The sequence below is a fragment of the Actinomadura kijaniata genome (assembly GCF_014138665.1).
In the GTDB taxonomy this organism is placed as follows: domain Bacteria; phylum Actinomycetota; class Actinomycetes; order Streptosporangiales; family Streptosporangiaceae; genus Spirillospora; species Spirillospora kijaniata.
On record NZ_JACJIA010000001.1, the window covers coordinates 1,235,520 to 1,350,536 of the forward strand.

100 protein-coding genes (2 of these 100 running past the window's edge) are annotated in these 115,017 nt (G+C 73.3%); 55 read left to right on the forward strand and 45 right to left on the reverse strand.

Annotated features, from left to right (window positions below; all coding sequences use genetic code 11):
• The 4 genes from HNR61_RS05935 to HNR61_RS05950 form a co-directional block, all read left to right on the forward strand.
• Positions 1–753, forward strand: partial view of a bifunctional riboflavin kinase/FAD synthetase gene (locus HNR61_RS05935; RefSeq protein WP_182841996.1) — the 3' portion only. It extends 195 nt beyond the left edge of the window; the window shows 753 of its 948 coding nt (coding positions 196–948); its start codon lies beyond the left edge, outside the window; its stop codon occupies positions 751–753.
• Between the two features lie 330 nt (positions 754–1,083).
• Positions 1,084–1,353, forward strand: coding sequence for a 30S ribosomal protein S15 (rpsO, locus tag HNR61_RS05940; RefSeq protein WP_067831764.1), 270 nt, complete (start codon positions 1,084–1,086; stop codon positions 1,351–1,353).
• A gap of 243 nt (positions 1,354–1,596) precedes the next feature.
• Complete coding sequence (locus HNR61_RS05945; protein ID WP_182842320.1) at positions 1,597–3,942, forward strand: polyribonucleotide nucleotidyltransferase; 2,346 nt, start codon at positions 1,597–1,599, stop codon at positions 3,940–3,942.
• Positions 3,943–4,024: 82 nt separating this feature from the next.
• Positions 4,025–5,350, forward strand: coding sequence for a M16 family metallopeptidase (locus HNR61_RS05950; RefSeq protein WP_182841997.1), 1,326 nt, complete (start codon positions 4,025–4,027; stop codon positions 5,348–5,350).
• 15 nt (positions 5,351–5,365) lie between these two features.
• On the opposite strand, the gene HNR61_RS05955 is transcribed toward HNR61_RS05950, so the two are convergent.
• Positions 5,366–6,460: an AI-2E family transporter gene (locus HNR61_RS05955; protein WP_182841998.1), complete on the reverse strand. Its 1,095-nt coding sequence runs from the start codon at positions 6,458–6,460 to the stop codon at positions 5,366–5,368.
• Between the two features lie 104 nt (positions 6,461–6,564).
• On the opposite strand from HNR61_RS05955, the gene HNR61_RS05960 reads away from it, so the two are divergent.
• The 6 genes from HNR61_RS05960 (at position 6,565) to HNR61_RS05985 (ending at position 12,838) form a co-directional block, all read left to right on the forward strand.
• Positions 6,565–6,936, forward strand: a complete 372-nt coding sequence (locus HNR61_RS05960) for a phage holin family protein (protein ID WP_182841999.1) — start codon at positions 6,565–6,567, stop codon at positions 6,934–6,936.
• Between the two features lie 74 nt (positions 6,937–7,010).
• Positions 7,011–7,751: a 4-hydroxy-tetrahydrodipicolinate reductase gene (gene dapB, locus HNR61_RS05965; protein WP_182842000.1), complete on the forward strand. Its 741-nt coding sequence runs from the start codon at positions 7,011–7,013 to the stop codon at positions 7,749–7,751.
• Positions 7,748–8,323 (forward strand): transglutaminase-like domain-containing protein, encoded by a 576-nt coding sequence (locus tag HNR61_RS05970; RefSeq protein ID WP_182842001.1) that lies wholly within the window; start codon positions 7,748–7,750, stop codon positions 8,321–8,323. The genes dapB and HNR61_RS05970 overlap by 4 nt, the downstream gene beginning before the upstream one ends.
• Positions 8,324–8,378: 55 nt before the next feature.
• Positions 8,379–11,552: a S41 family peptidase gene (locus HNR61_RS05975; RefSeq protein ID WP_182842002.1), complete on the forward strand. Its 3,174-nt coding sequence runs from the start codon at positions 8,379–8,381 to the stop codon at positions 11,550–11,552.
• Positions 11,553–11,646: 94 nt separating this feature from the next.
• The gene (locus HNR61_RS05980; RefSeq protein WP_182842003.1) at positions 11,647–11,880 is read left to right on the forward strand and encodes a hypothetical protein; all 234 of its coding nucleotides are present in this window, start codon (positions 11,647–11,649) and stop codon (positions 11,878–11,880) included.
• Between the two features lie 103 nt (positions 11,881–11,983).
• Positions 11,984–12,838 (forward strand): SCO6745 family protein, encoded by an 855-nt coding sequence (locus HNR61_RS05985; protein WP_182842004.1) that lies wholly within the window; start codon positions 11,984–11,986, stop codon positions 12,836–12,838.
• A gap of 43 nt (positions 12,839–12,881) precedes the next feature.
• Here the strand turns inward: HNR61_RS05985 and ftsH are convergent, their stop codons facing one another.
• Together ftsH and modA are read right to left on the reverse strand one after the other, a co-directional pair.
• On the reverse strand, positions 12,882–14,876 hold the full coding sequence (ftsH, locus tag HNR61_RS05990; RefSeq protein WP_182842005.1) for an ATP-dependent zinc metalloprotease FtsH: 1,995 nt from the start codon (positions 14,874–14,876) through the stop codon (positions 12,882–12,884).
• Between the two features lie 150 nt (positions 14,877–15,026).
• Positions 15,027–15,788: a molybdate ABC transporter substrate-binding protein gene (modA, locus tag HNR61_RS05995; RefSeq protein WP_182842006.1), complete on the reverse strand. Its 762-nt coding sequence runs from the start codon at positions 15,786–15,788 to the stop codon at positions 15,027–15,029.
• A gap of 125 nt (positions 15,789–15,913) precedes the next feature.
• Here modA and HNR61_RS06000 point away from each other — a divergent pair, with 125 nt between their 5' ends.
• Entirely contained in the window at positions 15,914–16,600 is a 687-nt protein-coding gene (locus tag HNR61_RS06000) for a uracil-DNA glycosylase (protein ID WP_182842007.1), read from the forward strand.
• A 583-nt stretch (positions 16,601–17,183) separates the two neighbouring features.
• Here HNR61_RS06000 and HNR61_RS06005 read toward each other — a convergent pair.
• Genes HNR61_RS06005 through HNR61_RS06020 form a run of 4 tightly spaced genes read right to left on the reverse strand, consistent with a single transcriptional unit; the run spans position 17,184 to position 20,868 of the window.
• The gene (locus tag HNR61_RS06005; protein WP_182842008.1) at positions 17,184–18,050 is read right to left on the reverse strand and encodes a 1,4-dihydroxy-2-naphthoate polyprenyltransferase; all 867 of its coding nucleotides are present in this window, start codon (positions 18,048–18,050) and stop codon (positions 17,184–17,186) included.
• Between the two features lie 3 nt (positions 18,051–18,053).
• Positions 18,054–19,667, reverse strand: a complete 1,614-nt coding sequence (locus tag HNR61_RS06010; RefSeq protein ID WP_312897782.1) for a DHA2 family efflux MFS transporter permease subunit — start codon at positions 19,665–19,667, stop codon at positions 18,054–18,056.
• Positions 19,668–19,717: 50 nt separating this feature from the next.
• The gene (locus HNR61_RS06015) at positions 19,718–20,260 is read right to left on the reverse strand and encodes a GNAT family N-acetyltransferase (RefSeq protein WP_182842009.1); all 543 of its coding nucleotides are present in this window, start codon (positions 20,258–20,260) and stop codon (positions 19,718–19,720) included.
• A gap of 38 nt (positions 20,261–20,298) precedes the next feature.
• Complete coding sequence (locus HNR61_RS06020; protein ID WP_182842010.1) at positions 20,299–20,868, reverse strand: CGNR zinc finger domain-containing protein; 570 nt, start codon at positions 20,866–20,868, stop codon at positions 20,299–20,301.
• A gap of 123 nt (positions 20,869–20,991) precedes the next feature.
• Between HNR61_RS06020 and HNR61_RS06025 the strand changes: the two genes are divergently transcribed.
• Positions 20,992–21,348 carry a VOC family protein gene (locus HNR61_RS06025; RefSeq protein ID WP_182842011.1) on the forward strand — a complete coding sequence of 119 codons (357 nt, stop codon included), beginning with the start codon at positions 20,992–20,994 and terminating at the stop codon, positions 21,346–21,348.
• On the opposite strand, the gene HNR61_RS06030 is transcribed toward HNR61_RS06025, so the two are convergent.
• Entirely contained in the window at positions 21,335–22,747 is a 1,413-nt protein-coding gene (locus HNR61_RS06030) for an aminotransferase-like domain-containing protein (RefSeq protein WP_182842012.1), read from the reverse strand. The genes HNR61_RS06025 and HNR61_RS06030 overlap by 14 nt on opposite strands.
• Between HNR61_RS06030 and HNR61_RS06035 the strand changes: the two genes are divergently transcribed.
• Positions 22,746–23,711 (forward strand): DMT family transporter, encoded by a 966-nt coding sequence (locus tag HNR61_RS06035; RefSeq protein WP_182842013.1) that lies wholly within the window; start codon positions 22,746–22,748, stop codon positions 23,709–23,711. The two genes, HNR61_RS06030 and HNR61_RS06035, sit on opposite strands and share 2 nt — an antisense overlap.
• A 27-nt stretch (positions 23,712–23,738) precedes the next feature.
• Here HNR61_RS06035 and HNR61_RS06040 read toward each other — a convergent pair whose 3' ends face one another.
• Positions 23,739–23,966 carry a hypothetical protein gene (locus HNR61_RS06040; protein ID WP_067829559.1) on the reverse strand — a complete coding sequence of 76 codons (228 nt, stop codon included), beginning with the start codon at positions 23,964–23,966 and terminating at the stop codon, positions 23,739–23,741.
• Positions 23,967–24,186: 220 nt separating this feature from the next.
• On the opposite strand from HNR61_RS06040, the gene HNR61_RS06045 reads away from it, so the two are divergent.
• The 13 genes from HNR61_RS06045 (at position 24,187) to HNR61_RS06105 (ending at position 38,663) form a co-directional block, all read left to right on the forward strand.
• Complete coding sequence (locus HNR61_RS06045; protein ID WP_312897783.1) at positions 24,187–25,209, forward strand: glycoside hydrolase family 18 protein; 1,023 nt, start codon at positions 24,187–24,189, stop codon at positions 25,207–25,209.
• A gap of 122 nt (positions 25,210–25,331) precedes the next feature.
• Positions 25,332–25,550: a hypothetical protein gene (locus HNR61_RS06050; protein ID WP_067829561.1), complete on the forward strand. Its 219-nt coding sequence runs from the start codon at positions 25,332–25,334 to the stop codon at positions 25,548–25,550.
• 343 nt (positions 25,551–25,893) lie between these two features.
• Positions 25,894–26,829, forward strand: coding sequence for a 4-hydroxy-tetrahydrodipicolinate synthase (gene dapA / locus HNR61_RS06055; protein WP_182842014.1), 936 nt, complete (start codon positions 25,894–25,896; stop codon positions 26,827–26,829).
• A complete protein-coding gene (locus HNR61_RS06060; protein WP_182842015.1) occupies positions 26,826–28,514 on the forward strand; it encodes a ribonuclease J in 1,689 nt (562 codons plus the stop codon). Before dapA ends, HNR61_RS06060 begins: the two co-directional genes overlap by 4 nt.
• Before the next feature lie 141 nt (positions 28,515–28,655).
• The gene (locus HNR61_RS06065; protein WP_182842016.1) at positions 28,656–31,253 is read left to right on the forward strand and encodes a DNA translocase FtsK; all 2,598 of its coding nucleotides are present in this window, start codon (positions 28,656–28,658) and stop codon (positions 31,251–31,253) included.
• A 164-nt stretch (positions 31,254–31,417) separates the two neighbouring features.
• Complete coding sequence (locus HNR61_RS06070) at positions 31,418–32,176, forward strand: helix-turn-helix domain-containing protein (protein ID WP_182842017.1); 759 nt, start codon at positions 31,418–31,420, stop codon at positions 32,174–32,176.
• A 61-nt stretch (positions 32,177–32,237) separates the two neighbouring features.
• A complete protein-coding gene (gene rimO, locus HNR61_RS06075) occupies positions 32,238–33,674 on the forward strand; it encodes a 30S ribosomal protein S12 methylthiotransferase RimO (RefSeq protein ID WP_182842018.1) in 1,437 nt (478 codons plus the stop codon).
• Positions 33,671–34,246, forward strand: coding sequence for a CDP-diacylglycerol--glycerol-3-phosphate 3-phosphatidyltransferase (gene pgsA, locus HNR61_RS06080; protein WP_182842019.1), 576 nt, complete (start codon positions 33,671–33,673; stop codon positions 34,244–34,246). Before rimO ends, pgsA begins: the two co-directional genes overlap by 4 nt.
• A 681-nt stretch (positions 34,247–34,927) precedes the next feature.
• Positions 34,928–35,701, forward strand: coding sequence for a YndJ family protein (locus tag HNR61_RS06085; protein WP_182842020.1), 774 nt, complete (start codon positions 34,928–34,930; stop codon positions 35,699–35,701).
• The gene (locus tag HNR61_RS06090) at positions 35,698–36,201 is read left to right on the forward strand and encodes a DUF1990 domain-containing protein (protein WP_182842021.1); all 504 of its coding nucleotides are present in this window, start codon (positions 35,698–35,700) and stop codon (positions 36,199–36,201) included. Before HNR61_RS06085 ends, HNR61_RS06090 begins: the two co-directional genes overlap by 4 nt.
• A 32-nt stretch (positions 36,202–36,233) precedes the next feature.
• Positions 36,234–37,529, forward strand: a complete 1,296-nt coding sequence (locus HNR61_RS06095) for a CinA family nicotinamide mononucleotide deamidase-related protein (protein WP_182842022.1) — start codon at positions 36,234–36,236, stop codon at positions 37,527–37,529.
• Positions 37,530–37,610: 81 nt separating this feature from the next.
• Complete coding sequence (locus HNR61_RS06100; protein WP_067829580.1) at positions 37,611–37,997, forward strand: helix-turn-helix domain-containing protein; 387 nt, start codon at positions 37,611–37,613, stop codon at positions 37,995–37,997.
• Positions 37,998–38,195: 198 nt separating this feature from the next.
• Positions 38,196–38,663, forward strand: coding sequence for a Dps family protein (locus HNR61_RS06105; protein WP_182842024.1), 468 nt, complete (start codon positions 38,196–38,198; stop codon positions 38,661–38,663).
• A 43-nt stretch (positions 38,664–38,706) separates the two neighbouring features.
• On the opposite strand, the gene HNR61_RS06110 is transcribed toward HNR61_RS06105, so the two are convergent.
• Both HNR61_RS06110 and HNR61_RS06115 read right to left on the reverse strand, forming a co-directional pair.
• A complete protein-coding gene (locus HNR61_RS06110) occupies positions 38,707–39,840 on the reverse strand; it encodes a methyltransferase domain-containing protein (protein ID WP_182842025.1) in 1,134 nt (377 codons plus the stop codon).
• 31 nt (positions 39,841–39,871) lie between these two features.
• Positions 39,872–40,774: a LysR family transcriptional regulator gene (locus tag HNR61_RS06115; protein WP_182842026.1), complete on the reverse strand. Its 903-nt coding sequence runs from the start codon at positions 40,772–40,774 to the stop codon at positions 39,872–39,874.
• A 71-nt stretch (positions 40,775–40,845) separates the two neighbouring features.
• Here HNR61_RS06115 and HNR61_RS06120 point away from each other — a divergent pair, with 71 nt between their 5' ends.
• On the forward strand, positions 40,846–41,448 hold the full coding sequence (locus HNR61_RS06120; RefSeq protein ID WP_182842027.1) for a short chain dehydrogenase: 603 nt from the start codon (positions 40,846–40,848) through the stop codon (positions 41,446–41,448).
• On the opposite strand, the gene HNR61_RS06125 is transcribed toward HNR61_RS06120, so the two are convergent.
• The 10 genes from HNR61_RS06125 to HNR61_RS06170 all read right to left on the reverse strand — a co-directional run bounded on the left by HNR61_RS06125 (position 41,427) and on the right by HNR61_RS06170 (position 51,064).
• The gene (locus HNR61_RS06125; protein WP_182842028.1) at positions 41,427–42,257 is read right to left on the reverse strand and encodes an endonuclease/exonuclease/phosphatase family protein; all 831 of its coding nucleotides are present in this window, start codon (positions 42,255–42,257) and stop codon (positions 41,427–41,429) included. The two genes, HNR61_RS06120 and HNR61_RS06125, sit on opposite strands and share 22 nt — an antisense overlap.
• 10 nt (positions 42,258–42,267) lie before the next feature.
• Entirely contained in the window at positions 42,268–43,152 is an 885-nt protein-coding gene (locus HNR61_RS06130) for a LysR family transcriptional regulator (protein WP_182842029.1), read from the reverse strand.
• 291 nt (positions 43,153–43,443) lie between these two features.
• Positions 43,444–43,839: a RidA family protein gene (locus HNR61_RS06135; RefSeq protein ID WP_182842030.1), complete on the reverse strand. Its 396-nt coding sequence runs from the start codon at positions 43,837–43,839 to the stop codon at positions 43,444–43,446.
• A 7-nt stretch (positions 43,840–43,846) separates the two neighbouring features.
• The gene (locus HNR61_RS06140; RefSeq protein WP_182842031.1) at positions 43,847–45,013 is read right to left on the reverse strand and encodes an MFS transporter; all 1,167 of its coding nucleotides are present in this window, start codon (positions 45,011–45,013) and stop codon (positions 43,847–43,849) included.
• 100 nt (positions 45,014–45,113) lie between these two features.
• Entirely contained in the window at positions 45,114–45,902 is a 789-nt protein-coding gene (locus HNR61_RS06145; RefSeq protein ID WP_182842032.1) for an Fpg/Nei family DNA glycosylase, read from the reverse strand.
• A gap of 46 nt (positions 45,903–45,948) precedes the next feature.
• The gene (locus HNR61_RS06150) at positions 45,949–46,413 is read right to left on the reverse strand and encodes an RrF2 family transcriptional regulator (RefSeq protein WP_067824463.1); all 465 of its coding nucleotides are present in this window, start codon (positions 46,411–46,413) and stop codon (positions 45,949–45,951) included.
• Between the two features lie 99 nt (positions 46,414–46,512).
• Positions 46,513–47,955 (reverse strand): glycoside hydrolase family 3 protein, encoded by a 1,443-nt coding sequence (locus HNR61_RS06155; RefSeq protein ID WP_182842033.1) that lies wholly within the window; start codon positions 47,953–47,955, stop codon positions 46,513–46,515.
• Positions 47,952–48,794, reverse strand: coding sequence for a carbohydrate ABC transporter permease (locus HNR61_RS06160; RefSeq protein ID WP_182842034.1), 843 nt, complete (start codon positions 48,792–48,794; stop codon positions 47,952–47,954). Before HNR61_RS06160 ends, HNR61_RS06155 begins: the two co-directional genes overlap by 4 nt.
• Positions 48,791–49,762, reverse strand: coding sequence for a carbohydrate ABC transporter permease (locus tag HNR61_RS06165; RefSeq protein WP_182842035.1), 972 nt, complete (start codon positions 49,760–49,762; stop codon positions 48,791–48,793). The genes HNR61_RS06160 and HNR61_RS06165 overlap by 4 nt, the downstream gene beginning before the upstream one ends.
• A gap of 30 nt (positions 49,763–49,792) precedes the next feature.
• Positions 49,793–51,064 (reverse strand): extracellular solute-binding protein, encoded by a 1,272-nt coding sequence (locus HNR61_RS06170; RefSeq protein WP_182842036.1) that lies wholly within the window; start codon positions 51,062–51,064, stop codon positions 49,793–49,795.
• 252 nt (positions 51,065–51,316) lie between these two features.
• On the opposite strand from HNR61_RS06170, the gene HNR61_RS06175 reads away from it, so the two are divergent.
• Positions 51,317–52,537: an ROK family transcriptional regulator gene (locus tag HNR61_RS06175; protein WP_182842037.1), complete on the forward strand. Its 1,221-nt coding sequence runs from the start codon at positions 51,317–51,319 to the stop codon at positions 52,535–52,537.
• Between the two features lie 77 nt (positions 52,538–52,614).
• On the opposite strand, the gene HNR61_RS49055 is transcribed toward HNR61_RS06175, so the two are convergent.
• The gene (locus HNR61_RS49055) at positions 52,615–52,749 is read right to left on the reverse strand and encodes a hypothetical protein (RefSeq protein ID WP_281400312.1); all 135 of its coding nucleotides are present in this window, start codon (positions 52,747–52,749) and stop codon (positions 52,615–52,617) included.
• Positions 52,750–52,992: 243 nt separating this feature from the next.
• Here HNR61_RS49055 and secA2 point away from each other — a divergent pair, with 243 nt between their 5' ends.
• Complete coding sequence (gene secA2, locus HNR61_RS06180) at positions 52,993–55,290, forward strand: accessory Sec system translocase SecA2 (protein ID WP_182842323.1); 2,298 nt, start codon at positions 52,993–52,995, stop codon at positions 55,288–55,290.
• An 89-nt stretch (positions 55,291–55,379) separates the two neighbouring features.
• Positions 55,380–56,891 carry a serine/threonine-protein kinase gene (locus HNR61_RS06185; RefSeq protein ID WP_182842038.1) on the forward strand — a complete coding sequence of 504 codons (1,512 nt, stop codon included), beginning with the start codon at positions 55,380–55,382 and terminating at the stop codon, positions 56,889–56,891.
• Between the two features lie 119 nt (positions 56,892–57,010).
• Here the strand turns inward: HNR61_RS06185 and HNR61_RS47355 are convergent, their stop codons facing one another.
• Positions 57,011–62,239 (reverse strand): Lhr family helicase, encoded by a 5,229-nt coding sequence (locus HNR61_RS47355; protein WP_182842039.1) that lies wholly within the window; start codon positions 62,237–62,239, stop codon positions 57,011–57,013.
• A gap of 119 nt (positions 62,240–62,358) precedes the next feature.
• Here HNR61_RS47355 and HNR61_RS06195 point away from each other — a divergent pair, with 119 nt between their 5' ends.
• Positions 62,359–63,627, forward strand: a complete 1,269-nt coding sequence (locus HNR61_RS06195; protein ID WP_182842040.1) for an alpha/beta hydrolase — start codon at positions 62,359–62,361, stop codon at positions 63,625–63,627.
• A 29-nt stretch (positions 63,628–63,656) separates the two neighbouring features.
• Positions 63,657–63,851: a DUF3046 domain-containing protein gene (locus HNR61_RS06200; RefSeq protein WP_182842041.1), complete on the forward strand. Its 195-nt coding sequence runs from the start codon at positions 63,657–63,659 to the stop codon at positions 63,849–63,851.
• Positions 63,852–63,868: 17 nt separating this feature from the next.
• Here the strand turns inward: HNR61_RS06200 and HNR61_RS06205 are convergent, their stop codons facing one another.
• From HNR61_RS06205 to HNR61_RS06220, 4 genes are all read right to left on the reverse strand, one after another.
• Positions 63,869–64,336 (reverse strand): DUF350 domain-containing protein, encoded by a 468-nt coding sequence (locus tag HNR61_RS06205; RefSeq protein WP_182842042.1) that lies wholly within the window; start codon positions 64,334–64,336, stop codon positions 63,869–63,871.
• Positions 64,337–64,352: 16 nt separating this feature from the next.
• Positions 64,353–65,510: a glutathionylspermidine synthase family protein gene (locus tag HNR61_RS06210; RefSeq protein WP_182842043.1), complete on the reverse strand. Its 1,158-nt coding sequence runs from the start codon at positions 65,508–65,510 to the stop codon at positions 64,353–64,355.
• Between the two features lie 4 nt (positions 65,511–65,514).
• On the reverse strand, positions 65,515–65,832 hold the full coding sequence (locus HNR61_RS06215; RefSeq protein WP_182842044.1) for a hypothetical protein: 318 nt from the start codon (positions 65,830–65,832) through the stop codon (positions 65,515–65,517).
• A 263-nt stretch (positions 65,833–66,095) separates the two neighbouring features.
• Positions 66,096–66,956, reverse strand: coding sequence for an ATP-grasp domain-containing protein (locus tag HNR61_RS06220; protein WP_182842045.1), 861 nt, complete (start codon positions 66,954–66,956; stop codon positions 66,096–66,098).
• A 245-nt stretch (positions 66,957–67,201) separates the two neighbouring features.
• Between HNR61_RS06220 and recA the strand changes: the two genes are divergently transcribed.
• The 3 genes from recA (at position 67,202) to rny (ending at position 72,829) form a co-directional block, all read left to right on the forward strand.
• Positions 67,202–68,329: a recombinase RecA gene (gene recA, locus HNR61_RS06225; RefSeq protein WP_182842046.1), complete on the forward strand. Its 1,128-nt coding sequence runs from the start codon at positions 67,202–67,204 to the stop codon at positions 68,327–68,329.
• Between the two features lie 1,730 nt (positions 68,330–70,059).
• A complete protein-coding gene (recX, locus tag HNR61_RS06230; RefSeq protein WP_182842047.1) occupies positions 70,060–70,905 on the forward strand; it encodes a recombination regulator RecX in 846 nt (281 codons plus the stop codon).
• A gap of 367 nt (positions 70,906–71,272) precedes the next feature.
• Positions 71,273–72,829, forward strand: coding sequence for a ribonuclease Y (gene rny / locus HNR61_RS06235; RefSeq protein WP_182842048.1), 1,557 nt, complete (start codon positions 71,273–71,275; stop codon positions 72,827–72,829).
• Positions 72,830–72,846: 17 nt separating this feature from the next.
• Here rny and HNR61_RS06240 read toward each other — a convergent pair whose 3' ends face one another.
• Both HNR61_RS06240 and HNR61_RS06245 read right to left on the reverse strand, forming a co-directional pair.
• Positions 72,847–73,392, reverse strand: coding sequence for a hypothetical protein (locus HNR61_RS06240; RefSeq protein WP_182842049.1), 546 nt, complete (start codon positions 73,390–73,392; stop codon positions 72,847–72,849).
• Entirely contained in the window at positions 73,392–73,616 is a 225-nt protein-coding gene (locus tag HNR61_RS06245; protein ID WP_182842050.1) for a helix-turn-helix domain-containing protein, read from the reverse strand. The genes HNR61_RS06240 and HNR61_RS06245 overlap by 1 nt, the downstream gene beginning before the upstream one ends.
• Before the next feature lie 105 nt (positions 73,617–73,721).
• On the opposite strand from HNR61_RS06245, the gene HNR61_RS06250 reads away from it, so the two are divergent.
• Positions 73,722–74,666, forward strand: a complete 945-nt coding sequence (locus HNR61_RS06250; protein ID WP_182842051.1) for a trypsin-like serine peptidase — start codon at positions 73,722–73,724, stop codon at positions 74,664–74,666.
• A 75-nt stretch (positions 74,667–74,741) separates the two neighbouring features.
• Here the strand turns inward: HNR61_RS06250 and HNR61_RS06255 are convergent, their stop codons facing one another.
• The 6 genes from HNR61_RS06255 to HNR61_RS06280 form a co-directional block, all read right to left on the reverse strand.
• Positions 74,742–76,706 carry a S9 family peptidase gene (locus tag HNR61_RS06255; RefSeq protein WP_182842052.1) on the reverse strand — a complete coding sequence of 655 codons (1,965 nt, stop codon included), beginning with the start codon at positions 76,704–76,706 and terminating at the stop codon, positions 74,742–74,744.
• Positions 76,707–76,794: 88 nt separating this feature from the next.
• Entirely contained in the window at positions 76,795–77,889 is a 1,095-nt protein-coding gene (locus tag HNR61_RS06260) for an NAD(P)-binding domain-containing protein (RefSeq protein WP_312897784.1), read from the reverse strand.
• Between the two features lie 76 nt (positions 77,890–77,965).
• A complete protein-coding gene (locus tag HNR61_RS06265) occupies positions 77,966–78,979 on the reverse strand; it encodes an amino acid ABC transporter permease (RefSeq protein ID WP_182842054.1) in 1,014 nt (337 codons plus the stop codon).
• Positions 78,976–79,662, reverse strand: coding sequence for an amino acid ABC transporter permease (locus HNR61_RS06270; protein ID WP_182842055.1), 687 nt, complete (start codon positions 79,660–79,662; stop codon positions 78,976–78,978). Before HNR61_RS06270 ends, HNR61_RS06265 begins: the two co-directional genes overlap by 4 nt.
• Before the next feature lie 77 nt (positions 79,663–79,739).
• Positions 79,740–80,612 (reverse strand): glutamate ABC transporter substrate-binding protein, encoded by an 873-nt coding sequence (locus tag HNR61_RS06275; protein ID WP_182842056.1) that lies wholly within the window; start codon positions 80,610–80,612, stop codon positions 79,740–79,742.
• 38 nt (positions 80,613–80,650) lie between these two features.
• Positions 80,651–81,373 carry an amino acid ABC transporter ATP-binding protein gene (locus tag HNR61_RS06280; protein WP_067824428.1) on the reverse strand — a complete coding sequence of 241 codons (723 nt, stop codon included), beginning with the start codon at positions 81,371–81,373 and terminating at the stop codon, positions 80,651–80,653.
• Between the two features lie 298 nt (positions 81,374–81,671).
• Here HNR61_RS06280 and miaB point away from each other — a divergent pair, with 298 nt between their 5' ends.
• Positions 81,672–83,195, forward strand: coding sequence for a tRNA (N6-isopentenyl adenosine(37)-C2)-methylthiotransferase MiaB (gene miaB / locus HNR61_RS06285; protein ID WP_182842057.1), 1,524 nt, complete (start codon positions 81,672–81,674; stop codon positions 83,193–83,195).
• 78 nt (positions 83,196–83,273) lie between these two features.
• Here the strand turns inward: miaB and HNR61_RS06290 are convergent, their stop codons facing one another.
• Positions 83,274–83,489, reverse strand: coding sequence for an antitoxin (locus HNR61_RS06290; RefSeq protein WP_182842058.1), 216 nt, complete (start codon positions 83,487–83,489; stop codon positions 83,274–83,276).
• A gap of 111 nt (positions 83,490–83,600) precedes the next feature.
• Here HNR61_RS06290 and miaA point away from each other — a divergent pair, with 111 nt between their 5' ends.
• Positions 83,601–84,488: a tRNA (adenosine(37)-N6)-dimethylallyltransferase MiaA gene (gene miaA / locus HNR61_RS06295; protein ID WP_182842324.1), complete on the forward strand. Its 888-nt coding sequence runs from the start codon at positions 83,601–83,603 to the stop codon at positions 84,486–84,488.
• 51 nt (positions 84,489–84,539) lie between these two features.
• Positions 84,540–85,382, forward strand: a complete 843-nt coding sequence (dapF, locus tag HNR61_RS06300) for a diaminopimelate epimerase (RefSeq protein ID WP_182842059.1) — start codon at positions 84,540–84,542, stop codon at positions 85,380–85,382.
• 222 nt (positions 85,383–85,604) lie between these two features.
• Here dapF and HNR61_RS06305 read toward each other — a convergent pair whose 3' ends face one another.
• Positions 85,605–87,575, reverse strand: a complete 1,971-nt coding sequence (locus HNR61_RS06305; RefSeq protein ID WP_182842060.1) for a sensor histidine kinase — start codon at positions 87,573–87,575, stop codon at positions 85,605–85,607.
• 307 nt (positions 87,576–87,882) lie between these two features.
• Positions 87,883–88,509 carry a TetR/AcrR family transcriptional regulator gene (locus HNR61_RS06310; RefSeq protein WP_182842061.1) on the reverse strand — a complete coding sequence of 209 codons (627 nt, stop codon included), beginning with the start codon at positions 88,507–88,509 and terminating at the stop codon, positions 87,883–87,885.
• A 142-nt stretch (positions 88,510–88,651) separates the two neighbouring features.
• Between HNR61_RS06310 and HNR61_RS06315 the strand changes: the two genes are divergently transcribed.
• From HNR61_RS06315 to HNR61_RS06335, 5 genes are all read left to right on the forward strand, one after another.
• Positions 88,652–89,617, forward strand: coding sequence for a hypothetical protein (locus HNR61_RS06315; RefSeq protein ID WP_182842062.1), 966 nt, complete (start codon positions 88,652–88,654; stop codon positions 89,615–89,617).
• A gap of 147 nt (positions 89,618–89,764) precedes the next feature.
• A complete protein-coding gene (locus HNR61_RS06320) occupies positions 89,765–90,790 on the forward strand; it encodes an ABC transporter permease (RefSeq protein WP_182842063.1) in 1,026 nt (341 codons plus the stop codon).
• Positions 90,787–91,635: an ABC transporter permease gene (locus HNR61_RS06325; RefSeq protein WP_344452576.1), complete on the forward strand. Its 849-nt coding sequence runs from the start codon at positions 90,787–90,789 to the stop codon at positions 91,633–91,635. The genes HNR61_RS06320 and HNR61_RS06325 overlap by 4 nt, the downstream gene beginning before the upstream one ends.
• Complete coding sequence (locus tag HNR61_RS06330) at positions 91,632–93,674, forward strand: dipeptide ABC transporter ATP-binding protein (RefSeq protein WP_182842064.1); 2,043 nt, start codon at positions 91,632–91,634, stop codon at positions 93,672–93,674. The genes HNR61_RS06325 and HNR61_RS06330 overlap by 4 nt, the downstream gene beginning before the upstream one ends.
• Positions 93,671–95,386 (forward strand): ABC transporter family substrate-binding protein, encoded by a 1,716-nt coding sequence (locus HNR61_RS06335; protein ID WP_182842065.1) that lies wholly within the window; start codon positions 93,671–93,673, stop codon positions 95,384–95,386. Before HNR61_RS06330 ends, HNR61_RS06335 begins: the two co-directional genes overlap by 4 nt.
• Here the strand turns inward: HNR61_RS06335 and HNR61_RS06340 are convergent.
• From HNR61_RS06340 to aceB, 5 genes are all read right to left on the reverse strand, one after another.
• Entirely contained in the window at positions 95,383–96,090 is a 708-nt protein-coding gene (locus tag HNR61_RS06340) for a hypothetical protein (RefSeq protein ID WP_182842066.1), read from the reverse strand. The two genes, HNR61_RS06335 and HNR61_RS06340, sit on opposite strands and share 4 nt — an antisense overlap.
• Positions 96,091–96,233: 143 nt before the next feature.
• On the reverse strand, positions 96,234–97,520 hold the full coding sequence (locus HNR61_RS06345; protein WP_182842067.1) for a (Fe-S)-binding protein: 1,287 nt from the start codon (positions 97,518–97,520) through the stop codon (positions 96,234–96,236).
• The gene (locus HNR61_RS06350) at positions 97,520–98,692 is read right to left on the reverse strand and encodes an FAD-binding oxidoreductase (protein ID WP_182842068.1); all 1,173 of its coding nucleotides are present in this window, start codon (positions 98,690–98,692) and stop codon (positions 97,520–97,522) included. Before HNR61_RS06350 ends, HNR61_RS06345 begins: the two co-directional genes overlap by 1 nt.
• The gene (locus HNR61_RS06355; RefSeq protein WP_182842069.1) at positions 98,692–100,146 is read right to left on the reverse strand and encodes an FAD-linked oxidase C-terminal domain-containing protein; all 1,455 of its coding nucleotides are present in this window, start codon (positions 100,144–100,146) and stop codon (positions 98,692–98,694) included. Before HNR61_RS06355 ends, HNR61_RS06350 begins: the two co-directional genes overlap by 1 nt.
• 93 nt (positions 100,147–100,239) lie before the next feature.
• Positions 100,240–101,847, reverse strand: a complete 1,608-nt coding sequence (aceB, locus tag HNR61_RS06360; protein WP_182842070.1) for a malate synthase A — start codon at positions 101,845–101,847, stop codon at positions 100,240–100,242.
• A 218-nt stretch (positions 101,848–102,065) separates the two neighbouring features.
• Between aceB and hflX the strand changes: the two genes are divergently transcribed.
• The 7 genes from hflX to holA all read left to right on the forward strand — a co-directional run bounded on the left by hflX (position 102,066) and on the right by holA (position 111,351).
• Positions 102,066–103,502, forward strand: coding sequence for a GTPase HflX (gene hflX, locus HNR61_RS06365; protein ID WP_182842071.1), 1,437 nt, complete (start codon positions 102,066–102,068; stop codon positions 103,500–103,502).
• Between the two features lie 136 nt (positions 103,503–103,638).
• Positions 103,639–103,905, forward strand: coding sequence for a hypothetical protein (locus tag HNR61_RS06370; protein WP_182842072.1), 267 nt, complete (start codon positions 103,639–103,641; stop codon positions 103,903–103,905).
• A gap of 105 nt (positions 103,906–104,010) precedes the next feature.
• Positions 104,011–105,225 (forward strand): imidazolonepropionase, encoded by a 1,215-nt coding sequence (gene hutI / locus HNR61_RS06375; protein ID WP_182842073.1) that lies wholly within the window; start codon positions 104,011–104,013, stop codon positions 105,223–105,225.
• 61 nt (positions 105,226–105,286) lie between these two features.
• Positions 105,287–106,129, forward strand: a complete 843-nt coding sequence (locus tag HNR61_RS06380) for a DegV family protein (RefSeq protein ID WP_182842074.1) — start codon at positions 105,287–105,289, stop codon at positions 106,127–106,129.
• A gap of 65 nt (positions 106,130–106,194) precedes the next feature.
• Entirely contained in the window at positions 106,195–107,010 is an 816-nt protein-coding gene (locus HNR61_RS06385) for a ComEA family DNA-binding protein (protein ID WP_246441968.1), read from the forward strand.
• A gap of 767 nt (positions 107,011–107,777) precedes the next feature.
• The gene (locus HNR61_RS06390) at positions 107,778–109,763 is read left to right on the forward strand and encodes a ComEC/Rec2 family competence protein (protein WP_312897785.1); all 1,986 of its coding nucleotides are present in this window, start codon (positions 107,778–107,780) and stop codon (positions 109,761–109,763) included.
• Between the two features lie 619 nt (positions 109,764–110,382).
• The gene (holA, locus tag HNR61_RS06395) at positions 110,383–111,351 is read left to right on the forward strand and encodes a DNA polymerase III subunit delta (RefSeq protein WP_182842076.1); all 969 of its coding nucleotides are present in this window, start codon (positions 110,383–110,385) and stop codon (positions 111,349–111,351) included.
• On the opposite strand, the gene HNR61_RS06400 is transcribed toward holA, so the two are convergent.
• Positions 111,352–112,737, reverse strand: a complete 1,386-nt coding sequence (locus HNR61_RS06400) for an MFS transporter (protein ID WP_182842077.1) — start codon at positions 112,735–112,737, stop codon at positions 111,352–111,354.
• A 135-nt stretch (positions 112,738–112,872) separates the two neighbouring features.
• Here HNR61_RS06400 and HNR61_RS49060 point away from each other — a divergent pair, with 135 nt between their 5' ends.
• From HNR61_RS49060 to HNR61_RS46690, 3 genes are read left to right on the forward strand one after another with little or no spacing between them, the layout of a single operon-like run.
• Positions 112,873–113,412: an Lrp/AsnC family transcriptional regulator gene (locus HNR61_RS49060; protein ID WP_220508912.1), complete on the forward strand. Its 540-nt coding sequence runs from the start codon at positions 112,873–112,875 to the stop codon at positions 113,410–113,412.
• Positions 113,340–113,567, forward strand: coding sequence for an Lrp/AsnC family transcriptional regulator (locus HNR61_RS50410; RefSeq protein WP_220508913.1), 228 nt, complete (start codon positions 113,340–113,342; stop codon positions 113,565–113,567). Before HNR61_RS49060 ends, HNR61_RS50410 begins: the two co-directional genes overlap by 73 nt.
• Positions 113,564–113,863 carry an Lrp/AsnC family transcriptional regulator gene (locus HNR61_RS46690; protein ID WP_220508914.1) on the forward strand — a complete coding sequence of 100 codons (300 nt, stop codon included), beginning with the start codon at positions 113,564–113,566 and terminating at the stop codon, positions 113,861–113,863. Before HNR61_RS50410 ends, HNR61_RS46690 begins: the two co-directional genes overlap by 4 nt.
• On the opposite strand, the gene HNR61_RS06410 is transcribed toward HNR61_RS46690, so the two are convergent.
• Complete coding sequence (locus tag HNR61_RS06410) at positions 113,796–114,707, reverse strand: LysR family transcriptional regulator (RefSeq protein ID WP_182842078.1); 912 nt, start codon at positions 114,705–114,707, stop codon at positions 113,796–113,798. The genes HNR61_RS46690 and HNR61_RS06410 overlap by 68 nt on opposite strands.
• Before the next feature lie 69 nt (positions 114,708–114,776).
• On the opposite strand from HNR61_RS06410, the gene HNR61_RS06415 reads away from it, so the two are divergent.
• Positions 114,777–115,017, forward strand: partial view of a hypothetical protein gene (locus tag HNR61_RS06415; RefSeq protein ID WP_182842079.1) — the 5' portion only. The gene runs 302 nt beyond the window's last position; the window shows 241 of its 543 coding nt (coding positions 1–241); its start codon is at positions 114,777–114,779; its stop codon lies off the right edge, out of view.

Sequence of the window (115,017 nt, forward strand, 5' to 3'; positions counted from 1 at the left end):
ACCCACCCGCCGCTGCTGACCACCGCCCGCCGCCGCATCGAGCTGCTGGAGCGGCTGGGCGCCGACGCCGTCGCGGTGGTGCCGTTCACCCTGGAGCTGTCGCGGACGCCGCCGGACGAGTTCGTCCGCCAGGTCCTCGTGGAACGCCTGCACGCCGCGCACGTCATCGTCGGCGAGGACTTCCGCTTCGGGCACCGGGCCAAGGGCGACGTGGCGCTGCTGAAGGAGCTCGGCGCCAAGTACGACTTCACCGCCGAGGGCGTCCCCCTGGTCGCCAACGGCGACACCATCTCCTCCACCCTCATCCGCGGCAGGCTGGAGACGGGCGACGTGGCGTCGGCCGCCCACGCCCTGGGCCGCCCGCACCGCGTCGAGGGCGTCGTGGTCCGCGGCCACCAGCGCGGCCGCGCGCTGGGCTTCCCGACCGCGAACCTGGAGACCCGGCCCCACACCGCGATCCCCGCCGACGGCGTCTACGCGGGCTGGCTGGTCTGCGACTCCGACCGCTACCCGGCGTTCCGCTGGCCCACCGCGATCTCGATCGGCACCAACCCGACGTTCGAGGGCGCGGGCGAGCGCACCGTCGAGGCGTACGCGCTGGACCGCACGGACCTGGACCTGTACGGCGAGCACATGGCGGTCGACTTCACGGCCCGCATCCGCGACACCCTCAAGTTCGACTCGATCGAGGCGCTGGTCGAGGAGATGCACCGCGACGTGGACCGGGCGCGCGAGCTGACCGCGGAAGGCTGACCGTAGAGGACTGACCTCGCGGGGCTGACCTCCGGGATCCCGCCCGCAAATCCGCGCCCCGGTCAGGTGTGAGATCCCGCCGGGTGGGGAAGGAGCCTTCCACGACGCGCGGGAATGACCACCGGGCCACCGGTGTTATACCTGGTGACAACAGGGCGTTTCACTCTGTGACCAGGGGTCTTTCCGGCATGGTACGGTGAAGAATCGCCGGGAAGAGCCCCGGTGCGGTCGGCTGCACCCTCATGCGGCCGGCCTCTTTCCTCACACGCACCATGCGGACCCGTGTGTTCGACCGGGATCTGCGGGTGACGATCTCACTGAAGGAGCCACGTGTCGCTCGACACCGCCACCAAGAACAAGATCATCGCTGAGTACGCGACCACTGAGGGTGACACCGGATCCCCGGAGGTCCAGGTCGCGCTGCTGACCCGTCGGATCAACGACCTGACGGAGCACCTGAAGGAGCACAAGCACGACCACCACAGCCGTCGTGGTCTGCTGCTGCTGGTCGGCCGTCGCCGCCGGCTCCTGAAGTACCTGCAGAACAAGGACATCAACCGCTACCGGCAGCTGATCGAGCGCCTCGGTCTGCGTCGCTAGCACGGCGAGGGAGCGGCTCATGCGAGCCGCTCCCTCTCTTTGTGCCCCTCGGGGCCGTATAAATGAACACAGGGCCTCCGCGGACACCGTCGGTGCGGCCGGTCCTCGGTAGTGGCCTCCGGATCCATCGGCGATCCGGACGCTTCGATCGAAGACCGGCACTGCGCGACCTCAGGACGGGTAACGACCTCGGAGGCGGACAACCCGAAAAACCTGGAGGTTTTCGTGACCGATGCTCCGCGCATCGACGGTGCCCTGAGCACCGAAGCCGTGATCGACAACGGGTCCTTCGGCACCCGTACCATCCGCTTCGAGACGGGCCGCCTGGCCCGGCAGGCGGCCGGCTCCGCCGTCGCCTACCTCGACGACGAGACCATGGTCGTGTCGGCGACCACCGCGTCCAAGAAGCCCAAGGACAACCTGGACTTCTTCCCGCTGACCGTCGACATCGAGGAGCGGATGTACGCCGCCGGGCGCATCCCCGGCTCGTTCTTCCGCCGCGAGGGCCGCCCCTCCGAGGACGCCATCCTCACCTGCCGCCTGATCGACCGGCCGCTGCGCCCCTCGTTCACCAAGGGCCTGCGCAACGAGATCCAGATCGTCGGCACCATCATGGCGCTGCACCCCGACGACCTGTACGACGTCGTCGCCATCAACGCCGCGTCGATGTCCACCCAGCTCGCCGGCCTGCCGTTCTCCGGCCCGATCGGCGGCGTGCGCGTCGCGCTGATCGACGGCCAGTGGGTCGCGTTCCCGCGCCACTCCGAGCTGGAGCGCGCCACCTTCGACATGGTCGTCGCAGGCCGTGCCCTGGAGGACGGCGACGTCGCGATCATGATGGTGGAGGCGGAGTCCACGCTCGGCACCCTCAAGCTGGTCACCGAGGGCGCCGCCGCCCCGACCGAGGAGGCCGTGGCCGAGGGCCTGGAGGCCGCCAAGCCGTTCATCGCCGAGCTGTGCCGCGCCCAGAGCGCGCTGGCCGCCGAGGCCGCCAAGCCGGTCGCCGAGTACCCGATCTTCCTGGACTACCAGGACGACGTGCTGGAGGCCGTCACCGCGGCCGCCCGCACCGAGCTGGCCGAGGCCCTCACGATCGCGGGCAAGCAGGAGCGCGAGACCCGCCTCGACGAGCTCAAGGCCGGCACCGCCGAGAAGCTGGCCGCCGACTTCGAGGGCCGCGAGAAGGAGGTCTCGGCCGCCTTCCGCGCGCTGACCAAGAAGCTGGTCCGCGAGCGGATCGTCGCCGAGGGCGTCCGCATGGACGGCCGCGGCGTGAAGGACATCCGCCAGCTCAACGCCGAGGCCCGCGTGATCCCGCGGGTGCACGGCTCGGCGCTGTTCGAGCGCGGCGAGACCCAGATCCTGGGCGTCACCACGCTGAACATGCTCCGCATGGAGCAGATGATCGACACGCTGAACCCCGAGCGCACCAAGCGCTACATGCACAACTACAACTTCCCGCCGTACTCCACCGGTGAGACCGGCCGGGTCGGTTCGCCGAAGCGCCGCGAGATCGGCCACGGCGCGCTCGCCGAGCGGGCGCTGCTGCCGGTGCTGCCGACGCGCGAGGAGTTCCCCTACGCGATCCGCCAGGTGTCGGAGGCCCTCGGGTCCAACGGCTCCACCTCCATGGGCTCGGTCTGCGCCTCGACCATGTCGCTGCTGGACGCGGGCGTGCCGCTGAAGCAGATGGTCGCCGGCATCGCGATGGGCCTGATCCACGAGGGCGGCGAGTACGTCACCCTGACCGACATCCTCGGCGCCGAGGACGCGTTCGGCGACATGGACTTCAAGGTCGCCGGCACCCGCGACCTGATCACCGCGCTCCAGCTCGACACCAAGCTCGACGGCATCCCCGCCTCGGTGCTGGCCGCCGCGCTGAAGCAGGCCAAGGGCGCCCGCCTGGCGATCCTGGACGTCATGCAGGAGGCCATCGAGGGCCCGGCCGACATGTCCCCGTTCGCGCCGCGGATCATCACCATCAAGGTCCCGGTCGACAAGATCGGCGAGGTCATCGGCCCCAAGGGCAAGATGATCAACTCGATCCAGGACGACACCGGCGCCGACATCACGATCGAGGACGACGGCACCATCTACGTCGGCGCGACCGACGGCCCGTCCGCCGAGGCGGCGCGGCAGGCGATCAACGCGATCGCCAACCCGCACATGCCCGAGGTCGGCGAGCGCTACCTGGGCACCGTCGTCAAGACCACGACGTTCGGCGCGTTCGTGTCGCTGCTGCCCGGCAAGGACGGCCTGCTGCACGTCTCGCAGATCCGCAAGCTGCACGGCGGCGCCCGGATCGAGAACGTCGAGGACGTCATCAAGGTCGGCGAGAAGATCCAGGTCGAGGTGACCGAGATCGACCAGCGCGGCAAGCTGTCGCTGGTCCCGGTCGAGGTCGTCGAGCGCGAGTCCGCCGCCAAGGAGGGCGACGACGCCGCCCCGGCCGAGGCCGACGGCGACGACGCCCCCGCCGAGGGCGGCGCCGAGGCCAGGTCCGAGGCCCGCGACGGCGGCGAGAAGCGCGCCCCGCGCCGCCGCCGCACCCGCCGGTCCGGCGACGACTCGGGACAGCGCAACTCCTGACCCCGGTCCCACGTCCGAACCGACCGGTCCGTCCCGTCAGGGGGCGGGCCGGTCGGCCCGTTTCCACCGATTGCGAGCACACGTGACCCTCCCGGCGCGGGCCCAGGAGCCCGGCACCACCTCCACCCTCCACCCCGGATCGGACGGCGCGGGCGTGGTCCGCCGCACGGTGCTGCCCGGCGGCCTGCGCGTCATCACCGAGACGATGCCGACCGTGCGGTCGGCGGCGTTCGGGATCTGGGCCGGGGTCGGGTCACGCGACGAGGACCCCGCCGACGCGGGCGCCAGCCACTACCTGGAGCACTCGCTGTTCAAGGGCACCACGCGGCGCACCGCCATGGAGATCTCGGCGGAGGTCGAGGCGGTCGGCGGCGACATCAACGCCTTCACCGCCAAGGAGTACACCTGCTACCACGCCCGCGTGCTGGACCGCGACCTGCCGCTGGCGGTGGACGTCATCTCCGACATGGTCACCGGCGCGCTGAACCGGCCCGAGGACGTCGAGGCCGAACGCGGCGTGATCCTCGAAGAGATCCACATGCAGGAGGACGAGCCCGGCGACCTGGTCCACGACGAGTTCGCCGCCGCGCTGTTCGGCGACACGCCGCTGGGCCGCCCCATCCTGGGCACCGAGGACTCCATCAACGCCCTGTCGCGCGACCGCATCCACGGCTACTACCGCCACCACTACGTCCCGCCGAACCTGGTGGTGTCGGCCGCCGGGAACCTCGACCACGACGAGGTCGTGGCGCTGACCGAACGCGCGTTCGCGGCCGTGCTGCACGGCGACGCCCGGCCCGCCGCGCCCCGCATCGGCGGCGAGACCGTCCCCCTCGGCCCGCGCACCCGCGTGATCGGCCGGGACACCGAGCAGGCGCACCTGGTGCTGGGCGGCCCCGGCCTGCGCCGCACCGACGAGCGCCGCTTCGCGCTCGGCGTGCTCAGCGCCGTGCTGGGCGGCGGCATGTCGTCGCGGCTGTTCCAGGAGATCCGCGAGCGGCGCGGCCTGGCCTACTCGGTCTACAGCTACACCTCGCAGTACGCCGACACCGGCCTGTTCGGCGTGTACGCCGGGTGCCAGCCGGAGAAGGCCGACGAGGTCCTGGCGATCTGCCGCGAGGAGGTCGCCCGCGTCGCCGGGCACGGCCTGACCGGGGAGGAGCTGGCACGCGGCAAGGGCCAGCTCCGCGGCGGCACCGTGCTGGGCATGGAGGACACCGAGTCGCGGATGAACCGGCTGGGCCGCAGCGAGCTGGTGTACGACGCGCTGCTGTCGGTGGACGAAATCCTGGCCCGCATCGACGCGGTCACCCTGGACGACGTGCGCGCCGTCGCCGCCGACGTGCTGGGCGGGCCGCAGAGCCTCACGGTGATCGGGCCGTTCGGCGAGCACGACTTCGACCTGTAGGCGGGGCGCGGGCGGTCAGCGCCGGACGGGCCGGCCGTCGGCGTCCAGCCGGGGGTCGGGGCCGTCGACGGCGGGGCCGAGCAGCCCGGTCAGCCACTTCTTGGTCGGGTCGGCGTCGACCAGCAGGGCCTTGGCGAGCGAGCTGAGCGGCACCGCCAGGATCGCCCCCAGCGGTCCGAGCACCCACGCCCACAGCAGCAGCGACAGCGACACCAGGGTGAACGACAGCCCGACCGCGTTGCCGAGGAACTTGGGCTGGACCAGCGACTGCAGCACGAAGTTGATCACGCAGTAGGCGACGATGATCCACACCATGGCGGTCCAGCCGCCCTCCAGCAGCCCCAGCAGCGCCGGGGGCGCCAGCCCGATCACGAAGCCGATGTTGGGGATGTAGTTGGTGAGGAACGCCAGCAGCCCCCACAGCAGCGGCACCGGCACGTCGAAGACGTACAGCACCACCACGTCCAGCGCCGCCACGATCGCCCCGAACACGGTGCTGACCACCAGGTAGCGGGTGGTGTCGCGGGCGAAGCGGCGCAGCGCGTCGACCAGTTCGGGCTGCTGGGGGCGGATCCGCTCCAGCGTGCGCACGGTGCCGGTGGCGTCCAGGCACATGCCGACCAGCATCAGCACGATCAGCACGATCGCCGAGGACGCGCTGAGCAGGCCGTTGAGGAAGCCCTGGATGAACGTGAAAAGCTGGCCGGGGTCCAGCTTCGACAGCGTCGTCTGGAGCTTGGCCTCGTCGACGCCGTGCCGGGCCAGCTCCTCGGTGACGCCGTGCAGCAGGCCGGTGAGCTGGGTGGAGTAGGTCGGCAGCAGCGTCGCCAGCTGCGCCACCGACAGCGCCAGGCCCGCGCCGAGCGCCAGCAGCATGACGATCACGGTGACCAGCGGGACCGCCACGCACAGCCAGAACGGGGCGCGGCGGCGTTCCAGCCGGGCCCGCAGCGGGCTGACCGCGATCGTCAGCAGCAGCGCCAGCATGGTCGGCCCCACGATGGACGCCGACGCCTTCAGCCCCGCCAGCGCCACGACGGCGGCGGCCGCGCCGACCATCCCCACCAGCCCCGGGGACCAGCCGCGCGCCGCCTCGCCCCTGTCGCCCATCCGCCCTCCCCGCCTCGGGAGCTACCTTCCCCGCGCCGGGCCGCGATAACTACGTAAAGTAGTGATCTCGTTACGGCGATCCGGTGATCGGGTACAGCCCCGGCATGAAGATCCTCATCCGGGTCGTCATCACGGCGGTGGCGCTGTGGACGGCGACCGCGCTGGTCGACGGCGTCGACGTCGGCGGCGACAGCGCGGTGAAGCGGACGCTGACGTTCCTGGCCGCCGGGGCGGTGTTCGGCATCGTCAACGCGGTCGTCAAACCGGTCGTGAGGCTCCTCGGCTGCGCGCTGTACGCGCTGACGCTCGGCCTGTTCGCGCTGGTGGTGAACGCCGCCCTGCTGGCGCTGACCGGCTGGCTGTCGGGCGGGCTGGGGCTGGAGTTCCACGTGCGGTGGTTCTGGCCCGCGCTGTGGGGAGCGGTCATCGTGTCGGTGGTGAGCTGGCTGCTCAGCCTGTTCGTCTCGGACGACTGAGGACCCCGCGCCGGGCGGCGGGCCGGGGCGGCCGCGATAGGCTCGGCGGCGAGTTCGAGCCTGGGAGGACAAAAGTGATCAAGGTGGGGGTGCTGGGCGCGCGCGGCCGGATGGGGGCCGAGGTGTGCCGGGCGGTCGAGGGCGCCGACGACATGGAGCTGGTCGCCACCGTCGACCAGGGGGACGCGCTGGACGCGCTGGAGACGGCCGAGGTCGTGGTCGACTTCACCCACCCCGACGTGGTCATGGACAACCTCAGGTGGTGCGTGGAGCACGGCCTGCACGCCGTCGTCGGCACCACGGGCTTCGACCCGTCCCGGCTGGACACCGTGCGGTCCTGGCAGGCCGCCGGGGCCAAGGGCAACGTGCTCATCGCCCCCAACTTCGGCATCGGCGCGGTGCTGATGATGCACTTCGCGCGCAAGGCGGCCCCGTTCTTCGAGTCGGTCGAGGTCGTCGAGCTGCACCACCCGAACAAGGCCGACGCGCCGAGCGGCACCGCCTTCCGCACCGCCGAGCTGATCGGCGCCGCCCGCGCCGAGGCCGGGGTCGGCCCCTCCCCGGACGCCACCACCTCCGAGCTGCCCGGCGCGCGCGGCGCGGACGTCGACGGCGTCCGGGTGCACGCGGTGCGCCTGTCCGGCCTGATCGCGCACCAGGAGGTGCTGCTGGGCGGGCACGGCGAGACGTTCACGATCCGGCACGACGCGATGAACCGCGAGTCGTTCATGCCGGGCGTGCTGCTCGGCGTCCGCCGGGTCGCCGAGCTGCCCGACCGCCTGACCGTCGGCATCGAGTCCCTGCTGGACCTGTGACGGCGCCCGAGTTCGACGGCGAGCCCTGGGACTACCTGGGCGCGGACGAGGCGATCGACGTGGAGCACCCGCTGGTCCAGTCGATCGCCGCGCGGCTGCGCACCGGCGACGACATCACCTTCGCGAGGCTGGCGTTCGAGCACGTCCGCGACGAGGTGAGGCACTGCCTGGACGCCGGGGACGGCCGGGTGACCTGGCGGGCCTCCGACGTGCTGGAGCAGGAGGTCGGCTTCTGCTACGCCAAGTCGCACGCGTTCGTGGCGCTGCTGCGCGCGGGCGGCATCCAGGCGGGCCTGTGCTACCAGCGCCTCCGCGACGGCGACGGCTTCGTGGTGCACGGGCTGGCCGCCGCCCTCATCGACGACCGCTGGGTGCGCCTCGACCCCAGGGGGAACAACGCCGAGGTGAACGTCGGGTTCTCGGCCGCGGAGGACCGCCTGGCCTGGCGTCCGGACCCGGCCCTGGGAGAGATCGACTACCCGACCGTCCACGCCCGCCCCCACCCGGCGGTGCTGGAGGCCCTCCGCTCCCACACCGACGCCCTGACGATGCCCCTGCCGTCGGAGCTGTGAAAGCTTTACCCTCGGTCGTCGCTAGCCGGGCCGGTGGTGCGGAAGGTAACCGGTGATGCCGGGCTACATCCGTTTTCCAGCGGTGATGGGTGAGCTGATCGTCTTCGTGTCCGATGACGATCTGTGGTTGGTGTCGGCCGAGGGCGGCCGGGCCTGGCGGCTCACCGCCGGGGTCGCCGAGGCCACCTATCCGCGGATCTCCCCCGACGGGGAGCGCATCGCCTTCGTCGGGGAGGGCGAGGGGCCCAAGGAGGTCTACGTCCTGCCGGTGGCCGGGGGGGACGCGCGCCGGCTGACCTACCAGGGGGCCCACTGCGCGGTGTCGGGGTGGGACCCGGGCGGGGCGATCGTGTACGCCAGCGACGTCGGGCGGCCGTTCGCGCGCGACGACTACCTCTACCGGATCGACCCCGACGGCGAGGACCTCGTGCTGCCCGTGCTGCTGCCGCACGGGCCCGCGCGGACCGTCACCCACGGGCCGGGACGCGCCGTCGTCATCGGCCGCAACACCGCCGACCCCGCCCGCTGGAAGCGGTACCGGGGCGGCACCGTCGGGACGCTGTGGATCGACCCGGAGGGGACGGGGGAGTTCCGCCGCCTGGTCGAGCTGAACGGCAACCTCGCCGCGCCCTGCTGGGTCGGCGACCGGATCTACTTCCTGTCGGACCACGAGGGCATCGGCAACGTCTACTCCTGCGCCCCGGGCGGGGACGGCCTGCGGCGGCACACCGACCACCGGGAGTTCTACGCGCGCAACCTGGCCTCCGACGGGCGGCGCCTGGTCTACCACGCGGGCGGCGACCTGTTCCTGCTGGACCCGGGGGACGGGGCCGCGCGGCGGGTGGAGGTGCGGCTCGGCAGCGCCCGGTCGCAGCGGGCCCGCCGGTTCGTCGACGCGGCCTCCTTCCTCGACACCGCCACCCTCGCCCCGGACGGCGAGGGGCTGGCCCTCACCGTGCGGGGCAAGGCGCTGACCTTCGGGAGCTGGGCCGGGCCGGTGCTCCAGCACGGCGCCCGGCAGGGCGTCCGCTACCGGCTGCTGACCTGGCTGAACGACGGCGCGCACCTCATCGCGGCGGCCAGCGACGACTCCGACCGCGAGCGGCTGGTCCGGCTCACCGCCGACGGGGAGGAGCCGCCGGTCGCGTTCGCCGCCGCCGACACCGGCCGGATCGGGGAGCTGGTGGTCTGCCCGGTCTGCGACCTGGTCGCCCTCACCAACCACCGGGGCGAGCTGCTGCTGGTCGACGCGGGCGACCCCGGCTCGGCGGCGGTGCGGGTGGACGTGTCGCCGTTCGGGGCGATCGAGGACCCGGCGTGGTCGCCGGACGGCCGCTGGCTCGCCTACACCTATCCGGGAACGCCGCAGACCACCGCGATCAAACTGTGCCGCGTGGAGACCCGCGAGAAGCACCTGCTGGCCCTGCCGGTGCTGAAGGACCGGCGGCCCGCGTTCGACCCGGGCGGCGACCACCTGTACTTCATCGGGGCCCGGATCTTCAACCCGATCGACGACTCCCTCCAGTTCGACCTGGGGTTCCCGCTGGGGACGCTGCCGTACGCGGTGGCGCTCCGCCCCGACGTGCCCTGCCCGTTCGGGCCCGGTCCGCGCCCCCTCGGCGACCACGGCGGGAACGTCGAGATCGACTTCGCGGGCATCGAACGCCGCATCGTGCCGTTCCCGGTGCCCGAGGCGCGCTACGCCCGGGTGGCGGGCGTCCGGGGCGAGAACAAGGCCCTGCTGTCCTACGACCCGGTCGAGGCGGGGCGCGGCGACCCGCTGCTCAGCAGCGCCCTGCTGGTGTACGACTTCACCGGGCAGCGCTACTCGCGGCTCGCCGAGCAGATCAGCGACTTCGAGATCGGCCGCGACGGCGTCACCCTGCTCTACCGGTCCGGCGACCGGCTGCGCGTCGCCCCGGCCCACGAGCCGCTGTCCTCCGGCGACCGGACCGGCGAGGACACCGGCTGGATCGACCTGTCCCGCGTCAAGGTGTCGATCTGGCCGCAGGGGGAGTGGCGGCAGATGTTCCGCGAGGCGTGGCGGCTGCAACTGGAGCACTTCTGGGCCGAGGACATGGCGGGCCTGGACTGGAACGGCGTCTACGAGCGCTACCTGCCGCTGGTGGACCGGGTCGGCAGCCGCAGCGAGTTCTCCGACCTGCTGTGGGAGATGCAGGGCGAGCTGGGCACCTCGCACGCCTACGAGAGCGGCGGCGCGTACCGGGCCCAGCCCGTCTACCCGATGGCGCACCTCGGCGTGGACTGGTCCCTGGACCCGGTGTCGGGCCGGTTCATGATCGCGGGCATCGTGCACGGCGACCCCTGGGACCCCGAGGCGACCTCCCCGCTCAACCGGCCGGGCGTGGACGTGCGCGTCGGCGACACCGTCCTGGCGGTGAACGGCCAGCCGGTCGGCCGCGGGATCGCCAGCCCCCAGGAGCACCTGGTCAACCTGGTCGGCCAGCAGGTCCGGCTGACCGTGCGGCGCGGCGACACCGTCCGCACCGTGTCGGTCCCCACCGTCCGGAACGAACGCCCCGGCCGCTACCGCGACTGGGTGCGGCGCAACCGCGCCCTCGTCCACGAACGCACCGGCGGCCGCGTCGGCTACCTGCACGTCCCCGACATGGGCCCGGCCGGGTTCGCCGAGTTCCACCGGGGCTTCCTCACCGAGTACGACCACGACGCGCTGATCGTGGACGTGCGGTTCAACGGCGGCGGCCGCGTCTCCGGCCTGGTCCTGCAGAAGCTCGCCCGGCCCCGGCTCGGCTTCGACTTCCCGCGCTGGGGCGTGCCCGAGCCCTACCTGCGCGAGTCCCCGGCGGGCCCGCTGGTCTGCCTGATCAACGAGCGCACCGGCTCCGACGGCGACGTGTTCGCCCACGCGTTCAAGGTGCTGGGCCTCGGGCCGCTGGTGGGCCGCCGCACCTGGGGCGGCGTCGTCGGCATCCAGCCCCGCCACCGGCTGGCCGACCGGACCCTCACCACGCAGCCGGAGTTCTCGTTCGCCTTCGACGACGTCGGCTGGAAGCTGGAGAACTACGGCACCGACCCCGACATCGAGGTGGACATCACCCCGCAGGACCACGCCGCGGGCCGCGACACCCAGCTCGAACGCGCCATCGACGTCGCCCTGGAACGCCTGGCGGCCCAGCCGCCGCACCGCCCCGACCCGGCCGACCGGCCCCGGCTGACGACCCCGAGGCTTCCTCCCCGTTCGTCCTGATATTGCGAACGGAAGACCATCGCATTGCCCGGCCCCGGGTAGAGCCCTGTTGGTGCGCGGCGCTGCGCACCATGTCACAAGGGGGAAACGACATATGGGCATCTTCGACGACGCACAGGACAAGGCCGGCGACGCCCGGGACAGGGCCAAGGACTCCGTCGGCAACGTCTCCGACCGGCTCAAGGACTCCGAGCGCGACACCGACAAGTCCCGTGACGCGGGCGGCGAGTTCCGCGACCGCACCGAGGACATGCGCGAACGCGCCCAGGACCGGATGGAGAACATGCGCGACGACCAGCGCACCAACCCCGAAGACTACCGCCACTGATCCTCGGATCGCGCTGAGGGCGTGCGGCCACCGGGCCGCGCGCCCTTCCCTGCGTCCGCGCCCGGCCCTGGCGGGACGCGGGACGGCGGGGGAGAATGCGGGCATGGATGATCATGCCTTCGCGCGGTCGATGTGGACCGTCGTCGAGCCGGTGCACGTGGTGACCTACTTCTCCGCCGAGTGCGCGGCGGCCAACAAGGAGGTGGGCCTGCGCGGGTTCTGGATGGGGTACTTCGGGAGCCGGGGCGCGCCCCTCGGGCCGGTGGGGCCGGGGGTGATCGAGGCGACGTTCCACGGGTTCCACCCGGCGAAGGTCCGGCGGGCCGTGCCGGACGCCTGGTCGTTCGCCGCGCCCGAGGCGATCCTGCGGGCCCGGTCGGCCGCCGCCGCGACCGCGCTGCGCCGCCTCCACGGCGACGTGGAGAAGGTCGCCGAGCAGGTCAACCCGCTGCTGGCCCGGATCGTGGCCGACGCCGACGCCACGGGGCGGACGCTGTTCGCCGCCAACCGGGACCTCACCCCGCCGGACGACCCGGTGGAGGCGCTGTGGCAGCACGCCACCTCGCTGCGCGAGCACCGGGGCGACGGGCACGTGGCGGTCCTGACGGCCGAGGGGCTCGGCGGGGCCGAGTCCAACATCCTCGCCGCCGCCGTCCGGGGGACCCCCGCGCAGTGGCTCAAGGACAGCCGGGGCTGGTCCGACGAGGAGTGGGCCACCGCCGCCGACGGCCTCGTGCGGCGCGGCCTGATCGACGGGAACGGCGAGGCCACCGACGAGGGGCGGGCGCTCCGGGGGGCGATCGAGGACCGCACGAACGCGCTCGCCGCCCCCGCCTACCGGGTGGTGGAGAAGCCCGCGGAGCTGTTCGGGGCGCTGCGGCCGGTGGCGCGGGCCGTCATCGACTCCGGCGAGCTGCCGTTCCCCAACCCCATCGGGCTGCCGCGGCTGTCCGGCTGACCCGCTGTCCGGCTGACCCGCCGGCCTGCCGGTCGGCGGGGCTCTACTGCTTGGCGAGGTCCGGTCGCCGGGGGATCCCCGCGGCGCGGTAGGCGTCCTCCTCGTCGAGCGTCTCCCGCTCCAGCAGCGTCGTGGCGAGGGACTCCAGCCTGTCGCGGTTGTCGCGGAGCATCCGCAGCGCCTCGGCGTAGCACTCCTCGACGATGCGGCGGGCCTCCTCGTCCACCACGTCGAGCGTGCCCGGCGAGGCGTACTGCGCCATCGGGTCGGCGCCGTCGGGCGGCAGCACCGACAGCGGCCCGACCCGCCCGGACATCCCCCACCGGCCCACCATCCCGCGCGCGATCCGGGTGACCTGCTCCAGGTCGCTCTCCGCGCCGGTGGTGACCACCCCGAACACCAGCTCCTCGGCGGCCATCCCGCCCAGCGCCCCGATGATGCGGCCGCGCAGGTACTCGGAGTCGTAGGCGTACCGGTCGCCCTCGGGGGTGGAGACGGTGACGCCGAGCGCCCGGCCGTGCGGCACGATGGTGATCTTCCGGACGGGGTCGGCGCCCGGGTGCAGCATGCCCAGCAGCGCGTGCCCGGACTCGTGGTAGGAGGTGCGGCGGCGCTCCTCCTCCGGCATGACCAGCGAACGCCGCGTGCCGAGCTGCACCTTCTCCAGCGCCGACTGCACATCCTCCATGTTCACCGCGTCCTTACCGCGCCGGACGGCCAGCAGCGCGGCCTCGTTCACCAGGTTCGCCAGCTCCGCGCCGGTCATCCCCGGAGTGATCTTGGCGATCCCGGTCAGGTCCACGTCCGGGGCCAGCGGGACCTGGCGGGTGTGGACCCGCAGGATCGCGACGCGGCCGTTCAGGTCGGGCGGGGACACCGCCACCTGCCGGTCGAACCGGCCCGGCCGCAGCAGCGCCGGGTCCAGGATGTCCGGCCGGTTCGTCGCCGCGACCACCACCACGCCCTCGGAGCCGGAGAACCCGTCCATCTCGGTGAGGATCTGGTTGAGGGTCTGCTCCCGCTCGTCGTGCCCGCCCATCGACGCGCCCGAGCCGCGCTGCCGCCCGATCGTGTCGATCTCGTCGATGAAGATGATCGACGGGGCGGTCTTGCGGGCCTCGGTGAACAGCTCCCGGACGCGCGCCGCGCCGACGCCGACGACCATCTCGATGAACTCCGACGCCGCCGCCGAGTAGAAGGGCACGTCCGCCTCGCCCGCGACCGCCCGCGCCAGCAGCGTCTTGCCGGTGCCGGGCGGGCCGGTCAGCAGCACGCCGCGCGGCACCCGCGCGCCGAGCCGCTGGTACTTGCCGGGATCCCGCAGGAAGTCGACGATCTCGCTGAGCTCGTCCTCGACCTCGTCGATCCCGGCGACGTCGGCGAACGTGGCGCGCTTCTCGTCGGGCGCGACCGGCTTGGGCGACCGGCCGAACCCTCCCATCAGCCCGCCCGCCCCGCCACCGCCCATCCGCCGCTGGATCCACACCATCGCGGCGATCCACAGCCCGACGAACAGCAGCACCGGCAGCAGCGACAGCAGCAGGTTCGCGAGCAGGCCGCGCTCCTCGGTGACCGGGCGGGCCTCCACCACCACGCCCTTGGCCAGCATCTGCTCGAAGATCTTGTCGTTGGCGAAGGTCGGCCGCTGCGTCTCGAACTCGGTGTAGGTCTCCTTCGGGTCCTTCTGGCCCGGGACCTGCTGCTTCTGCTTGAGCTCCCCCTCGATCCGGTCGCCGCGCGTGTAGACGTCCTTGACGTTGCCCGCCGCGACCTGCTCGGTGAACGCGGTGTAGGGGATCGTGACGACGTGCTGCTTGTCGGTGACGTGCATCGACGCGTAGCTCATCCCGAACACCAGCAGCAGCAGAAGCCAGAAGTAGGTGTTGCGGTTCGGCCGGAAACCGCCGGGCCGCGACCCGCCGCCGTCGCGCCCGCCGGACCGGCCGGGCACGCCCTCGGCACGCCACGGCTGGTCGGGACGGTCACGAGGCGGCACCGGCTGACGGTTGTCGGCGTGCTTCGCCGGCTTGGACGGCACGAATGATCTCCCCAGTGTGCAGAGCGCCACGGCCTCCCGACCGGAATAGATCAAGAGGTTCCCGGGGGTGGTCAGGCGAAACTTCACCGGGATGGGGGGTGGGTGCGGGGTGTGTTACTGGGAGGGGGCGCGTTGCTGGGAGGGGGTGCGTTACTGGGAGGTGGTGGGGGCCGCGAAGCCGTGCTTGTGGAACAGCCGCCCCGCCTCGGCGGAGGCCAGCCACGCCACGAACGCCTCGGCCTCCTCCCGGTGCTCGCCGTCCTTCACCGCGGCGGCCGGATAGTTGACGGTCACGTTCTGGTCGGCGGGGATCGGCACGCTGTCGGCGGCCACGCCCGCCGACCGCATGTCGGTGATGTAGACCAGCCCCGCGTCGGCCTGCCCGCTACGGACCCGGTCCAGCACGGCCCGCGCGCTGATCGCCTCGCCGGTCCACCGCACGTTCAGCCCCGCCTTGGCGAACACGTGCCGCGCGTACCGGCCGACCGGGACGACGTTCGCGCCGATGGTGACCCGCAGCCCCGGCCGGGTCAGATCCGCCAGCCCCCGCAGACCCCGGGGATTGCCCGGCGCGACGGCGATGGTGAGCGAGTTGTGCGCCACGATCCGGCGGCGGCCGGTCAGATAGTCGTCGACCTCGTTCATCGCGGCCTCGTCGGCGGTGACCAGCACGTCACCGGGCCGCAGGTCCGACACGCGGTCGGCCATCTCCTGCGACCCGCCGGTCTCGGTCTCGACCCGCACCCGGGGATGGGAGTGCCGGTAGGCGTCGCCGAGCTCGGCGACGACCTCGGCCAGCGAGGACGCCGCCAGGACCTGCAACGTGACCGGGCCGGGGTCACCGCAGCCCGCCAGGGGGACGACGAGCGCGAACACGGCGGACGCACGCCGCCATCGGGGGGAGTCGGGCATATGTCCTGATCCTAGGGTCGGGACGTGTTCGTTCCGTTGATTCGACGCGGGCGTGTCAGCGCCGCGCACTAGGGTTCTCAATACCGGTTCTCGGTACCGAACAACGTTTCCGGAAGGCTCTGAACATGTCCCTCGATCTGATGGAGCTGCTGCCCGCCGACTGGCGCGAGAAGCTCGAACCCCACCTCGACCCGAGCCAGGTGGCGGCGCTGGGCGCGTTCGTGGCGCAGGAGTACGAGGAGCAGACCGTCTACCCGCCGCGCGAGGACCTGTTCAACGCGTTCCGCCACTGCCCCTTCGACCAGGCCCGCGTGCTGATCCTCGGCCAGGACCCCTACCACGGCCCCGGCCAGGCCCACGGCCTGAGCTTCAGCGTCCGCGAGGGCGTCAAGCTGCCGCCGTCCCTGCGCAACATCTACAAGGAGCTCGCCTCCGACCTCGACGTCCCCCTGGCCAAGACGGGCGACCTGACCCCGTGGGCCGACCAGGGCGTACTGCTGCTCAACGCGGTCCTGACCGTCCGCGCGGGCGAGGCGGGCTCGCACGCGAACAAGGGCTGGGAGGACTTCACCGACGCCGCGATCCGCGCCCTCAACGACAAGGAGGAGCGCGTGGTGTTCGTGCTGTGGGGCGCCTACGCCCGCAAGAAGGCCCGCCTGATCACGGGCGGGCAGCACGTGATCCACGAGTCGGCGCACCCGAGTCCGCTCAGCGCCAAGAAGTTCTTCGGCACCAAGCCGTTCAGCGCCGTCAACAAGGCCCTGGCGGACGCGGGGGAGCCGGAGATCCGGTGGGAGCTGGCCGTCGACTGAGTTGTTCCGGTGGGGGCTGGGGGTTTTGGCGGGTTGGGGTTGTTGGGTCTGTGTAGACCCCCGATATTGCTGGGGGTCTGTGGGGAGGGCTTAGCGAAAGCGGCTGTGCTGGCCTTGGGGGGACCGTCCCCCCAAACCCCCACATCGGGCCCGCGCACGCCGAAAGACTTCGCTGGCGCTTCGCTTTCGGCGTGCTGCGAACCCTGGCAAGGGGGCCAGCCCCCTTGGACCCCCGGCGAGGGACGCCGTCCCCCACACCCCCTGGCAGGGCTCCGCCCCACACCCCGGCAGGGGCTCCGCCCCCACACCCCCTTGTGGGGCCCTGCCCCTACAACCCCGACGCGGGCGCTGCCCCTACGACCCCGGCAGGGGTTCGCCCCACATCCCTCGTGGGGCTCTGCCCTATGCCCTGGCAGGGGACTGTGCCCCCTGCAATCCCTCTTGGGGCTTCGCCCCTTGCCCCCTCTTGGGCTCTGCCCCTTGTCCCAGCACTTGGCGCTTTCGGGGTGGTGTTTCGTTGCGGGCGGGTAAAGCGAACCCCCGCCGCGAAGGCACGCGTGCGGGGGTTCGGCTTTTCGGGTCTTCAGATCGCCAGGCCGATGGCCAGCAGGACGCTGAAGACGATCTGGAGGCGGCCCGTTTCGCCCAGGACCGGGATCAGGTGGGGGCCGTTGGCGCCGTTCAGGACCTTCTGGGTCGGGGGCAGGGACAGGGGGGCCGACAGCAGGGCCAGCAGGGCCCACGGGTGCAGGGGGGACATCGCCAGGACGACCATGTACGGCAGTGAGATGCACGCCGAGTACAGGATGCGCGTCCACTTGTCGCCCAGCAGGACCGCCAGCGTGCGCTTGTCGGACAGGCGGTCGGTGGGGATGTCGCGCAGGTTGTTGGCGACCAGCAGGGCGCAGGCGAGCAGGCCGACCGGGATCGCGGCGACCCACGCCTCCCACGGCAGGGTCTCGGTCTGCACGTAGACGGTGCCGACGACCGCGACCAGGCCGAAGAACACGAACACGGAGACCTCGCCGAGCGCCCGGTAGCCGTAGGGCGTCTTGCCGCCGGTGTAGAACCACGCCGCGAGGATCGCGAACGCGCCCACCAGCAGCAGCCACCAGGTCGTCACGGACGCGAGGACCAGACCCGCCACGGCCGCCAGGAGGAAGCAGAGCAGCGCCGCCGACAGCACCTGCTTCGGCTTGGCGACGCCGGAGCCGACCAGCCGCAGCGGGCCGACGCGGTCCTCGTCGGTGCCGCGGACGCCGTCGCTGTAGTCGTTGGAGTAGTTCACCCCGACCTGGAGGATCAGCGCGACGAACGCGGCCAGTGCGGCGCGCCACCACACCGGGTGGCCCTCGCCGACGGCGACACCGGTGCCGACGACGACGGGGACTAGGGACGTGGGCAGGGTGCGGGGCCGGGATCCGGCGACCCACTGGGAGAGCGTGGCCACTGTTTACCGCTTGTTCTCGAGGGACGACAGGGATTCCGATTCTTCCCGATCTTGGCGGGTGCTCGGGCGCAGCCGCAGCGACAGCAGCAGACCCAGGGCGAGGATCGCGGCGGTGGCCAGGGCCCCGTCGCGGGCCGCGACGGCCAGGCTCTCGTCGGCCGCCCGCGCCTCGGTGGCGCGGGACGGGTCCGCGTGCAGGTCGCGGGCGTAGGTTCCGGCGCTCTGCCGCAGCTCGTGGGCGAGGCGCTCGCCGTCGCCCACACGGTCGGTCATGGCCGCGCCGAGGCTGGTGGCGAACACCGTCCCGATGATCGCGATGCCGAGGGCCGCGCCGACCTGCCGCGCCGTGGACTGGGTTCCGGACGCCTGCCCGGACTTCGCGGGCGGGACGTCGGCCAGGGAGACGTTGGTGAGCTGGGCGGCGGTCAGGCCCAGGCCGAAGCCGTAGACGAGCATCCACGGGGCCAGGCCGAGTCCGGTGGTGGCGGCGTCCAGCGTGACCGCCAGCCCCAGCACGGCCGCGACCTCCAGCACCATGCCGATCTGCACCACGCGGTGCGCGCCGCGCTTCTTCGCCAGGCGGCCCGCGTACCCGCCGGACAGGAACGAGCCCACCGCCAGCGGCAGGATCGCCAGGCTGATCTGGATCGGGGAGGTGCCGTGCACGCCCAGCAGGAACAGCGGCAGCACGAACAGCAGACCCAGCTCGCCCACGTTGATCAGCGCGGAGGCCAGGTTGCCGCGCCGGAAGTTGGCGATCCGGAACAGCGACAGGTCCAGCATCACCGGGCGGCCCGCCGCCGCGCGGGCGCGTTCGACCAGGACCAGCGCGGTCAGCAGCGCCGCGCCGAGCGCCAGCACGACCGGGACCGGCGACAGCCCGGCGACCGAGAAGTCGCGGGTCGCGGTCCACCAGCCGTGGTTCGGGCCCTCGATCAGGCCGCAGACGAGCGCGCCGAGACCGAGCGCCGACAGCACGCCGCCCAGCCAGTCGATCTCCTGCCGCAGGCGGCCGGCGCGCGGCTGCCGGGTCTCGGGCAGCAGCGCGACCGCGCCGGCGATCAGCGCGACGCCGAACGGCAGGTTCACCAGGAACGCCCAGCGCCAGTCGGCGGTGCCGAGCGCCCCGCCGAGCAGCGGGCCGAGCGCGGCCATGCCGCTGAGCAGCGCCCCCCAGATCCCGAACGCCGCCGCCCGGTCCCGGCCGGTGAACATCGCGTTCAGCGTGGACAGCGCCGCCGGGAGCACCATCGAGGCCCCGACGCCCTGCACGGCCCGCGCCGCGATCAGCGACGACCCGTCCCGCGCGGCCGCCACGCCCAGGCTGGCCAGCACGAACACCACCACGCCGAGGACGAACACCCGCCGCCGCCCGACCAGGTCCCCGACCCGGCCGAACGGGATCAGCAGCGCCGCGAACACCAGCGAGTAGACCGCGTTCACCCACTCGGCGTCGGCGGTGGTCAGGCCGAGTCCGGAGACCAGCCGCGGCAGCAGGACGCCCACGATGGTGGCGTCCACGATGATCATCGAGACGCCGAGGCTGAGCACGACCACGCCCAGACGGCGGCGTGCGGTGCTGGTCGGGGCGGGCGTCGGGGCGGTGGTCTCGGGCACGGTCTCCAAAATACGGCCGGGGTGCCGATGCCCCTCACCGGCCCCGGCGTTCACGCGCCCGAGATGTCGGTGTGCAGGCGGATCTGCCGGACCGGTTCGCCCATGTCCAGGGTGCGCGCGGCCCCGTCGGGGGCCCAGCCCGCCGAGCCGAGGAACGTCCGCAGCACGCGGTCCTCCTCGAACGCCCATGTGAGCAGCGTCTCGGCGCCGTCCTCGCGCAGCAGGTCCACGGTGGCGGCCAGCAGGCGGCTGCCGTGCCCGGCGCGGGCGTGCGGCGGGTCGACCAGGAGGGTGAGCAGCTCGGCGGTGGCCGCCGGGTCCTGGTCGGGGTCCTCGGCCGGGGCGTGCGCGGCGAACCCCGTCACCAGGTCGTTGGCGACGGCGACCAGCACGCGGTGCCGGGGGCTGGGCGGGGTGCTGATCGACTCGGCCCACCGGTCCCGCCACGCCTGCTCGGCCTCCGGGCCGGTGACCTCCGCCAGCACGGCGGCGGGCAGCAGTTCGCGGTAGCCCTGCCGCCAGGCCCGCACCTGGACGGCGGCGACGGCCGCGGCGTCCGCTCGGCGGGCGGGCCGTACGCCCACATCGGCCATGGGATGACCACGTCCTCTCGTCCGGAACGCGGCCCAGCCTAGTGGGAGGCGGTGCGGCGGCGGGCGCGGTAGGCGCGCGTCTTGGTGCGGTTGCCGCAGACCCGCATCGAACACCAGGAACGCGACCGGTTCTTGGAGGTGTCGAGGAACGCCCACCGGCAGGTGTCCTCCTGGCACACCTTCAGGCGCGGCCAGGTCCCGTCGGCGGCCGACTCCACCACGGCGGCGGCGATCCGGGCGAGCCCGGCCGGCGTTCCCCCGCCCAGGGGCGTCAGCGCGGGACGGCCCCCGGCGATCGCGACGCGCAGCGGCAGCCGCGCGAACGCCTCGTCCAGGCCCTCGGGCGGCGGGGGCGCGGCGGCCCCCCTGTGGGCGAGGGCGTGGTTGTCGAGCATCGCGGCGCGCAGGCCCTCGCGGAGGGCGCGGGCGGTGGCCAGGTCGCCGGCGTCGGCGGTGGTCCCGGCCGGGACGAGGGCGCGCTCGGCCAGCCACCCGGCGAGCCGGGCGGGCGTGGCCAGCTCGTCGACGGCGCACTCGACGTCGAACGTGTTGACGAAGTCCCGCAGCAGCGGCGCGGGACCCGTCTCGGGCCGCTGGGCGTCGCTCATGTCCCCTCCCGCGTTTCCCGCCCAGTCTAACGGCGACAACACCGGTATCCGGGTTTGGGTGGTTGCGGAAGTGGCAACACCTGCTTAGGGTTTTTGCTGGTGTCAAAGAAAGGGCATGACGAGATGACCATCCCCGTGAGCCACCTCGTGTTCGACTGCGCCGACACGGGCGCCATGACGGCGTTCTGGGGTGCGCTGCTGGACATGAAGACGACCGAGGACGACGGGAGGTGGGCCGAGCTGGAGCCGCTGGGCGAGGGCGGGCCGGTGCTGTCGTTCCAGAAGGTGCCCGAGGGCAGGACCGTCAAGAACCGCCTCCATCTGGACCTGCGGGTCGCCGACGTCCCGGCGGCCGAGGAGCGCGCCCGCGCGCTGGGCGCGACCCTGGCCGACGAGCCGTGGGCGAACCGCCCCGAGCACAACTTCCGGGTCTGGCGCGACCCGGAGGGCAACGAGTTCTGCTTCGTCAGGGCGAGCTGAACTCCGCCACGACGGACGCCAGCCGCCGCACGCCCTCGGCCAGCTCGGCCTCCGAGGCCGCCGACCCGTAGCTGATCCGCAGGTACGGGCCCGACGGCTCGGCGGGGAAGAACGGGCGTCCGGCGCTCACCAGCACCCCGGCGCGCAGCGCGGCCTCGGCCAGCGCCATGTCGTCGGTCCCGGAGGGCAGCCGCACCCACTGGTGCATCCCGCCCTCCGGACGGGTGATCGCCAGGTCGGGCAGGTACCGGCCGAACGCGGCGAGCGTCGCGTCCCGGCGCGACCGCAGCGCCGTGCGCACCGCCCGCAGGTGCCGCGCCCAGCCGGGGGAGCTGACCAGCTCCAGCAGCGTCTCCTGCAACGGCCGCGCCGGGAAGAACTCCTCCACCAGCTGCGTGGCGCGGATGCGTTCGGCGACCGGGCCGCGCGCGATGACCGCCGCCACCCGCAGGCTCGGCGCGGTCGTCTTGGTCAGCGTGGCGATGTGCACCACCCGCCCGTCGCCGTCGGTCGCGATCATCGGCGGCGGGGCGGTCCCGATCGCCAGGTGCCGCGCGAAGTCGTCCTCCACCACGAAAGCCCCGGCCCGCCGCGCGACCTCCAGGATCTCCGCGCGCCGCTCGGCCGGGAGGACCGCGCCGGTGGGGTTCTGGAACGTCGGCTGGCAGTACACCACCCGCGCCCCGGTCGTCTCCAGGGCCTCGGCCAGCAGGTCGGGCCGCAGCCCGCGGTCGTCGATGGGGACCGGGACCGGGTGCAGCCCGCTGGCCCGCGCGACCGCCAGCACCCCCAGATAGGTCGGCGACTCCAGTAGCAGCGGGGCGCCCGGAGGCAGTAGCGCTCGCAGCACGGTGGTCAGCGACTGCTGCCCGCCGCCGGTGATCAGCACGTCGGCGGGGGACACCTGGCCGGCCGAACCGCTCACCGTCCGGGCGAACCAGGCCCGCAGCTCCGCGATCCCGCCGAGCGGCGGCAGCTCCCAGGCGTCGGGCCGCCGCGACGCCCGCGCCATCGCCGTCGCCAGCGCCCGGGTCGGCTGCAGGGTGGGCGGCAGGTAGCCGCCGCTGAGCGGGATCGCGCCCTCCGGTGGCGGCGTGAGCAGCCACGACACCCCGCTGGCGTCCACACTGCGGTCGCCGAGGGTCACCGCCTGCCAGTCGAGGTCGGCCGGTTCGGCGGTCCGGCGGGGCCGGTCGGCGGCGAACGCGCCGCTGCCCGGCCGCGTCACCACCAGCCCCTCGGCCACCAGCAGTTGCAGCGCCCGCGCCACCGTGACCGGGCTGACCTTGTGCCGCTCGACCAGCGACCGGCTCGACGGCAGCCGCTCGCCGGGCCGCATCCGCCCCACCTCGGTCCGCAGCCGATCGGCGAGAGTAGCGGCACTGCTATCCTGTTGCATGAGAGACAAGGATAGCGCTACTGCCCCCACGTTGATAGCGCTCGGCGGTCTGGGACTGGCCGCCCTGGGCGTGCTCACCTTCTCGCTCACCCTGCCCAGCACCGTGCTCGGGCTGGAGGGGCTGGACCCCTACCTGGTGAGCGTCGGCCGGTCCGCCGCCGCGACCGTGCTGGCCGTGGTCGCCCTGCTGGCCGTGCGGGCGCGCCCGCCGCGCCCGCGCCAGTGGGCCGGGCTCGCCGTCGTCGGCGCCGGAGTGATCTTCGGGTTCCCGGTGCTCAGCACCCTCGCCCTCGACCACGGGGCCGCCTCCGCCCACTCGGCCGTCGTGGTCGGCCTGCTGCCCGTCGCCACCGCCGTCACGGCCGTGCTGCGCGGCGGCGAGCGGCCCTCCCCGGCGTTCTGGCTGGCCAGCCTGGCCGGGGCTGCCTGCGTGACCGGCTTCGCGGTGATCCGGGGTGCGGGCCATGTCACCCCCGCCGACCTGCTGCTGTTCGGCGCGCTGGTCGCCGCCGCGATCGGCTACGCCGAGGGGGCGCGGCTGACCCGCGAGATGCCCGGCTGGCGCGTGATCTCCTGGTCGCTGGTGCTGACCACCCCGATCACCCTGCCGGTCACGCTGTGGCTGCTGGCGACGACCGACCCGCACTGGACGGCCCGCGCGACGCTCGGCTTCGGCTACGTCGCGCTGTTCTCGGCCTACCTGGGCTTCTTCGCCTGGTACGAGGGCCTGGCCCGCGCCGGGATCGCCCGCGGCGGCCAGGTCCAGCTCATCCAGCCGGTGCTGACGCTGGCCTGGTCGGGCCTGCTGCTCGGCGAGCACATCGACGCGCTGACCGTGCTGGCCGCCCTCGGCGTGCTGGTCTGCGTCGCGCTCGCCCAGCGCACCCGCGTCTCCCGCGCGCCGCGGGCCGACCAGGCCGACCGGGCCGAACGCCCCCGCGAGGCCGCCGTCACCCGCGCGTGACCGCTCCCCGGCCGGGGAGCCGCCGGCTCAGTCGCGGACGATCTGCGCCAGCAGGGTCACCACGGCGACGGCCACGCCGATCGGGACGGCCGACTCGGGGACCAGCGCGGCGACGGTCCCCGCGCCGCCCGCCGCCAGCAGCACCATCAGGGCCCGGGTGGACAGCAGCGGATCGGGCCCGGAACGTTCCGGACGCCGTCCGGTCCGGCGCCGCCGGACCTGCCGCGGTTCCGTCTGGCGCGGTCGGTTGCGCATGGCGGTCGCCCTCCATCCCCGTGGTCGGGACCGGACCAGGCGACCGCGCCGCGCCGCCCGTCCGGCCGGTCGCCGCCGGGCCGCCTACCGGGCAGTGTGCCCGGGGTCCGGGCCCCGGGGACGGCGCCGCGCGCCACGCGTCGGCCAAGAAACGATCTCCAAACGGGCACGTGCCGGACGTTCCGTCGGTGATCATTGCGTTATGTGGTGGAAACGGGCGGTGCGAGGGGTGGGCTGGGCGACCGGCTACGTCCTCGGGTTGGCGGCGCTGGCGGTCTCCGGGGCCTGGGTGTGGTGGCAGGCCGAGCCGGAGGCGCGCGGCACCGAGGTGAACGCCCTGTGGGCGCGCCACCAGTGGGTGGGGGAGCGGCACACCGAGGAGGAGTACCGCACGCTGGGCGCGCTGCTGCGCCAGAACAGGATCACCGACGTGTACTTCCACGCCGGTCCGTTCGAGGCCGACGGCAGCGTGCCGCCCCGCAAGTACCGCAACGCGGGCGACCTGGTGAAGGCCATGCGGCGGCACGCGCCGGGCGTGCGGGTGCAGGCGTACCTGGGGCAGATCCGCAAGGTGGACGGGCGCGGGCTGACCGACCTGGACGTGCCGCGGGTGCGCGACCGGGTGCTGGAGACCGACCGGATCTTCCTCGACCTCGGGTTCGACGGGATCCACTACGACTTCGAGCCGATTTACCCCGACGACACGGCGTTCCTGACCCTGCTGGACCGGACCCGCGAGCTGACCCGGTCGCGGGGCCGGCTGCTGTCGGTGGCGATCGAGCAGCCGACGCTGGTGGACGCGTTCCAGCCCGTCTACCGGGCGTTGATCCCGCGCGGCCACGGCGCCAGGCCGGTCCACTACCCGCCGCGGCCCACCGAGGAGTACCTGAGGGCCCTGGCCGACCGCGTCGACCAGGTCGCGGTGATGACCTACGACGTGTCGCTGCCCACCGAGTCGCTGGCCGGATGGCACTTCGCCCACCACACCGAGCAGGTCCTGCGCCTGATCGGCGACCGCACGACGGTCTTCATGGGCGTGCCCACCTACCGGCCGTTGATGCCCTGGGCCGAGAAACTGAAAGTTGCGTTGAAAGGTGTGCGGCGAGGGATCGACGAGTTGGAACGCAAGCCCCGAAAGCCGTTCGGTGTGGGCATCTATGCGGAATGGACGACTGATGCGTCCGAATGGGCCCATTACCGGTCTTTGTGGCTGCCGTCAAGGTCAGACAATTTGCACGATTAGGAAACCCTGCTTGTCACGTTCCCGTATGCGCGAGTTTGCAGGTCAAACGGGCTGGATACGACTCGTTTCAGGGGGTACTCATCGGTGCGTAGCACCCTACTGGCGGATGGTAAGGGAAAGTGGTGATCAGGCCGATGGGAGTTCAGCGGACCGCATGGCACGAGGGTGACCACGTTCGCGATCTCGCGGCCGAATTCGCCGGCTGGCGGATCGGTCGCGGAGGCTCCGGTCACTGGTGGGCCGTTCGCGGCAACCAACTCGTCCGGACGCTCAACGTCGACGAGTTGCGGATCCGGCTGAAGGAGCTCGACGGGCTCCGTGCGGTCCGTCCGCACGGCTGAACGGCCGTGTGACCCCGGAGGGATCGGCCCGGAGCCCGCGCTCCGGGCCGTGGCGTTCCCGGAGGTCCCGCACCGCGCGACCCCGCACCGTGCGGGCGCACCACGCGGGCGCATCGCGCGTGGATGATCCCCGACATCGAATTGTGGCCGGAGTGACCCCGTAACGCCGCATTTGCGTGCGACGATGTGGATGTGAGGCCGCCTCCGCGTACCCCCGAGCGTGGAGGCGGCCTCCTCCATTTCCGGCATGCCGCCCCGCGCCCGGTGACAGACGCGTCTCGATGACACACTGGTGGGCACCTGCGGGTCCAACAGGACCGGCTGGAACGGTACCGTTCGGTGCATGGCACCCAGCACAACCACGGACGCGCCGTTCGGGCGGATGCTGACCGCGATGGTCACGCCGTTCCGGCCCGACGGGGGCGTCGACTACGACGGCGCCGCCCGACTGGCGACCCACCTGGTCGACGAGCAGCGTCATGACGGCCTGGTCGTCAGCGGGACGACCGGCGAGTCGCCGACGACGAGCGACGAGGAGAAGGAGCGCCTGCTGCGCGCGGTGGTCGAGGCGGTCGGGGACCGGGCCGTCGTCGTCGCCGGTGCCGGGACCAACGACACCGAGCACAGCCGGAAACTCGCCCGGCAGGCCGAGGCCGCCGGGGCCGACGGCCTGCTGGTGGTCACCCCGTACTACAACAAGCCCCCGCAGGAGGGGCTGCTGCGGCACTTCACCGCCGTGGCCGACACCACCGGCCTGCCCACGCTGCTGTACGACATCCCGGGCCGCACCGGCGTGCCGATCCAGACCGAGACCCTGCTGCGGCTGGCCGAGCACCCGCGCATCGTGGCCGTCAAGGACGCCAAGGGCGACCTGTTCGCCGCCTCCACGGTCATGGCGGCCACCGGCCTGGCGTTCTACTCCGGTGACGACAACCTGAACCTCGCCTGGCTGGCGATGGGCGCCGCGGGGTTCGTCAGCGTGGTCGGGCATGTCGTCGGCGCGGACCTGCATGAGATGATCGATGCATACCGCGCCGGTGACGTCGGGCGGGCGTTGGAGATCCACCGTCGCCTGCTGCCCGTCGTCACCGCGATCATGACCCGTACGCAGGGCGCCATCGCCGTCAAGGCCGCGCTGAACCTGCTGGGCCTGCCGGGCGGCGCCGTGCGTGCGCCGCTGGTGGACGCCTCGCCGGAGTTCGCGGCGCGCCTGCGTGAAGACCTCACGATAGGGGGAGTCAAAGTGTCTGAGGTCAGCGTTCCGGAGGTCGATCGGTGAGCCATCCTCACCCCGAGCTCTCCGCACCGCCCGCACTGCCCGACAACGGACTGCGCATCGTCGCGCTCGGCGGCCTGGGAGAGATCGGCCGCAACATGACGGTGTTCGAGTTCGGGGGACGCCTGCTGGTCGTCGACTGCGGCGTGCTGTTCCCCGAGACCGAACAGCCCGGCATCGACCTGATCCTGCCCGACTTCGAGTACATCCGGGACCGCCTGGACGACATCGAGGCGATCATCCTGACCCACGGCCACGAGGACCACATCGGGGCCGTGCCGTACCTGCTGCGCGAGCGCCGCGACATCCCGCTGGTGGGGTCGAGGCTGACGCTGGCGCTGCTGGAGGCCAAGCTCGGCGAGCACCGCATCAAGCCGGTCCTGCGGCCGGTCGTCGAGGGCGAGCGGCACGCGTTCGGCCCGTTCGACTGCGAGTTCCTGGCGGTCAACCACTCCATCCCCGACGCCCTCGCCATCGCGATCCGCACGCCCGCGGGCCTGGTGCTGGCGACCGGCGACTTCAAGATGGACCAGCTTCCGCTGGACGGCCGCCTCACCGACCTGGCCGCGTTCGCGCGCCTCGGCGAGGAGGGCATCGACCTGCTGATGTCCGACTCCACCAACGCCGAGGTGCCCGGGTTCGTCACCAGCGAGCGCGAGATCGGCCCGGTGGTCGACGAGGTGTTCCGCACCGCCCAGGAGCGGATCATCGTCGCCTGCTTCGCCTCGCACATCCACCGCGTCCAGCAGGTCCTGGAAGCCGCCATCGCCAACGGCCGCAGGGTGTGCTTCGTCGGCCGCTCCATGGTCCGCAACATGGGCGTCGCCCGCGAGCTGGGCTACCTGGACATCCCCGACGAGATCATGGTGGACGTCCGGGACCTGGACAGCGTCCCGCCGGACCGGATGGTCCTGGTGTGCACCGGCTCCCAGGGCGAGCCGATGTCGGCGCTGTCCCGCATGGCCAACCGCGACCACCAGCAGATCCGCATCACCGAGCGCGACACGGTCATGCTGGCGTCCTCGCTGATCCCGGGCAACGAGAACGCCGTCAACCGCGTGATCAACGGCCTGACCCGGTGGGGCGCCCGCATCGTGCACAAGGGCAACGCCCTGGTCCACGTCTCCGGGCACGCCTCGGCGGGCGAGCTGCTGTACGTGCTCAACCTGACCAAGCCCGGCAACTTCATGCCGATCCACGGCGAGTGGCGCCACCTGCGCGCCCACGCCAAGCTGGCGGCGCTGACCGGCGTCCCCGACGAGAACATCGTCATCGCCGAGGACGGCGTGGTCGTGGACCTGGTCGACGGCCAGGCCAGGATCGTCGGCGCGGTCCCGGCGGGCTACGTCTACGTCGACGGCCTGTCGGTCGGCGAGGTCACCGAGACCTCCCTGAAGGACCGCCGCATCCTGGGCGAGGAGGGCTTCATCTCCATCGTGGTGGGGATCGACTCCTCCACCGGCAAGGTGGTGTCCGGCCCGGAGGTCCACGCGCGCGGCGCGGGCATCGTCAACGAGGACTTCGACGAGGCCATCGCCAGGATCGAGGCCGCGCTGGGCGACGCCGCCGGGCAGGGCGTCAACGACACCCACCAGCTCAACCAGATCATCCGCCGCACCGCCGGCAAGTGGGTGAGCGACAACTACCGCCGCCGCCCCATGATCATCCCGGTGGTCGTCGAGGTCTGACGCCCGCCACCCGCGACGACGGCCCCGGCACCGGCCCTCCCCGGTCCGGGGTCGTCGCGCGTCCGGCGGCGGGGGCGGCGACACGCCCGGAGTGATCCCATTGTCGGGGGCCCCGGCGGGGGCTTGGTTAGGCTCGGCACCATGGCCACACGTGCGTCCGGCGGAGCGAAGACCGCGAAAGCGCAGTCTCGTACCGGAGGCGGCGCGGCCCGCAAACCCGCAGGCGCGAAGCCGCCCGCGCCCCGCAAGGGGGGAGGGGCCGCCCGCGGCGGCCGCGGCGGCGGTGGCCGGGGTCCCGCCAAGCGCCCCCCACAGAAACCCGATCCGTTCTCCCAGCTGGTGGTCGGGTTCTTCAAACTGATCTTCAAGCTCTACCACCTGTGCGCCGTCGCGGTCGGATCGGTGTTCCGCGCCTACGGCAACGGCGCGCGCAACCTGGACGTCGAGCACCAGCGCGACGGCCTCGGGCTGGCGCTGCTGGGCGCGTCGATCGTGCTGGCGTCGGTGACCTGGTGGAAGCCCGAGGGCGTCGTCACCAGGGCCCTGGAGCAGGTGGTGCGCGGCGCGATCGGCGTGCTGGCCATGGGGCTGCCGGTGCTGCTGGCGGCGATGGCCTGGCGGACGCTGCGCCACCCCGAGCACAACGAGGAGACCGGCCGCGTCGCGATCGGCGTGTCGGCGTTCGGCCTCGGGATGCTCGGGATCATCCACATCTCGTCGGGCGGCCCCACCCCCGCCAAGGACATGGCCGGGATCCGCGAGGCGGGCGGCGTGCTCGGCTGGCTGGCCGGGGCCCCGCTGAACGCGGCGCTCAGCGGATGGGTGGCCGTTCCGCTGCTGCTCCTGCTGGCGTTCTTCGGCCTGCTGGTGATCACCGCGACGCCGATCGCGAAGGTGCCCGAACGCGCCGTCGAGCTGTGGCAGCTCGCCACGTTGCAGGGCCGCCCCCAGCACGACGCGGCCGAGGAGCCCAAGCCCCGCCGGCGCCGGTCGAGGAAGAAGGACGAGGACGGCGAGGAGCTGGAGGTCGGCGAGCACTCCAAGCCCTACGACACCCCGCTGCTGGAGGAGGAGCCCGCCAGGCCCGTCCGCAAGCAGCGCGACCTCGCCGACGAGATCTTCGAGCCGGACCCGTTCGGCCCCGAGCCCGAGGCCGAGCCCGGACCGGAGGCCGAGCCCGAGCCCGCCCGCGCCGAGCTCCCGGCCCCGCCGGAGGCCCCCGACCCCACCCCGGCCCCGCGCGCCGCCGAGCAGCTCCCGCTGTCGTCCGGCGAGGCGTACCTGCTGCCCGACCCCGCCGTGCTGCGGCCCGGCAGCGTCGCCAAGCCCCGCACCAAGGCCAACGACGTCGTCGTCAACGCCCTCACCGGCGTCCTGGAGCAGTTCAACATCGACGCGCAGGTCACCGGGTTCACCCGCGGACCGACGATCACCCGCTACGAGATCGAGCTGGGCCCGGCCGTCAAGGTCGAGAAGATCACCGCGCTGGCCAAGAACATCGCCTACGCGGTCAAGAGCCCCGAGGTCCGGATCATCTCCCCGATCCCCGGCAAGTCCGCGATCGGCGTGGAGATCCCCAACGTCGACAAGGACATCGTCAGCCTCGGCGACGTGCTGCGCTCGCCCGCCGCGACCACCGAGCACCACCCGATGGTCGTCGGGCTGGGCAAGGACGTCGAGGGCCGCACGGTCGTCGCCAACCTGGCGAAGATGCCGCACATCCTCATCGCCGGCGCGACCGGCGCCGGCAAGTCGACCTGCATCAACGGCCTGATCACCTCGGTGCTCATGCGGGCCACCCCCGACGAGGTCCGGATGATCCTGGTCGACCCCAAGCGGGTCGAGCTGACCATGTACCAGGGCATCCCGCACCTGATCACGCCGATCATCACCAACCCCAAGAAGGCCGCCGAGGCCCTGGAGTGGGTGGTCGGCGAGATGGACCGGCGCTACGACGACCTAGCCGCGTCCGGGTTCCGGCACATCGACGACTTCAACAAGGCCGTGCGGGCGGGCAAGCTCACCCCGCCGCCCGGCAGCGAACGCGTCTACACGCCCTACCCCTACATGCTGGTGATCGTCGACGAGCTCGCCGACCTGATGATGGTCGCCCCGCGCGACGTCGAGGACTCGGTCGTGCGCATCACCCAGCTCGCCCGCGCCGCCGGCATCCACCTGGTGCTGGCCACCCAGCGGCCGTCGGTGGACGTCGTCACCGGCCTGATCAAGGCCAACGTGCCGTCCCGGCTGGCGTTCGCGACGTCCTCGCTGGCCGACAGCCGCGTCATCCTCGACCAGCCGGGCGCGGAGAAGCTGGTCGGGCAGGGCGACGCGCTGTTCCTGCCGATGGGCGCGTCCAAGCCGATGCGCATCCAGAACGCCTACGTCTCCGAGAAGGAGATCCACGGCATCGTCGACCACTGCAAGCAGCAGATGGAGGCGCAGTACCAGGAGGACGTCGCCGCCGCCAACGCCCCCAAGAAGGAGATCGACGAGGAGATCGGCGACGACATGGACCTGCTGGTGCAGGCGATCGAACTGGTCGTCACCACCCAGTTCGGGTCCACCTCGATGCTCCAGCGCAAGCTGCGCGTCGGGTTCGCCAAGGCGGGCCGCCTCATGGACCTCATGGAGAGTCGCGACATCGTCGGGCCCAGCGAGGGGTCCAAGGCCCGCGACGTCCTGGTCAAGCCCGACGACCTGCCCGGGGTTCTGGCGGAGCTGCGCGGGGCGGGTTGATCACGAGCGGAGCGGAGGCACGCGGTCCGCGCGTGGCTGGAATGATGCGAAATCTTGCCCTGTTTCGAACGTGTTGCCAGTCGCCCAGCGGGCATTGCCGTTTCTAGACTGGTGTCCGCTGGAGTGCGGGTTTGGACTGTGGTGCCCTCTAAGGGAGGCTCGTGGTGAGCATCGGTGAGACCTTGACCAGAGAGCGTCAGCAGGCAGGTCTCACCGTGACCCAGGTGAGCCTGCAGACGCGGATCCGCGAGAGCGTGATCCGGGCGATGGAGAACGACGACTTCACGCCCTGCGGTGGCAACTTCTACGCGCGCGGGCACATCCGCAGCATCGCCCGGGTGATCGGCATCGATCCCGAGCCGCTGGTCCGCGAGTACGACGAGACCCACGGCGGCGCGCCGCAGCCGGTGTCGGCCGCCACCGCGTTCGAGCCGGAGAAGCCGGTGTCGTTCCGGGAGCGCCGGTCGCCGAACTGGACCGCCGCGATGGCGGTGGCGCTCGCCCTCATCGCGATCTACGCGGTGGTGCAGGTCGTCGGCGGCGACCCCGAGAACCGCACCGCCCAGAAGGTCGCCGGAACGCCCGGTCAGCAGGCCATGCCCGCGGCCACCCCGAAGCCGACCCCGTCGGCCAGGCCCAGCGACCCGGTGGCGTCCGCGCCGCGCCGCACCGTCGAGCTGCGGATGAAGGTGAAGCGGGCCTCCTGGGTCAGCGTCCGCGACGACAAGGGGAAGGTGCTGTTCAGCGGCACGCTGCGGGCCGGGGCCGAACGCGAGTGGACCACCAGGAAGAAGATGGTGGTCGTGGTCGGCAACGCCTCGGGGGTGCGGCTGACGGTCAACGGCGAGTACCTGGGCGCGCCGCGCGACGAGGCGCGCATGACGCGGCTCGTGTTCACGCCCCAGGGCCTGGTCAGGGCCTGATCAGAGCCTGATCAGGGCGGGATGGTCGGCGTGCTCGCCGGAGCCCATTACCTTTAGAGGCATGTCCACACGCCGTACGGTCTCCCTCGTGACGCTCGGATGCGCCCGCAACGAGGTCGACTCCGAAGAGCTCGCCGCCCGCATGGAGGGCGCGGGATGGGCCCTTTCCGACTCCGCCGAGGGCGCCGACGTGGTGGTGGTGAACACCTGCGGCTTCATCGAGGCGGCCAAGAAGGACTCCATCGACACCCTGCTGGCCGCGCACGACTCCGGCGCCAAGGTCATCGCCGCCGGATGCATGGCCGAGCGGTACGGCGCCGAACTGGCCGAGGCGCTGCCCGAGGCCGACGCGGTGATCAGCTTCGACGACTACGCGAACATCGCCGAGCGCCTCGACGACGTGCTGGAGGGCCGCCGCCACGCCGCGCACACGCCCCGCGACCGGCGCAGGCTGCTGCCGATCAGCCCGGTGGAGCGTTCGGCGTCGGCGGCGAACGTCGCCATCCCCGGCCACGCCGCCGCGTCCGGGGACCGGCCCGAGGAGCTGCCGGAGGGCGTCGCCCCGGCCTCGGGCCCGCGCGTGCTGCGCCGCCGCCTCGGCGGCGGCCCGGTGGCCCCGCTGAAGCTGGCCTCGGGCTGCGACCGCCGCTGCACGTTCTGCGCGATCCCGGCGTTCCGCGGCGCGTACGTCTCGCGCGACCCCGAGGAGGTCCTCGCGGAGGCCCGCTGGCTGGCCGGACACGACGTGCGCGAACTCGTCCTGGTCTCGGAGAACTCCACCTCCTACGGCAAGGACCTGGGCGACCTGCGGGCCCTGGAGAAGCTGCTGCCCCGGCTCGCGGCCGTGGAGGGCGTCGAACGCGTCCGCGTCAGCTACCTGCAGCCCGCCGAGACCCGCCCCGGCCTGATCGAGGTGATCTGCGGGACCGAGGGCGTGGTCCCCTACTTCGACCTGTCCTTCCAGCACGCCTCCGGCCCCGTGCTGCGCCGCATGCGCCGCTTCGGCGACCGCGAACGCTTCCTGGAGCTGCTGGAGCGGGTCCGCGAGCTGTCCCCCGAGGCGGGCGTCCGGTCCAACTTCATCGTCGGCTTCCCGGGCGAGACCGAGGAGGACTTCGAGGAGCTGGCGGCGTTCCTGACCGCGGCGCGCATGGACGCGATCGGCGTGTTCGGCTACTCCGACGAGGACGGCACCGAGGCCGCCACCCTGGACGGCAAGCTCGACCCCGCCGAGGTGGCCCGCCGCGTGGAGGAGCTGTCGGCGCTGGCCGAGGAGCTCACCGCCCAGCGCGCCGAGGACCGCATCGGCACCGAGATCAACGTTCTCGTCGAGGAGAAGACCGAGCACGACGGGCAGTTCGAGGGACGGGCGGAGTTCCAGGCCCCCGAGGTGGACGGCACGGTGCTGGTACGCGGGGAGGGACTGGCGATCGGCGACATCGTCCGCGCCACCGTCGTCGACAGCGACGGCGTGGACCTCATCGCGGACGTGCCATGACCGCGGGCACGCCGGAGCCGCCCCCGACGGTGAGCCTGTACAACATCGCCAACGCCCTGACGATGCTGCGGATCGCCCTGGTCCCGCTGTTCGTCTGGCTGCTGTTCCAGGAGGGCACGGCCTGGCGGCTGTCGGCGTTCGCGGTGTTCGCGGTCGCCTCCATCACCGACAAGATCGACGGTGACCTGGCCCGCAGCCGGGGCCTGGTCACCGACTTCGGCAAGATCGCCGACCCGATCGCCGACAAGGCCCTGACCGGCGCCGCCCTGATCAGCCTGTCGGTGCTGGGCGAGCTGTGGTGGTGGGTGACCATCGCCATCCTGGTCCGGGAGATCGGCATCACGCTGATGCGGTTCGTGGTGATCCGCTACGGGGTGATCCCGGCCAGCAAGGGCGGCAAGCTGAAGACGACCCTCCAGATCCTGGCGATCGGCCTGTACATCCTGCCGGGCCCCCTGGACCCCCTGCGCTGGGGCTTCATGGCGGCGGCCCTGATCGTCACGCTGGTGACGGGCGCCGACTACGTCCTCCAGGCATGGAGGCTCCGCAAAACAGGCCGCGCCACGGCCTGACGGGATGCGCCACGGTTCGGCGGGAGGCGGCCGCGACCTTGACGGGCGTGCCATGGTTTGGCGGGGCGTGCCACGGCTCTGCCGGGACGCGTCACGGCTTTGATGGGGCGTGTCATCGCCTGATGGGGGGTGTCACGGTTTGGTAAGACACACCACGCCTTTGATCGATAGAACGCGTCATGGTCTGACAGGGCGCGCCACGTTTCGCGGGGCCACGGTTTGGTGGGGGTGTTGACCCTGGTCGCGGGGCCGTAGAGCGTTCGGGGTGTGCTGGCCAGGCGGTTGAGGGTGCGGGCCGGGGGCGGTGGTTACGTGTAGACCCCCGATATCGCCAGTGGCCTGCGCGGAGCTGCGGCGAAAGCGGCTGTGCTGGCCCGGGGGTCCGAACCCCCAGACCCCCACGCCCGGCCCCTGGCCCGCCCTGGCTCGCTGGCGCTCGCTTCGGGCGGGCCAGGAACCGGGGAAGGGGGGCCCGCCCCCCTTCCCCCCCCGTCGGGGGACTCCGTCCCCCTGCGCCCCCTTTGATCGCGCGAGCCTGGGGTGTGCGTTGACGCTCGGGTCTTGGGTGGATCTGTTCGTCTTCGCCATGAGGCCGGTCACATTGGATCGGCCTCTCTTTTTGAACTTGTTCAAGTCGCGTAGCGTCATCCTTGTCTGAACGCGTTCAAAAATGGGGGCGTTGTGATCGCGCTGGTGAACGTCGTCGTCGTGACCGGGATGCTGGTCGTGGTGCCGCTCGGGTTGCGTCTCGTCGCCGTTCCTGAGGTGTTGCGTCGGCTTTGGCTGGTGGGGGCCGTGGCGGGTGCGGTGTCGGTGTGGCTGCCGCGTGGTCCCGCTGCGGTCGTGCTGGCCCTGGTGTACGCGCTGGGGGCCATCCCGCTGGCGCTGCTCGCCCTTCCCCGGTTGCGGCGTGTGACGCCCGTGCGGGTCGCTGTGGCCACGGCGCTGGCCTCTCCGGCGGTTGCGGCGACGGCGCTGGTCGCCGAACGCGGCGGGGCGGAGCTGTTCGGCTTCTCGTTGACGATCCTGTCGCTGACCGTGGCGCACTTCCACTTCGCGGGGTTCGCCGCCGCGCTGGTCGCGGGTCTGGTGGCGCGGGGCGAACCCGGGCGGGCCACGATGGTCGCGGCGCTCGCGGTTCCCGCCGGGACCCTGCTGGTGCTGGTCGGCTACTTCCTCGGTGAGTGGGTGGAGTTCGCCGGGGCAGTGGTGCTGACATGCGGGATGTGGACGGTGGCGGCGGTGCTGGTGCGGGGCGGGCCGTTGGCCGTCGTCGCCGGGGGCGTGTTGGGCGTCACGATGCTGTTGGCGTTGAGTTGGGCTCTGGGAGAGGCCACGGGGCTGCCGCATCCCTCGCTGGGCTGGATGGTCGCCACGCACGGGGTGGGGAACGCGTTCGGGTTCGGAGTGTGCGGCATGTTGGCCTGGCATCGGCTGAAGGAGGAAAGCCTGTGAACGACTTCACCTATCCCGAGGTGGGCGCGACCAAGGACGGACCGTTGCCGGACGGGTACTCGCACCTGCGGGTGCGGGTGCCCGTGGGGGAGGGCGCGGGGGTGTTCCGGAACGCCGTCGACGCTCTGCACGAGTTCTGGATGCATCGCGCCATTCCCGCGCGCGTGAACGCCACCGCGCCGCGCGCCGCGGCAGGGGTGGGGGTGGAGATCGGCCTCGGGGTCGGTCCGCTGCGGCTGAAGGCGCCCTGCCGTGTCGTCTGGACCGTGGACGAGGAGCGCCGCTCGGGCTGGGCCTACGGGACGCTCAGGGGGCATCCGGCGGTCGGTGAGGAGGCGTTCCTGCTGGAGTGGGACGACGAGGACGTGGTGTGGCTGGCCGTCACCGCGTTCAGCCGGCCCGCCTCGCGCCTGGGGCGGGCGGCCGGTCCGCTGGTGCCGGTGATGCAGCGGGCCTACGCCCGCCGCTGCGGGGCCGTCCTGCGGCGGCTGACGAAGTAGGGTCGGGGCACGGAGCGAACGAGGGGGAACGGGTGCGGGTCGAACTGCTCACGATCGGCGACGAACTTCTGATCGGCGACACGGTCAACGGGAACGCCGCCTGGATCGGCCGGCGGCTCGCCGACCACGGTGTGACGGTCACCCGCAGCCTGGTGGTCGGCGACGAGCTGGACGTCATCAGCGAGGCCGTCCTCGACGCGCTGGGGCGCGCCGACGCGGTCATCACCACCGGCGGGCTGGGGCCCACCTCCGACGACCTCACCCGCGACGCGCTGGCCAAGGCGGCGGGCGTCCCCCTGCACCGTGACCAGGTCCTGGAGCAGCGGCTGCGCGACCGCGCGGCGCGGGCGGAAAGGGAGCTCCAGCCGATGGCCCTGCGCATGGCCGAGGTTCCGGAGGGCGCGAGCTTGCTGCCGAACTCCTCCGGCAGCGCCCCCGGTCTGCGCGTGGAGGTCGGCGGCGGTGTCGTGTACGCGCTGCCGGGGGTTCCGTTCGAGATGCGGACCATCATGGACGAGGTCGTGCTGCCCGAGCTGGCCGCCCGCGCCGGGCTACTCCGGGTGGCCCGCCGCACCCTGCGCACCGCCACCGTCTGGGAGTCGGTCGTGGCCGCCCGGCTCGCGCCCGTCGAGGGCATGCCCGGGGTCAGCCTGGCCTACCTGCCCGACCCCGCCGAGGTGCGGGTCCGCGTCACCGCCACCGGCGACGACGCCCAGGCGCTGCTGACCGAGGCCGAGGGCCGCGCCCGGACGCTGCTGGGCGCGGACCTGTACGGCGCCGACGAGGAGTCCCTGGCGCAGGTCGTGCAGCGGCTGCTGCTGGAACGCTCGCAGACCGTCGCCACCGCCGAGTCGCTCACCGGCGGCCTGATCGGCGCGGACCTGACCGGCGTCCCCGGCTCCTCGGCCGTCTACGTCGGCGGCATGGTCACCTACGCGACCGAGCAGAAGCACGCGCAGCTCGGCGTTCCCGGGGACCTGCTGAACGTGCACGGCGCCGTCCACCCGGACGTCGCCGCCGCGATGGCCGTCGGGGTCCGGGAGCGCATGGGGGCCGACTACGGCCTCGCGGTCACCGGGGTGGCCGGTCCCGAGCCGCAGGACGGCAAGGAAGTCGGAACGGTCTACATCGGTGTGGCCGGACCTGGCAGAGAACTGTTCGTGTCCGCTCCGCTACTCCCCGTGCCCGGCACTGGACCCGAGATCCGGCCGGTCATCCGCCGGATGACCGTTGTTCACGCTCTTGACCTGCTACGACGCGTTCTCCTGGGGCTGGAGACGCCGTCCGCGACGGCCGTCGCGGAGAAAGATCGGGAAGAGCCGGGATGATTACAGCGTTACGTTCCGAGCGAACACGAAATCAACGGTCTGCCATGGCCGCCGCCAAGCCGGGTACGGTGGAACCGGCAGATGGTCCGAACTGAGGGAGGGAGCGAGACATTGGTCCTGCTTCGCCAGCTGCTCGGTGACGTACTGCGGCAGCTGCGGCTGCGCCAGGGACGCACCCTCCGCGAGGTGTCCGCGGCGGCACGGGTTTCCCTCGGGTACCTCTCCGAGGTCGAACGAGGGCAGAAGGAAGCGTCGTCGGAGCTGCTCGCTTCGATCTGCAAGGCGCTGGGGGTGCCGCTCTCGCACGTGCTGCGGGAGGTCGCGGACGCCCTGGCCCTCGCCGAGCTGCAGCACGAGCCCGTCCTGGCCGGCGCGCCTCCGGAGCACGAGCGCATCACGTCCGAGAGCATCCCGGCCACGCCGGAGGAGATCGCCGGAGAGTTCCGCGCCGACATGGTCGCGGCCTGATCTTCGGCCCTCCCCCGGGGGTCGGCGCCGATACCCGCCGTGCGGGCGGGGCAGGCGGTCGCGCACGCGCGCGGCCGCTTGATGCTTTCCTGGCCCCCTGAGGGCCGGTGTGGTGGCTCTCACGTGTGGAAACGGCATGCCCGGGGAGGTTTCCACGTTGTCACGGATACACCGAAACGACGTGGAGGGAGCCCGACAATGGCGGAGATCAAGAGCCCGCTCGGCGACGCTGACCGCAAGGTCGCCGGGGAGGCGCTGCAGGGGGCTCTGATCGACCTGCTGGACCTGTCGCTGACCGCCAAGCAGGCCCACTGGAACCTGATCGGCCGGAACTTCAAGGTCGTGCACGAGCACCTGGACGAGGTCGTGGACCTGGCCCGTGCCTCGGCCGACGACGTCGCCGAGCGCGCCGTCGCGATCGGCGTGAACCCCGACGGGCGGTCCCGCACGGTCGCCGACCGCACCCAGCTCCCGCAGCTGGACCCCGGCTACCTGGGCGACGACAAGGTCGTGGCGCAGATCGCCGACCTGCTCGGCCAGATCATCGCGCGGTTCCGCGAGCGCGTCGCGGCCACCGACGAGCCGGACCCCGTGACCCAGGACCTCCTGATCGGCATCACCGCCGAGCTGGAGAAGCAGCACTGGATGTTCCAGGCCCAGGTCTGAACACCGTGACGCCCCGCCCCCGGCCGGACGGCCGGGGGCGGCGTCATGTCCGGGCGAGGATCCGGTCCGGCCGGTCCAGCCAGACGCGCTGCCCGTCCGGCGTGACGGTCAGCCCGTAGCGTTCGCGGTCCGGCTGCCCCCACTCGACCCAGCGCAGGTAGGCGGCCTCCACCTCGTCCCACAACCGCCGCGCGCCGTACTGCCGGACGGGGAACGCGTCCGCGCCCGGCTCGAAGTCCGCCGCCGCCCACGCCGTCCCGCCCGGCCCGTCGTCGATCGCCCACAGCCGGGCCACGCCGCCCGGCCCGCTCTCCACGTGCGCGCGGGCGCCCGGAGCCAGCGCCGCGACGGCGACCTCCGCGCCGGGGGACTGGCCGAGCAGCACCCTCGGGTCCAGCCGGGTGCGCGACCGGTCGGCCTCGGCGGACTGCTCGGCGGCCCGCGGCGGCGCGCCGAACGCGCGGCGCTGGGACCGCAGCATCATGAACCCGGCGGGGCCGGTGAGCCGCCCCACGGCCGTGCCGTCCGCGACGGTCAGCCGGGCCACGTGCCCCATGCCCCAGGCCGGCGACCACGGCATCACGATCACACCGCCCGGCCGGGTCTGCTCCAGCCACGCCCGCGGGACGCGCTCCACCCCGCAGGTGACGTGGACGCGGTCGTACGGCGCGCCCTCGGCGAACCCCTCGGCCCCGTCCCCGACCACCAGGCGCGGCGCGAGCCCCGCCGCGCGCAGGTTGTCGGCGGCCCGCCGCGACAGTTCCGGATCGATCTCGACGGAGACGACGTTGCGCTCGCCGACCCGCCAGGCCAGCAGCCCGGCGGTCCAGCCGGTCCCGGTGCCGACCTCCAGCACGCGGTGGTGCTCCAGCGGCCGCAGCTCCTGAAGGAAGACCACCACGATGGTGGGGGCGGAGCACGAGCTGGTCCACACGCCGCTCTCGTCGGTCTGCGCGGCGATCGCGGTCTCGTCGTAGACGGCGCGCAGCCAGGCGTCGGGGTCGGCGCTCCGGTCGATGTCGAACGGCTCGTAACGCGGCCGGTCGGGCACGACCGCCGCGCGCTCGGGGACGAACAGGTGCCGGGGGACCGCGCGCAGCCCCTCGCGCCAGCGCTCGTCGACGAGCCTCCCGCCCGCGGCGAGCCGGTCGGCCAGACCGTCCGCTGAGAGATCCATTCCCCTACCTTCCGCCGCCGGCGCGCTCCCTTCAACCGCTCCCTCGACCGCTCCCTCGACCACGCAGCGACGCCAGCGCGGCGGCGACGGCGGGGTGCCCGGCCCCGCCCGCCCGCACGACGGCCTCGACCACTCGGCCCCGGCCCGGCGAGGGCAGCAGCGCCACCCCCGGCGGCGGCGAGCCGGTCATCAGCGCGGGCAGGATCGTCACGCCCAGTCCCGCCGCGACCAGCGGGAGCGCGGCGCGCAGGTTGGCCAGCTCGTGCCGGATCGCCGGGCCGAACCCGGCCGTCCGGCAGGCGTGCAGCAGCACGGTGCGGCAGGTGCTCGGCTCCGGCGCGCTGATCCACGACTCGTCCGCCAGGACGCCGAGGCCGTCGCGCTCGACCGCCGCGCGCAGCCGTTCGGGGACGGCCAAAACGAGCGGGTCGTCGAACAGCCGGTGCGCGGCCACCCCGGGCGGGAGCGGGGTGCCGAGGTCCCGGTACCGGTAGCCGATCACCAGGTCGAGGTCGCGCCGCCGCAGGCGCGGCAGCGCGGTCTCCGGCTCGTCCTCCACCAGGTGCGGGCGCAGGCCGGGGTGGCGGCGCGCGAGTTCGGCCACCAGCGGCGCGGCGACCGGCTCCAGCGCGCTCGGCGCGCATCCGACGCGCAGGTCCCCGGCGACCCGCCCGTCCAGCGCCCGCACCGCGCCCTGCGCCCCCTCCAGCGCCGCCAGCACGTCCTCGCAGCGCGCGGCCAGGGCGTGCCCGGTGGCGGTGAGCCGGACGGTCCGGCCCTCGCGGTGCAGCAGCACGGCCCCGGCCTCCTCCTCCAGCGCGCGCAACTGCTGGGAGACCGCCGACGGGGTGACCCGGTGCAGTTCGGCGACGGCGGTGACGGTTCCGTATTCGGCCAGGTCGCGCAGCAGGACCAGGCGCTTCACATCGAGCATGAGAACAGCTTAAAAGGCTGTGAAGTCCAAGTAGCTGGACTTAACGAACGCGCGTCGGCGACAGTCGGGGCATGAGGATTCTGCTCGTGGGAGCGACGGGACTACTGGGCCGGAGCGTGCGTGAGGTGCTGGAGGAGCGCGGCCACAAGGTCGTCACGGCCTCGCGCCGGGACCCGGGGATCGCCGTGGACATCACCGACCCCGACTCGATCACCGCCATGTACGACCGGGCCGGGCCGCTGGACGCGGTCGCGGTCGCGGCCGGGTGGGTGCCGTGGAAGCCGTTCGGGGACCTGACGGCGCCGGACGTGCGCGGCGCGCTGGGCGACAAGGTCTTCGGACAGGTCGAGCTCGTGCGGCAGGGCGCCGGACGGATCGCCGAGGAAGGGTCGTTCACGCTGGTCAGCGGGGTGCTGGCGCGCGAGCCGCTGCCCACCGGGAGCATGGCCGCGCTCGCCAACGGCGCGCTGGAGGCGTTCGTGCGGGCCGCCGCGATCGAACTGCCGCACCGCCAGCGCGTCAACGCGGTCAGCGCGACCGTGTTCGCCGAGGCGATGGACACCTACGAGAGCACGTTCGCCGGCTACGAGGCCGTTCCGGTGCGGCGCGCGGCGCTGGCGTACGTGCGCTCCATCGAGGGCGGCCGCACCGGTCACGTCTTCGTGGTGGAGTGACCGGCGACGTCGGCGAGAACGGCGGCGTGGTCGGACGGCCACACGCCGTCGACCGGACCGTCCCCGACCCGGCGCGCCGAACGCACGTGCCCGAGGCCGCCGGGGCCGGGCTCGCCGACCAGGACGTAGTCGATCCGCACGCTCGGGCTGCCCACCGCCACGTAGGGGTTGGCGCGGTTCCAGGTGACCGCCGGCGCGCCGGGGTCGGCCATCTCCCAGGCGTCCAGCAGGAACAGCCCCGGAACGGGCGGGGCGGTCTTGTAGCCGCCCAGCAGCCGGACCTCGTCGGAGTCGGGCCAGGCGTTCAGGTCGCCGGTCACCACCGGCGGGAACGCCGACCCGCCCTGCCGGGCCGCCACGAACTCCGCCAGCGCCCGCACCTGCGCGCACCGCACCGCCGACTCGTGCGGCGCGGAGTTCAGGTGCGTGGTGAAGAAGGGGACGGGACAGGCGGGCGCGTCCACCAGCGCGTACAGCGCGGTGCGGCCGTCGTCGTGCCCGCCGGGCGCGGGCAGCCGCAGCACGTCGGTCTCGGCGATCGGCCACCGGCTGAGCACCGCGACCCCGACGTCGAACCCGGTCTCGCCGGTGCGCTCGCCCCAGCGGCCGGGGCGGCCGAACGGCGACCACGCCCAGTGCATGCCGAGCTCGTCGGCCAGCGACCCGGCCAGGTTCTCGCCGTCGCCGCCCCAGACCTCCTGGAGCCCGACGATGTCGGGGGCCGCGTCGCCGAGGACGCTCCCGATCGCCGCGCGGCGCTCCCGCCACGGACCGAACCGCCACCACAGGTTCCATGTCAGGATCCGCACCCGCCGATCCTCACACGTCCGACAGGTGCGCCACGACGGTCTCGGCGAATTCGAGCGCCGCGGGGCTGAGGGCGGACCATTGCCGCGCCGCCCACCCGGCCCGCAGCGGCGGCAGCTCCGGGATCGGGACGAGCCGCACGACGTCCCCGCCGCCCCATCCCGGCAGCGCGGGCAGGATCGCGTGCCCGAGCCCCAGCTCGACCAGCAGCAGCGCGGTGTCCCAGTCGGCGACGCTGGTGCTGGAGTCCAGCCGCACCCCGTGCCGTTCCAGGTGCCCCTCCAGGTGCAGCCGCGACGTGGAGTGCGCGGGCAGCTCGATGTGCCGCACCCCGGCCAGCTCCGCCGGCGACACGCTCTCCCGGCGCGCCAGCGGGGCGTCGGCCCGCGCCGCCAGCACCCAGGGCAGCTCGCACGACGGGCGCTGCTCGACCCCGTCCACGTCCGGGCCGATCGTGACCCAGGCCAGGTCCGCCTCGTGCGTCCGGACGGCCTCCAGGCACCGCCTGCTGGACCCGGCCGTGTGGAACCGCAGCGCCACCCGGGGGCGCCGCGCCCGGAACTCCGCCACGCCCCCGGCCATGAAGTGCCGCACGGTCGTCGCGCCGGTGGCGATCCGGACCGTTCCGCCGGCCCCGGCGCGCAGGTCGTCGAGCTGCCGCAGCGCCTCGCCCAGCCCGGCCAGGCCCTCGGCGGCCGCCCGGTACAGGAGGCGGCCGGCCCCGGTGGGGGCGACGCCGCGCGGACGGCGCTCCAGCAGGGCCAGGCCGGTCTCGCGTTCCAGCCGCTTCACGTGCTGGCTGACCGCCGACTGGCTGCACGACAGCTCCCGCGCCACGGCGCTGAGGTTCCCCGCCTCGCAGACGGCCACGAACACCCGAAGGTCGTCCAATGTCATCTCCCCAAGCTAGACCTTGGGGATCTCCAACAAAACCCGAGAATTGACTTGGATGTGGTGCGGGAGCAGGATCCTTACCGGGCGCAGGTACCGGCGACCCGACGGCGGCGACCCGTCCGGCCCGCGGACCGGACGGGCGCCGACCTCCCCGCCAAGGACGGGCTGGGGCTCGTTCCAAAGGGGGCCCCGGCCACGCACGCGAGCACGTTCCCCGACCTGCGGGCCCGCGGGTCGGATCGCGAAGCGATGCCGCGCTCGCCGAGCACCGTGGGCCGGGGCTTCGAAACACGGCTAGGGGCGGACGGCGACGGCGTCCACCTCGAAGAGCATTCCCGGCAGGGCCAGGCGCGCGACGCCCGACAGCGTCTGCGTCGGCGGACGGTCGCCCCAGATCCCGGCGATGGCCTCGCCGAGGACCGCGAGCCTGTCCAGATCGTGGTCCACGATGTGGGTGCGCAACTGGACCACGTGCTCGTACTCCAGCCCGACCGCCGCCAGCGCGGTGCGCAGGTGGCCGAACGCGATGCGGACCTGCTCGGCGAAGTCGTCCGCGGCGACCCCGCCGTCGCCGTCGGAGGCGTACTGCCCGGCGACGAACACCAGCTCGCCGGAGGCGACGGCGACGTGGCCGTAGCCGAACGGCGTCGGGTCGTGCAGGCCGTCGGGGTTGACGATGGTGGGGGACATGGTTCTCCTACCTTCTCTTCGTGGTGAGGACCACCAGCGCGGCGGGGAGGGCGAGCAGGCCCGCCGTCCACAGCACGCCGGTGAGGGGGAACGCGTCCGCCACCCGGCCGCCCGCCAGGGCGCCGAGGGCGATCGCCAGGTTGAACGCCATGACCAGCAGCGACGAGGCGGCCTCGGCGTCGTCGGGCGCGGCCCGCAGCATCCACGTCTGCAGGCTCACCGAGACCCCGCCGTAGGCCAGGCCCCACAGCACGACCAGGACGGCGCCCGACGCCGGGGCGGTGCCGGCGAGCGCGAACAGCGGCGGGACCGCCGCCAGCGCGACCGCGATCGCCAGGACCGTGCGCGGCACGTCCCGGGTGAGGGCCGCGCCCGCCGCGAAGTTCCCGGCCATGCCCGCCGCCCCGTAGGCCAGCAGCAGCGGGCCGATCCAGCGGCCGTCGACCTCCGCCACCCGCTCCAGCAGCGGGCGGACGAACGTGTAGGCCGTGAAGTGCGCGGTGACCAGCAGGAACGTGATGGCCGCCCCGGCCCGGACGGCGGGCGCGCCGCACAGCAGCCCGAGCGCGTCGCGCCGGTCCCCGGCCCGCCGGGAGGGCAGCGGCGGCACCAGGACCAGCAGCAGCACCACGGCCGCCGCCCCCAGCGCGCCGACCCCGGCGAACGCCGCCCGCCAGCCCGCGACGTCGGCCAGCAGCGTTCCGGCCGGGACGCCGAGGACCGACGCGGCCGACACGCCGCCGAAGACGACCGCCGTGGCGCGGGCGACGCGGCGTTCGGGCACCAGGCGCGCGGCCAGGCCTCCGGCGACCGCCCAGAACCCGCCGACGCTCACCCCGACGGCCAGCCGGGCGGCCAGCACGACGCCGAAGTGCGGGGCGGCCGCGCAGGCCAGGTTCGCCGCCGCCATCAGGGCGAGCAGGGCCGCCAGCAGGACCCGCCGGTCCACCCGCGCGGCGGCCGTGGTCAGCACCGGCGCGGCGACCGCCGCGACCAGGCCCGGGGCGGTCACCATCAGCCCGGCGACGCCCTCCGACACCTCCAGCGCGGTGGCGACCGGGGTGAGCAGGCCGACCGGGAGCAGCTCCGAGGTCATCAACGCGAAGATCCCGAGCGTCACCGCGGCGACGGCGGCGCGGCCGTCGGTCGCGGGCGGGTCCGCGGTGGCGGTCATGGGCTCCCTCGTCTCCGGTCGGCGATCACAATACCTTAATCGGGATAGGAATCATCCAGATTAAAGCGCCGGAGCGCAAGAGGGCCCGAGCGGGTGCGGATCAGGGGGCGGGCTGGCAGCGCGGGCACCAGAACGTCACGCGTTCGCCCGCCTCACCGGCCTGGTCGGCGCGGCGGACGCGGGTCCCGCAGCGCAGGCACGGCTTTCCGGCCCGGTCGTAGACCCAGTGCCGGCGGTCGGGGCGCAGGTCACCGGTCGTGATGTGGCCGGTGCGGTCACGGTTGGCGTACAGCAGGCGGTGGGACAGGTCGACCATGGCGCGCAGGTCGGGGACGTCCGCCACGGGCGTCCAGGGGTTCACACCGCGCAGGAAGCACACCTCGGCCTTGTAGATGTTGCCGATGCCCGCCAGGCGCGTCTGGTCGAGCAGGGACTCGCCGATGGCGCGTTCGGGGCGTTCGGCCAGGCGGCGGACGGCCTCGGCGGCCAGTTCGTCGTCCCAGCCGGAGGCGAGCAGGTCGGGGCCGAGATGACCGACGATCGTGTCCTCGTCGGCGGTGCGCAGCAGGTCCACCACGCCGAGCGCGTGGCCGAGCGCGTGCCACTCGGCGTTGCCGAGCACGAGACGGACGCGGTGGTCGCGGGGGAGCGGGCCGGGGCGGCGGATCCGCCAGCTCCCGTCCATCCTCAGGTGCGTGTGGACGGTCAGCCCGCCCTCCACGCGGACCAGCAGGTGCTTGCCGCGGGAGACGGCCCGCTCGACGGCGCGGCCGCGCAGGTCGGCGGTGGCGTGGCGGGGGACGCGGAAGTCGCTCACCGTCAGCGTCCGCCCGGCGAGCGCCTCGTGCAGGCGCCGGGCGGTCCGCCAGACGACATCGCCTTCCGGCACGTCAGATCACTTCAGATCACGTCGGATCACGTCGGATCGGGTCGGGTCAGATCAGGGAGGGGCTCTCCCAGGCGGCGGGGTCCTCGGTGAGCTTCTTGACCGGGCCCGGCAGCTCGCCGGAGGCGATGTGCTGGAGGTTCACCCGCTCCAGGATGCCGCGCTCGCTGGCGCGCAGCGCGATCCACACCTCCTGGAGCGCGTGCGCGGGGCCCTGGTAGCCGACGTTCTCGGGGCGCTCGCCCCGCACCCCCAGCAGCGGCCCGTCGATGGCGCGGATGATGTCGGCGAGGGAGATCTGGTCGGCGGGGCGCGCCAGCCAGTAGCCGCCCTCGGGGCCGCGCTGGCTGCGGACCAGGCCGCTGCGGCGCAACTGGCCGAGGATGTTCTCCAGGAACTTGGGTGGGATCTCCTGCGCCTCGGCGAGCTGAACCGCCGTCACCGGGTGACTCCCGGCCACGGCGAGTTCGGCGGCGGCGCGCAGCGCGTAGTCGACCCGGGCGGACAATCTCATGAACGTATTATCTCTTGCCGATCGGACTGGTCGGGCTTACCCCGGGGGTTGGCCCGCGGCCCGGCGCGCGCAGCGGTCGCACGCCGGGCCGCGGTCGTCTCACGCCGGGGTCAGGCCCAGCAGCTCGGCGGCGGCCCGCGCGTTGGCGTCGGCCGCGCCGTAGGTGGCCAGGTGCACGGCCCCCTCGGGCTGCCACACCGGCAGCCCCATCTCCACCAGCACCGCGTCCGGGCGGGCCGCCAGCAGGGCGGTCGCCAGGGCCCGCTGGCCGGTGTGCCGGTGCGCGTCGCGCAGCACGACGACCAGCCCCCGCCCGGTGGCACGTTCCAGCAGGGTGACGGCCTCGGCGGCCGTTCCTTCGGCGGGAACGGTCTCCGGCGCGAACGGTCCGAGCCCCCACGGCGTCGGTCCGACCGCGATATTGCCGGTCGCGGCCAGCTCGACCACCAGCGGGGCGTCGTCCCAGGAGGGCAGCTCGCCGGTGATCCGCACGGCCCGGCGCGCCGCCTCCAGCCCCGCCGACCGGTCCACGGCGGCGGGGCTGTGCCCGGCCAGCCAGCGCCGAACGGCCCCTGTGCGTTCGGCGGCGTCGGCGAGACGTTCCAGGGGCAGCCGCCCGGAGCGGACGGCCTCCTCGATGGCGGCGAGGGTCGCGCGGACGCTGTCCTCCTGCTCGCGCGGTCCCATGCACAGCAGGTCGGCGCCCGCGGCGAGGGCGCGCACCGCCGCCTCCGGGATGCCGATCTCGCCGCTGGCGCCCCGCATGTCCAGGGCGTCGGTGACGATCACGCCCCGGTAGCCCAGGCGCTCGCGGAGCAGCCCGGTGATCACGGCGGCGGACAGCGTCGCCGGGACGCCGTCGGTGATCGTCGGGAGGTTCAGGTGCGCGGTCATCACGGCCTGCACGCCCGCCGTGATCGCGGCCCGGAACGGCACCAGCTCGCGCCGCTCCAGCAGGTCCAGGTCCGCGTCCACGATCGGCACGCCCAGATGGGAGTCCTCGACGGTCGCGCCGTGCCCGGGGAAGTGCTTGGCGCACGCCGCCACGCCCGCCTCCTGGGTGCCGGTGACCGCCGCGACGGCGTGCCGGGCCACCAGCCGCGGGTCGGACCCGAACGCGCGGGTGCCGATCACCGGGTTGTCGTCGGCGGTGTTGACGTCCACCGACGGCGCGAAGTTGAGGTTGACGCCGACCTCGACCAGCTCGGCCCCCAGCGACCGGTACACCCGCCGGGTCAGCTCGACGTCGTCGGCCGCGCCGAGCGCCGCGTTGCCCGGATAGGGGCTGGGCACGGCGTGGCCGCCGAGGCGGGTGACGTCGCCGCCCTCCTCGTCGATGCCGATCAGCGGGTCGCCGACCTTGCGCATCTCGGCGGTCAGCGCGGCCAGCGCCTCGGTGTTCGGCACGTTGCCGTTGAGGGCGAACAGCGTCACGCCGCCGAGGCCGCGCTCCAGCTCGTCCAGCAGCCAGCGCGGCGCGGTCGCCCCCGCGAAGGAGGGCAGCAGCGTCCCGCGCGCCAGGCGGGAGATCTCGTCGCTCATCCCTTCACCGCCCCGGAGGTCAGCCCGGACACCATGCGGCGCTGGACGAGCAGGAAGAAGATGATGACCGGGATGGTCAACAGGGTCGAGGCGGCCATGATCGGTCCCCAGGCGTTGCTGCTGCGGCCGAAGAAGAACTGCAGCATGATCGGCAAGGTGTACTTCTGCTGGTCGTCGAGGAAGGTGTAGGCGAAGATGAACTCGTTCCAGGCGGTGATGAAGGAGAAGATGCTGGTGGCCACGAGGCCCGGCGCGACCAGCGGCAGCAGCACGGTGAAGAAGGTGCGCACCGGCCCGGCGCCGTCGATGGACGCCGCCTCCTCCAGTTCCTTCGGCACCGCGGCCACGAAACCGCGCAGCATCCAGATCGCGAACGGCACCGCGAACGCGATGTAGACGACCACCAGGCCGACCAGGCTGTCGAGCATCTGGAGCTGCTTGAGGTCCAGGAACAGCGGGATGACCAGCGCCTCCAGCGGCACCATCTGCACCACCAGCAGCATCACCAGGAACGTGGTCCGGAAGCGGAACCGGAACCGCGCCACGGCGGTGGCCGCCATCAGCGCCAGCAGGCCCGACACCAGCACGGTGACGACGGCCAGCACGAGGCTGTTGGCGAAGTAGCCCCAGAACGTCCCCTCGGCGATGCGGCCGTTGAGGACGAAGTCGAAGTGCTCCAGCGTCGGGTGCGACGGCAGCGGCTTCGGCGTGCTGCTGAAGATCTCGTTGTTGGGCTTGAAGGCGGTGGACGCCATCCAGAAGACGGGGAACACCGCGGCCAGGAACACCAGGACCCCGGTCCCGTTCAGGGCGATCCGGCCGATCGTTCGCGACTTCACTTCGTCTCCCCCTGACGGACCATGACGCGCACGTACACCGCGGTCACCACCAGCAGGATCACCGTCAGCACCAGGGCGATCGCCGAGCCCGCGCCGAGCTTGGGATTGAGCGACCCGAACGCCTCGGAGTAGGCGTACAGCGACAGGTTGAACGCGTCGCGGTTGGCCATCCCGGACATGATGAACAGCTGGGTGAACACCTTGAAGTCCCAGATGATCGACATGACCAGCAGGACCAGGAAGATGGGCTTGAGCAGCGGGAAGGTGATGCTCCAGAACGACCGCCACGGGCCCGAGCCGTCCACCCGGGCGGCCTCGTACAGCTCGCTCGGCACGCTCTTGAGCCCGGCCAGCACCGACACCGCCACGAACGGGCACGCCTGCCACACGACGCAGACCGTCAGCACGGTGTAGGTGGACAGCGGGGTGGAGAACCAGTTGTAGTCGTTCCAGCCGGACCCCACCAGCCAGTCGGGCAGCAGGTCCAGCAGCCAGTTGACCAGGCCGCCGGTGGAGCCGAACAGCCAGGTGAAGATGATGGCCGCGGTGACGGGCGGGGTGGCCCAGGCGACCATCACGCCGCCGGCGACCACGTTCGACATCCGCCGGCCCAGCTTGTGCAGCAGCAGGCCGACCAGGGTGCCCACGACCAGCGTCAGCGCGACCGCCACGACGGCGAACAGCACGGTGTGCTTGAGCGTCGTCCAGAAGAACGGGTCGCCGAAGATCCTGTCGAAGTTCTCGGTGCCGACCTGCTCGGCGGGCTCGCCGCGCAGCTGGCGGTTGCCGACCTTCTGGAAGGACATGATCCCGATCTGGACCATGGGCCAGAACATCAGGACGGCGATGACGATCACCGTGGGGGCGATCAGCAGGTAGGGCCCCACGCGGGGCCGGCGGCGGGGACGCGCCGGGCCGGAGTCGTTCCGGCCCGGCGTGTTCCGCACCGCGGGTGCGGTGTCGAGCATGGACTCAGTCCGTTCGGGAGCGGTCGGGGCCTACGGGTTCAGCAGGGTGTTGGCCTGCTCGTTGGCCTTCTTCAGCTCGTCGTCGACCGGCTTGCCCTGCATGATCGCCTTCATGGCGTTCGGCAGCACCTTCTTGGCCTGCTCGAACTCGCCCCAGCCCGCGCTGATCGGCGGGAACTTGGTGTTGCCGGCGATCGCGGTGAAGACCTCCAGCTTGGGGTCGGAGAACTTCACGTCCGAGCGCATGGAGGAGAAACCGCTGTAGTCGGCCCACGCCTTGGCGTTCTTGGCGTTGTTGAGGACCGTGATGTAGTCGAACGCCGCGTCCTGGGCCTTGGAGTCCTTCCAGACCGCGAGGTCGGAGCCGCCCGCCATGACCGGGGCGTTGCCGCCGGACTTGGCCGGGATCGGGAAGACCGCCCACTTGTCGACGTTCTTCTCGGAGATCTTCTTCATCTCCTTGAGCGCCCAGGAGCCGTCGACGTACATGCCGAGCTTGCCGAGCGCGAAGTCCTGCTGCGGGCCCTGCAGCTCGTTCTTGCCGATGAACTTCTCCGGCGCGACCTTCTCCTTGGTCACCAGGCCGGTGTAGAACTCCACGGCCTCCTTGACCTGGGGCTGGTCGAGCTTACCGGCCCACTTGTCGCCCTCCTTGACGGCGATCTCGCCGCCGTTGCCCCAGACGAAGCTCATCAGGGCGTTGGTCTGGTCGCTCGGCACGCCGATGCCCGGGACCTTCTTGGCGTCCTGGATCTTCTTGGCCGCGGCGGCCAGCTCGGCCCAGCTCTTCGGCTGCTCGATCTTCAGCTCGTCGAACCAGTCCTTGCGGAACCACACGCCGCGCACGCCGCCGTACCACGGCACCGCGTAGGTCTTGCCGTCCTTCTGGTCGTTGGCCAGGGCGTTCTTGCTGAGCGCCTTGCCGTCGGCCCAGCCGTTGAACTTCTCGGTGACGTCGGCCAGCGAGCCCTGCTCGATGTGCGACTGCACGTCGGTGTTGCCGAGCTCGGTGACGTCCGGGCCCTCGCCGCCGGCCGCGGCCTTCTGGAACGTGGTGGCGACCTGCGGCCACGGCACGTACTTGACGACCACGTCGGTCTTGGGGTGCTTCTGCTTGAACTCGGCCTCGACGTCGTCGAGGAACTTGGTCTGCTCGGGCGTGCCCTCGCCCATCATCCAGACCTTCAGCTGCGCCGGGTCCGAGCCGCCGCCCGCGCCCTCGGTCTTCTTCTCGCCGCCGCCACAGGCCGCGGCGGCCAGGGCGATCGCGGCCGTGGCGGCCGCAACCTTGATGTACTTCACCGGGGTTCCTCTCCTCCATCACCACGCGGCCGGATGGCCTGCGATGCCGTCGGTCGGGCCCGGAACCTTTAGGGTCCGGTCATGCCCTGTCCGTGCCGTGCACCGCTCGCGGGCGCCCTGCTCGCCAGTCGGCGCAGTCTCGCGTTCGCCCTCCCGGGTCGCGGGGCGGCGGGACGCTTGCGCGTAAACTAACAAGAAACTTTCCTAAACAAAACCGCTCGTTAGCGGATTGAGACGTCAGGGGGACCCAGCATGGTCAACCGCCCGGGGACGCCACGGTTGCTGCGCGAGCTGAACGACCGCGCCGCTCTGGATCTGCTGGTCAGACAGGGCCCGCTGACGCGCGCGCAGATCGGCGAGCACACCGGGCTGTCCAAGGTCACCGCCTCCCAGCTCCTCGCGAGGCTGGAGGAGCGCGGTCTGGTCGAGGTCGTCGGCGAGCAGGCGGGCGGCCGGGGGCCGAACGCGGCGCTGTACGCGGTGGTGCCGTCCAGCGCCTACGTCGCGGGCCTGGAGGTCGGCCCGGACGGCGTGACCGCCGGCGTCGCCGACATCACCGGCGGCGTGGTCGCCCAGGTTACTGTCGACCCGAACGGCACCGACAACCCCGTCAAGACCATCCACAACGCGGTGGTCAAGGCGTGCCGTTCGGCGAAGGTGGGGCTGGGCCGGCTCCACGCGTTCGTCATCGGGACGCCGGGCGTGGTGGACCCGCGCTCGGGGGACGTGCAGTTCGCGTTCGACCTGCCCGCCTGGCACGAGGGCGTGCTGGAGGCGCTGCGCACCGACCTGCGGCGGCCGGTGACGATAGAGAACGACGTCAACCTCGCCGCCGTCGCCGAACGCGCCTACGGGGCCGCCCGGGACGCCGAGGACTTCGCGCTGGTGTGGCTGGACCGGGGCATCGGCCTGTCGGTGATGCTCGGCGGGCGGCTGCACCGGGGCCGGTCCGGCGGCGCGGGCGAGATCGGCTACCTGCCGGTGCCCGGCGCGCCGCTGCCGGTCGGCACGGCCAGGCGCGGCGAGGCCCAGGAGGGCGTCACCGAGTCCACCTCCTGGGGCATCCCCGCGCTGGCGGGCGGCTACGGCTCGCTGGTCGGCGCCGACGCGGTGCGCGAACTGGCCCACCGGCACGGCATCGCCGAGCCCACCGCCACCGACTGCGTCGCCGCCGCTGCCGCCGACGAGGAGCGGGGCGGGGCGTTCCTGGACGAGCTGGCCGACCGGATCGCCTACGGCGTCACCTCGGTCAACATCGTCCTGGATCCCGGCCTGGTCGTGCTGTCGGGAAGCCTCGGCCGGGCGGGCGGACGCCCCCTCGCGGCCCGCATCGAACGGGTCGTCGGCCGTCTCAGCCCCACCCGCGCCACCGTCGCGGTCACCGCGGTGGAGGGCAACCCGGTGCTGCGCGGGGCCCTGCACGCGGCGCTGGAGCAGGCGCGCGACGAGGTCTTCTCGTCCGGAAAGGAGTGACCGGCCGCCGACCGGCCCGCGGCGCGCGGGTGCGCGTCGTGGCGGGCCGCCGGGCGTGACGTCGTACCTGCTGCTTGCTACTTGGAGGCGGCCGGCACCGTCTCGGTGGTGCCGTTGCGCCGCTGGTCCTGCATGGCGCGGTGGATGACGGCCTGGTTGATGACCTGGCGCTTGCGTCGCTGGGCGGCGGCCCAGCGTGCCGTCGGTGTCATGGTGACTCCCGTTCCGCGGTGGCGTTTCCCCGGCCACCGCAACCCCGTATGACCTGATCATCCCAGGTCTCGGGAGTCCCGGGCATCCACCCTGGGGAGGAAATCGGCCTCCCACCCGTTACGGACGTGGGACCTGGGTCCTCGGGACCATCGGGGCGCCGGGGAACTGGGATCATGAAAGGGCGCCCGGTGGGACTCCCCGCCGGGCGGGACGTGACCGAGCGCTCCCGGGAGGGGACCGTCATGGCGTTGCGCGACCGGCTCCGGCGGCTGGTGCAGAAGCCCGGCAGCACCGACCTGGCGCCGTTCCGGGCGGTGGTGGCGGACGCGGCGACGCGGGAGGAGCGCGTTCGCGCCCTGTCCGACGCCGAGCTGACCGCCGCCGCCGGGGCGCTCGACGGGAACGACCCGGCCGAGCTGTGCGCGCTGGGGCGGGAGGCCGCGCGGCGGGCGCTGGGGGAGCGGCCCTACGACGTCCAGCTGCTCGGGACGCTGGCGCTGCTGTCGGGGCACGTCGCCGAGATGGCCACCGGCGAGGGCAAGACCCTCGCCGGAGCGTTGGCCGCCGCCGGGTACGCGCTGCGCGGCCACCGCGTCCACGTCATGTCGGTCAACGACTACCTGGCCCGCCGCGACGCCGAGTGGATGGGGCCGCTCTACGAGCGGCTCGGGGTGACGGTGGCCTGGATCGGCCAGTCCTCGACCCCCGCCGAACGCCGCGCCGCCTACACCGCCGACGTGACCTACGCGCCGGTCAGCGAGGTGGGGTTCGACCTGCTGCGCGACCGGCTGGCCACCGGCCCCGGCGACCCGCTGCAACCCGCGCCCGACGTCGCGTTGGTCGACGAGGCGGACTCGGTGCTGGTGGACGAGGCGATGGTGCCGCTGGTGCTGGCCGGGGCCTCGGACCTGGACGCCGCCTCGCCCCGCTACGCCGACCTGGTGCGCCGCCTGCGACCGGGCCTGCACTACGCCACCGACGAGGAGGCCCGCAACGTCCAGCTCACCCCGGTGGGCGCCCGCCAGGTGGAGCGGGTCCTCGGCGTCGACCTGTACGCGCCGGAGAACCTGGACACGCTCACCGCCGTCAACGTCGCCCTGCACGCCGAGGTCCTGCTGCACCGCGACGTGGACTACATCGTCCGCGACGGCCGGGTGAAGCTGATCAGCGAGTCCCGCGGCCGGGTCGCGCTCCTGCAACGCTGGCCCGACGGCCTCCAGGCCGCCGTCGAGGCCAAGGAACGCCTGGAGGCGTCGCCGAGCGGCGAGATCCTGGACTCGGTCACCGTCCAGGAGCTGATCGGCCGCTACCCGGTCCGCTGCGGCATGACCGGCACCGCGATGGCCGTCTCCGGCCAGCTGCGCGAGTTCTACGACCTGGGCATCGCGGTCATCCCGCCGCACCGGCCCCGGATCCGCGTGGACGAGCCCGACCGCCTCTACGCCACCACCGAGGACCGCGACACGGCCCTGGTCGAGGAGATCGTCGAGGTCCACGCCACGGGCCGCCCCCTCCTGGTCGGCACCCGCGACATCGCCGAGTCCGAACGCCTGGCCCGCCGCCTGACCCGCGCGGGCCTGTCCCCGGTGGTCCTGAACGCCAAGAACGACGCCGAGGAGGCCGAGATCATCGCCGGTGCCGGGGCGCTCGGGGCCCTGACGGTCTCCACCCAGATGGCGGGCCGGGGCACCGACATCCGCCTGGGCGGCGCGTCGGAGGCCGACCGGGACGAGGTCGCGGCCCTCGGCGGCCTGCTGGTCATCGGCACCGGCCGCTACCACAGCAGCCGCCTGGACGACCAACTGCGCGGCCGCGGCGGCCGCCAGGGGGACCCGGGCGGCTCGGTGTTCTTCACGAGCCTGCGGGACGACCTGGTGACCCACTACGCGCCCGACAGGCACTACAAGGGCCCGGCCGACGCCGACGGCCGCGTTCACGACAAGGGGGCCCACTGGATCCTCGGCTACGCCCAGCGCGTGGCCGAGGGCGTGTCCCTGGAGATCCACCGCAACACCTGGCGCTACAACCACCTGATCGGCCTCCAGCGGAAGGACCTGCTGGCCGAACGCGACGAGATCCTGAAGGGCGACCTCGCGGCGAGGACGGTGTCCGAGGGCGCCCCCGCCAAGTACACCGAACTGGCCGGGACCGCGGGGGAGCAGGCCGTGGCGGAAGCGGCCCGCCAGCTGCTGCTGTTCCACCTGGACCGCCGCTGGTCCGAACACCTGGCGTTCCTGGCGGACCTGCGGGAGGGGATCCACCTGCGCTCGCTGGGCCGGGGCCTGGACCCCCTGGTGGAGTTCCACCGGGAGGCGGTCCCCGCGGGCAAGCGGCTCTCGGCGGAGGCCCGGACCCGCGCGCTGAAGGCGTTCGAGTCCCTGACGGCGACCCCCGAGGGGATCGACCTGACCGGGGCGTCCCTGAACCGCCCGTCGGCGACCTGGACCTACATCGCCCACGACAACCCGTTCGGAACCCTGGACGACCGGGCCTTCCGCGGCCTGGTCACCCTGTTCCAGGGCAAACACCGCCGGCCCTGAGAGCGGGCCGCCGGACCCGTCGCGCGGCGGCCCGCCCCGCCCGCACTTTCTTACAGACATCGCTGTCTCCCTGACCTACGATGCTCGGCATGACTCGCTTGATCGCCGGCCGTTACCGGCTGGTCGCGGAGCTGGGGCGCGGCGGCATGGGGATCGTCTGGAAGGCGTGGGACGAACGCCTGAAGCGCCACGTCGCGGTCAAGGAGCTGGCGCTGCCGCAGGGCCCCGACCACGCGGGACGCGGCGAGACGGAACAGCGGTTCCTGCGCGAGGCCAGAGCGGCGGCGGCACTGGACCACCCGCACATCATCTCGGTGTACGACGTCATCGAGGCGCCCGGCGAGCCGGTCTTCATGGTGATGCGGTACGTGCCGGGCAGGTCGTTGCAGGAGGCCGCGCCGCTGCCTCCCGACCGGGTCCGCGTGCTCGGCCTGGCGCTGCTGGACGCGCTGGAGACCGCCCACGGCCAGGGCATCGTGCACCGGGACGTCAAGCCCGCCAACGTGCTGATCACCGATACGGGGCACGCGGTCCTGGCGGACTTCGGGATCGCCGCGGTGGCCGACGCCACGCACAGCCTGACACGGACGGGCCTGGTGGTGGGCTCGCTGGGCTACATCGCCCCCGAGCGGTTCTCCTCCGGGACGGTCGGGCCGGAGTCGGATCTGTGGTCGCTGGGCGCGACCCTGTACTACGCGGTGGAGGGGAGGCGGGCGTACCGTGCCGATGACGGCATGGAGGTGCACATCGCCCGCCTGATGATGGGCGAGGACCCGGAGATGGACCGGGCCGGGCCGCTCGCACCGGTCATCGCGGGACTGATGGAGAAGAACCCGGCCCGCCGGTGGGACCACGACCGGGCCCGGCGAGCCCTGAACGGCGAGGGCACCGGACCGACCCGGAGCCTGCCGCCCGTGCGCCGGTGGGCCGCGAGCGGAGCGGCCCGGCTTCTGGCGGCCCTGTCGCTGTCCCTCGTCCTGGTGGGCGCCATCGCCTACTCCGCCGCCGGGCACCGGGGCCCGGAACGACCCGGCCCGGGCGGGAGCGCCACCCCCGCGGCGGGCGTGTACAAGCGGATGCCGGACTTGTGCGGGTACCTGAAACGCAACGAGCTGCGGGGGCGCAGGGAACTGGCGGCCGATGACCTGCTGGATGTGACCAACAACAGTCGGGAGGCGAACTGTGGCTGGAAGAGCTCCGGCAGCCCGGTCCGGTTCACACTGATCATCAGCGCGGAACTGTACGGCGGCGAGACGGTGGCGGTCGGGGAGATGGCCGACCACACGCTCGGCCGCAGCTCGTCCGGCGTCAGCGCCGACAACCCGACGGTGACCAGCCGAGTGGAGGGGCTCGCGGAAGAGGCGGTGAAGTCGGTCTTCGACGAGAGCCGCGGAAAGAGGGGGAGGCACAACTCGACCGTGGTCTGGTTCCGGCGGGACAACCTCATCGTCAGCGCGCACTACATGCAGTTCGAGGTCGCCCCGTCGAGGGAAACGGACCCCAGGGGCATGACCTCGGAGCGGGCGCTCAAGATCGCCGGGATGCTCGACGGCTTCCTCCGGGACGAGCCGGAGAACCAGGAGGAACCGATCCGGGGCTGACCCGCCTCGCCCGCCTGGCGGGGCGGGCGTCCGCCTACCGGGACGGCGGTGGCGGCCGACGCGGAGCCGATCACCCGCCCGGTGCGGCGAACCGGCGGGTGCCCGGCCCCGGCGGGCGGTCAGGAACGGAGTCGCAGGCCTCTCGGCGTGGGATGGAAACCGGCGGCCTCCAGGGCGGCGGCCAGGGGGGAGTTGACGATGGACTCGCCGTCGGCGCGTTCCACCGTGAGTTTGCCCAGGGCCCCCTCGCGGACGGCCAGGGCCAGGGCGTCAACGGCAGGTTGCAGCACCTCCGGATCGTCGTCCCAGGTCAGCAGCGTCTTGCCGCCGCGTTCCACGTACAGGGCCAGGCGGCCGTCCACCAGCGCCACCAACGCGCCCGCCTTGCGGCCCGGCTTGTGGCCGCTGGCCACCTCGTCGGCGCGGTCGGGCCAGGGCAGGGCCGCGCCGTAGGGGTTGGCCGGATCGGTGGCCGCCAGGATCAGGGCGCGGCGGTCGGTGTCGCGGCGGGACGGGGTCTCCCACAGCACCGCCAGCTCGTCGGGGGCGGACGGCTCGGACGGGCGCAGCGCGCGGAGGCGGTCCACCGCCCCCGGCAACGCGAACTGCGCCGCCCCCAGGCCCTCGACGAAGTAGCCGCGGCGGCACCGGCCGCTCTCCTCGAACGCGCGCAGCACCGGGTACACCGCCGCGAACCCGCCCGGCGTGCGTTCGGCGGCGACCGCGCCCCGGATCACGATGCCGTAGCGGTCCAGCAGCGCTTCGGCGAGCGCGTGGGAACGCAGCGTCGGGGCGCTCTCGCGTTCCGGCAGCGGCCACCAGCGGCCCGCCACCGTGGGCGGCCCCGTCCGCGACGGCAGGACGGGGCGGCCCCGGCGGGTGCCCCGGGAACGGTGGCTGGGGCGTCCGGAGCCGAGCGTCGCGCGCAGCGGCGCGAGGGTGTCGTTGGTGAGGCGGCCCGCCCACACCAGATCCCAGACGGCCGTGACCAGGTCCTGGTCGTTCGCGGTGGTCTCGCGGTTGACCCTGTCGGACAGCTGCCGGAAGAACAGGGCGCCACCGCCGTCCAGGATGTCCAGCACCGCCTGGTGGGCCGGCGTGAGGGTGATCTCGGCGGGTTCGGGCATCAGCAGCGGCGCGGTGTCGGCCAGGTACAGCGACACCCAGCCGTCACCGCCGGGCAGCCCGCCCTGGCCCGCCCACACGACCTCGCCCGAGGAGGTCAGCTCGTCGAGCATGGCGGGGGAGTAGCCCGCCACCCGCGACGGCAGGACCAGCGACTCCAGCGCCGACGCGGGGATCGCCGCGCCCTGCAACTGCTCGATCGCCTGCACCAGCGCGTCGATGCCGCGCAGCCGCGACCCGCCCGCGATGCCGTGCCAGGCGGGCAGGAACCGGCCGAGCGCCTCCGGCGGCGACGGCTCCACCTCGGCCCGCAACCGCGCCAGCGACCGCCGCCGCAGCGTTCGCAGCACCCCGGCGTCGCACCACTCGGTGCCCAGCGCCGCACCGCCCGCGTTCGCCCCGGCCCGGGCCTCCCCCGCGGTCCGGGCGTCGTCCGCGTGCCGTTCCGCGATCACCTCGACCGGCAGGAACTCGCCCTCCACGACGCGCCCGGCCCCGGCCAGCCGCCGCAGCGCCTCCACGACGACCGCCACGCCCAGCCCGAAGCGGTACGCGACGTCGGCCGCCCGGAACGGCCCGTGCGTCCGCGCGTACCGGGACACGAGGTCCCCGAGCGGATCGTCCACCGGCTCAAGGAACGCCTCGGGGATCCCGACCGGCAGCGGCGCTCCGAGCGCGTCCCGCAGCCGCCCGGCGTCCTCGACCGCCGCCCACCGCTCCTCCCCGGCGATCCGCACCCGAATGACGCGCCGGGTCTCCTCAAGCTCGGTGAGCCACCGCCCGCAAACGTCCAGGACCTCAGCCCCACCCGAGACCACGTCAGCGGCAGCGCCATCACTCCCCGCCGCCTCAGACCCACCGACGACCTCCGCACCATGCGCGGCATCGCCACCGTGGACGGCCTCCGCGTCACGAGGGCTCCCCGGCTCATCGGCGGCCCCCGCGTCGTGCACGGCTTCCGCGTCACGGATGGCTCCCGCTTGGTCGGCCCCCCGCGCATGGTCGCTGGTCTCCGCACCGCGGGCGGCGTCCGCGTTGTGTGTGGTTTCTATGCCGGTGGCGGCTTCGGCTTCGTCAGCAGCCTGTGCGTGAGGGGTGGGTGCCGCGTCAGGAGCGGACCCCGCTGCGTCGGCGCCCTGCGCGTGCGGGGTGGCTTCTACGCCGTGGGCGTCCTCTGAGGCAGGGGTGGGCTTACGGAAGGTCTGCGCGTCTTCGGTGGGCCGGGCGTTTTCTGCGTGATGGGGCGCCTTGTTGGAGGCGGGGGGCTGTGCTGGTGGGGTGAGTGGTTCGGGGACTGTGGCGGAGGCGAGGGGGTTGTCGGAGGCGTGCAGGGTTGTGCGGGCCGCTACCTCCACCGTTGTCAGCGGGCCCAGTGCGCGGAGGAGGTCGGCGACTCCCTCCAGGTCGCGGGCGCGGCGGTCGGGGGTGAGGCGTTGGAGTTCGCGTTCGGTGTCGGCGACCACCTCGGGGTCGAGGAGTTCGCGCAGGTCCGCCTGGCCCAGGAGCTCGGCCAGGAGGGTGGAGTCCAGGGCGAGGGCCTGGGCGCGGCGTTCGGCCAGCGGGGAGTCGCCCTCGTACATGAACGCGCCCACGTAGTGGAACAGCAGCGAGCGCGCGTACGGCGACGGCTGCGGCGTCTCCACCTCCACCATCCGCACCTTGCGGCCGGACAGGTCGCGCATGAGCCGCACCAGGCCCGGAACGTCGAAGACGTCCTGCAGGCACTCGCGCATCGTCTCCAGCACGATCGGGAACGACGGGTACTTGCTCGCCACGCCGAGGAGCTGCGCGGCGCGCTGGCGCTGCTGCCACAGCGGCATCCGCTTGTCGGGGCGGCGGCGCGGCAGCAGCAGGGAACGCGCCGCGCACTCCCGGAAACGCGCCGCGAACAACGCCGAGCCGCCCAGCTCGTCCACCACGATCCGTTCGATGTCATCGGCGTCGAAGGCCGCCAGGTCCAGGCCGGGCGGCTCGTCCATGTCGGGGAGCCGGATCACGATGCCGTCGTCGGCGTGCATGGCCTGGGCGTCCACGCCGTACCGCTCGCGCAGGCGGCCCGCGATGGCCAGCGCCCACGGCGCGTGGACGCGCGCGCCCAGCGGCGAGTGGACGACCATCCGCCAGTCGCCGAGCTCGTCGCGGAACCGCTCCACCACCAGGGTGCGGTCGTCGGGCACGTGACCGGTGGCCTCGTGCTGCTCGGCCAGGTAGGAGACCAGGTTCGCGGCGGCCCACTCGTCCAGGCCCGCCTCGGCGACGCGGGCGCGGGCGGAGTCGGCGGGCAGCTCGGCGAGCTCGCGGGTGAACGCCCCCAGGGCGCGGCCCAGCTCGGCGGGGCGGCCCAGGGCGTCGCCGTGCCAGAACGGCAGTTTGCCGGGCTGGCCGGGCGCGGGCGAGACCAGGACGCGGTCGGGCGTGATGTCCTCGATGCGCCACGAGCTGGCGCCGAGCACGAACACGTCGCCCACCCGCGACTCGTACACCATCTCCTCGTCCAGCTCGCCCACGCGCGAGGACTTCTCGCCCACGAGGAACACGCCGAACAGGCCCCGGTCGGGGATCGTGCCGCCGCTGGTGACGGCCAGGCGCTGCGCGCCGGGCCGGTCGCGCAGCACGCCCGTCACCCGGTCCCACACCAGGCGCGGCCGCAGCTCGCCGAACTCGTCGCTGGGGTAGCGGCCCGCGAGCATGTCCAGGGTCGCCTCCAGCGCCGAACGCGGCAGCGTCGCGTACGGCGCGGCCCGGCGGACCACGGTCTCCAGCTCGTCCACGGTCCACTCGTCCATCGCGACCATCGCCACGATCTGCTGGGCGAGCACGTCCAGCGGGTTGCGCGGGTAACGCAGCTCCTCGATCGCGCCGCCGCGCATGCGCTCCGCGACCACGGCGGTCTGCACCAGGTCGCTCCGGTACTTGGGGAACAGCACGCCCTTGGACACCGCGCCGACCTGGTGGCCGGCGCGGCCGACGCGTTGCAGGCCGCTGGCCACCGACGGCGGCGACTCCACCTGGACGACCAGGTCGACCGCGCCCATGTCGATGCCGAGCTCCAGGCTGGAGGTCGCCACCACCGCCGGGAGCCGCCCCTGCTTGAGGGCGTCCTCGATGACGGCGCGCTCCTCCTTGGACACCGACCCGTGGTGCGCGCGGGCGATCTCGGCGGGCGCGCCCCGCGCGGCGCCCGCCTGGGCCATCACCTGCGCCGGGGTCGCCATCGATCCCCGCAGCGCGCGCTCGATGTCGTCCGGCCCGATCCGCCGCGGCTCCCCGGGCCCCTCCGGCTCCTCCTGGTCGGCGAGGGCGCGTTCGTGGGCCAGTTCGTTGAGGCGGCCGCACAGGCGTTCGGCCAGGCGGCGGGAGTTGGCGAACACCAGCGTGGAGCGGTGCGCCTCGATCAGGTCCAGCAGCCGGTCCTCGACGTGCGGCCAGATGCTGCGCTGCCGCGGGTCGGCGGTCCCCGAGTCGTCGGTGAACTGGCCGATCTCGGCCAGGTCCTCGACCGGCACGACGATCTCCAGGTCGAAGACCTTGTCGGAGGGCGGCTGCACGACCGTGGCGGGCCGCGCGCCGCCCAGGAACGCCGCGACCTCCTCGGGCGGCCGCACCGTCGCCGACAGGCCGATCCGCTGGGCGGGCCGCTCCAGCAGGGCGTCCAGGCGTTCCAGCGACAGCGCCAGGTGCGCGCCGCGCTTGGTGCCCGCCACCGCGTGCACCTCGTCCACGATCACCGTCTCGACGCCGCGCAACGCCTCCCGCGCCTGCGAGGTGAGCAGCAGGAACAGAGACTCGGGCGTGGTGATCAGGATGTCCGGGGGCTTGGTGGCCAGCCGCCGCCGCTCGTCGGCGGGGGTGTCGCCGGAGCGGATCCCGACCCGCACGTCCGGCTCGGGGAGGTCGAGGCGGCGGGCGGCCTGCCGGATGCCGGTGAGCGGGGCGCGGAGGTTGCGTTCGACGTCGACGGCCAGGGCCTTCAGCGGCGACACGTACAGCACGCGGCACCGGTGCAGGGGGTCCTCGGGGACGGGCCCGGTGGCCAGCCGGTCCAGCGACCACAGGAACGCCGACAGCGTCTTGCCCGACCCGGTCGGCGCGACGACCAGCGTGTTGTCGCCGCCGGAGATCGACTCCCAGGCCCCCGCCTGCGCGGCGGTGGGCGCGGCGAACGCGCCGGAGAACCACTCCCTGGTCGCCGACGAGAACCGTCCCAGCACGTCACCGCTCATGCCGACCATCCTGCCAAGCGCCACTGACAGAACGCGGCGCGGGTGGCGCCCGTCACGTTGTAAGCAAGCGCTTGTAAGGGAATGCTCTGTGAAGGTCGCCACCGCGAGGGAGCCCCCTGATGCCCTACGTCCTGCTGGCCTTCGGAGCCCTGTCGCTGCTGCTCGCCGTGAACGCGCACGTCCCGCGCAGGAGCGCGCTGCTGCTGGTGCCGAGCTTCTTCGCCGGCTGGCTGACGATCGAGATGGCCCCGCACCTGCTGGTCCTGGAGATCGCCGGGCTGGGCCTGCTGGCCGCCGGGGGCGGGCTCGACGCCTGGCCGGGCTGGGCCGGGCTGCTGCTCGGCCTCGGCGGCGCCGCCGGGACGGTCGCGACGATCATCGCCGCGCGCCGCACCGTGGTGACCCTGCGCGACAGCGGCGTCCCCTTCGACCTCGACCCCGAGGACGCGCCCCGCTACCCCCGCTCCCACCTGGTCGTTCCGCCGCTGTGCCTGATCCCGCGGCGGGGCGTGAAGGTCCAGCGAAACATCGTCTTCCGCGAGGAGGGGCGGCTGCGTCTCAAGCTCGACGTCTACCGCTCCGCCGCCGACGCCCCCGGCGGCGGGCTCCGCCCCGGCCTCATGCAGGTCCACGGCGGCGCGTGGATCATCGGCGACAAGCGCGAGCAGGGCCTGCCGCTGCTCAACCACATGGCCGTCCAGGGCTGGGTCGGCTTCAACGTCAACTACCGTCTCAGCCCCCGCGCGACCTGGCCCGACCACCTCCTCGACCTCAAGCACTTCATCGCCTGGTACCGCGAGCACGCCGAGGAGTACGGCGCCGACCCGGACTTCCTGTGCGTGACGGGCGGCTCGGCCGGCGGGCACCTGGCGGCGATGGTCGCGCTGACGGCCGGGGTCCCGGAGTTCCAGCCGGGGTTCGAGGACGTGGACACCGGCGTGCGGGGCGCGGTGCCGTTCTACGGCGTGTACGACCTCGTCGAGCCGGGGCCGTGGCCGGTCCCCATGGGCGCGACGCCGTTCATGCAGAAGATGGTGCTGAAGAAGTCGTTCCGCGACGAGCGCGAGGCGTTCGCCAAGGCGTCCCCGGTGACGTACCTGAACGAGGACGCGCCGCCGTTCTTCGTCATCCACGGGAGCCGCGACTCGCTCATCCCGGCGGGCGAGGCCCGCCGGTTCGTGGAGAAACTGCGGGACGTGTCGAAGGCCCCCGTCCTCTACGCGGAGATGAAGGGCGGGCAGCACGCGTTCGACGTCTTCCCCTCCTACCGGACGGCGCGCGTGGTGGAGGCGGTCGAGCGCTACCTCACCGGACTGCACCGCCAGTACCGCGAGGGCGTGCGCGGCGCGGTCCCCGACGAGGTCGCCGACTCCCTGGAACGGCGCTGACCTCCCGGCGCGTCGGATAGCGTGGTCCCGTGCGGCTCACGGTTTTCTGGCAGCGGATGAACGAGCAGTTCGGTGAGGGCTACGCGGAGAGCGTCGCCCGGGACCATGTCCTGGCCGAACTGGGCGGCCGCACCATCGAACAGGCCCTGGCCGACGGCGAGCCGGCCAAGCGCGTCTGGCAGGCGGTCGTCGCCACGTTCGACGTGCCGCAGCGCCTGCACTGACGGCCCGCGCCGGCGGGTCAGTAGACCGAGACGGCGACCACGAAGCCGATCATCAGGTTGGCGACGGCCAGCAGGATCGCCGCCGGTTCGAGCCGGTCCTCGGCGTCGTCGGCCAGCTCCCGCACGTTGATCCCGATCAGCCGGTCGAAGATCATCGTGGCGAGGCCCTGCGCCAGGATGCCGACCAGCCCGAACACCGCCGTCCGCGACAGGCCCTCCACCAGGTCCCCGCCCGCCGCGAAGATCGACACCGCGGTGATCAGGCCGACCCCGATCATGGAGGCGCACACCAGCAGCGTGGCGTTGGGGTTGCGGTGCTGCCGCAGCACCGTGATCAACCGGCCGGGGACGACCAGGTCGGTCATGTAGAACCCGGCCACGAACAGCGCCAGCCCGACGGCGGCGTAGGCCAGCAGCGCCCCGGTGCCCTCCAGCAGGAACAGGCCGAGATTGTCGTCCGCCGCCGTCTGCGCGAGCGTGGTCATGGATCTCCTTGGAAGGTCACAGCGGAATGCGATGGGGAACGAACGACGAGGTGTCGTCGGTGATCAGCCCGGCGGTCTCCCGGATGCCGAGGCCCGCCGACTCGTCGTGGACCACCCACGCGCCCAGCACCGGGTGCTCGCCGTCGAAGTCGGGCAGCGCGCAGAACTCCTGGAAGACGAAGCCCTCCTTGCCGTACTCGCCCTGCGTGCGGTGCTCGCCGCCGTCCGGCGTGACGATCCGCATGCTCGCGCCCTCCCGCCCCAGCAGCGGCTTCTGCACGTAGGAGGCGAGGTCGGCGGGCGTGTTGAGGTAGGTGGGCAGCAGGTTCGGGTGGCCGGGGAACATCTCCCACAGCAGCACCAGCAGCGCCTTGTTGGAGAGCACCATCTTCCAGATGGGCTCGATCCAGCGGGTCGGGGCGCCGGGGATGTTGCGGCCGAACGGCTCGGCGACGATCCACTCCCACGGGTACAGCTTGCACAACGCGCCGATCTCGCGTTCGTCCAGGTCGACGAAGCGTTCCCGGGCCGGGTCCCAGCCGATGTCCTCCATGGCGATCGCCGTGCCCGGCAGGCCCGCCTCCTCGGCGGTCTCCTGCATGTAGGCGATCGTCATGACCTCCTCGCCGGTCTCGTCCTCGTGGGTCCAGGCGAAGTGGAGCGGCCCGCCGTCCAGCGTGGAGCCGATCTGCTTCCACCGGTCGACCAGGCGTTCGTGAATGGAGTTCCACTGGTCGTCGCCGGGGTACACGTCCTGCAGCCAGTACCACTGGACGATCGAGCTCTCGACCAGCGCGGTGGGGGTGTCGGCGTTGTACTCCAGCAGCTTGGCCGGGCCGGTCCCGTCGTACCGCAGGTCGAACCGCCCGTACAGGTGCGGGTCGTCGCGCCGCCACGACTCCTCGATCAGCGGCGCCACCCAGTCGGGGATGCCCAGAACGTGGTAGCGGCCCGTGGTGACGACGTGCTCCACCGCCTGGAGGCACATGCGGTGCAGCTCCTCGACGGTCTCCTCCAGCGCCAGCACCTCGTCCATGTCGAAGACGTAGTGCACCGACTCGTCCCAGTAGGGCCGGGGCAGGTGTTCGGGGTGGGCCGTCCGGTGGAACGCCAGTCCCTGCGACTCGACCTTCTGCGGCCAGTCGGGGCGGGGCGTCGAACGCTCGCGTCGCACTCGCTCAGCCCCCGCTCCGGCCGCCGCCGCCGAACCCGCCGCGCACCAGGGTGTGCCCCGAACTCGACTTGATCTTCCCCTTGCTGGGGCCGTAGGAGCTGCCGCCCGACACCGTTCCGGTGGAGCCGTCGCGCTTGCCGCCGTAGTACCAGAAGTAGCGGCCGTAGCTCACCGTGCCGCGCTCGATGTCCCGGGTGTCGCAGTAGGAGTCGGGGACGGCCCGGTAGCCGCCCTTGGGGCCGGGCAGCGTACGGTCCACGCACCACGCCGTCGTCGTCTTGGAACCGCAGGCCACCAGGGTGAGCGACAGCGCACTGACCATGCCGACCTTGACGGTCCGGGAGCGGAGCCTGCGACCGGGATCCTGAGGAGGCAACGTGAACACGCCCTTCGAAACGAGGTGGCCGACACCCGCACGACTCCGCATGGTGGGGCCACCGTGCGGCAGCGATTCGGCGTCGCGGGGGTTAGCTTAGAGGTGGACTCCGCTGAGACGGTAGGGGAGTCCTCCCGGTTCCGGGCATGGCGGACGGGCGTTCCGGGCCGTTCCGGCGGATTCCGTCCCGCGGGCTCGACGCCGGGCGCTCAGTCCGGAACGGGCAGGTGGGCGTACAGGTCCATCGGATCGGTCGTCGAGGGCAGGTCGCTGACCTGACCGTCGCCCACCTCCACGACCCGCCACTCGCCGTCGCTGCGCAACGCCAGGTCGGTGGTGATGAAGCGGCAGCCCAGCGCCCGCACCGCCGGGGCCACGGCCGCCAGGTCCGGGTCGGGGAGGGTTCCCGGGCTGTCCGGATGCGGCCCCACCAGCACCGCCTCGCCGTCCACCCACCACACGCGCGACTCGCCCGCGCCGTCGAACCGCTCGAACTCGCGGATCACGACGCCGCCCGCCAGGAACTCCCCCTGCAGCGCGACCATCTTGCTGACCACGGCGCGCAGCCGGGTGAGGTTCTTCACGTCCGGCACGTAGCACGCCTCGTCCCACTCGTGCTTGCGGGACTTGACGTAGTCCTTCACGACGGCCGGGCCGCCGCGCAACGGCCGTACCAGGTCGCTCAGGTCGCCCGGATCCTCGCCGGGGGACAGGGGCCGCCACACGCTGTTCGGGGTCAGCCCGGCGAACGTGTCGTGCCAGCCGGGCAGCTCGTGGGCGCGCTGGTAGTCGTCGGGATGGGTGAGCAGCGGGGAGCCGCGCCGCCGCAACGCCCCCGCCAGCGCCGTGTACTCGGCGGAGGTCAGCATCCAGCCCCGGTACCAGGCCGGGCCCAGGTCGCGGGGGACCGACCGCACGGCGTGCTCGACGTCGCCGCGTTGCAGGGCGTCGTGGTCGATCAGGGCGATTTCGCCATAGTGGTCCCGCACGGCGGCGGCCTCACGGGCGAAGTGGGGATCAACGCGCCGAGGGTGGAGCGGATCGACGCAGAAGAGAACGGTCAGCGTCATGAGAAACCCTCCGTGAACGCCGCCAGCGTACGGGCAATCCCGCCTCCGGCGCACGGAGATTCCCGGGCGAATCGCCGGACGCGGTCCTGATCGAACGGATGTTCGGTAAGCTGATGGGGCGCGCGACGTTATCCACAGCACCGCGTCGAAGCCGCGAAAGTGTCAGTGGCTTCTCGTAACGTCGCCTACGACATCGCAACCACACCGGCGACGTATGGACGACGGTAGAGACAAGGGGCATCGCAATGGCAGCGAACGACCGGGAGAAGGCCCTCGAGACCGCGCTCGCGCAGATCGAGCGTCAGTTCGGCAAGGGCTCGGTCATGCGGATGGGGGAAGAGGCCCGCGTCCCGGTCGAGATCATCCCGACCGGTTCCATCTCCCTGGACATCGCACTGGGCATCGGCGGCCTGCCGCGCGGCCGCGTCGTGGAGGTCTACGGTCCGGAAGGCTCCGGTAAGACCTCGATCGCGCTGCACGCCGTGGCCAACGTGCAGAAGAGGGGCGGCATCGCGGCGTTCGTGGACGCCGAGCACGCCCTGGACCCCGAGTACGCGAGCAAGCTCGGGGTGGACATCGACGCGCTCCTGGTCTCCCAGCCCGACACCGGTGAGCAGGCCCTGGAGATCACCGACATGCTGATCCGCTCCGGCGCGATCGACATCGTCGTGATCGACTCGGTGGCCGCGCTCGTCCCCCGGGCCGAGATCGAGGGCGAGATGGGCGACAGCCACGTGGGTCTCCAGGCCCGCCTGATGTCGCAGGCCCTGCGGAAGCTGACCGGCGCCATCAACCAGACCAAGACCACCGCGATCTTCATCAACCAGCTGCGGGAGAAGGTCGGCGTCATGTTCGGCTCCCCGGAGACCACCACCGGTGGCCGGGCGCTGAAGTTCTATGCCTCGGTGCGGCTGGACGTGCGGCGCATCGAGACCCTCAAGGACGGCACCGAGGCGGTCGGCAACCGCGTCCGCGTCAAGGTCGTCAAGAACAAGATGGCCCCGCCCTTCCGGGTCGCCGACTTCGACCTGCTGTACGGCCAGGGCATCTCCCGCGAGGGCGGCCTGATCGACCTGGGCGTGGAGCACGGCTTCGTCCGCAAGTCCGGCGCCTGGTACACCTACGAGGGCGACCAGCTCGGCCAGGGCAAGGAGAACGCCCGCAACTTCCTCAAGGCCAACCCGGACACCGCCGACGAGATCGAGAAGAAGATCAAGGAGAAGCTGGGCGTCGGCCCCAAGGTCGACAAGCCGGCCGAGGAGGGCGCCGCCGGGGCCACCGCGCCCGCCGTGCCCCCCGCCATCACCCCGGCCGCCAAGCCGGCCACCGCGGCCACCCGCAAGAACTCCAGGGCGGCCAAGAGCGGCGACTGACCGGGAACTCCCGACGAACGATCCGTTGAACCGGGTGACTCCTGACGGCGGTTCGAGCGATGATCCCTTGCACCGGGCGGCGGCGCCCTGCCCGCCCCATCCGCGGGCCCTTCCCCGAAGGCGCCGCCGCTCCGCTCGGCTCCGCCCGTTCCACCCACCCACCCGATCAACGGACCGGTCAAGCCCCGTCTCCCGCACGCGGAGGCCCGGACCACAGCAAGCCCAGCAGCGCCGCACCCGACAGCGGCCCACACCACGGCCTCCGGTCCAACACGCGCGGAGACCGAACAACAGCACATCCCCAGCGCCTCAAGGGGTGCCCAACCGCCTGGCCCAAGCCCGTCGACAAGACCCGGCGGCAGCCCGCAACGGCACGGTCGGACATTCCCAAGCGAGCGGCGAGGGAACGACACCCCAAGCCCCCGCCAAAGGCGCACGAATTCCGCGCACACGCGCAGACCGAGCAGCCCCCAAGAAAAGCCACAACACCCACTCCCACCCATCCACCCGGCACGGCGGCATGGCGGGCACGGCGGGGCCTTCTCGTGATCATGTGGTGGGCTCTGGGACGGCCGGACGGCGACCGTTCCCGGTGGTTCCGGTCACGCGGCGCCGCGGGTGGAGCCGCGGTGGTGGCGTGGTGCTGTGGTCGGGTTGCCGGAACGTGTCGTGGGGAGGCGATCGTGGAGCGGCGTTCCGCGTGGTTCGGTCGCAATCCCGCTCTTGTCCTGCAGGGTGGGGCGAAGCCGCCGAGAAGCTCGTGACCGGCGTGGACGGATCGCAGAGGAGGAACGCTCGTGGACCCCGAGGAAGAGCCCCGGCAGGAGCCCTCCGACGAGGCCGGGACCGAGAACGCGGACCGGCGGCCTGCCGCTGAGGGGCCGTTCACCGATCCTGGACGTCCCGCGGGGCGGCGTTCCTGGTTCGTTCCGCCGGAGCCCTCCACCGCTCCGGCCCCCTGGGCCGCGGATACGACCAATCCGTGGACCGGCGAGCCCGCCGGTTCTGACGCGCCGTCCGAGCCGGACACCTCGACGGAGGCCGAGAGGCCGGTGAACCCGTGGACCGGCGAGCCGCTCACGTCGCCGCCCGCCAACGCGTCCCCTGCGGACGAACCCCCGGCGCCCGAGGCGTCTCCGCGGAGCGCCACCCACCTCGCGGCCTCTGAGGCCGGCGAACGCGAGGCGCCTTCCCTCCCCTGGGAGCGCGGCGCCGGGACGCCGCCGCCCTCGCCGTTCCCGAAGCCGGATGCCGACTCCCCGAACCCCTGGACGGACCAGCCCGCCGTGCCCGTGCCTGTGGACGAGGACGAGCCGTCTGCGGACGCGGCGGAGAGCGTCGAGGACGCGGACGTTCATGCGGGCGTGGAGCGGCGTTCTCGGGGACGTTCAGGGCGGGCTCATGCGGCGGAGAAGGCCCAGGAACGGGACGATCACGCCGGCGGGCCGGGGCGGACGGACGCGCCCGGGGCTGACAGCGCAGCGGATGAAGCCGTCGGCAGGGACAGCGAGCAGGCGCGGGGGCCCGGCAAGCGGCGGACCAGGAAGGTGAGCGCGCCCCAGCACGGCGGGACAGAGGAGGCCGCTGCTGGAGATGATGAGCAGGCGCAGGAGCCCGCCGGACGGCGGGCAGCGGGCGTGGATGTCCCTTCCTCGGGCGGTGGAGCAACGGAAGCCGTTGGCGGAGGGGATGAGCAGGCGCAGGAAACCGCTGGGCGGCGGGCCGCGCGCATGGACGCTACCCCCTCGGACCGTGAGGCAGCGGGGGACGCCGATGGGGAGCGGACGCGGGGGACCCGTCGGCGGGACGCTCGGGCGGACGCGTCTCAGGCTGAGGAAGTCGTCGGCGGTGAGCGGGGCCGGAGCGCCGGGCGTCGGCGGGGTCGGGCGGCGGATGGGGCGTCCCCGGAGGAAGACGCCGCCGGGGAGAGCGAGGCCGCGGACGGCGCCGAGGAACGTGGTGGGCGCTCCCGGCGGCGTGGGAAGCGGCGTAAGGCTCCCTGGGACGGTTCTCGGTCCGCCTGGGAGGAAGGGTCCTCCCGGGAGGGGCGCGCGGAGCAGAAGACCTCCGATCCGGAGGCGCGGGCCCGGGAGATCTGCCTGCGGCTGCTGACCGGGTCGCCCCGGACCCGGGCCCAGCTCGCCGAGGCCCTCAAGCGTAAGGGGATCCCTGACGACGTCGCCGAGGGCGTGCTGGGGCGGTTCGCGGATGTCGGACTGATCGACGACGCCGCGTTCGCCCAGGCCTGGGTCCAGTCGCGGCACGCGGGGCGCGGGCTCGCGCGGCGGGCGCTGGCCGCCGAGCTGCGGCAGCGGGGGGTCGACCAGGAGACCGTCAGCGAGGCCGTGGAGGCGCTCGACTCCGAGCAGGAGGAGGTGCGGGCCCGCGAGCTCGTGGAACGCAAGCTGCGGTCCACACGGGGGGTGGACCCGGTCAAGCGGACGCGGCGGCTCGTCGGGATGCTCGCCCGCAAGGGGTACTCCTCGGGGCTGGCCTACCGGGTCGTCAAGGAGGTCCTGGAGGCCGAGGGGGACGATGTGCCCGAAGACGACTGGGGGACCGACGACACGCCGTAGTCATGGGATGCCTGACGGGCGCCGGCCGTTCCCGGCAGACGATGGGGCAGGTGAGCGGCGGTGGGCGTCGGTAAGGGACTACTCACGCCGACGTTCGGTTAGTCCGGAATGACCCTCGTTTGCTTGCTCATTACCTCCGTGCCGCTTACCGTTACGGCAGTGAGGAGTTACTCCGCGCACCGCGGATTGCCATAAGACTGAGCATGTTCTAGCAGCTGAGAGGCATAGAGGACGCCGTCTTGGCCGTCGTCGGCCGAGCCCCGTGGGGGTGCTCGGACGATGCCGCGTACCCGGCGGGGTGCGGGTAAATCCTCGCGGTGACAGGGCCCCGAACCCCCGAGGCCCGCGGCGAGGAAGGGTCGGCCTCATGGTGAGCGTCCTGTTGGGTGTGGCGCTGCTGGTGGCCCTGGTCGCCCTGGTGGTCACGGGGCGTCCGGGCGTGGGGCGGCGCGGCCGGGAGACGGCCCGGCAGGAGGCGCGGGACATCCTGGACCGTGCCGAACGCGAGGCCAAGGAGCTCCTGGAGCAGGCCGACAGGCAGGTGCGGGAGATCGTCGAGGCGGGGCGCGAGGAGGCCGAGCAGCAGGCCCGCGCCGCCCGGGAGGAGATCCGCACCCTGCGCGAGGACCTGGAACGCCGCGAGTCCCGTCTCGCCGAACGCGAGCAGCGCCTCGACACCGAGGTCCGCCGGCTGGAGGAGTGGTCCGGGCGGCTCGCCGAGACCAAGCGCGGCCTGGAGGAGCGCAGGGTCGAGCTGGGGAAGGCCGAGGAGGAGCGGCGGCGGATCCTGGAGCAGGCCGCCGGGCTCACCGCCGAGCAGGCCAAGGCCGAACTCGTCGCCGCCGTCGAGAACCAGGCCAAGCGCGAGTCCATCCCGCTGGTCCGCGAGATCGAGAACGCCGCCCGCGCCGAGGGCGACAAGCGCGCCCGCAAGATCGTGACGTTGGCGATCCAGCGGGTCGCCAGCGAGCAGACCGCCGAGTCGGTGGTGTCGGTGCTGCACCTGCCCAGCGACGAGATGAAGGGCCGCATCATCGGCCGCGAGGGCCGCAACATCCGCGCGTTCGAGTCCACCACCGGCGTCAACCTGATCATCGACGACACGCCCGAGGCGGTGCTGCTGAGCTGCTTCGACCCGGTGCGCCGCGAGGTCGGGCGGCTGACGCTGGAGAAGCTGGTCCAGGACGGCCGCATCCACCCCCAGCGCATCGAGGAGGTCTACGAGCGCAGCAAGCGCGACGTGGAGCAGCTGTGCGTGCGGGCGGGGGAGGACGCCCTGGTCGAGGTCGGCATCACCGACATGCACCCGGAGCTGATCGCGCTGCTGGGGCAGCTCCGGTACCGCACCTCCTACGGCCAGAACGTCCTCAAGCACCTGATCGAGTCGGCCCACATCGCCGGGATCATGGCCAGTGAGCTGCGGCTGCCGGTCGAGCTGGCCAAGCGCTGCACCCTGCTGCACGACATCGGCAAGGCCCTCACCCACGAGGTGGAGGGCAGCCACGCCCTGATCGGCGCGGAGATCGCCCGCCGCTACGGCGAGCACGAGGACGTCGTGCACGCCATCGAGGCGCACCACAACGAGGTCGAGGTCCGCACCGTCGAGGCCGTGCTCACCCAGGCCGCCGACGCGATCAGCGGGTCCCGGCCCGGCGCGCGCCGCGAGTCGCTGGAGGCCTACGTCAAGCGGCTGGAACGCCTGGAGCAGATCGCCCGCGAGAAGCACGAGGGCGTGGAGAAGGTGTTCGCGATGCAGGCCGGCCGCGAGATCCGCGTCATGGTCAAGCCCGACGCCGTCGACGACATCCAGGCGCAGGTGATCGCCCGCGACATCGCCAAGCAGGTCGAGGACGAGCTCACCTACCCCGGCCAGATCCGGGTGACGGTGGTCCGGGAGTCCCGCGCCACCGAGTTCGCCCGCTGACCCCTCCCGCCGGCCCGTCAGGCGGCTCGTTCGCGCAGCCCCGCCCAGAGCCGCCCGAGGTCGGCGTCCAGCCGCCGCAGGACGCGCACCGACTCCTGGGAACCGTCGGCGAGCAGTCCCCACAGCAGGTCGTCGCAGTCGGCGAACGCGCGCCCGCCCCGCCGCGCCGCCCACAACGCCACCTCCAGCGTCTTGCGGCCGCCCTCGTCGCACACCACCCGCGTCGCCGGACCGGTCAGCACGACCCGCAGCGGACGCAGCCGGGAACGTCCGAGCCTCCACAGCGCCGGGTCGTCCGGGCGGGTGGAGGTCGCGTCCACGGCGCGGCGGCGCACCTCGTCCAGGTCGATCCCGATCGTGGCCAGCAGCTCCCGGTCCCGCCACGGCGGGACGTCCAGCTCGGCGCGGATCGCGGGGGCCGCCGCGCCGGGCAGCGGCCGCTCCTCGGCCAGGGCCAGCAGCAGCGGGCCCGTGCCGAGCGCGGCGTGCCCCGAACGCGCGGCCAGCACGCCCGCGCGCACGACGGTCCGCCGCGCGGCCGGTGAGAACCGGTCGAGTCGCATCACTTCTCCCTCATGGAACGGCGGGCGTGCTTCTTGTGGACCGACTGGCGGCGGACGCCGAGCGCGTCGGCGATGGCCTGCCAGGACCAGCCCCGCGCGCGGGCGTTGTGCACGTGCAGCGCCTCCAGCTCGTCGGCGAGCCGCCGCAGGGCCGCCACGGCGGCCAGTCCGGTCCCCGGGTCGTCGCTGTCGGCGGCGGCCGCCAGCTCCGTCATCGTCGGCATGGTGTCAGCCTAAACTGACAAATGCCCGTTTGTCAGCCCTGGCTGACAAACGTCAGGCGATCATGCGCGTTGTGCAGTGATCGAAGAATCTGTAGGTTCTGGCGAATGCGTAAGGGGCAGATGCGATGGACGGTGGCGGTCGTGGCGTCGACGGGGGTCGTCGCGGCCGGAGCGGGAGCGGTCGTCCACTCCCGGACCAACCCCCCGGTCCGCCAGGCGGCGGACGTCGCGGTCCCCCTCCAGGTCAGCGCGGCCGAGGCCGACCAGACCGAGAGGTACTGGACCGCCCGGCGGATGACCGCCGCCGCGCCGGTGGCGGGACGCGCCCTCCAGCCGCAGGTCGGAGCGCGCGCCGCGGCGCCCCGGGGCGTCCCCACGGCCAAGGCGTTCGGCGGGGTCCGGACGATCGGCGCGCTGTTCTTCACCACCCAGGACAAGCGCGACCACTACTGCACCGCCTCGGTCATCGCCAGTAACTCCAGGCGGCTGCTGCTGACGGCCGCGCACTGCATCCACGGCGGCAAGGGCCACGGCTACGTCAGGAACGTCGCGTTCGTGCCCAAGTACGACCGGGGCCGGGCCCCCTACGGCGTCTGGACCGCCCGGTCGGCGCTGGTCTACTCGGGCTGGCAGAAGCGCGGCGACCCCGACCTGGACTTCGGGTTCGTCACGATCAACCCCCGCAAGGGCCGCAACATCCAGAGCGTCGTCGGCGCCTACCGCCTCGGCATCAACCGCGGCACCGGGCTGTGGGTGAACGTCGCGGGCAACCCCAAGGCCACCTGGGACCGCCGCGACCGCCCGATCTGGTGCCGCGTCAAGACCAAGCGGCAGTCGCGCTACCAGATCCGCATGGACTGCGGCGGCTTCTACGGCGGCACCAGCGGCAGCCCCTGGATCCTGAACTACAACCCCCGCAACAACACCGGCTACGTCAACGGCGTCCTCGGCGGCTACCAGGGCGGCGGCAACACCCACTACACGTCGTACTCGCCCTACTTCGACAAGGACATCCACAACCTGCGCAAGCTCGCCGACAGCCGCGCCTGACCGGAGCACGGAACCGCCGCGGCCCGCGTGACCGGGAACGCCCCGGTCACGCGGTATCCCCGCGCGGCGCCCGCGTCAGCCCACGCTGAGGTCGATCGGGTCGACGTCGCGCGGCTTGAACCCGAGCGTCCGCCCGTAGAACGCCAGCTCCGACTCCAGGCACCGGACCACGGTCCCGGCGCGCCGGAACCCGTGCGCCTCGCCCTCGAACGTCAGGTACGCGTACGGGATCTTCTTCTCCGCCAGCGCCTCCGCGAACCGCTCCGACTGGTCGGCGGGCACCACCGGGTCGTCGAGCCCCTGGAGCAGCAGCACCGGGCACGCCACCCGGTCCGCCCGCCGCAGCGGCGAACGCTCCTCGTAGGCGCGCTCGAAGCCCGGCAGCGGACCGATCAGGCCGAACAGGTACTGCGACTCGAAGTCGTGCGTGGTCGCGACGAAGCTCTGCAGCTCGCTGATGCCGTAGTAGGACGTGGCGGCCTTGAACAGGTCCGTCTGGGTGATGGCCGCCAGCGTCGTCCAGCCACCCGCGCTGCCGCCCCGGATCGCCAGCCGCTCCGGGTCGGCGATCCCGCCGTCCACCAGCGCCTGCGCCGCCGCGATGGCGTCCTCCACGTCCACCACGCCCCACTGGCGGCGCAGCCGTTCCCGGTAGGCGCGGCCGTAGCCGGACGAGCCGCCGTAGTTGACGTCGATGACGCCGATGCCGCGGCTGGTGAAGTACGCCCGCTCCAGGTTCAGGACGGTGGAGGAACGGCTGGTCGGGCCGCCGTGCACGAACACCACGTACGGCGGCAGCTCGTTGTCGGGGCCGACGGCCTCGGGGTTGGCGGGCGGGAACACGTAGGCGTGCACCGGCCGCCCGAACGGGCCCTCCAGCCTCTCCGCGCGCGGCGTCGGCAGGTAGGCGGCCTCGGGCGGCTCCTCCAGCTCGCGCTGCAGCTCTTCGGCGCGCCCGGTGGTGGTGTCGATCCGCACCACCGACGGCGGGACGGCCGCGCCGCCGCCGACGCCCACGACGGTGGTCCCGTCGGCCGACACCATGGGCTGCCAGTGGTCGTAGGGGACCTCCAGGTCGACCAGGTCCAGCGTCTCGGGGTCGTAGATCCCGATCCGCTGGTCGCCCTCGCCGTGCAGCACCGCCAGCCGCCCGTCCTCCAGCAGCGCGTACGGCATCCCGCCGAGCTGCCACAGCGGCGCGGCGAACTCCTCCTCGGCCGGGTACAGCGCCTGCGGCGACTCCCCGTGCAGCCCGACCTGGTAGATGTTCCACCAGCCCGGCCAGTCGGAGATCACGTACAGGGCGCTGTCGTCGGCCCACAGGGGCGCCAGCGCCGACTCGTTCAGCCCGCCCTTGACCGTGCGCGGCGCGGTGGCGACGCCGTCCTCCAGGGCGGCGACCCGCACCTCGGTGCCCTCCCACGGCATGCGCGGGTGGCTCCACTGCACCCACGCCAGGTGACCGCCGGACGGCGAGGGGGCGGGGGAGGCGTAGAAGTGCGCGCCGGTCACCAGCTCGCGGACCGCGGCGGCGTCCTCGGCGGCGCTGCCGTCCAGCGGGACGGCGACGATGGCGCGGCGGACGCCGTCGGGGGTGTGCCCCTCGCACACGCACCACACCTCGGTCCCGTCGGGGGACAGGACGTAGTCGGCGTAGCGTAGCCCGCCGGGGACGGCCGGTTCGGGGGTGAGGGGACGCGGCTTCGGATCGTCGGGGTCGAGGCGGTGCAGCCGCTGGTCCTCGTAGTGGGAGAAGACCAGCGCGTGGCCGCCCTCGACGGGAACGGGCAGGTAGGAACGTCCTCCGTACTCGTGAACACGGGTGCGCGCGTCCCAGGGGGCCGCGAGGAGCTCGGTCCGCTGCCCGTCCGCCAGATGGACGACCGTGGTGCGCCCGCCCTCCTCCGGCCGTGTCTCCTGCCACCACACGTCGCCGCCGGACACGAGGGGGAAACCGAGCCGCAACCGGGCGCGGGCGACGTCGGTCGCGGAGATGGGAGAGGGCCAGGAGCCGTAGGGGAGGGTCGCGCGAGCGGTCATAACCGAATCGTCCCGCATGCGCGGGGTGGTTGGGGCCATGACGGGGCAGTTGACTTCGGAAAGATACAAGCCGCTCACCGGGGAGGTCTCAGACGGGCGTGACGACCCTCACTCTTGGTTCGTTCCCGCCTGTTCCGGTCGTGCCCGGCGACCGTCCCACCAGCAGCCGGACGATCTCCCGCACCGCCGCGCGGCCCGCCCGGTTGGCGCCGATCGTGCTCGCCGACGGCCCGTATCCCAGCAGATGGATCCGGGGATCGGCGGCGACGCGGGTGCCGTCCACGGCGATCCCGCCGCCGGGGCCGCGCAGCCGCAGCGGGGCCAGATGGTCCAGCGCCGCCCGGAATCCGGTCGCCCACAAAATCACGTCGGCCTCGATCGCGGTCCCGTCGGCCCAGACGACGCCGGCCGGGGTGATCCGCTCGAACATCGGCAGCCGGTCCAGCACCCCGCGCTCGCGCGCCGCCCGCATCTCGTCGGTGAGCAGCAGGCCGGTCGCGCCGACCACGCTGCCCGGCGGCAGGCCGCGCCGCACCCGCTCCTCGACCCGCGCGACGGCCGCACGGCCCCGTTGATCGTCGAACGGCCCCTCGCGCCATACCGGTGGCCGCCTGGTCACCCACGCGGTCCCAGCGGCCACCTCAGCGATCTCCACCAGCGCCTGGGTCGCCGAGGCGCCGCCGCCCACGACCACCACCCGCCGCCCGGCGAACTCGTGCGGCCCCCGGTAGTCGGCGGTGTGCAGCTGCCGTCCCCGGAACGTCTCCATCCCCGGGTAGTACGGCCAGAACGGCTTGTCCCACGTCCCCGTCGCGTTGACCAGCGCCCGCACCAGGTACGCGCCGTCGGAGGAGCGCACCAGCAGCCGCCCGTCGGGGGCGTCGGTCACCGAGGTCACGTCGGCGGGCCGGTGCACCGGCAGGTCGAACGCCGCCTCGTACCGCGCGAAGTACTCCGACACCACCCGCGCGGCGGGCCGCGCCGGGTCGTGCTCGCCCAGCGGCATCCCCGGAAGGTCGTGGATCCGGTGGGCCTTCCCCAGCGTCAGCGTCGGCCACCGGTGCTGCCACGCCCCGCCCGCGCGCGGCGCGTGGTCGAACATGACGAACCCGATCCCCGCGCGCCGCAGGTGGTACCCGGCCGACAGGCCCGCCTGCCCCGCCCCGATCACTGCGACGTCCACCTCGTGAGCCACGCCCGCGACAACCGAAAGGGGCCCCGCCGGATTCCCGGCGGGGCCCCAGGGGGCGAACGGGGGGTCAGCCGCCGGCGGTGCCGCCGTCACCGCCGGCGCCGACCGCACCACCGTCACCGGTGATCCGGCCGGTGGCGGTCATGCCGGCCGCGCTCGGCGTCCCGGCGGCGACCTTCGCGCTGCGGCGGGTGCGCGCCTCCAGCTTGGTGGCCAGGCCGCTCAGCACCATGTTGAGCCCGATGTAGATGATCGAGATCACGAACGCGGCGGGCAGCAGGTTGAAGTAGTTCGCCGGCAGGATCTTGAAGCCGTAGCTGGTCAGGTCCTCGAAGGCGATGATGAAGCCGAGGGCGGTGTCCTTGAGCAGCACCACCATCTGGCTGACGATGGCCGGCATCATCACGGTGATCGCCTGCGGCAGCAGGATCATCCGCATGACCTGGTTCTTGCGCATGCCGATCGAGTAGGCCGCCTCGGACTGGCCGCGCGGGATCGACTGCACGCCCGCCCGGATGACCTCGGCGAGCACCGACCCGTTGTACAGCACCAGGCCGAACACCAGCGCGGCGAACGCGGGCACGGTGACCACGCCGCGGCTGATCTCCACGCCGAACGGGGCGCCCAGGGTCTCCACCATGACCCGCTGGAAGTTGCCCAGCGGGCCGTCGGCGATGATCGGGCTGATCGACGGCGGCACGAAGAACGCCAGGAAGATCAGGATCAGCAGCGGCATCGCGCGGAAGAACTCGACCACCGCGCCGGCCGGCACGCGGAGCCAGGCGTGGTCCGACAGCCGGGCCAGGCCGAAGACCGCGCCGAACACCAGCGCCAGCACCGAGCCGACCAGGGCGGCCTTCAGCGTGTTGGCCAGACCCTTGAGGATGTAGCCGGTCCACACCTCGGGCTTGAGGAACGGCTCCCACAGGTTCGCCGCGAACTGCCCCTTGGACTTGAGCTGCCAGCCCATGACGGCGAGCACGGCGACCAGGACCGCCGCCGACACGACGGTGAGGATCAGGTTGCGCCGCTGGGCCCGGGGGCCGGGGGCGTCGAAGAGGACACTGGCCTCAGCACTCACCGCGCCACCGCCATTCGCTTGGCCAGCCAGCCGAAGAAGAAGCCCGCCGGCAGGGTCAGGATCAGGTAGCCGATCGCGAAGCCGATGAAGATCGGGAGCGAGGCGCCCAGATCGAAGAACATGATCTTCATTTCGGAGACGGCGTCCACACCGTAGGCGACGGCCGCGACGATCGTGGTGTTCTTGATCATCGCGATCAGCACGCTGCCCAGCGGTCCGACCACGGCGCGGAACGCCTGCGGCAGGATGATCATCCGGAGCGACTGGCCGAACGTCAGCCCGATGGACCGCGCCGCCTCGGCCTGCCCCAGCGGGACGGTGTTGACGCCCGAGCGCAGCGCCTCGCAGACGAACGCGCCGGTGTACACCGACAGCGCGGTGACCGCCCACCAGTAGCCGTTCACCGACGGCGTGTCGGAGAAGGTCACCTTGAGCACGTCACTGAGCCCGGACACGCACAGCAGCGCCACCAGCGTCAGCGGCGTGTTGCGCAGCACGTTCACGACGACCGTGCCGACACCGCGCAGCACCGGGGTGGGCGACACCCGGAACGACACCAGCACCGTACCGATGATCAATGCCAGGACCGCGGTGACCGAGGCCAGCCGGATCGTCGCCCAGAATCCCGACAGGATCTTGTCGAGGTTGTCGAAGACCTCGGTGAAGTTGAACAGTTCGTTCATCAGTTTTCACCCGTTCAGGGCCGCGCCGGTGCCCCGAGAAGCGGGGACACCGGCGCGGCGCGGTCCGTCAGAGCAGGTCAGGCGCAACCCTCGAAGGTCGGGGCCTTGTCGGTCTGCAGCTTCAGGCCCGCACCGGTGAAGTGCTTCTCCAGCAGCTTCTTGGCGGTGCCGTCGGTGTACATCTCGGTGATGGCCTTGTTGACGGCCTCACAGCCCGCGGTGTCGCCCTTGCGGATGCCGACGCCGTACTTCTCGTCGGTGAACGGGTCGTTGATGACCTTGAACTTGCCCTTCTGCTGGGCGGCGAAGCCGGCCAGGATCAGGTCGTCGGTGGAGACCGCGTCCACGGCGCCCGACGCCAGCTTGGCGGTGCAGTCGGCGTAACCGGTCGCGTCCACCAGCGTGGCGTCCAGGTCCAGCTTGCCGTCGGGGGCCGGGTCGGTCACGCGGCGCCAGGAGTTGGAGCCGGCCGCCTTGCAGATCTTCTTGCCCTTGAGGTCCTGGGCCGTCTTGATCGCGTTGTTGTCGGCCTTGACCATGGTGTCCTGGCGGGCCACGTAGTACGGGCCGCCGAAGGTCACCTTGGGCTTGCGGGAGTCGGTGATCGAGTAGGTGGCGATCACCAGGTCGACCTGGCCGGTCTGCAGGAAGGACTCGCGGTTCTCGGAGCGGGCCTCCTTGAACTCGATGCCGCTCTCGGGGACGCCGAGCTTGCCCGCGATGTACTTGGCGACGTCGACGTCGAAGCCCTCGAGGCTGCCGTCGGGCTTCTTCAGGCCCAGCGCCGGCTGCTCGTACTTCACGCCGACGATCAGCTTCTTGTCCGACTTGGCCTTGTCGACCAGGCCCTTGGACTCGGCGGCCTTCTTCTCGCTGTCGCTGCCACAGGCGGTGAGGCCCAGGGCCAGCGTGGCGGCGGCCGCGGCGGCCACGATCTGACGTACACGCATCTGTAGTACCTCTGCTTTCAATGCCGGAGCCGCGCGGCTCAGTGCGTGAGGATCTTGGAAAGGAAGTCCTGGGCGCGCTCGGTCTGCGGGTTCGTGAAGAACTCCTCGGGGGTGTTGGACTCGACGATCTGCCCGTCGGCCATGAACACCACCTTCTGCGCAGCCTTGCGGGCGAAGCCCATCTCGTGAGTGACCACGATCATCGTCATACCCTCCCGTGCCAGGGAGGTCATGACGTCGAGCACCTCGTTGATCATCTCAGGGTCGAGGGCCGAGGTCGGCTCGTCGAAGAGCATCACCTTCGGCTTCATCGCCAGCGATCGCGCGATGGCCACCCGCTGCTGCTGACCGCCCGACAGCTGGGCGGGGTACTTGTGCGCCTGGTTGGCGATCCCGACCCGCTCCAGCAGCTCCATGGCGTGCTTCTCGGAGGCCTGCTTGTCCTGCTTGCGAACCTTGACCGGCCCCAGCGTGACGTTCTCCAGGATCGTCTTGTGGGCGAACAGGTTGAAGGACTGGAACACCATGCCCACGTCGGAGCGGAGCCGGGCCAGTTCCTTGCCCTCCTTGGGCAGCTCCCTGCCGTCGATCAGGATCTTGCCGCTGTCGATCGGCTCCAGCCGGTTGATGGACCGGCACAGCGTGGACTTGCCGCTGCCCGAGGGTCCGATCACCACGACCACCTCACCGCGCTGCACGGTCAGGTTGATGTCCCGGAGAACGTGGAGGTCGCCGAAGTGCTTGTTGACGTTCTCGACCACGACGAGCGGCCCGCCACCGGGAGTGTCATCCTGGGGCCCGCCACCGCCCTTGGTGAGGTCGGGCCCGCCTGCGCTGTCCGTCATGGGCTCGGACTTTACGACATCCAGGATGCCGGAAAAGGCTCCCGACGGTTCCGATCCGATCACGAATACCCACGTCGGTGGCGTGCCCGGTAGTGCTCTGGCACTATCGGACCGCACCGGCGGCCCGGCGCGTCGCCGGGAAGTGACCGGACGGTGACCGGTTGGTGATCACCGCACGGGAGGTCGGCCGGTCCGCGTACCCTTGGTGACTGTCATGAGTGCGCCTACCGAGAGCCCCCGCACGTACGAGATCCGTACCTACGGGTGCCAGATGAACGTCCACGACTCCGAGCGCCTGTCGGGCCTGCTGGAGGACGCCGGGTACGTCCGCGCCGAGGGCGGGGAGCCCGACGTGGTGGTGTTCAACACCTGTGCCGTCCGGGAGAACGCCGACAACCGCCTCTACGGCAACCTCGGCCACCTGCGCCCGGTCAAGGACGGCCACCCCGGCATGCAGATCGCCGTGGGCGGCTGCCTGGCGCAGAAGGACCGCGACACCATCGTCAGGCGGGCCCCGTGGGTGGACGTGGTGTTCGGCACCCACAACATCGGGTCGCTCCCGGTGCTGCTGGAGCGGGCGCGCGTCCGGCAGGAGGCGCAGGTCGAGATCGAAGAGTCCCTGGTGACCTTCCCCTCGACGCTGCCGACCCGCCGCGAGTCGCCGTACGCGGCCTGGGTGTCGATCTCGGTGGGCTGCAACAACACCTGCACGTTCTGCATCGTGCCGTCGCTGCGCGGCAAGGAGAGGGACCGCCGTCCCGGCGAGATCCTGGCCGAGGTCGAGGCGCTGGTCGCCGACGGCGTCGTCGAGATCACCCTGCTGGGCCAGAACGTCAACGCCTACGGCAGCGGCTTCGGCTCCCTGGCGTCGGCGCCGGAGGAGGTCCGGGCGATGACGGAGGGCGGGCAGTCGGCGTTCGCCGGCCTGCTGCGCGCCTGCGGGAACGTCGCGGGCCTGGAGCGGGTCCGCTTCACCTCCCCGCACCCCAAGGACTTCACCGACGACGTGATCGCCGCGATGGCCGAGACGCCCAACGTCATGCCGTCGCTGCACATGCCGCTGCAGTCCGGCTCCGACCCGGTGCTGAAGGCGATGCGCCGCTCCTACCGGCAGGAGCGCTACCTGGGGATCATCGAGAAGGTGCGGGCGGCGATCCCGGACGCGGCGATCACCACCGACATCATCGTGGGCTTCCCCGGCGAGACCGACGAGGACTTCGAGCAGACCCTGCACGTGGTCCGCGAGGCGCGGTTCTCGTCGGCGTTCACCTTCCAGTACTCCAAGCGCCCCGGGACCCCGGCCGCGACCATGGACGGGCAGATCCCCAAGGAGGTCGTGCAGGAGCGCTACGAGCGGCTGATCGCCCTCCAGGAGGAGATCTCCTGGGCGGAGAACAAGAAGCAGCTCGGCCGCACCCTGGAGGTCCTGGTCGCCGAGGGCGAGGGACGCAAGGACGAGGCGACCCGCCGCCTGTCCGGCCGCGCCCCCGACAACCGCCTGGTCCACTTCGCGGTCCCGGGCGAGCCGGTCCGCCCCGGTGACATGGTCACCGTCGAGGTCACCTACGCGGCCCCGCACCACCTGGTCGCCGACCGGACGCACGGCGTGCGCCGGACCCGCGCCGGCGACGCCTGGGAGGCCCGCCAGGCCCAGCCCAAGGGCGTCTCCCTGGGGATGCCGTCCATCGGCCGCCCGGCCGCCCCGCCGGCCACGACGGGCTGCTCGGTCCCCTCCTGACGCCGCCACGACCGTCGCCCGCCGCCGCGCGGGCGCGGCCGGGCGGGCGACGCGGCGGGCCGGCCGGGAGCCGGTCGGCTACTGCGGCGGCTGGTTCGGGTCGGCGGGCCTGGCCTGGTCCCCGGGATGGGTGCCCTCGATGTAGTCCCGGGCCTTGTCCTGCCCCATGTCGACCTTGTCGGAGTACTTGCCGCCGGTCCTCTTGTCGATCATGTCGCCGGCCTTGTCCACGCCCTGTTGCGCCTTGTCGGGGTGCTGGCCGAGCATCCCCTTGACCTTGTCCACGAAGCTCATGTGGATCCCCCCGAATCCCCGTTGGTCGGCGCCCGCGTTCCGGCGGACGCCCCTCACGGTCTGATCCATACCCGTTCTGTTGCCAGAATTAAGCGTGTGACCTCTCCAGATGTGATCGCGGTCGTCGGCCCCACCGCCGCCGGGAAGTCCGACCTGGCGGTGGAACTGGCGCTGCGGGTGGGCGGCGAGGCGATCAACGCCGACTCGATGCAGTTCTACCGGGGCATGGACATCGGCACCGCCAAGCTCACCCCGGCGGAGACGCGCGGCGTCCCGCACCACCTGCTGGACATCTGGGACGTGACGGTGACCGCCAGCGTCGCGGAGTTCCAGCGGCTCGGCGCCGAGAAGATCGCCGAGATCCGGGGGCGGGGCCACGTCCCGATCCTGGTCGGCGGGTCCGGGCTGTACGTGCGGGCCGCCGTCGACCACATGGAGTTCCCCGGGACCGACCCGGCGGTGCGGGCGCGGCTGGAGGCCGAGCTCGCCGAGGCCGGCCCCGGCGCGCTCCACCGGCGGCTGCGGGAGAGGGACCCCGGGGCCGCCGAGGCGATCCTGCCGAGCAACGGGCGGCGGATCGTGCGGGCGCTGGAGGTCATCGAGATCACCGGGCGGCCGTTCACCGCGACGCTGCCCGAGCACCGCTACCGCTACGGCTCGGTCGTCCAGATCGGCCTGGAGATCCCGCGCGACGAGCTGGACGAACGGATCGCGCTGCGCGTCGCGCGGATGTGGGAGGCGGGCCTGGTCGACGAGGTCCGCGAGCTGGAGAAGCGGGGCCTGCGCGACGGGCTGACCGCCGGACGCGCCCTCGGGTACGCGCAGGTGCTGCGGTTCCTGGCGGGGGAGTGGACCGAGGAGCGGGCCAGGGAGGAGACGATCCGCCTGACGCGGCGGTTCGCCCGGCGGCAGGAGTCGTGGTTCCGGCGGGACCCGCGCGTGGTGTGGCTGCCGTACGACGCGCCCGACCTCGTGGAACGGGCGCTGGCCCTGCTGTAGCCCGCCACGCCCGTCACCCACCACGATCGGAGGCCCAATACGATCGGTGGCATGCGTTTTGTCAAGGGGCACGGGACCGAGAACGACTTCGTCATCCTGCCGGACCCGGACGGGAGCCTGGAGCTGACGCCGGAGATGGTGGCGCGGCTGTGCGACCGGCGCGCCGGGATCGGGGCCGACGGCGTTCTGCGGGTGGTGCGGGCCAAGGCCGCCGGTGTCCCGGGCGTCGCCGACACGGACGCCGAGTGGTTCATGGACTACCGCAACGCCGACGGCAGCGTCGCCGAGATGTGCGGCAACGGCGTCCGCGTCTTCGCCCGTTACCTGGTGGAGGCGGGCCTGGCCGCCCCCGGCGAGTGGGACCTGGCGACCCGCGCGGGGCTGCGCCGGGTCGTGCTGGGCGCGACCGGCGACGTGCGCGTGGACATGGGCGCGCCGCGGCACCTGGGGGCGGGCGAGGCGTCGGTCGGCGGGGAGACGTTCACCGGCGAGCGCGTGTCCATGGGCAACCCGCACCTGGCCTGCCGTGTCGACGCGCCCGTCGCCGCGCTGGACCTGACCCGCGCCCCCGACTTCGACCCTGCCGTGTTCCCCGAGGGCGTGAACGTGGAGTTCTTCCGCCAGGTCGGCGACCGCCACCTGGAGATGCGCGTCTACGAGCGCGGCTCGGGCGAGACCCGTTCCTGCGGCACCGGAACGGTCGCGGCGGCCGTGGCGGCGGCGGTCGGCGAGACGGGCGGGGCACCGTCGCGGGGCGAGTGGACCGTGGACGTCCCCGGCGGCCGCCTCACCGTGCTCCTGGACGGTGAGACCAGCCATCTGTGCGGTCCCGCCGTACTGGTCGCCGACGGCGAGCTGCGTCCGGAATGGCTGGTCAGCGCATCGGACGGGTGACCATGTCCAGATGTCCCGGATGAGTCGGGACATCTGTCCCTGATACCAGGGACCCGAGCGGGCATAGTTTCCTCGTGCACACCCTCTGGTGAATGGCCCGCACGAACCGGGATGGGAGCCCCGGTCCGCGCGGCGCCCGAGGGCCGGTGGCGACCTTCTTGGCGGGGGGCGGTCACTGGCCCTCCCAGAGGGGTGTGCCTTCTCGGCCGTCGTGCGTCGAGCTCAGCCGTCGTGCGTCGAGCCGTTCACCGGCAGGCGGGCGTGGACCACGGTGCCGCCGTCCGGGCCGGGCCCCACCGTGCAGGAGCCGCCCAGCTCGGCGGCGCGCTCGCGCATCGACGACATCCCGACACCCGAACGCGCGCTCGGCGGCATCCCCACGCCGTCGTCGCCGACCGTGACGTGCAGGTCGCCGTTGAGGTGCAGGCGGACCACCGCCGACCCGGCGCGGGCGTGCCGGTGGACGTTGGTCAGCGCCTCCTGGACGATCCGGTAGGCGGCGACCTCGGCCGCCGCCGGGAGCGCCTCCAGGTCGCCCTCCACCTCGACCTGGACGCTCGGGCCGTCGCCCGCCTCGACGACCCCGCCCAGCGCCTCGATCGCCCCGGCCAGGCCCAGGTCGTCCAGCGCGGGCGGGCGCAGCCCGTACACCAGCTCGCGGATGTCGCCGATGGTGCGCCCCATGGTGGCGCGCAGGTTCTCCAGCAGCGCGTCCACGGCCTCGGGGTCGCTCCTGAGCTTCAGCCGCGCGGTGTCCACCGCCATCGCCAGGCTGGCCAGGGTCGGGCCGAGGCCGTCGTGCAGGTCGCGGCGCAGCCGGCGGCGCTCCTCCTCGCGGGTGCGCAGGATGCGCTCGCGGGACCGCTGGACGTCGGCGGCCAGCCGGGTGGCGTTGGCGAGTTCGGCCAGGTTGCGCGCCATGATCCCGGCGAGCCGGGCGTCGGGGGAGCGGGGCACGGAGAACACCAGCCGCCCCACCGGGTCGCCGTGCCACACCAGGGGGACCAGCCGGGGCCGGTCGCCGAGGGCCCCCTCCTGCGCGACCGTCACCACCCGGCCCTCGCGGTCCAGGACCTCCACGACCACGCCGGTCGCGCGCAGCGCCTCGCCGACCAGGCCGATCGCCCCGGCCAGCGCCGCGCCCGGGTCCGAGGCGGTCTGCAGCCGCCGCTGGAGCCGGTCGGCCAGCCGGTAGGGGTCGCGTTCGCCGTGCATGACCCGGTCCACCGCGCGTTGCAGGGAGCGCCGCACCGGCGCGAACGCCGCGCCCGCCACGATCGCGCCGACCAGCCCGGCGGTGCGGCCCGACATCGACGCCACCGCCCCGGCGAGCGCGACCAGCGACAGGTACACCACCGAGATCACGGCGGCGACGCCCAGGTAGACCAGGGTCCGGTTGATGACGACGTCGATGTCGTAGAGCCGGTACCGGGTGATGGCGATCACGATGCAGACCGGGACGGCGGCGGTGACGACGTTGCGCAGCGCCCCGGGGACCGGGACGGCCTGGCCGATGACGTTGACCGCCATCGCCAGCACGCCCGCGTACATCACCCAGGCGATCTGCCGTCGCACGTCCGGCGTGGCCCGCCGGAACCGCGCCACCACCGATCCCAGGCACGCCGCCAGCGTCGCCAGGATCGTCGCGCTGATCGGCCAGGGGATCTCGCCCAGCGGGTAGATCGCCACACCGCCGTCGACCCGCCGGATGCCGGGGTCCACCGTCAGGTGCGCGCACACCACCAGCGGCACCGCGCACGCCGCCGCCAGCACCGGCCGGAACCAGCGCGACACCAGCCGCCCGTCGGGGAAGATCAGCGGCAGCACCAGGACCAGCAGGTAGAAGTCCACCGCCCACAGCCACAGGCCCAGCCACTCGAACGCCCCCGCGCCCGGCGCGTCGCGCAGCCGCAGCCAGGGGCCCAGGTGCAGGGCCAGCATGTACAGCGCGGCGGCCAGGCCCGAGACCATCACGACCCAGGCCACCCGCAGCCGCGGCAGGTGCCGCAGCAGCAGCGCCGCCGCCGGGGTGTAGGTCAGCGCGACCACGGCCTCGGGGTGCCACAGCGGCTGCCGGAGGCGTCCGGGCAGCCCGGAGCGCAGCGCCAGCGAGGCGGCGACCATCGCGACCGCCGCCAGCACCAGCAGTAAGGCCGTTCTCCCGGCCCCCCGCACGCGTTCCGGCACGCCCATCAGCACTCCCTGGCTCAAAAGTAATGGAATGCTAAAACGTCCTGCTCGCTGTCCTGTCCCAACGGGGCGTCCGCCTCAGGACAGCGGGGCGGGGACCCGCCCGCGACGGCCCGAACACGAGGACGTCGGACGGGGCTCGGGGGAGGCGGCGCGCACCGCGTGAAGCCCGACGAGAAGCAGATCGCCGCGACGTTCGCCAAGCGGGACGCCGGCAACGTCCGCCCGCGCCGCCCTGGTGACCTGAGAACGCGGCGGCCCCGCCCGGGAACGCTCCGGGCGGGGCCGCCGTACCGTCGGCGGGGTCCGGTCAGGAGGCGGAGGCCACGTCCGCGGGGGCGGTCAGGCTCTGCCGCATGAGGGTGCGCACGCCCAGCCGGAACTCCTCGGGGGTCACGTCCCCGAGGAACAGCCGCTGGATCAGGAAGCCGGGCATCATCGCGAAGATCACCTTGCTCGTGGCCACCGGGTCGGTGCCGGCGGGCAGCATCCCCGCCGTGACGAGCCGCTCCACGTACCCGATCCACGACTCGCGCAGCGTCGTCATGTTCTCCTTGATGTAGGAGCGCAGGGCCGGGTCGTGCATCGCCAGCGACCAGGCGTGCGGGGCCATGTGGACCGGGCCGTCCTCCCCGCTCAGCAGGACGACCATCCGCGTGATCCGCTCGATCACCTCGTCCAGCGGGAGCGGCGGGTCGGTCGAGGCCAGATCCGTGACGAACCCGCGCATGTCGGTGAGGACCATCGACATGATCGCCTCGATGATCTCGCTCTTGCTCTTGAAGTAGCGGTAGACGGCACCGGCCGACAGCCCGGACTCGGCGAAGATGTCCTGCATCGAGGTGTCGTGCACCCCCTTGCGGACGAAGCAGGCCCGGGCGGCGTCGAGGATCTGCTGGCGGCGGCGTTCCAGGTGCTCCGCGGAGACTCGTGGCATGTCCCCAAAGTAAAACGAACATTCGTTCTTGACAAGGCGGCCGGGCGGGAGGACGCTGGGGACATCAAAGAGAACGAACATCCGATTTTATTTGGAGGCCGTCGTGCACTCCGCGTCCCCACAGTCCGGCCCGTCACGGTCCATGCCCGCCCAGCGCGCGCTCGGCGTGGCCGTGGCCGCCGCGCTGCTGCAACTGCTGATGATCCTCGCGTTCGCCTGGCCCGCCGCCCGGACGGCCCCGCGTGACGTGCCGGTCGTGGTCGCCGGACCGCAGGCCGCCGCCGTCGCGCAACGCCTCGACCAGCAGCGCCCCGGCGCGTTCGCGATCGCCACGCGGCCCGACGAGGCCGCCGTCCGCCGCGCCCTCGCCGACCGCGAGGCCTACGGCGCGATCGTCACCACCCCCGCCGGGCCGCGCGTGCTGGTCGCCTCGGCGGCCTCGCCCGCCGTCGCCCAGCAGCTCACGGCGCTGGCCCAGCAGATGGCGGGGCAGACCGCCGCGCCCGTCCAGGACGTGGTCGCCGCCGACCCCGACGACCCGCGCGGCGCGGCGTTCGGCGCGCTGGTGCTACCGCTGATCATGTCGGGGCTGGCCGCCGCGGCCCTGCTGACGTTCGCCGTCGGACCGCTGGCCTGGCGGGCCGCCGGGGTGGCCGTGTTCGCCGTGCTGGGCGGCCTCGGCTCCACCGCGCTCGCGCAGGGCTGGCTGTCGCTGCTGCCCGGCTCGTTCCTCGCCGTCGCCGGGGTCGTCACGCTGGCGCTGCTGGCGGTCAGCGGGGCCGTCATCGGTCTGGCCGCCGCGCTGGGCCGCGCCGGGATCGGCCTCGGCGGGCTGGTCCTGCTGCTGCTCGGCAACCCGCTGTCGGCCGCCGGCTCCGCGCCCGAGCTGCTGCCCGAGCCGTGGGGCGCGCTGGGGCAGGCGCTGCCGCCGGGCGCGGCCGTCACCCTGCTGCGGTCGGTGGCGTTCTTCGACGGGGCGGGCGCCGCCGCCCCGCTGACCGTGCTGGCCGTCTGGGCCGTCGCCGGGTTCGCGCTGCTGGGCGTCGGACGGCTGCGCGCCGGCCGCGCCGCCCCCGCCGAACGCGAGCCGGCCCTCGCGTCCTCCTGACCCGCCTCGCCCACGGTGACCTGCGCGCCCGCCCGCGCAGGTCACCGTTCGGTCACTTTTGGTGAGCGCGTTCCCGCGTTTCCCCTGCGCCGACGGTCACCGGCAAGTAGCATTCCGTGACTGTCCTGCGCGCGGGGGAGGGGGAGAATGGCGGGTTTCCTGCTGCGCCGGCTGGTCAACTACGCGGTGCTGGTGGTGCTGGCCGCCAGCCTCTCCTACCTGCTGGCCGCCAGCGCCCTCAAGCCCCGGGCCAACCTCGAGGACCGCAATCCCCGTCCTCCGGCCGCGGTCGTCGACGCCGAGCTGGACCGGCTCAACCTCAACGACCGCACGCCCCTCGCCGAGCGCTACCGCGTCTGGGCCGCCGGCGTCCTGCGCGGCGACTTCGGCCGCACCCTCCAGGGCGAGCCGGTCAACGACGAGCTGTGGCGGCGGCTGTGGGTCAGCGTCCGGCTGCTGACCGTCGGGACCGTCCTGGGCTGCGTGCTCGGGGTGCTGCTCGGCGCCTACGCCGCCGTCCGCCGCGACCGCCCCTCCGACCGGATCATCACCGCCGGGTCCTACCTGCTGCTGTCCACCCCGATCTTCGTGCTGGCGGTGCTGCTGCAGATCGGCGCGCAGAAGGTCAACGACACCACCGGCCTGCAGGTCTTCGAATGGGTCGGCGAGACCGCCCCCGGCTCGTCGGAGGGCACGTTCGGCCCGCTCGGCGGCCTCAGCGACCGGCTGCGGCACCTGCTGCTGCCGACGGCCGCCGTCGCCCTGGCGCAACTGGCGCTCTACTGCCGCTACCAGCGCGGCATGATGCTCGACGTCCTGAACGCCGACTTCGTCCGCACCGCCCGCGCCAAGGGCCTGCGCCACCGCGACGCGCTGCTGCGGCACGGCCTGCGCACCGCCCTGATCCCGATGACCACCTACTTCGCCTACACCTTCGGGCTGCTGCTGCTCGGCGGCATGTTCCTGGAGGAGATCTTCGGCTGGCACGGGATGGGCGAGTGGCTGGTCGAGTCCATCATCCGCGGCGACGTCAACGCGGTCGCCGCCGTCAACTGCTGCGCCGCCGCCGCGGTGCTGCTGGCCGGGCTGGTGTCGGACGTGCTGTACGGGGTGCTCGACCCGCGCGTGCGGACGAGCGGCACCACCTGGACGGCCCGGAGGGGGCGCTCGTGAGCCGGCCGGGCGGGACCCTGCGCGGCCTGGCGGCCAGCCGCCGCGTCGTCATCGGGGCGTCGCTGCTGGTGATGCTGTTCCTGCTGGCGTTCGCCGGACCGTACCTCGCGCCGTGGGGCTGGGAGGACACCGACTTCACCGCGTTCCGGGAGCCGCCCTCGGCGCGGCACTGGTTCGGCACCACCCAGAGCGGCCGCGACGTGTTCGCGCTCACCCTGCGCGGCATGCAGAAGTCCCTGGTCATCGGGTTGCTGGTGGCGGTGCTGTCGACCGCGCTGGCGGCGCTGGTCGGCATGGTCGCCGGATACCTCGGCGGCTGGCCGGACCGGCTGCTGATGTGGGGCGTGGACCTGCTGCTGGTGCTGCCGGCGTTCCTGGTGGTGGCGGTGCTGGCGCCGTCGCTGGGGGGCGGCTGGCCGCTGCTGGTGCTGCTGCTGGCGACGTTCCTGTGGATGGTCACCGCGCGGGTCGTGCGCGCCATGACGATCTCGCTGCGGGAACGCGAGTACGTCCTGGCCGCCCGGTTCGGCGGCGCCTCCACGCCCTGGATCATCCGGCGGCACATCCTGCCGCACCTGGCGTCGCTGCTGATCGTGGACGCCGGGCTGAACGTCAGCGTCGCGATCATGGCCGAGAGCGGGCTGTCCTACTTCGGGTTCGGGGTGCAGCCGCCCGACATCTCGCTGGGCACCCTGATCGCCGACGGGCACGGCACCGCCACCGCCTACCCGTGGCTGTCGGGGTTCGCCGCGGGGCTGCTGGTGCTGACCGTGCTGGCGGTCAACCTGCTCGGCGACGGCCTGCGCGACCTGCTCGACCCGACCCTGGAGAAGGGAACGCCGTGACCGTGCTGGAGGTCCGGGACCTGCGGGTGACCTATCCACGGGGGGTGCGGGCCGTGCGCGGCGTGGACCTGTCGGTCGGCCGGGGCGAGGTCCTCGGCATCGTCGGCGAGTCCGGGTCGGGCAAGAGCGCCCTGGCGCTGGCGACGCTCGGCCTGCTGCCGCCCGGCACCCGCGTCGAGGGGTCGGTGCGGCTGCGCGGGCGGGAGCTGCTGGGCCGCTCCGACGCCGAGCTGTCGCGGGTGCGCGGCAAGGACCTGGCGATGGTGTTCCAGGACCCGCTGTCGGCGCTGACCCCCGTCCACCCCGTCGGCGACCAGATCGCCGAGACGATCCGGGTGCACGCGGGCGCGACCCGGCCGGCCGCCCGCGCCCGCGCCGTCGAGCTCCTCGAACTGGTCGGCATCCCCGACGCCGCCCGCCGCGCGCGGGCCTACCCGCACGAGTTCTCCGGCGGCATGCGGCAGCGCGTGATGATCGCGATGGCGATCGCCAACGACCCGGTCGCCATCGTCTGCGACGAGCCCACCACCGCGCTCGACGTCACCATCCAGGCGCAGGTGCTGGAGGTGCTGCGGACCGCCAAGGAGGCCACCGGCGCGGCCATCGTCCTGATCACCCACGATCTGGGGGTGGTCGCCGGGTTCGCCGACCGGGTCATGGTCATGTACGCCGGCCGCGCCGTGGAGACCGGCCCCGTCGCCGAGGTCTACGCCCGGCCCCGCATGCCCTACACGATCGGGCTGCTCCAGTCGCTGCCGCGCATCGAGGCCGACGCGCCCCGGCCGGTGCCGATCGACGGCGCGGGCGGGATCTCCGCGGGCGGGCTCCCGGCGGCCGGATGCCCGTTCGCGCCGCGCTGCCCCGTCGCCGTGCCCCGCTGCGCCGACGCCGAGCCCCGCCCGGTGCCGGTCGGGACGCCCGCCCACACCGCCGCCTGCGTCCACCTCGACGCCACCGGCGACCCCGCGCGGGTGTTCCCGGTGCCCGCGCCCCCGCCCGCCCCGCCCGTGGTGCCGCGCCACGAACGCCCCGCCGTGCTGGAGGTCGAGGGCCTGGTCCGCCACCATCCCCTGTACCGGGGCACGGTCCTGCGCCGCCGCAACGGCACGGTGCGCGCGGTGGACGGCGTCTCGTTCGACGTGCGCGCGGGCGAGACGCTGGGCCTGGTCGGGGAGTCGGGCTGCGGCAAGACCACCGCGCTGATGGAGGTCCTGCGGCTGACCCGGCCGCAGCGCGGGGCCGTCCGGCTGTTCGGCCGCGACACCGCCGCGCTCACGGCCGCCGAACGCAAGGCGCTGCGCCGCGACGTGCAGGTGGTGTTCCAGGACCCGTTCGCCTCGCTGGACCCGCGCATGCGCGTCGCCGAGATCCTGGCCGAACCGCTGCTCGTGCACGGCGTTCCCCGGGCCCGGATCGACGCGCGCGTCCGGGAGCTGCTGGCGCTCGTCGGCCTGGACCCCGCGCACGCGGCCCGCCACCCGCACGGGCTGTCGGGCGGCCAGCGGCAGCGCGTGGGGATCGCCCGCGCCCTGGCGCTGGAGCCGCGCCTGCTGCTGCTGGACGAGCCGGTCGCCTCCCTCGACGTGTCCGTGCAGGCCGGGATCATGGCCCTGCTGGAGGAACTGCGGGCCCGGCTGGGGCTGGCGTACCTGTTCGTCGCGCACGACCTGGCGGTGGTGCGGCTGCTGGCCGACCGGGTCGCGGTGATGTACCGGGGGCGGATCGTCGAGATCGGTCCGGTGGCCGACGTCTACGGCGCGCCCGTCCACCCCTACACGCGGGCGCTGCTGGACGCCGTCCCCCGGCCCGACCCGCACCGGGAACGGCGGCGGCGGCCCGCGCCGCTGCCCGGCGACCCGCCCGACCCGTCCGAGCAGCCGCGCGGATGCCGGTTCCGGGCCCGGTGCCCGAGCTACGCGGCGTCCGCCGACGCCGCGTGGCGGACGCTGTGCGAGACCGACGAGCCGCGGCCGCGCCCCGTCCCGGACGGGTCCGGACGCCTGGTCGCCTGCCACCATCTGGAGGGGGGACGCCCGTGAGGGCGCGCCGTGTTCTTTCCCTGCTGCTGGCGGGCGCGGTGCTCGCCGGTGCGGGATGCAGCGACGCGGGGACCGAGCCGCCCCCGACGGGGACGCTGCCGGTCTCCGACGTCAACCCCACGTCCCGCGACCGGATCCGCACCGGCGGCACGCTGCGCTGGCCGCTGCCGGAGTTCCCCGTGCAGTGGAACTTCCACCACATCAACGGCAGCCGGGGCGTCGTCGAGCAGGTCGTCCAGGGCGTGCTGCCCTCGCTGATGCGGTCGGACGCCAAGGGCGTGCCGCACCCGGTCCCCGCCTTCCTGGAGTCGGCCGAGGTCACCCGCACCAGGCCCCGGCAGGTCGTCACCTACCGGCTCAACCCGCGCGCCCGCTGGTCGGACGGCCGCCCGATCGGGCTGCGCGACTTCGCCTCCCAGGCGCGGGCGCTGTCGGGACGCGACCGGCGCTTCCAGGTCTCCACCGTCACCGGCTACGGGCAGATCGCGCGGGTGGAGAGGGGCGACCGCGCGCACGAGGTCCGGGTGGTGTTCCGGCGGCCCTACGCCGACTGGCGCAGCCTGTTCAGCCCGCTGTACCCGGCCGGGACCTGCGACGATCCCGAGACGTTCAACAACGGGTGGCTGGGGCGGGTGCCGGTGTCGGCCGGGCCGTTCCGCGTCGCCGCCGTCGACCGGACCGCCGAGACCGTCACGCTGGAGCGCGACCCGGGCTGGTGGGGACGGCCCGCCAAGCTGGACCGGATCGTGTTCCGGGCGATGGACACGAGCGCGATGCCCGGCGCGTTCGCCAACGACGAGATCGACCTGATGGACATCGGCGTGGACGCGGCGGCGCTGCGCCGGGTGGAGAACGTGCGCGGCGCGGCGGTGCGGCGGGCGGGCGGCCCGGACTGGCGGCACTTCACCCTCAACGCCGCCGGGCCGGTCCTGTCGGACGCGCGGGTGCGGCGCGCGGTGATGATGGGCATCGACCGGCGTGCCATCGCCCGCAGCGACCTGGCCGACCTCGGCTGGCCGGTGCAGACCCTCGGCAACCACTTCTTCGTCAACACCCAGGAGGGGTACCGCGACAACTCCGGCGAGCTGGGCCGCTACGCCCCCGAACGCGCGGCGCGGCTGCTGGACGAGGCGGGCTGGCGGCTCGCCGGCGACCACCGCGTCAAGGACGGCCGCACGCTGGCGCTGCGGTTCGTGGTGCCGTCCGGGGTGCCCGGCAGCAAGCAGGAGGGCGAGCTGGCGCGGGCGCTGCTGGCGCGCATCGGCGTCCGCGTCGACATCGAGACGGTCCCGACCGACGACCTGTTCGACCGGTACGTCACGCCCGGCGACTTCGACATCGTGCCGTTCTCGTGGCTGGGCACCGCGTTCCCGCTGTCGCCGCTGCGGTCGGTGTTCGCCCGCCCGCGCGGCGAGGACATCCAGCAGAACTACTCGCGGCTCGGCACCCCCGAGATCGACGCGGCGATGGACCGCGCCATCACCGAGCTGGACCCGGCCCGGGCGCGGCGCCTGGTCAACGAGGCCGACCGGCTGATCTGGCGGCTGGCGACGGTGCTGCCGCTCTACCAGCGCCCGCAGATCGTCGCGACCCGGGGCGGGCTGGCCAACCTGGGCGCGGGCGGCTTCCAGGAGATCGCCTACGAGGACATCGGCTTCACCGGGCCGAGCGCCCAGGGCCGCGGCCCCGCGCGGGCGCCCGGCGGCTTCTAGGGGAAGGCGACCTCGATGCCCTTGCGTTCGGGGGTGTAGCGGGCGTCCCACACGTACAGCCGGATGTCGCCGGCCTCCAGGCCGTCCTTGACCGGCAGGTCGGTGGCGACCCGCACCAGGTAGGAGGCCCCGCCCGGGATCATGGTGTCGGCGCCGTCGCGGAACGGCGGCCTGCTGCCGTCCAGCCGCGCGAGAACCTTGCTGTGGTTGGGCAGCGTGCACATGTGGGAGGGGACGCCCGCCTGGGGCATGCAGCGCTCCTTCGCCCCGTCGGGCACCTGCGAGGCGGGGACGAACAGGTCGGCGGCCGAGACGTTGGGCAGCAGCGCCGGGCGGCGCCCGGTGTTGGTGAGCACGTAGTCGGCGTAGGCGAACGTCCTTCCGTCCGCGGTGGCCTCGCTGGTGGCCAGCGGCTTCTCGTCGGTCCCGGCCTTGACGGCGGCCAGCCCGTACCCGTAGCCCTCGGGGGTGGTGAGGCTCAGCACCGGGCCGGTCGGCGGCGCGGCGGTCGCGCTGGGGGCCGCGGCCTCGCCGCCGCCGACCTGGCCGATCGCGGTGCCGGTCCGCCGGTCGTCGGGGCGCATGAGCACGATGCCCGCCGCCACCGCGGCGATGCCGACGGCCCCGGTGAGGGCGCCGGCGAGACCGAGCCGTCCGGCGTTGCTCTTCTTGCGGCGGCGGTGTGAACGGTAGCTGCTGGACATGCTCTTTTCCTGGGCTCGCGGGTGCCTCTCCGACCTCGGTAAGGGCGCCCTTGCCCTTCGGGGCGAAAACGATACAACACGTCCCGATCGACCTTCGCCGGGTCCCGCGGACGACGGAAGCGGCGCTTCCCCCGGCGCGGCTTTCACGATAGGGGCGTGCGGAACCCGTCCGGGCCGAGCCCCCGCAGGGAGGCGTCCAGGATCTCGGCGGTGTGCGCGACGGCCATCGGCGCGCCCTGGCGCCCCAGCGCGTCCGCGATCTGCATGGCGCAGCCGGGATTGGCCGCGACCAGCACGTCCGCGCCGGTCGCGCGCACGTGGGCGGCCTTGCGGTCGCCGAGTTCGGCGGCGGGTCCGGGCTGCAGGAGGTTGTAGGTCCCGGCCGAGCCGCAGCACACGTCGGGGTCGGCGATCTCCCGGACGGTCAGCTCGGGGATGCCCGCCAGCAGCGCGCGGGGCTGGCTCCGGACGCCCTGGGCGTGGGCGAGGTGGCAGGCGTCGTGGTAGGCGACGGTGACCGGAAGTGGCCGACGGGGCGCGCGGGGCCCGAGTTCCACGAGGTACTCGGCGAGGTCGCGGGTCCGGGCCGACAGCGCCTCGGCGCGCGCGGCCCAGGCGGGGTCGTCGGCGAGCAGGCGCGCGTACTCCTTCATGGAGGAGCCGCAGCCCGCCGCGTTGACGACGATGACGTCCACGTTCTCGAACGTCTCGATCGTGCGGCGCGCGAAGCGCCGGGCCTCGTCCTCGCGGCCCGAGTGCAGCGACAGCGCGCCGCAGCAGCCCTGGTTCCGCGGGATGACGACGTCGCAGCCCTCCATGGCCAGGACGCGGGCGGTGGCGGCGTTGACGCCGGGGAAGAACTCGCGCTGCACGCAGCCGGTGAGCATCCCGACGGTGGCGCGGCGCCCGCCGCGCGCGGCGACGCGTCCGGGCAGGCGGGGCGCCCTGCCGAGGGGCGGGGCGAGGCGTTCCATCGCGGCCAGGGACGGGGAGAGGCGCTCCAGGACGCCGGTGCGGCGCACCGCCCTGTCCAGGCCGCTCCTCTGGTAGAGGCGCAGCGGGCCGCGCAGGGCGCGCAGGCGCCTCGGGTAGGGGAACAGGCCGAAGATGATCTTGCGGAGCGCCCGGTCGGCGGCGGAGCGCGGATGCTCGCGCTCGACCTCGGCGCGCGTCAGCTCGATGAGGCGGTCGTACTGGACCCCCGACGGGCACGCCGTCACGCACGCCATGCAGCCCAGGCACGCGTCGAAGTGCTGGACCATCGCGGGGCCGAGCGGTTCGCCCCGCTGGTGCTGCTCCATCAGGTGGATGCGGCCGCGCGGGGAGTCCATCTCCTCGCCCCACAGGACGTAGGTGGGGCAGGTGGGCAGGCAGAACCCGCAGTGGACGCAGTCTCCCAGCAGCTTCGGCAGCTCCTCCGGGGCGCTCATCAGATTCCTCCCACGAAACGGCCGGGGGACAGGCGGTGGTCGGGGTCGAACTGTTCCTTCACGCGCCGCATCAGCGACAGCGCGGGGACCGGCCCCCACACGTCGAGCGCGTCGCGGACCGGCTCGGGGGCGTAGCGGACGACGGCGGTGTGGGAGGCGCGCAGCTCGTTCACCGTCTCGGTGACCTGCTCGGGCCCGGCCTCCAGTCCCAGATGGCCGTGGCCGGACGCGCTCCAGGTCGCCGCGCCGGTGAGCCAGGAGGCGTGCGCGAGCGCGGCGGGCGGGGCGGTGATCTCGACGAGGGTGGTGCCCTCGGGGTAGCGGCCCCACCATCCCGGCGGCTCCTCGGCGACGTCCGCGCCGCCGAGCAGGGACGCGACGCGGTCGGCGCGGGCGGGGACGCCCGCCGCGACCCCCTCCACCATGACGCAGACCTCGATCCCGCCGGGCGCCGCGGCGCACTCGACGGCGGCGGGCACCACGGGGGAGTGCAGCACCGCCTGGACCGCCTCGTGCGCGGCGGCGGCGTCGGGCAGCACGGCCGAGACGTAGGCGGTGGCCTCGCAGACCGGGTGCAGCCGGAACGTGGCCTCCACGATCAGGCCGAGCGTGCCCCACGATCCGGCGAACAGGCGGCCCAGGTCGTATCCGGCGACGTTCTTGACGACCTTGCCGCCGGAACGGGCGATCTTCCCGTCGGCGCGTACGACGGTGAGACCGATGACCAGGTCGCGAGGGGTGCCGTAGAGCAGGCGGCGGGGTCCGGCGGCGGCGGTGGCGATCGTCCCGCCGACCGAGGAGGCGAAGATCGGGCAGTCCAGGGCCAGCCGCTGCCCGTGCGCGGCGACCTCGGCGTTGATCCTCTCGATCGGCGTTCCGGCCTCGGCCCTCACCACCAGGTCGCCCGCGGCGTGCTCGACGATCCGGTCCATCCGGTGGGTGTCGAGCAGCAGGTCGCAGCGTTGCGGCGGCAGGCCCCAGTCCAGGCGGGTCTCCATGCCGCGCGCGATGACCGCCAGCCCGTGCTCGGCGGCCGCGCGCATCGTCTCGGCGGCCTCGGCGACGCCGGCCGGCGCGGCCACGAACCGGGGCAGGACGCCGAGCACGCCCTCCTCGGGGTAGGCGGGGCGGACGTCGGAGCAGACCTTCGCCAGCGCGTCGATGGGCTTCATCAGAACAGGTCCGCCTTTCCCTGCTCGACCAGAGGGTGCACGCCCTTGCGGACGCCGGGGGCCTCGCCGCACAGCCGGGGCGTGGGGAACACCTTGCCGGGGTTGCACAGTCCGGCCGGGTCGAAGCCGCAGCGCACCATCTGCATGGTGTCCAGGTCGGTGTCGGTGAACATGCGCGGCATGTAACGGGACTTGTCCACGCCCACGCCGTGCTCGCCGGTGATGGACCCGCCGTGCTCGATGCACAGGTCCAGGATCGCGCCGGAGACCTCCTCGGCGCGTTCGGTCGCGCCCGGCTCGGCGTCGTCGAACAGCACCAGCGGGTGCAGGTTGCCGTCCCCGGCGTGGAAGACGTTGGCGACGCGGACGCCGGACTCGGCCGACAGGGCGTCGATGCGGGCCAGGACCTTCGGCAGGGACGTGCGCGGGATGACGCCGTCCTGCACCAGGTAGGCGGGGGAGATGCGGCCCACGGCGGCGAACGCCGACCTGCGGCCCCGCCAGATCAGGGCCCGTTCGGCGTCGCCGGCGGCGATGCGGACCTCGAACGCGCCCGCCGCGCGGCACAACCGCTCCACCTCGGCGAACTGGTGGGCCACCTCGCTGTCCGGCCCGTCCAGCTCGACGATCAGCACCGCCCCGGCGCCCGGCGGGTACCCGCAGCGCACGGCCGCCTCGGCGGCCTCGATGGACAGCGCGTCCATCATCTCGATCGCGGCCGGGACGACGCCCGCGCCGATGATCGCCGAGACGGCGGCGCCGCCGGACTCGATCGAGTCGAACGCCGCCAGCAGCGTCTGCACGGTCTCGGGCACCCGGGTCAGCCGCACCGTGATCTTCGTGGTGATGCCGAGGGTGCCCTCCGCGCCGACGAACACGCCCAGCAGGTCGTAGCCGGGGCCGCCCGCGGCCAGCTCGACGATCTCCCCGTCGGGGGTGACGACCTCGCAGGCCAGCACGTGGTGGGCGGTGAAGCCGTACTTCAGGCAGTGCGCGCCGCCGGAGTTCTCGGCGACGTTGCCGCCGACCGAGCAGACCTGCTGGCTGGAGGGGTCGGGCGCGAAGTAGTAGCCCTGGTCGCGGACCGCGCGGGTGACGTCCAGGTTGATGACGCCGGGTTCGACGACCGCGCGCTGGTTGGGGATGTCGACGTCGAGGACGCGGCGCATCCGCGACGTCACGATCAGGACGCCGTCGGTGCGGGGGAGCGCGCCGCCCGACAGGCCCGTGCCCGAGCCGCGCGCCACGTACGGCACGCCCTCGGTGACGCAGGCCCGCACGACGGCGGCGACCTGCTCGGCGGTGCCGGGCAGCACCACGACGCCGGGGGTGGCGCGGTGGTTGGTCAGCCCGTCGCACTCGTAGGTGCGCAGCCGCACCGGATCGGTGATCACGGAGTCGGCGCCCAGCAGCGCCGTGAACCGTTCGGCCAGCCTCGTCAGCGCTTCGCCCATACCCCCACCCTTCCACTCCGGAGCGCCGGGAACGAGTGCGCGCCGGCCGTCCCGGAGGCTGTTCCCGGGACGGCCGGCGCGGACCGGGCGGTCCTACGGGAAGTGGACGTAGGCCGGGGTGGTCAGGAACTCCTGGTACTCGTCGGCCAGGGTGACCTGCTTGAACAGCTCCACGGCCTCGTTGTAGCCGGGCTCGTTGAACGCCTCGCCCAGCTCGGCGCGGATCTTGCCCAGCTCCTCGTCGAGCAGCTGCTCCACCCACTCCTTGGTGATCTTCTGGCCCTCCCTGGTGGAGACGCCGTTGTAGATCCACTGCCAGACCTGGGAGCGGGAGATCTCGGCGGTGGCGGCGTCCTCCATCAGGTTGTGGATCGCGACCGCGCCCGAGCCGTTCAGCCAGGCGGCCAGGTAGCGCAGCGCCACGTCGATGTTGTTGCGCAGGCCCGTCTCGGTGATGTCGCCGGGGGTGGCCTTGACGTTGAGCAGGTCGGAGGCCGAGACCCGGACCTCCTCGCGCAGCCGGTCGCGCTGGTTGGGCCTGTCGCCGAGCACGCCGTCGAACACCTCGCGGCAGACCGGGACCAGGTCGGGGTGGGCGACCCAGGAGCCGTCGAACCCGTCGGTGGCCTCGCGGGTCTTGTCGGCCCGGACCTTCTCGAAGGCGACCTTGTTCACCTCGGCGTCCCTGCGGGACGGGATGAACGCCGCCATGCCGCCGATCGCGTGCGCGCCGCGCTTGTGGCAGGTGCGCACCAGCAGCTCGGTGTAGGCGCGCATGAACGGCGCCGTCATGGTGATCGCGTTGCGCTCGGGCAGGAGGAAGTCGGCGCCCCGGTCGCGGAACTTCTTGATCACCGAGAACAGGTAGTCCCAGCGGCCCGCGTTCAGCCCGGCCGAGTGGTCGCGCAGCTCGTAGAGGATCTCCTCCATCTCGAACGCGGCCGGGATCGTCTCGATCAGCACGGTGGCGCGGATGGTGCCGCGCGGGATCTCCAGGTGGTCCTGGGCCAGGTTGAAGGCGTCGTTCCAGAGGCGGGCCTCCAGGTGCGACTCCATCTTCGGCAGGTAGTAGTACGGGCCCTTGCCCTTCTCCAGCTGGCGGCGCGCGCAGTGGAAGAAGTAGAGGCCGAAGTCGAACAGCGAACCCGGCATCGGCTCGCCGTCGACCAGCAGGTGCTTCTCCTCCATGTGCCAGCCGCGCGGGCGGACCACGATGGTGGCCAGCTCGCCGTCGTCCTTGAGCGCGTAGGACTTGCCGGAGCGGGAGTCGGTGAAGTCGATGGTGCGGTCGAGGGCGTCGCGCAGGTTGAGCTGGCCCTCGATCATGTTGTTCCACAGCGGGGTGTTGGCGTCCTCGAAGTCGGCCAGCCACACCTTGGCGCCCGAGTTGAGGGCGTTGATCGTCATCTTCCGGTCGGTCGGACCGGTGATCTCCACCCGGCGGTCCTCCAGGCCCGGCGCGGGCGGGGCCACGCGCCAGGAGTCGTCGGAGCGGACCTCGGCGGTCTCGGGGAGGAAGTCGAGCGTGCCGCCCCCCGACAGCCTGCGCTGCCGCTCGGCGCGGGCCGCCAGCAGCTCCTTGCGACGGCCGCCCAGCTCGCGCTGCAGAAGGGCGAGGAGAGCGAGCGCCTCGGGCGTCAGGATCTCGTCGTACCGCTCGTTGAGGGGGCCAGCGATCTCGACCCCTTCGAGTGCAGCCATCTGCCTGCCCTTTCGTCTAGCGAAATTCGACTTCTGGTGTGTGGAGAACGCTACTCGCGGGTACCGTTCCCGGTCAAAGCGGGCCCCGCGTGAGGTGCGTCAACGTCCTGGAAGCGGGCATGCCCGAGGTGGCGAGGGGATAATCGAATGCCTCCGGACCCGGGGCGTGAGACGATCCCGGGGAAGACACGGCCGCCCCGCGGCGTTCTAGAGGACATATGACTGCACCTTTCTCTGAAGACCAGACTCCGGACCCGTTCGACGGCTTCGACGAGCCGATGACCGGAGAGCTCGACCTCGAGGAACGCCGGGCACTGCGCCGCGTCGCGGGCCTGTCCACCGAACTCGAGGACATCACCGAGGTCGAGTACCGCTCCCTCCGTCTGGAGCGGGTCGTCCTGGTGGGTGTGTGGACGGAGGGGACGGCCGAGGAGGCCGAGAACTCCCTCCGCGAGCTCGCATTGCTCGCCGAGACCGCCGGCTCGCAGGTCCTGGAGGGCCTGATCCAGCGCCGGCAGCGGCCCGACCCGGCCACCTACATCGGCTCGGGCAAGGCCGCCGAGCTGCGCGACATCGTCATCGCCACCGGCGCCGACACCGTCATCTGCGACGGCGAGCTGGCCCCCAGCCAGCTGCGGCACCTGGAGGAGACCGTCCGCGTCAAGGTGATCGACCGGACCGCGCTGATCCTGGACATCTTCGCCCAGCACGCCAAGAGCCGCGAGGGCAAGGCCCAGGTCGAACTGGCCCAGCTCGACTACCTGCTGCCCCGCCTGCGCGGCTGGGGTGGCAACCTGTCGCGCCAGGTCGGCGGCCGCGCGGCGGGCGGCGTCGGCATCGGCGGCCGCGGCCCCGGTGAGACCAAGATCGAGCTGGACCGGCGGCGGATCCGGTCCCGCATGGCCAAGCTGCGCCGCCAGATCGAGGAGATGGCCAAGTCGCGCGAGACCAAGCGCGGCGAGCGCCGACGCAACGCCGTCCCGGCCGTCGCCATCGCGGGCTACACCAACGCGGGCAAGTCCTCGCTGCTCAACCGGCTGACCGGCGCGGGCGTCCTGGTGGAGAACGCGCTGTTCGCCACGCTGGACCCGACCGTCCGCAGGACCGAGACGCCCGGCGGGCGCGCCTACACCCTGGCCGACACCGTCGGGTTCGTCCGGCACCTGCCGCACCAGCTGGTGGAGGCGTTCCGCTCCACGCTGGAGGAGGTCACCGACGCGGGCCTCGTCCTGCACGTGGTGGACGGCTCCGACCCCGACCCCGAGGCGCAGATCGACGCGGTGCGCGAGGTGTTCCGCGAGATCGGGGCGGACCGGGTGCCCGAGATCATCGTGATCAACAAGGCGGACGCCGCCGACGAGATGGCCCTCGCCCGGCTGCGCCGCCGCGAGCCCAACAGCATCGTCGTCTCGGCCCGCACCGGCGCCGGGATCGCCGAGCTGCGGCAGATGATCGAGGAGCAGCTGCCCGGCCTGGAGGCCGAGGTGAAGGTCCTGCTGCCCTACGACCGCGGCGACCTGGTCGCCCAGATCCACGAGCGCGGCGAGGTCGCCGAGCAGGAGCACCTCGCCGAGGGCACCCTGCTGCGCGCCCGCGTCCCCGCCGACCTGGCGGGCGAGCTGGCCCCGTTCGAGGCCCTCACCCCGACCAGCTGAACCGCCCCGACGCCGGACCGCGCCCCGTTCAGGGCACGGTCCGGCGTCGCGGTGGTCGCCGAACGGTGACACCTTCCCCATTCCGCTTGACGCGCCTGGCGGATTCCGTACGGTCTTATGACTAAGGGGCGGGGTGATGACGGCGATGCTGAACGACCGGATATTCCATGGTTTATTAGCTGCTCTGCGCGCTTTGTCCGGTTGTCGTCAGGTACTGACCTGTGCGAACGAAGCCTCCGTGCCGCGTCGCGCGCACCGGGGACAGGAAACTGTTTCCGGGATGTCCGTGTTCGTCGGCCAGAGGTTGTCGGCCGGGCCTTCAGTGCACTACCGTGACGAAACCGATATCTGCGGTTCCGTTGCCCAAGGTGGTCGGCCGACCACCGTCCCCCTCCAGCGGTGAACCGCCGGCACCCAGTCGGCGTTGCGGATCGAGAGCAGGTGGCCTTCTCCATGGCGTCCGGTACAGCGGCCTGCGCCGCTCCGTCCCATCCTGGTCGGTGACCCTATGACGGTACGGCTGTTGACGAACATCGGCAGGCTCTGGACGGGCACCGACGTCTGCAGCAACGCCGCCGTCCTCATCCACGACGACCGGATCGTGTGGGCGGGGCCCGCCTCGGACCTGCCCCAGAGCGTCCCGGGCGTCATCGACGACATCGTCGACGTCGACCACGTGGAGAACCTCGGCGGCGGACTGGTCACCCCCGGGCTGATCGACGCCCACTCCCACCCCGTCTACGCCGGGAACCGCTGGGCCGAGCTCGCCATGCGCACCTCCGGGTCGTCCCACTCGGCGATCGCGGCGGCGGGCGGCGGCGTCAACTCCACCGTCACCGTCACGCGCGGCACCGACCCGTGGACCCTGTGCAACGGCGTCCGCGAGCGCCTGCGCCAGTGGATCCTCGCCGGGACCACCACCGTCGAGGCCAAGACCGGCTACCACCTGACCCGCGACGGCGAGCTCGCCGACATCCGGCTGCTGCGCTCCCTGGAGGGCGAGCCGTCGATGCCGCGCATCCACGCCACGTTCCTGGCCGCGCACATCCTGCCGCCGGAGTTCTTCGGCCGCCGCCGCGACTACATCGAGGCCGTCCGCCTGTGGGCGGGCGACGCCGCGGCCGCCGGGGCGGACTCCATCGACGTGTACTGCGACGAGGGCCACTTCACCGCCGAGGAGGCCCGGATCCTCCTGCTCACCGGCAAACGCGCCGGCCTGAAGGCCCGCATGCACGCCTGCGCCAACGAGCGCATCGGCGCCGCGCAGGTGGCGGCCGAGGTCGGCTGCGCCTCCGCCGACCTGCTCACCCAGGCCAACGACGACGACATCAAGGCGCTGGCCCACGCGGGCGTCACCGCCACCGTCTGCCCCGGCAGCGCCCTCAACTCCTCCCGCCCGCCCGCGCCGGTCCGCCAGATGCTGGAACGCGGCGTCACCGTCGCCCTCGGCACCGACCACAACCCCGGCCAGTGCGGCATCACCTCGATGCCGCTGGTCATCGGCCTGTCGGTGGCGATGTACGGCCTGTCGGTCACCGAGGCGCTGCGCGCGGCGACCCTCGGCGGCGCGGCGGCGCTCCGCGTGGGCGACCGGGGCTCGCTGGCACCCGGGATGATGGCCGACATCGTGCTGTGGGACGCCGACCACGAGGGGGCGTTCGCGTGGGCGTTCGGGCTGCGCGCGCTGCGGGTGTGGCGCGGCGGGGTGCCCGTCCAGGCCTGATTTCACCGCCCTGTCACAACACTGACATCGGCCGCGTCGGCCCGAGGAGTACCTTCGCCCTATGAGCCCGGTCGCGGTCGTCACGGATTCCACCTCCTACCTCCCGCCCGACCTCGCCGCACGGCACGGCCTCACCGTGGTGCCCCTGCAGATCGCCGTCGGCGGCACGGTGCGCGACGAGGACGACATCACCACGGCCGAGACGGCGCGGGCCCTCAGGGAGTGGCACCCCGTCACGACCTCGCGCCCGTCCCCCGAACGCTTCGCCCACGCCTACAAGGAGGCGGCCGGAGCGGGGGCGTCGGCGATCGTGTCGGTCCACCTGTCCTCCCTGATGTCCGGCACGGTGGAGGCGGCCCGCCTGGCGGCGGAGGACGCGCCCGTCCCCGTGCACGTGGTGGACAGCCGGACGATCGGCCTCGGCCTCGGCCTGGCCGCCCTCACGGCCGCGGCCGCCGCCCTGGACGGAGAACCGGTGTCCGGGGTGGTGTCGGCCGCGGAGGAGCGCGCCGCCGCGACACGTTCCCTGTTCTACGTCGACACCCTTGAGCACCTGCGCCGGGGAGGCCGCATCGGGGCGGCGGCGACGCTGCTCGGCTCGGCCCTGATGGTGAAGCCGCTGCTGGGCATCACCGACGGGAGGATCACCCCGCTGGAGAAGGTGCGCACCTCGTCCCGGGCGCTGGCCCGCCTGGAGGAACTGGCCGTGGCACGGGCCGGGGGCCGGCGCGTCGACCTGGGGATCCAGCACCTGGCGGCGGCCTCCCGCGCCGAGGCCCTGGCGTCCCGCCTGCGCGAGCGCATCCCGAACGTGGCCGACGTCTACGTGGGCGAGGTGGGCCCGGTGATCGGGGCGCACGTCGGCCCGGGGATGCTGGGCGTGGTCGTCGCGCCGCACGCCTGACGAAGTTATCCACAGGTCGGTCACCTCCCTGTCGCGGAGCGTCACCGAGTTCCTACGGTCGAGGCATGACCCCGACCGACAAGCAGCCGCTCTTTCCGCCGCCGGTGCCCCAGGCCCCGCCCGCGGCGCGCTTGCGTTCGGGCCCCACCGGCCCGGACCGCGCCGAGCCGCCCTCGCGCAAGCAGCGCATCCCGGCCGCCGAGGACGCGGCCCCGAAGCGGAGGCCGCGCCTGCCCATGGCGGAGGACCTGGATCCCGGTGTGGGCGGGGCGAGGGTGCTGGTCATCGTCGGGGTGATCGCGGTGCTGGCGGCGGGCGGCTACCTGTGGCTGGCCCGCCCCACCCCCGAACCGGTCCCCGCACCGGCGACCGCGTTCCCGACCCCGGCGGCCGCGCTCCCGTCGGCCGCCACCCCCTCGTCGCGCGCGGCCGAGATCGTGGTCCACGTGTTCGGCAAGGTGAGGACGCCGGGCATCGTGACCCTGCCCGCCGGGTCGAGGGTCAGCGACGCGATCGGGGCGGCCGGGGGAGCCCGCCCCGGGGCCGGGACGGGCGCGTTGAACCTGGCCCGCAAGGTGCAGGACGGCGAGCAGATCGCGGTGGGGGTGCCACCTCCCGATCCCCGCGCGGCGGGCAGCGCCCCCGCCGCGCCCGCCGAGGGCGGTCCGGGCACCACGCCGTCCAACGGCGGCCCCCTGGACCTCAACACCGCGACGGCCGCCCAGCTGGACGCGCTGCCCGGCGTCGGCCCGGTGCTGGCCCAGCGGATCGTCGACTACCGCACCCAGAACGGCGGCTTCCGCTCGGTCGACCAGCTCCAGGAGGTCACCGGAATCGGCGCGAAACGCTTCACCGAGCTGAAGGCGATGGTCCGCGTATGAACGGGACCCCCGAGAAGGGCCACGACCTGCGCCTGGTGGCCCCCGCCGCGGCGACCTGGCTGACCGCCGCCCTGGCCCTGGGCGTAGGCGCGATCCCCTCTCTCCTTCTGGCCTGCGCCATGGCGATAGCAGCGGTACCCCTACTGGCGAAACCACGACGCGGCGCCCCACGCCCCCGGAGACCATTCCACGGAGACCACGCTTCGAGGAGCAAGACGCAGCAGTCCGACGGGCCCGCCTCCGGAACACCACGGCCAGCAGCCGTGCCCCTACTGGCGAAACCACGACGCGGCTCCTCACACCCCCGGAGACCGTTCCACGGAGACCACGCTTCGAGGAGCAAGACGCAGCAGTCCGGCGGGCCTGCCTCTGGAACACCGCAGCCAGCGGAAACACCAGGGAAAGCGAGGACGCGTTCGGGGGGCCGGGAGACGGCAGGAGACCGGAAGACGGCACGTGAGCTGGCAGAACTGCGCAGGAGGGAAGTCCGGCATGACGTTGCAGAGACACAAGGGGACAAGGAGACGCGGGAGCCGTGGGGAACGGCGGGCGAACCAGCCGGGTCACGTGGTGGGAGGTTCCGGTGGGGTGGGGCAATGCGGAGCGGGGGGCGGTGGAGGACGGTCGGGTGGCGTGGGGTGGGTGGGGTGGTGCTGGTGTGTGCGGCGGCTTCGGCGGCGGGGGTCGGGCTTCGGGGCTGGGCGGTTGAGAGCGGGCCCGTCCGAGCGCTGGCCGAGCGGGGCGGGAGGGCGGCCGTCGAGGTCGTGGTGAGCGGCGATCCGCGGGTCAAGGGCGGCGCGGGGCGGAAGGTCGTCGTGGTGCGGGCTCGGGCGGAGGGCGTTTGGCAGCGGGGGCGGCGGGTCGGCGTCCGGGTGCCGGTGCTGGTCATCGCGGGCGACCGGCGGTGGGAGGGGCTGACCCCCGGGCAGCGGGTCAAGGCCAGCGGGCGGTTCGGGGAGCCGCGTGAGGCCGAGCTGCTGGCGGCCGTGGTCGTGGTGCGCGGGCCGCCGGAGCTCCAGGGGGAGCCGCCCGCCACGCAGCGGGCCGCCGAGCACGTCCGGGAACGGCTGCGCCAGGCCGTCGCGCGGCTGCCGTCCGACCGGCGCGCCGTGCTGCCCGGCATGGTCGTCGGGGACACCTCGCGGCTCGACCCCCGGCTGGCGGAGGAGTTCCGGGAGTCGGGGCTCAGCCACCTGCTGGTCGTGTCGGGGGCCAACCTCGCGATCGTGATCGGCGCGGTGCTCGGCCTGTGCCGGCTGGCGGGGCTGGGCCGCCGGTGCGCGCCGCCGCTGGCGGTCTGCGCGGTCGCGGCGTTCGTGCTGGTGGCGCGGCCCGAGCCGAGCGTCCTGCGCGCCACGGTCATGGGGGTCATCGGGCTGCTGGCGTTCTTCACCGGGCGGCGGCGCCAGGGGATCCCGGCGCTCGGCGCGGCCGTCGTCCTGCTGGTGCTGGCGGACCCGACGCTCGCCCGGTCCTACGGGTTCGCGCTGTCGGTGCTGGCCACGGCGGGGCTGCTGGTGCTGGCCCCGGCGTGGCGGGAGCGGCTCCGCGCCCGCCTGCCGGGGCCGGTCGCCGACGCCCTCGCCGTCGCGGCCGCCGCGCAGCTCGCCGTCGCCCCGGTGCTGGTGATGCTCTCCGGGGAGATCGGCGTCGTCGCCGTGGCCGCGAACCTCCTCGCGGCGCCCGCCGTGGCCCCCGCCACACTGCTGGGCGCGGCGAGCGCGGTGACGGCGCTGTTCTCGGTGCCGTTGGCGCAGTGGACGGTGTGGCCCGCCGGGCTGGCCGTGGGCTGGATCATCGGGGTGGCCCGCGCCGCCGCCGCGCTGCCGTACGCCACCGTGCCCTGGCACGCGGGCGGGCTGGGCGCGGTGTCGCTGGTGGCGGCCGGTGCCGTGGCCGTTGCGGTGCTGCGCTCCCGGCGGTGGCGGCTGGTCGTCGCGGCCGCCATGGGCGGCGTGCTGGTCGCGGTGGTCGTGCTGCGGGTGATCGCGCCGGGCTGGCCGCCGCCCGGCTGGCAGATGGTGGCGTGCGACGTCGGGCAGGGCGACGCCCTCGCGCTGGCGGCGGGGCCGGGCCGGGCGGTGGTCGTGGACGCGGGTCCCGACCCGCGCGCGGTGGACGGCTGCCTGGACCGCCTCGGCGTCCGCGAGGTGCCCCTCCTGGCGATCACCCATCCGCACGCCGACCACCTGGACGGCATGCCGGGGGTCCGCGACGGCCGCGCCGTGCGCCTCGTCCTGACGACACCGCGCACGTCCGGCCGCGAGGCGCGGCTCGCCGCGGGGATGCCCCTCCGCACCGCCGAGGCCGGGCAGCGTTGGGACATCGGCGACCTCTCGCTGACCGTGCTGGGACCGTTGTCCAACGGCCCGCGCCTGACCCCCGCCGACGACGGCGGCACCATCAACAACGCCAGCCTGGTCCTGGTGGCCCGCCGCCCCGGGTTCAGCGCGCTGCTCGCCGGAGACGTCGAGACCGAGGCCCAGCGCGCCCTCACGGGAAGCGTGCCGCCGGTGAACGTCCTGAAGGTGCCCCACCACGGCTCCCGAACCCAGGACCCCGCCTTCCTGGCGGCGGCCCGCGCCCCCATCGCCCTGATCTCGGCCGGAAAGGACAACGACTATGGCCACCCTTCCGCGACCACCCTGAACCTGCTCCGCCGCCTCGGCGCCCGCGTCCACCGCACCGACCACTCCGGCGACATCGCGGTAACCCGCACCCACGGCGGCCTGTCCATCGTCCACCGCAGCTAACTTCCCTCAGAGCGGCCCCTGCGCCATCCGATCCGGTGCCGTGGCAAGGATCCGCACGTGCGGTGGCTTGGCCGTCGTTCATCGCGGCTGACGGTCCCCGGGAGGTCTTCGCGCTGTTCGGTCCGGCGCTGTGGCGGTGACCTGCACGCGAGGTGGTCTGGCCGTCGTTCTCCGTGGCTGACGGTCCCCGGGAGGTCTTCGCGCTGTTCGGTCCGGCGCCGTGGCGATGACCCGCACGCGAGGTGGTCTGGCCGTTGTCCATCGCGGCTGACGCTCCTTGGGCGGTTTCCGCTCGTCCGTCCTGCCCGGCCGAGGTCGTGGTGATGATCCGTGACCCTGACGGGTCGGGGCGGTTCGCGTGGTCAGCGGGTTTCGTCAGGGAGTTTCCGCGCTCGTCCGCTCAGGTGGGTGGTGGCGCGAAGGCCTGTCAGAGCCGGTCTGGACGGGCGGCTTCCCCGTGGTCGGGCGGGTCGGTCCGCTGGTCGTCGTGGATGGCCGTGTCGCGGTGGCGGTCGTCAGGGTCCGGGGTGGGGGCTTTTGGGAGTGCCTTGTTTCGGTGGTCGGGGTGGGCGGCCGGGCTTTGGTCCGGGGAAGGGCGGGGGCGTGGCATGCTGCTGGGGTGGCGGTGGATCCCCTTACCCTCGTTGTCGGAGACGAAGAGCTGCTCGTGGAGCGGGCGGTCGGTGACGTCGTCGCCGCCGTCCGGGCCCGGGATCCCGAGATCGAGGTCATCGATCTGGTGCCCGGCGGGATGGAGCCCGGGCGGCTGGCCGAGCTGACCTCGCCGTCGCTGTTCGGCGGCGGCAAGGTCGTCGTGATCCGGTCGGCGCAGGACCTCGGCAAGGACCTGATCGCCGAGGTCCTCAGGTACGCCAAGGACCCGGCCCCCGACGTCGCCCTGGTCGCCGTGCACCCCGGCGGGGTCAAGGGCAAGGCGCTGGTGGAGGGGCTCACCAGGGCGGGGGCGCGGAAGATCTCCTGCCCGAAGATCACCAAGGCGGGGGAGCGGATCGACTTCCTGCGGGCCGAGTTCCGGCGGCACGGCGGGAAGATCTCGGCGGACGGCGCCCGCACCCTGGCCGAGGCCGTCGGGAACGATCTGCGCGAGCTGGCCGCCGCCGCCAGCCAGCTGGTCGCCGACACCGGCGGCAAGGTCGATGACGCCGCCATCGCCCGCTACTACAAGGGACGGGCCGAGGTCAGCGGGTTCGCGGTGGCCGACAAGGCCATCGAGGGGCGGCTCGCCGAGGCCCTGGAGCAGCTGCGCTGGGCCCTGGCCACCGGTGTCGCGCCCGTGCTGATCGTGAGCGCGCTCGCCCAGGGGGTGCGGGGACTCGCCAAGGTCGGCGGCGCCCCGCGCGGGGCCCGCGCGGCGGCGCTGGCCAAGGACCTCGGCATGCCGCCCTGGAAGATCGAACGCGTCCAGAAGCAGCTGCGCGGCTGGTCCGGTGACGGCGTCGCCAGGGCGTTGACGGCGGTCGCCACCGCGGACGCCGCGGTCAAGGGCGCCGCCGCCGATCCCGCCTACGCCCTGGAGAAGGCCGTCTCCGACATCGTCGCCGCCCGGTCCGCGCGCTCCGCGTACTGATCAGCGGCGCTCGCGCGCGGTCATGAACGCGCCCGCCACGGCCGTGGCGGCGACCATCCCCGTGGCGCACCAGAACGTCAGGCGGATCGCGTGCGCGGCGGAGTGCGCGGCCAGCGCGTGCAGGAACACCCGGCCGAGCAGCGCGGTGCCCAGGGTGCCGCCGAACTGCTGGACGGCGTTCAGCAGCCCCGCCGCCGAGCCCGTCTCGTGCGGCCGCACGCGGGACAGGGCCGTGGTGAAGAACGCCGGTGTGAACAGCCCGCTCCCGACGCCGCACAGGGCCAGCGCCGCGAGCCGCCATCCCCGGGACGCGTCGTAGACCGCCACGGCGATGATCAGCCCGAGCAGGAACACCGCCAGGCCCGCGAACATCACCCGTGACCCGTGCCGGGGCACCAGCCGCGTCCCGGCGACCCAGGACGCGACCGCGAGGCCGCACGACCAGGGGAGCAGGGTCAGCCCGGCGGTGAGCACGCCGCCGCCGTGCCCGAGCTGGACGTGGAGGGCGACCACCAGCGTCAGGCCGGTCGTCGGCGCGAAGAACAGCGTCGAGGTCGCCAGCGCGGCCGGGAAGCCGCGGTCGCGGAACAGGCTCGGCTCCACCAGGGAGCCGCGACCGCGACGCGCCCGGGCCCGCTGGTGGAACGCGAACGCCGCCAGCGACCCCGCGCCGAGCGGCAGCGGCCAGAGCCCGGCGCCCTGCTGGATGAGGGGGTACACCACCAGGCCCGTCCCCGACGCCGCCAGCGCCGCCCCGGGCAGGTCCAGGCGCGGCGGCCGCGGCGCCCGGTCCTCGCGCAGCAGCGGGGCCAGCGCCAGCACGGCGGCGGCCAGCGGCACGTTGAGCAGGAACGCCGCCCGCCACGACGTCCCGAACAGGTCCGCATGGGTGACCACCGCGCCGAGCACCGGCCCGCACACCGCCGTCAGCCCCATCACCGGGCCGATGGCGCCCATCGCCCGCGCCAGCTCGCGCCCGTCGAACATCACCCGGATCAGCCCGATCGTCTGCGGGATGGCCAGCGCGGCGGCGGCGGCCTGCACCGCGCGCGCCGCGATCAGCGCGTCCGGACCGGTGGCCAGCGCGCAGGCCGTCGAGGCCAGCGCGAACGCGCCCGTCCCCACGACGAACATCCGCCGCCGCCCGGCCAGGTCGCCCAGCCGCCCGCCGACCAGCAGCAGCACCGCGAACGGCAGCGTGTACGCCGCGCCGAACCACTGCACGTCCGACACCGCGCCCCCGAGGTCGGCGTGCACGACCGGCGCGGCGACCGTCACCACCGTCGCGTCCAGCAGGTTCATCGCCTCGGCGGTCAGCAGCGCGGCGAGCGCGACCCACCGCCACCGGTGGACGGTCCCCGTTTCGGCGGCCTCTCGCACGGACATCGCGTCCCCCTTCTTCCGGCGGCCGGACCCTCCGGCCGGAACCAGGCTGGGGCGGACCTCCGCGCCTGTTCCACCTGGCGGGGGGATACTGAGGGATTCGTTCCTTCAACAACGCTCTGACCAAGGAATCGGCTCATGCTGGACGAGATCGATCGCGGGCTGGTGCACGCCCTGCACCTGGACGGGCGGGCCTCGTTCGGCCGGATCGCCGAGGTGCTCGGCGTCTCCACCCAGACCGTGACCCGCCGCTACCGGCGGCTGCGCGCCGAGGCGGGGCTGCGCGTGGTCGGGCTGCCCGACCTCCACCAGGCGGGGCGGACCCGGTGGGTGGTGCGGCTCACCGCCACCCCGGCCGCCGCCCGGTCGCTCGCCCACGCGCTGGCCCGGCGCCCCGACACCTCCTGGGTGCGGCTCACCAGCGGCGACACCGAGATCTTCGCGATCGTGGGCGCCCCGCACGGCGGCGGGGCCGCGGCGTCGCTGCTGCGGGACGTGCCGCGCAGCGGCGGCGTCCTCGGGGTCTCCGCGCACTGCCTGCTGCACACCTACCGCGGCGGCCCCACCACCTGGCACGGCCGCGTCCGCGCCCTCAGCGAGGAGCAGTGCCGCCTGCTCGTGCCGCCGACCGCGGAGCCGGTGGACGGGCCCCTCCCACGGACGCCGAACGCGCGCTGATCGACGCCCTCCGGCACGACGGCCGCGCCACCCACGCCGACCTGGCCGGGGCCACCGGCTGGTCACCGGACACCGTGGCGCGGCGGCTGGCCGCGCTGCGGGCCCGGGGGCGGTCTTCTTCGACGTCGAGATCGACGACGCCGTGCTCGGCGTGACGACGCAGGCCCTGCTGTGGATGTCGGTCGCCCCGGCGCACCTGGACCGGGTCGCCGCCACCCTGGCGACCCATCCCGAACCGGCCGCCGTCGTCGCCACCACCGGCCCCACCAACCTGCTCGCCCAGGTGCTCTGCTCCGACCCCGCCGACCTGCACCGCTACCTCACGCGCCGGCTCGGCGCCCTGCCGGTCCGCGCCGTGGAGTCGGCGCCGGTCCTGCTGACCCTCAAGGCCGCCGGTCACCTGACGCCCGCCGCCCGCCCCGCGCCGCGGCGGGGGGAAGCCGGGAACTGATCGCCGCCAGCAGCCCGGTGACCAGCGGGTCCCCGGCGCGGTCGGGGCGGTGGACGGCGTGGTAGGGGACCGCCGGAAGGTCGGTGATCTCCCGGGCGACCAGGCCCTCGGGAACGCGGACGCAGCCGTTCACCACCGCCGGGCCCACGCCCAGCGCCGCGAAGTGCAGGATCAGCGGCCAGCCCGACGCCTCCACCGCCACCGACCACGGGACCTGCGCGGCGCGCAGCGCGCGCTCCAGCATGATCCGGTGCGGGCCGTGCGGCGGCGGGACCACCAGGGAGGCGTCCGCCAGGTCGGCCAGGGTGAGGGACGGGCGCCCGGCCAGGGGGTGGTCCTCCGGCGCCACCAGCACCTGCGGATAGGTCGCCAGGTGCACGGCGGCCAGGTCGTGGGGGAGCACGTCCAGGACCGCCACGCCCAGGTCGGCGCGGCCGGTGCGGACGGCCGCCAGGGTGCGGGCGCGGTCGCCGTTGACCAGGCGCGGGCGGGGCGCGGCCGTGCGGACCGCCTCGCCCAGCAGGTACAGGAACGCCCCCTCGCCCGCCGCCAGGACCGGGACGCGGCCCGGGGAACGGCCCTGCACCTCGGCCAGGAACGCGGTCGCCCGGTCGTCCAGCTCGCGCGCGAACCGCGCCACCGCCTCGCCCTCCGGCGTCAGCGTCAGCCGCCGCCCCTCCTTGCGGTACAGGGGACGGTCCAGCGTCTCGGCCAGCTTGCGCACCTTGACGTGCAGGGCGGGCTGGGAGATGTGCAGCTCCTCGGCGGCCCGGGTGAAGTTGAGATGCTTCGCGAACACCGCGAACGACGCCAGCGCGTCGGTGGAGAGCCGGCCCAGTTCCATAGACAGAGACTATGGCTCCGGGGCCGATCCATAGTTCTGTTCGAGTGGTGCGGCCCCCAGGCTGAGACCATGAACACCACGGAACCACCCCGGCTCGGGGTCGACTTCGGCCGGGTCGTCCACGGCGGCCCGCTCGCCCCCGGCGACGCCGACACCGCCTTCCTGAGCGGCGGCTTCGCCGAGGCCCTCGCCTCCCCGGCCACCGAGGGGGCCTTCGAGGCCCTGCCCCGCCTGGTCGCGCTCTTCGAGGGGCGCGCCTGGATCATCTCCAAGTGCGGCGAACGCGTGCAGCGCCGCACCCTGGCCTGGC

Coding starts and splice junctions, on each gene's coding strand:
- HNR61_RS06065 (WP_182842016.1), top strand. CDS start 28,656: ATGGCCACACGTGCGTCCGGCGGAGCGAAGACCGCGAAAGCGCAGTCT.
- HNR61_RS06220 (WP_182842045.1), bottom strand. CDS start 66,956: ATGACGCTGACCGTTCTCTTCTGCGTCGATCCGCTCCACCCTCGGCGC.
- HNR61_RS49055 (WP_281400312.1), bottom strand. CDS start 52,749: ATGACACCGACGGCACGCTGGGCCGCCGCCCAGCGACGCAAGCGCCAG.
- HNR61_RS06305 (WP_182842060.1), bottom strand. CDS start 87,575: ATGGGCGTGCCGGAACGCGTGCGGGGGGCCGGGAGAACGGCCTTACTG.
- HNR61_RS06120 (WP_182842027.1), top strand. CDS start 40,846: ATGAGGATTCTGCTCGTGGGAGCGACGGGACTACTGGGCCGGAGCGTG.
- HNR61_RS05975 (WP_182842002.1), top strand. CDS start 8,379: ATGCCGGGCTACATCCGTTTTCCAGCGGTGATGGGTGAGCTGATCGTC.
- HNR61_RS06340 (WP_182842066.1), bottom strand. CDS start 96,090: ATGTCCAGCAGCTACCGTTCACACCGCCGCCGCAAGAAGAGCAACGCC.
- HNR61_RS06315 (WP_182842062.1), top strand. CDS start 88,652: ATGCCCGCCCAGCGCGCGCTCGGCGTGGCCGTGGCCGCCGCGCTGCTG.
- HNR61_RS06000 (WP_182842007.1), top strand. CDS start 15,914: ATGTCCCTCGATCTGATGGAGCTGCTGCCCGCCGACTGGCGCGAGAAG.
- HNR61_RS06255 (WP_182842052.1), bottom strand. CDS start 76,706: ATGACCGCTCGCGCGACCCTCCCCTACGGCTCCTGGCCCTCTCCCATC.
- hutI (WP_182842073.1), top strand. CDS start 104,011: ATGACGGTACGGCTGTTGACGAACATCGGCAGGCTCTGGACGGGCACC.
- HNR61_RS06115 (WP_182842026.1), bottom strand. CDS start 40,774: ATGCTCGATGTGAAGCGCCTGGTCCTGCTGCGCGACCTGGCCGAATAC.
- secA2 (WP_182842323.1), top strand. CDS start 52,993: ATGGCGTTGCGCGACCGGCTCCGGCGGCTGGTGCAGAAGCCCGGCAGC.
- HNR61_RS06150 (WP_067824463.1), bottom strand. CDS start 46,413: ATGAGATTGTCCGCCCGGGTCGACTACGCGCTGCGCGCCGCCGCCGAA.
- HNR61_RS06100 (WP_067829580.1), top strand. CDS start 37,611: ATGGTCCGAACTGAGGGAGGGAGCGAGACATTGGTCCTGCTTCGCCAG.
- HNR61_RS06270 (WP_182842055.1), bottom strand. CDS start 79,662: ATGAACGAACTGTTCAACTTCACCGAGGTCTTCGACAACCTCGACAAG.
- HNR61_RS06205 (WP_182842042.1), bottom strand. CDS start 64,336: ATGACCACGCTCGCGCAGACGGCGGCGGACGACAATCTCGGCCTGTTC.
- HNR61_RS06380 (WP_182842074.1), top strand. CDS start 105,287: ATGAGCCCGGTCGCGGTCGTCACGGATTCCACCTCCTACCTCCCGCCC.
- HNR61_RS06105 (WP_182842024.1), top strand. CDS start 38,196: ATGGCGGAGATCAAGAGCCCGCTCGGCGACGCTGACCGCAAGGTCGCC.
- HNR61_RS49060 (WP_220508912.1), top strand. CDS start 112,873: ATGCTGGACGAGATCGATCGCGGGCTGGTGCACGCCCTGCACCTGGAC.
- pgsA (WP_182842019.1), top strand. CDS start 33,671: ATGACCGCGGGCACGCCGGAGCCGCCCCCGACGGTGAGCCTGTACAAC.
- HNR61_RS06175 (WP_182842037.1), top strand. CDS start 51,317: ATGGTCAACCGCCCGGGGACGCCACGGTTGCTGCGCGAGCTGAACGAC.
- HNR61_RS06015 (WP_182842009.1), bottom strand. CDS start 20,260: ATGGCCGATGTGGGCGTACGGCCCGCCCGCCGAGCGGACGCCGCGGCC.
- HNR61_RS05980 (WP_182842003.1), top strand. CDS start 11,647: ATGGGCATCTTCGACGACGCACAGGACAAGGCCGGCGACGCCCGGGAC.
- rimO (WP_182842018.1), top strand. CDS start 32,238: ATGTCCACACGCCGTACGGTCTCCCTCGTGACGCTCGGATGCGCCCGC.
- HNR61_RS06020 (WP_182842010.1), bottom strand. CDS start 20,868: ATGAGCGACGCCCAGCGGCCCGAGACGGGTCCCGCGCCGCTGCTGCGG.
- HNR61_RS06215 (WP_182842044.1), bottom strand. CDS start 65,832: ATGGTCAGTGCGCTGTCGCTCACCCTGGTGGCCTGCGGTTCCAAGACG.
- HNR61_RS06355 (WP_182842069.1), bottom strand. CDS start 100,146: ATGGGCGAAGCGCTGACGAGGCTGGCCGAACGGTTCACGGCGCTGCTG.
- HNR61_RS06185 (WP_182842038.1), top strand. CDS start 55,380: ATGACTCGCTTGATCGCCGGCCGTTACCGGCTGGTCGCGGAGCTGGGG.
- HNR61_RS06245 (WP_182842050.1), bottom strand. CDS start 73,616: ATGCCGACGATGACGGAGCTGGCGGCCGCCGCCGACAGCGACGACCCG.
- HNR61_RS47355 (WP_182842039.1), bottom strand. CDS start 62,239: ATGAGCGGTGACGTGCTGGGACGGTTCTCGTCGGCGACCAGGGAGTGG.
- HNR61_RS06320 (WP_182842063.1), top strand. CDS start 89,765: ATGGCGGGTTTCCTGCTGCGCCGGCTGGTCAACTACGCGGTGCTGGTG.
- HNR61_RS05985 (WP_182842004.1), top strand. CDS start 11,984: ATGGATGATCATGCCTTCGCGCGGTCGATGTGGACCGTCGTCGAGCCG.
- hflX (WP_182842071.1), top strand. CDS start 102,066: ATGACTGCACCTTTCTCTGAAGACCAGACTCCGGACCCGTTCGACGGC.
- dapA (WP_182842014.1), top strand. CDS start 25,894: ATGGCACCCAGCACAACCACGGACGCGCCGTTCGGGCGGATGCTGACC.
- dapF (WP_182842059.1), top strand. CDS start 84,540: ATGCGTTTTGTCAAGGGGCACGGGACCGAGAACGACTTCGTCATCCTG.
- HNR61_RS06240 (WP_182842049.1), bottom strand. CDS start 73,392: ATGCGACTCGACCGGTTCTCACCGGCCGCGCGGCGGACCGTCGTGCGC.
- recX (WP_182842047.1), top strand. CDS start 70,060: ATGGACGCTACCCCCTCGGACCGTGAGGCAGCGGGGGACGCCGATGGG.
- HNR61_RS06165 (WP_182842035.1), bottom strand. CDS start 49,762: ATGCTCGACACCGCACCCGCGGTGCGGAACACGCCGGGCCGGAACGAC.
- HNR61_RS06155 (WP_182842033.1), bottom strand. CDS start 47,955: ATGAGCGACGAGATCTCCCGCCTGGCGCGCGGGACGCTGCTGCCCTCC.
- HNR61_RS06140 (WP_182842031.1), bottom strand. CDS start 45,013: ATGACCGCCACCGCGGACCCGCCCGCGACCGACGGCCGCGCCGCCGTC.
- HNR61_RS06040 (WP_067829559.1), bottom strand. CDS start 23,966: ATGCGCAACCGACCGCGCCAGACGGAACCGCGGCAGGTCCGGCGGCGC.
- rny (WP_182842048.1), top strand. CDS start 71,273: ATGGTGAGCGTCCTGTTGGGTGTGGCGCTGCTGGTGGCCCTGGTCGCC.
- HNR61_RS06110 (WP_182842025.1), bottom strand. CDS start 39,840: ATGGATCTCTCAGCGGACGGTCTGGCCGACCGGCTCGCCGCGGGCGGG.
- HNR61_RS06275 (WP_182842056.1), bottom strand. CDS start 80,612: ATGCGTGTACGTCAGATCGTGGCCGCCGCGGCCGCCGCCACGCTGGCC.
- recA (WP_182842046.1), top strand. CDS start 67,202: ATGGCAGCGAACGACCGGGAGAAGGCCCTCGAGACCGCGCTCGCGCAG.
- HNR61_RS06195 (WP_182842040.1), top strand. CDS start 62,359: ATGCCCTACGTCCTGCTGGCCTTCGGAGCCCTGTCGCTGCTGCTCGCC.
- miaB (WP_182842057.1), top strand. CDS start 81,672: ATGAGTGCGCCTACCGAGAGCCCCCGCACGTACGAGATCCGTACCTAC.
- HNR61_RS06410 (WP_182842078.1), bottom strand. CDS start 114,707: ATGGAACTGGGCCGGCTCTCCACCGACGCGCTGGCGTCGTTCGCGGTG.
- HNR61_RS06135 (WP_182842030.1), bottom strand. CDS start 43,839: ATGTCCCCCACCATCGTCAACCCCGACGGCCTGCACGACCCGACGCCG.
- HNR61_RS06370 (WP_182842072.1), top strand. CDS start 103,639: ATGACGGCGATGCTGAACGACCGGATATTCCATGGTTTATTAGCTGCT.
- modA (WP_182842006.1), bottom strand. CDS start 15,788: ATGCCCGACTCCCCCCGATGGCGGCGTGCGTCCGCCGTGTTCGCGCTC.
- HNR61_RS06385 (WP_246441968.1), top strand. CDS start 106,195: ATGACCCCGACCGACAAGCAGCCGCTCTTTCCGCCGCCGGTGCCCCAG.
- HNR61_RS06350 (WP_182842068.1), bottom strand. CDS start 98,692: ATGAAGCCCATCGACGCGCTGGCGAAGGTCTGCTCCGACGTCCGCCCC.
- HNR61_RS06310 (WP_182842061.1), bottom strand. CDS start 88,509: ATGCCACGAGTCTCCGCGGAGCACCTGGAACGCCGCCGCCAGCAGATC.
- HNR61_RS06400 (WP_182842077.1), bottom strand. CDS start 112,737: ATGTCCGTGCGAGAGGCCGCCGAAACGGGGACCGTCCACCGGTGGCGG.
- HNR61_RS05955 (WP_182841998.1), bottom strand. CDS start 6,460: ATGGGCGACAGGGGCGAGGCGGCGCGCGGCTGGTCCCCGGGGCTGGTG.
- HNR61_RS06130 (WP_182842029.1), bottom strand. CDS start 43,152: ATGACATTGGACGACCTTCGGGTGTTCGTGGCCGTCTGCGAGGCGGGG.
- aceB (WP_182842070.1), bottom strand. CDS start 101,847: ATGGCTGCACTCGAAGGGGTCGAGATCGCTGGCCCCCTCAACGAGCGG.
- HNR61_RS06030 (WP_182842012.1), bottom strand. CDS start 22,747: ATGCAACAGGATAGCAGTGCCGCTACTCTCGCCGATCGGCTGCGGACC.
- HNR61_RS06035 (WP_182842013.1), top strand. CDS start 22,746: ATGAGAGACAAGGATAGCGCTACTGCCCCCACGTTGATAGCGCTCGGC.
- HNR61_RS06025 (WP_182842011.1), top strand. CDS start 20,992: ATGACCATCCCCGTGAGCCACCTCGTGTTCGACTGCGCCGACACGGGC.
- HNR61_RS06345 (WP_182842067.1), bottom strand. CDS start 97,520: ATGAGCGCCCCGGAGGAGCTGCCGAAGCTGCTGGGAGACTGCGTCCAC.
- HNR61_RS06250 (WP_182842051.1), top strand. CDS start 73,722: ATGCGTAAGGGGCAGATGCGATGGACGGTGGCGGTCGTGGCGTCGACG.
- HNR61_RS06290 (WP_182842058.1), bottom strand. CDS start 83,489: ATGAGCTTCGTGGACAAGGTCAAGGGGATGCTCGGCCAGCACCCCGAC.
- HNR61_RS05960 (WP_182841999.1), top strand. CDS start 6,565: ATGAAGATCCTCATCCGGGTCGTCATCACGGCGGTGGCGCTGTGGACG.